The organism is Natrinema zhouii, from assembly GCF_013456555.2.
In the GTDB taxonomy this organism is placed as follows: domain Archaea; phylum Halobacteriota; class Halobacteria; order Halobacteriales; family Natrialbaceae; genus Natrinema; species Natrinema zhouii.
Genome location: NZ_CP059154.1, coordinates 964,691 through 1,074,483 on the forward strand (window position 1 = coordinate 964,691; position 109,793 = coordinate 1,074,483).

Genomic DNA, 109,793 nt, shown 5'->3' on the forward strand with positions numbered 1-109,793 from the left:
GGTTGGTCGCGGCGATGACGATGACCTGCCCTCGCGACTCGAGGCCGTCCATCATGGTCAGCAGCTGGGCGACGACGCGGCGTTCGACCTCGCCAGTGACGTCCTCGCGCTTGGGTGCGATGGAGTCGAGTTCGTCGATGAAGATGATCGACGGCGACTCCTCGGTGGCGTCCTCGAAGATTTCACGGAGCTGTTGTTCGGACTCGCCGTAGTACTTCGAGATGATCTCCGGGCCGGCGATAGAGAAGAAACTGGCGGAGGTCTCGTTGGCGACGGCTTTCGCGAGCAGGGTCTTCCCGGTCCCCGGTGGGCCGTGCAGGAGGACGCCCTGTGGCGGCTCGATGCCGAGTTTTTTGAAGATCTGCGGATGCTTCATCGGGAGTTCGACCATCTCCCGGACCCGCTGGATCTCGCCTTGCAGGCCGCCGATGTCCTCGTAGGTGATCCCGCCTCCGGTCTTCTCGAAGCCCGAAATCGGCTCCTCGCGGAGTTCGACGTCGGTGTCTTCGGTGATGAGGACCACGCCCTCCGGTTCGGTCTCGACGGCTATGAGTGGGATCGCCTGACCCGGCGATCGCATGAACGGATGATTCGTCGAGCTCATTACGGGGACGATGTCGCGGCCGACGACCGGCCGCTTGAGGATCTGGCGTTTCACCATGCCCGCGGCGTCGGAGCCGAACTGGACCGACGCCTCCTCGGGGGGCGCGAGGACGAGTTTCTCCGCTTTCGTCGCTTCGGCCTTGCGAATCGTCACGCGTTCGCCGATACCGACGTCGGCGTTCTGTCGGGTGAAGCCGTCGATACGGACGGTGTCCGTGTTCCAGTCCTGCCGGTCTGCGCGCCAGACCTTCGCGGCAGTGGTGTCTGCACCCTCGATTTCGATGATGTCGCCCGGACTCAGCTTCAGATGTAACAGCGTGTCCGGGTCGAGTCGGGCGATACCACGACCCGAGTCGTTCGGGTACGCTTTCGCAACCTCCAGTTGGACTTCGTTCATGGTTTAGGGATGGACGGCGATGTCTTTCACTCCGGTTCGTGAGCGGATAGGTTTTGTGTTAGCCCACATTTCTGTGCTAATCACTATCATAGAAGAGTGGGACTGGACGCTACAAAGATGTACCGGACCCGGTCGGTTTTGAGCGTATCGACAGCCCGTCGAACGGCCGGACAGGTGGCTTTTTGCGTCTTCCCCTCCGGGATGCAGGCATGCGAATCCTCGCCTTCGACGGCCGCATGGGTGCGAGCGGCGACATGATCCTCGCCGCGCTCATCGACGCCGGTGCCGACCCCGACGCCCTCGAGCCCGTGACCGACGCCCTCGAGGTGGAGTATCGAATCGACGAGGCGACGAAGCGCGGCATCGCCGCGACGACGGTCGACGTGTTTCTGACGGGCGACGAGGAGAGCGGCGGAGACGGACGCGACCGCTCAGACGACGATTCGAGCCACGAGGGCGACGATTCAGGGCACGGTGAGCACGATCACGAGGGAGATGACGATCACGAGCATGGGGGCAGTCACGATCACGACCACAACCACACCGACGGCGTTCACGCCGAAGGCCACGGCCCCCACCGCAGCTATCTCGAGGTTCGCGAGATCGTCACCGACATGGACCTCGAGCCGCCGGTCGAACGCGACGCGCTCGCGATCTTCGAACTGCTCGGCGAGGCGGAGGCGAGCGTCCACGGTGAGGATCTCGAGGAGATCCACTTCCACGAGGTCGGAGCCGACGACGCGATCGCGGACGTGGTCGGTACCGCGGCGCTGCTCCGCGATCTCGAGCCGGAGCGAGTCGTCACCACGCCGCTCGCGACCGGCGGCGGGACGGTTTCGATGAGTCACGGCGAGTATCCCGTGCCGACGCCGGCGGTGGTCGAGATCGCCGAACGGGCCGATTGGTCGCTGCGCGGTGGGCCGGTCGACGCCGAGTTGCTTACGCCCACCGGCGCGGCAATCCTCGGCCACGTCGCCGACAGCATCGACTCGCTACCGGCGCTCTCGCTCGAGGCCTCGGGCTACGGTGCGGGCGGCTACGACCTTGACCCGCATCCGAACGTCCTCCGGGTACTGGTCGGAGACGGAGCGGGGCGTGGCGAACTCGCGAAAGACGATATCGCGGTCCTCGAGACAAATCTCGACGACGCGACGCCCGAAGTGCTGGGCGGGCTACAGGAGACCCTCGCGGACGCGGGCGCTCGAGACGTCTCGATCCTCCCCGCGACGATGAAGAAGTCCCGCCCCGGCCACCTCGTGAAGGTCATCTGCAAGCCCGCGGATCGGGAGCGCGTCGCTCGAGCGCTGGCCGAAGAGACGGGAACGCTGGGTGTTCGTGACGCGGGCGTGACGCATCGGTGGATCGCCGAGCGAGAGTTCGAGACGGTGACGCTCGAGATCGACGGCGACGAGTACGAAGTCACTGTAAAGATTGCGAGCGATTCCGACGGTGAGGTGTACGACGTGAGTGCGGAGTACGACGATGCGAAAGCGGTGGCTCGAGAGACGGGGATACCGACTCGAGACGTACTGAGTAGAGCAGAACGGGCTACCAGTGAATCCAGCTCTCGAGAGTAACCCGCAACGTTGGTGGGATCTCAGCTGACTACAAGAACAGCTCTACTGGCAGCAGCGCAAAAATAAAACGAATATTTCAGCCGTGGAGATTACTTATGCAACAGTCTCGTTACCAGCGTCGTCGCCACCGACGCCGACACCGATGTCGATGTTGTCGAAGATCGTCTCGAGGATACCGGTTAGATCATCGCCAACGAGACCAGTTTCGGTCGTCGAGTTATCGGTCGTGTCATCGTCGCTCGCGTTGGCACTCGAGTCGACCTCAGCGTTGTTCGAGGAGATCGTGGTCGTATCCTCAACCGAATTCTCGTTCGATTGGGCGACCTCTTGGGATTGTGCCGCATTCGTCTCAGCGTGACTCTTGTCCGAGCTGCTGTAGGACGACGCAGCCTGCGTCTGCGAGTTGCTGTTACTCTGTTCGTTTTCGATGGTGGTCTCCGCTTCCGATTCCTGATCGACGCTAACGTTAGAGTCAGCGTCTGCCTGTGCCGCTGCTGTTCCAGCGAACCCCATAAATGTGAGGCCGCCAATTAGTGCTACCGTCAGTGCAAGTGTGATTGCGCGTTTCATTGATTCGGTCACCGTATTCGTCATCGGGCAGCACGCGTGTGGACCACAACGGAAGCAGCTATCACGTGTGACGGCGCTGTTGCTCGCCGTGCGTCACGCCGACACCTCCCGGTTCTCCCGCTGTGGCGCGTTGCCCAATCGCTACTGTTTACAGACTCCCATTTGAACCCGGCAAACGGTTTCGCAGCGAATCTGCACGTTGGGACCCGTGTTGCCTTCCCCTATCACAGTGTGATGGTTTTTATCTGAATTTGGGTAGAATTTGCCCTCGTTACAGCGACACTACAGCTTCAATTTCCGGTCGTTTCGAGGACGATATGCAGAACCGCCGTCCCCGAAATACCGTTCGGATCATCTGATCAGTTGCGGATACTGCGGAGTAATGAGTGTCTTCGATCGACGAAACGGTTCACAGTGGCGGAACGAGCCGGTCGCGGTGGCCACTCGAAAGCCCGCGCAGTCTCTCGATTACGCATCGAAACTGGGTAACGATCGTTCCGGGGCCGATTCGGCGCACCATTCATCGGTTGCAGTCGATTGTTACCGATTATAAGCAGTTACGTTCCCTACTATATCCCCATTCAAACCGGATTCAACCTATCGATAACAAAGTCGGTCATGGAGGAATGATGGTTTGCGTCGCAAAGACTCAGAAACGAAAGACACTCACGAAACATATCGAACGCTCAATGAAAAGCAACACGACGAGACGGTCACGAACTACGACACTCCTTATGGCCTGTATGGTCGCCCTGGCGATGGTGGGAGCCGGCGTACCGGCAGCCACCGCGGGCGGCGACGGCGAACTGGACAACGGCACAGTACACACGCTCGCGGACGACGACGAACTGTATCTGGTTTTCGGCGCTGACCTCGGCGATCAATCGCTCGAGGAGTACGTCGACCAGCACGCGAGCGGCTCGGCCGAGTCCACGGCCGAGGTCATTCAGTACCAGGACGTCGATCAGGTCAACATCAACGAGCAAGGCTCCGCGGTGTCGATCGCGATCGACGGTGGCGAAGCGACCGCCATCCAGGAAGCGAACCAGTACAACGACAACGAACAGCGCGGCTCGGCCACCGCCGAGGATCGTCTGCAGAGCGCGGAAACGCAGTTCGAGAACGTCGGTGACGTCAACATCGTCATCGGTAACGGTGGCGACCAGCAGTTCGACGGCTGGGGAGTCAAAGACAAGAAGGGTGACGACGAGACGATCACCCAGGATGCCCTCGCCGCCGTGACGCAGTCACAGGACGTCGCGCAGGTCAACTACAACAACCAGAGTACCGCGTTCGCGCTGGCGGTTAACGACAGCGACGCGACCGCGCTCCAGCAGTCCTACCAGCGCAACGAGAACCTGCAGGAAGGTGTCGCCAACGCGTCCAACGTCTACCTCGGAGACGGTGACTTCGGTCACAAGAAGGACAAGAGCGGCGATAGCGGTCCGAGCGCCGACCAAAGTTCCGACGCGTTGCTCACGCAGCAACAGGACGTCGAACAGGCGAACCTCAACGAACAGCGCGGTGCCGTCGCCATCGCAGTCGGCGAGGGCAGCACCGCGACCGCGATCCAGTTCACCGATCAGAGCAACCTCAACACCCAACTCGGTAGCGCAGACGCCTCGAACCTGCTGGCGTCTTCGGCCGGGATGAACGTCGCGACTGCGGGCGATGTCAGCGGCGACGTCCTCTCGACCGAAACCCAGACAGACAAGCCAGACAAGAAGGGCAGCGACGACGGTGCCGAGCAGACGGCGACCGCCGGCGTGGCCCAGGAGCAGGGCGTCGAACAGCAGAACATCAACCTGCAAAACAGCGCCATGGCCATCGCAGAGAACGAGAGCGAGGCCGTTGCCATCCAGATGGCGTACCAGCAGAACTACAACGCGCAGATCGGCTACGCCGACGCGCTCAACGTCTACGCGAGTCCGGGCTACGTCTCCGACGACGTCACCCGCACCTCGAGCACGACGGTCACCCTGGACGGCAACTCCGGCTCCGACAGTCCCGGCATGTCGTACGATTACGCCGGTAACGCCACGCAGACGAACGACGTCGATCAGGAGGCGAGCACGGCAATCGAACAGCACCAGTTCATCACGCAGCAGAACGTGAACGAACAGCACACCTCCGTCGCGGTCGCCGAAGACGGCGGGAGTGCCGGCAGCTCGCAGATAAGCATGCAGGAGAACGAAAACGTTCAGCTCACGTCCGTCGCGTCGACGAACACCTGGGTTGAAGCGTAACTGCAGTCTGTCACACGGTCGATCTTCGACCGACGTGACTGGCGGCTTCCGTTTCTTTTGGGTCGTTCCACGAGAGTGAGACGACTCGTCACGACGCACTCGAGATAAAACGAATAGGGCTACGACTCGCCGGAGTGGTCGGTTTCCCCGGACTCGCTCGAAGACGAATTCCCACCGTTTCGATGCTCGAGGAGCGCCTCGTCGACGGTCAACTCGCCCGCAGCGACCCGGCGCGCGAGCACCTCGTCGATCGCCCGATTGTGCTCACTCTGTTCGCGCGAGCGGTCTTTGATGACCTGAATCTCCCCCTCCGTCGGCTCGATCTCGCGCGCGTTGACGACCTCTCCCTCGAGCCGGGCGATATTGACCGCGGCCAGTACGTCTCCCATCCCTCGCGTCCCGGTGCCGAGGTAGGGAGTCGTCCCCGTCTCGTCGACGAGTTCGACCGTGACGGTATCGAGCTCGTTGACGAGTTTCGCGCTCTCGAGGCGGGAGCCGTCGCCGATACGGACGACCGGGGACGGCGCTTCGGCGGCCTCGCGTTGGATCACGTCGACAGCGTCGCCGAGGGGTACCTGGAACGCGGCGACGATGGTCTCACCGGCGAGGATGGCGATGCCAGGTCGCTGGCCCGGATCGACGCCGATGACCGTTCGCCCGCTGTCGCCACGAACCGCGGCCAGCGCCTGATCGACGGCACGCCTCGGGTCGTCGGGATCGGCGACGATCGTCGTCACGTCCGCGAAGTCGTCGGTGTGGTCGGCCCCGGTGACGACGACGGTGGCCTGCTCCGGCAGTTCCTCGTCCGGCTCGACGGTCGTAAACGTCGTTCCGCGGTCGCGGAGTTCGTTGACGACGCCGTGGTACACCTCGAAGTCTGTCGTGGCGACGACTATCACATCTGCGCTTCGGCCCCGGACTCAATAAACGTGTACGCCACCACGGAGAAGGCCCCAGCACGAATCCGATAGCGGCAAATCGTCGAGCGTAGCGACAGAGTCTCGAGCACTCCGATTGGACGCCTCGAGTCGATGAGCAGACAGACGCAGCCCGTTCCGGGGCCTTTTTGCGCATCCCCTGTCAACTGAAACCGTGACCGAAGAGGCGATTTCAACCGGCTGTGGCCCGGTCGACGAGTTGCTCGGTGGGGGGTTCGAACGCGGGGCCGTCACGCAGTTGTACGGTCCTCCAGCCGCCGGAAAGACGAATCTCGCGCTGTCGGCGGCCGTCGAGACTGCGGTCGACGGCGGCACCGTCGTCTACATCGACACCGAAGGCGTCTCCGTCGACCGCTTCCAGCAACTGCTCGAAGCCAAAGCCGACACCGAGTCGCCTCGAGACGGAGAGACGGATAGCGACGCCGACGACGTGGAGGCCGTCGCCTCGCGAATCGTCATCGAAGACGCACTGGACTTCGAGGAACAGGCCGAGGCCGTCCGCGACGCCGAGGAGTTCGCCGAGCGCGCGGACCTGATCGTCCTCGACAGCGCGACCGGCTTCTACCGGCTCGAGCGCACCGCCGACGGCGACGACGGGGAGGCGTTACGCAGCGTCACTCGACAGGTGACCCATCTGCTCTCGCTGGCCCGGAAACACGACCTCGCCGTCGTCCTGACGAATCAAGTTTTTGCGGACCCCGACTCGGATCGAACCCGGGGACTCGGCGGGAACACCCTCGAGCACTGGACCGGAACCGTCGTCCGCCTCGAGCGCTTTCGCGGCGGGAAGCGACGGGCAACCCTCGAGAAACACCGCTCGAAACCCGTCGGGGACTCGGTGCAGTTCCGAATTACCGACACCGGACTCGAGGGCGGTGACGACGACACCTGGTCCTGATCGCGTCCCGTTCCCGCTGAGACGCTGCGACTGCAACTCGTTCTGACACCGTCGGTTTTCGGGACGTATCGCTATCGAACCGCTGGGCCGTCACCGACGTGGCTGTCAAACGGGCCGCAAAGAGACCGAACGGAGAGGTCGAATCAGCGCAAAAACGAGTTACCGGAGCGAGATCGTGCGTACTCCGACTACAGTTCGTTCAGCTTCCGCAGCAGCTGCCCGCGGTACTCCTCGTCGCTGGTAACGCCCTTGACCTCGAGGACGTTGCGCTCGAGTTTGTCCAGTGCGACGCGGAACGAGTTCTCCGCGCCGTAGCCTTCGCCGGTGCCGGCGACCTGGCCCTTGTTCGTTCGGAGGCGGATCTGACACTGCACGAGCGGCGTGCCACGGAGCTTCTCGTTGTGTTCGTGGAAGCGGACGTGGGCGTGCATCACCTGCATGTCGGCGTACTTGTCCGACACCTGCTCGATGCTCTCGACGATCGATTCCCGGGTGATGGTGTCGAGCATCGAGATGTTGGTGATCTGGACGTCCATATGATCCTCCTCGGTGAACGTCAGCGCGCGCAGGACGTCCGTCTTGGTGATGACGCCGATGACGACACGGTCGTCGTCGTCCGGCGTGACCATCAGTCCCGCGTAATCGTCCTCGAGCATCGCTTCGACGGCCTCCTTGGCGGTCGCGTCGAGCGTCGTCGTCTCGACGGGGCTCGTCATGATGTCGTAGACGGGGACGTCGAGCAGGCGATCGGTGTCACCGACCCGGTCGCCGGTCGTCGTCGTGTGGTTCTCTCGGATGACGAAGTCGGCGATGTCGTGGGTGGTCACGACCCCGGAGAGGTAGCCGTTCTCGTTCATCACGGGAAGTCGCGAGATCCCGTGTTCGCGCAAGAGATTGATCGCTTTGCCGATTCCATCGTCCTCGGTGAGGGTGATCGGCTCGTCAGTGTAGATATCTTCGACGGTGAGCGCGTCGAGGTTCTCCAGTACCGCCTCGAGGATCGCGTCATTGGTGATGATGCCCCAGAGGTCGCCGTTCTCGAAGACGGGGGCGACCTTGGCGTTGCTCTCGACGAGAACGCGTGCGGTCTCCCGAATGTCCTCCTGACGGTCGACCTGGGGTGACGGCGTGCTCCGGCTGGGTTTGGTGAGCGCCGCGACCTTGGCGTCGTCCTCGACGTGCGATTGGAGCACCTCCCGCTCGCTGATGACCCCCTCGTATTCGCCGTCATTCGTGACGATGATTCCCTTGGGATTGCCGTTCTCGAACATAGAACGAACTTTCCCCATTCGCGTCCCGACATCGACTTCGATAAACTCCGTGGTGGCGATATCAGCGATATTCATCCTTCTGGATGAACGTAGTGCCGCCGGGGTATTTAACATACTGCCCGTTTTGGCCGGGTGGCCCCAGTCACCGGGATTTTTGTCCGGGCCGTTGAAGCGTCTCGCGATGCGTGACATCACCGTCTTCGGCCGATACACCTACCTCGTCACCGAAATCGTCTGGGGGCTCGTCGCCGCGCTCCTCTTGCGCCGGGCGAACGCGCTCCGGAAAGCAGCGGTTACCATCCTCGCACTGTATCCGATTGCGTACGTCTGGGATCGCTACACCCTCGCAGTCGGCGTCTTCGACATCAAACTCAGGATCGGCATCGATATCGCCGGCATTCCGCTCGAGGAACACCTGTTCATGGCGGTGGTACCCGGACTCGTCATCGGGATCCACGAGACGATTTTCGGCGACGAATCCGACGAGGTGATGGTACCCGCGGAGTGATCGTCACACTGATAGATGGCTTTCACTGACTGTAACTAACCGCGACTATCTTGTACAGCCGGACCCTCAGTTGACGTGATGGATAGCCGGCGGCTCGCGACGGCCGAAACGGACGTGGACGAGAGCGCCGACCGCGCACTACTTCGGGGACTGCTTAACTTCCTCGTCGCCGTCGCACTCGTCTGCTCGCTCGCACTCGGTGCCGCGCTCTTCGCACCCCAACTCCTCGACGGAATCGGCCTCGACGAACGCCCGTCGCCCAGTTCCGACGCGCCGCCGGCCGGCGAACGCAACCCCGACGTGACCGATCCCGACGATCCGGGGAACTCGAGTTACGAGACCGACGTCGAGATGGTCAGGTCCGCGACCGTCGAAGACTTCGTCCACGCGGAGGTCAACGAGCGTCGGGCCGAGCACGACCTCGAGCCGCTCTTGTGGGATGGCACCATCGCGTCGGTCGCGCGCGCCCATAGCGGGGATATGGCCGATCGCGACTACTTCGCCCACAGGAACCCCGACGGAGAGGGACCCTACGACCGGTTTCAGGACGTCGGGGGCTACTGTCGGGGATACGGCGAGAACATCGCCAAGACGTGGCTCGATCGACGCGTCGGGCAACCCGGCGGCGACGGGTCCGTTCGACATCGGACCGCCGAAGGGCTCGCGACGGGGCTGGTCAACCAGTGGATGAACTCCACGTCCCATCAGAAAGCCATCCTCGAGGAAGACAACACGCCCAGCTGGGATCGAGCCGGTGTCGGCGTCTACATCACTGACGACGGCGAGGTCTACGCGGGACAGAACTTCTGTCGCGAGTGGTGAGTGGCCGGGAACGCGCCCTCTCGCGCAGCGACTGAGGTCACCGACGGCTCCGTTCGAAGCGGTGTTCCACGAGCAGGTCCGTCTCGAACGAGAACTGGTTCGTCAGTAGATTTATCTCGTCGATGATAGGTGTAGCGAAAACCGCGATACTAGCCGGGGCACAGGAATTGCGAACGATTTACAGATCCATAGACTGCAATGACAAACGTTCCTATGGATTTTCCAGAGACGCTCATCACTATCTATCGGACAGCGAGCGACCGCGATCTGACCTTTCTCGCCGCCGGCTTCGCCTATTATGCGTTCGTTTCGTTGATCCCGCTGATCCTGCTCGCGCTCGTCGTCGGCTCGCTGGTCGGCGGCGAGCAAGCGGCCCAGCGGTTGATCACCGTCGCCGGCGACTTCCTCCCGGCGGCGGGCGGAGAACTGGTCACCGAAGCGCTCACGACCGAATCCGGGCGCGCGGAGGCGACTGTGGTCGCGTTCGTCGTCGCCGCCTGGGGTGCGCTCAAGGTCTTTCGCGGACTGAGCCTGGCGTTCGACAAGGTCTATGACGAGGTGGCCGAGGACTCGATCGTTGACCAGATCAGGGACGGCCTCACCGTGATCGTCGCCGGCGCGGGTGCGCTCGTCCTGATGATCGGGATCGGCGCGATGCTCCGGATCGTCGCCGGCTCCGTCCCCTTCGCCGGCCTGCTCGGCTGGGTCGTCCTGATGGGCGGGCTCGTCCTCGTCTTCCTGCCGATCTACTACGTTCTGCCACCGATTCCCGTCGAACTGACCGAGGTTCTTCCCGGTGTACTCTTCGCCGCCGTCGGCTGGACGATCCTCCAGATCGGCTTTCAGCTCTACGCGTCGAGCGCTAGCCAGTACGAGGCGTACGGTGCCGTCGGTGTGGTGTTGCTGTTCGTCACCTGGCTCTATTTCGCCGGCATCATCATCCTCGTCGGTGCCGTCCTCAACGTCGTTCGATCGCGTCCCGCGATCGCCGAGTAGTCGACCGCTCGAGTCCGTCGTTTCCTGAACCGGTCGCGCAGGGGAAAGATTATGGCGCCGGCAGCGACAGACCACGACTATGAGCGACGAGCGATCACCCACCTCCGCCGCGACCGACGATTCCGGTGGGGCCGACGAGGCCGAGTCCGACGGCGACTCGAGCGAGCCCCTCGAGTCGAGCGGCGGCCCCAAGCGCGTCGTCTCCGATCAGAGCGTCGACGACATCCTCGACTCGCTCGACGCGACGAAAGCCGGGTCGACGGACTCGAGCGACGCCGTCACGACGAACGGACCAAGCGATGCCGTCACGACGAACGAACCGAGCGACGACGCCATCGATACCGCGGTCGACGAGGACGGCGTTTCGGCAGCCGACGAAGATGGCAGTGACCCGGCTACCGAAACGACTGACGAGAGCGCTTTCCGGTCCGACGAGAGAACGAACGCGACCGACGCGACATCGGTCGACACGGCCGCATCGTCGCTCCCCGACGACGCGTCGCTCGAGGAGCTCGCCGCCCGCGTCGACGACGGCACCGTCACCGGTGCGGACGTTCGCGCGGCCGAGGCCGGCGACGGCCGCGAGTCGACTCCCGAAATCGACGAGATCGACCTCTCGATGGACGATCTCGAGACGGCACGGTCGGGAACTGGTGGCTCCGGTGGCGATACCGATGTCCCCGCCGACGCCGGCCCCCTCGCCGGGTCGGTCGACCCCGACGCGGACGGCGGGACGAGCGACGATTCAACTGCTGAGGGCGGCTTCCTCGGCCGACTCAAGCGATTCTTCTCGCGATAGCGGGCGGGTTTCGCCGGCCTGTCTCTCCGGCTCGTCGTCGCTCGAGGGCCACCAGACGCAGCCAGCGGTTCCGTACTACCCGACCAGCGTGATCAGCACGAACAGCGTCGCAACGGAGGCGAGCGTCGTGACGAAGACGTTCAGCGACGCGAACTCCCGGTCGCCGCCCAGTTCGTTCGCGAAGACGAACGTCGAGACGGCGGTCGGCGTCCCGAGCATCACGACGCTGGCGGTAAACGTCGCCGGGTCGACTGCGAGGGTGGAGAAGACGGCCCACGCCAGGGCTGGCATCAGACAGACTTTCAGCGCGACGACGGCGGCGGTCGCCCCGACATCGATCGAGGGCACGTCGACCTGCAGGGACGCGCCGACACAGAGCAACGCGACGGGTAAGGCGAGCGAACCGATCGCGTCGAGGCCAGTCGCGGCGGGCGAGGGAATCGAAATCCCGAGCGAGCCGACCGCGAGGCCAGCGATCAACGTCGCCAGAATGGGGTTCGTTGCGAGCCCGCGGAGTTCGCGTGCGATCGAGGCGTCGGCACCATTTAGCGTCGAGAGCACGAGGATCGTCAACGGCAACTGGGTCAGCGTCACGACGCCCAGCACGACGCTCGCGATCGCCGTCACCGATGCGTCGAACGTCGCGGCGACCAGTGGCAGTCCGAGATAGCCCAGATTCGAGTGATACGACTGGACGATCGCGACGCTCCGGCGGGCCCTCGAGTCGCGGTTTCGGTGAACGAGCGCAGCGAGCCCGGCGGTCGTAAACAGCACGACGAGGAGGCCGGCAAGCAGCGCCGGCGAGAGGAGTTCTCCGATCGACCGGTTGTACGTAGAGACGAAGATGAGCGCCGGCAGCGCGACGTAGTAGGCGACGGCGTTCAACAGCTCCGTCCGACGCTGATCGAGGATCCCGCTCGTCCGCAATCCGGCCCCGACCAGCAACACCACGAGCAACGCCAGCAGCCGGCCGACGACTTCCATATCTGCTCGAGTCGACTCGCGGGTTTGTACCGTTCGATCTTCAACGACGATGAGATGGAGTACCCTTGGCCCGGTCGACTCGAGATCGGAAGCGACGACCGTGTCGCCCGACACGATCAAACGTTCATAATGCTGGACGACGTTGCACGCCTCGAGGAGGCCGAGTTACAGTGACAGCGAGTTCCCTTTCGACCACCCCGACCGGAATCAGAGCGGGACTACGGAATCGACTACAGCGCCTTCGCTGGTGGGTCGCGCTGCGAGTCGGCGGCGCTCCGACCTGTGCGGTCTGTGGCGATGAGGCGGCGTGGATCGCCGAGACGGAGGACGAGCCGCGTTGCTTTCGCCACATTCCGAGCGAGGGGATGGACGTGATACGCGACGTCCAGCCTGCCGACTGTTTCACCGACTGGGAGGATAGTACGTAACCTCGAAACGGAACGGGAGGATCATCGGCGTAGTCGATAATGCGGTTCCGTTGTTCAGAACTGGGGGCGAAACTGGAACGCTGGATTTGGCAACTACAGATGCGAACTGAACATACTCGATTCTGCGTTTCGCTCGAAATCAGTCATCTGAGTTGGGAGCTGACCGTTGGTCGTCCGACGGTTCAGGCTGTAACTGGCGGACGAGATTCAAATGCATCAAGTGAAGATGCATTCCGATTCCGTATAGGATGGTACCAAGTCCGACGAACGTAAGCGGCATAAGTACCGACTCGATTGCCTGTGATGGTGTCTCAAGATTTGCGGGAAGGACGACACCAACGGCTAACAGAAACGCAGTTAGTATGATCAACAACCCTATACGAACCATGCGGGAGTATCTACCGACCTGTTGAATGCGTTCTTCAATCTCCCCTCGGGAGGGTGGTGTCTCACGGGCCATAGTGTATGGTTTCTAGCATCGCACAGGGTTATCTAAAGATGATGCCGACAATACGCTAGTAGCAATGTATGGTTTCTAGCATCGCACAGGGTTATCTAAAGATGATGCCGACAATACGCTAGTAGCAAAAACAGAAGGGTTGGTGGAGGGGCAGGATTGGTTGCGGGTTCTACGCCGACGCCATCTCCTGGCAGGACTCGGCACACTCGCGAAGCACGTCAGCACAGACCTGGCAGTGTTCTTCATCGTGTTGTTCGCACTCGTCTGCACACTCTTCGCATGCATCAGCACAGGCTTCTGCAAGTTGCGTACTGTAGTTCGAGTTCCGCGCCATGAACCGTGCGTGCATCGTCGTGAGATCGGCGACATCCCGACAGAGACGAAGACACTTGGCCATCCCTTCGCCTTCACCAGCGCATTCATCAGCGCACCATTCACACGCTTGAGCGGCTTCGAAACAATTGTCGATGCACTGTGCCATCTGGTCATTCTCGCCTACGTGTTCGATTTGAGTTAGCGCCATCACTCACTGTTCTAGTAACCTACGGGGTAAAGCGTGGGCTGGAATAGGCAACTGTTCACTGAACACTCTGTACTTACCGCGAGTTTCACGTAACATCCTGAATAAAAAATTGTGCTACTATCTACTGATAACAGAATGAACCCGCTACTCGAGAAGTTGCGCGTAACAGAAGTATGGGTTGGGGCAGAGTTGAACTGCCGATCTCCTCCATGTCAAGGAGGTGTCATAACCAGACTAGACTACCAACCCGCCTGGTTTCGCGTTCGTACAGCCTGACGCACGCCGTCACGCTGTCTGCAATCAGTCGTTGCCCGCGGTTACAATTGAAGGTTTCGAATCGACCGCCGTACGCGAGTCGCCCCCACGCACCGGGGCGATACGCTTAAGTTGATGTACTCATTTGATCATTGTAAGACAACTACGTACATTGGTGTCTACTATGCAGGAATACGTCGAACGAGTCACGGAGGGGGAAGATCTCACGCAATCGGACGCTCGAGCGGCTTCGACGGCCGTTTTCGAGGGTGCGACGGAGGCACAGATCGGTGCGCTGCTGACGGCGTTGCGCGCCAAAGGAGAGACGGAAGCCGAGATCGCCGGGTTCGCCGAGGGAATGCGCGACGCGGCCAGAACGATCGCCCCCGACCGCGAGCCGCTGGTCGACACCTGTGGAACGGGCGGCGACGACTACAACACGATCAACGTCTCGACGACGAGCGCGATCGTCGCCGCCGGCGCTGACGTCCCGATCGCCAAGCACGGCAACTACTCCGTTTCGTCGTCGTCGGGCAGCGCGGACGTGCTCGAGGAGATCGGTGTCGACGTTGAGGCCGAACCGCCGGCCGTCGAGGAGGCCATCGAGGACGACGGCATCGGCTTCATGCTCGCGCCGGTGTTCCACCCGGCGATGAAGGCCGTCATCGGACCGCGCAAGGAGCTCGGTATGCGGACGATTTTCAACGTGCTCGGGCCGCTGACGAACCCCGCCGGGGCCGACGCACAGATCGTCGGCGTCTACGATCCGGAGCTCGTTCCCGTCCTCGCGGACGCGCTGTCGCGGATGGACATCGATCGCGCGCTGGTCGTCCACGGCGCGGGCACCGACGAGATCGCGATCCACGGTGAAACGGTCGCCGCCGAAGTCGACGGCGACTCCGTCGAGGAGTACATGCTCGAGCCCGCGGATCTCGGTCTCACGGAACACGATATCGACGACATCGCCGGTGGCCTGCCCGAGGAAAACGCGGCCGACATGCGCGGGATCGTCGAGGGCGACGTGACCGGCGCGAAACGCGACGTCATCCTCGCGAACGCCGGCGCGGCGATCTACGTCGCCGGCGAGGCCGACTCGCTCGAGGCCGGTGCCGATATCGCCCGCGAGGCGATCGACTCCGGTTCGGCTGCACGAAAGCTCGAACGGCTCTGCGGCGCGACGGCGCGGCCGGAGGGACGATGACGCGCGTGAAGATCTGTGGGCTGGCCACGGAATCCGACCTCGAGGCGGCGGTCGACGCGGGTGCGGACGCGGTCGGCATCATCTGTGACGTCCCGGTCGACACGCCGCGGGAAGTCTCGCTCGAGCGGGCCGAATCGCTCGCGGCCGCCACGCCGCCGTTCGTGACGAGCGTGCTGGTGACGATGCCCGCAGATCCCGGCGAGGCGATCGAGTTGGTCGAGACGGTCGAACCCGACGCGATTCAGATCCACGGCGGCATCCGTTCCGGCGACGTCGCGTATCTGCGTGCGAAGCTGGATATCGACGTCCTGCTCGCGGTCGACGCCGACGACGTGGCGACCGCTGAAACCTACGACGATGTCGTCGACGGGCTCGTCGTCGACACGGCGGGCGAGGACGGCGGCGGCGGAACCGGTCGAACCCACGACTGGGACCAGACCCGACTGGCTACCGCGGCCCTCGAGTCGCCGTTGATCCTCGCGGGCGGGCTCACGCCCGAGAACGTCGGCGATGCGGTCCGACAGGTCGAGCCGTTCGCCGTCGACGTGGCCAGCGGCGTCGAAAAGCGCGGTGGGGTCAAGGACGTCGACGCCGTCCGATCGTTCGTCGACCGAGCGAAGAACGCCCACCGAGCGGCGCAGCCGTAACGTGATCCCTATGGACGATTCCACTGCCGCCACGGCCGAGCCGTCGACGCTCGACATTGACCGAGAGACGTTCCGCGAGCACGCGGGGACGAGCGCGGACCGCGCGGACCGACCGGTCGTCGTCCGTACCGCCGCGACGCTCGAGTGCGAGACGACGCCGCTGGCCGCCTACGCCGCGCTCACCGGTCGATCCGACGCGAGTGACCGCGGTCGCGTGCCGTACGCCTTCCTGCTCGAGAGCGCCGAGAAGACAGCCTCGAGCGACCCCGACGGGGCCTTCCGGCCGAGCGCCGCGGACGCCGAACGCCACGCGCGATACTCCTACGTCGGCTACGATCCCGAGGCCGTCGTAACGGTCGAGTCCGGCGAGGCGACCGTCGAGGCGCTCACCGACGACGCACCGCTCGACGCCGTTCGGACGGACAGCGAGGGGGACACCGTCGCCGCGCTCCGGGCCGCGATGCCGGACGTCCGCCTCGAGAACGCCCCCGATCACGATCGCCAGCACCTTGAGGGCGGGCTGGTCGGGTTCCTGGCCTATGAGGCCGTCTACGACCTCTGGCTCGAGGAAGTGGGCTGCGAGCGGCCCGACTCCCGGTTCCCCGACGCCCAGTTCCTCCTGACGACGAAGACGCTAGCGTTCGACGAGCGCGACGGAACGCTCTCCCTGGTCTTCACGCCCGTGCTCGAGGCCGACGACGACCCGGACGAGGTCTACGACGCGCTCCGTGACGAGGCCGCTGCAGTGGCGGCGACGCTGCGCGAGGCCGAGCGGCCCGAGACGGGCGGATTCGTCCGCGAGAATGAGAGTTCGGGAGCAAAAGCGGCGTACGAAGACAGCGTCCGCCGGGCCAAAGAGCACGTCCTCGACGGAGACATCTATCAGGGCGTTATCTCACGGACGCGAGAACTGTACGGCGATATCGACCCCCTCGGTTTCTACGAGGCGATGCGAGACGTGAACCCGTCGCCGTACATGTACCTGCTCGATCACGACGAACTCACCGTCGTCGGAGCCAGTCCCGAGACGCTGATCTCCGTCCGCGGGCGCGAGGTCATGTCCAACCCCATCGCCGGCACCTGCGACCGCGGCTCGAGTCCCGTCGAGGACCGCCGGCTCGCGGGCGAAATGCTAGCCGACGGGAAGGAACGCGCCGAGCACACGATGCTGGTCGATCTCGCGCGAAACGACGTTCGTCGAGTCTCGGAGCCGGGTTCGGTGCGCGTCGACGAGTTCATGAACGTCCTCAAATACAGCCACGTCCAGCACATCGAGTCGACCGTGACCGGGAAACTGGCCGCCGATGCGGATGCGTTCGACGCGACTCGAGCGTCCTTCCCCGCCGGCACCCTCTCGGGCGCGCCGAAGATCCGGGCCATGGAGATCATCGACGACCTCGAGTCCGAACCCCGCGGCCTCTACGGCGGCGGCGTCGGCTACTACTCGTGGACCGGCGATACTGACTTCGCGATCGTGATTCGGACGGCGACCGTCGAGGACGAGGGTGACCGCGATCGAATCACGGTCCAGGCCGGCGCGGGGCTGGTCGCCGACAGCGATCCCACCGCCGAGTACGAGGAGACCGAGCAGAAGATGGGCGGCGTCCTCGCGGCGCTCGAGGAGATCGAACTGCCGGCTGGCGACGGTGACTCGAGTCCGAACGACGAACCCGATGCGACGGCGGAGGTGAGTCGATGAGCGCGACCACGACCGATGAGATGAATGTCGATACGGACGGGGATGAGAACGAGAACGGGAACGCGGACCCGCTGACGGTCCTGTTCGTCGACAACTACGATTCGTTCACCTATAACCTCGTCGAGTACGTCAGCCAACTGGCCGGCACCGAAACCGAGGTCCTGAAGAATACAGCCTCGCTCGAGGCCGTGCGCGCCGTCGATCCCGACGCGATCGTCATCAGCCCGGGGCCGGGCCATCCGAAAAACGACCGCGACGTCGGTATCACGATGGACGTGCTCCGAGAGGTTTCTCCCGACGTGCCGACGCTCGGCGTCTGTCTCGGCCTCGAGGCCGCCGTCTACGAGTACGGCGGGGCTATCGGCCGCGCCCCCGAACCGATCCACGGGAAGGCCTGCGCGGTCGACCACGACGGCGAGGGCGTCTTCGCCGGCCTCGAGCAGGGCTTTCGCGCCGGTCGGTATCACTCGCTGATCGCGACCGATGTCCCCGACTGTTTCGACGTATCGGCGACCGCGGAACACGGCGACCACACGCTCGTCATGGGCGTGCGCCACCGCGAGTATCCCCTCGAGTGTGTTCAGTTTCATCCGGAGAGCGTGCTCACGGCCGTCGGACACGACGTCATCGAAAACTTTCTCGAGTCGGTCTGAGCGTCGAACCGATCACGAAGTAAAGAGCGCGGTTTCAGGAGCGAATACCGCAGTCGACGGTTCAGAAGGGCAGAAACGAGAGATCAGTGAAGCCGGCGGCATACAGTCCTGCGAGGACGACGGCGGCGACGATACCGATGCGAATGGCCAGTTTGATCGCGATCTTGATGGCGACGACGGCGACGGCGAAGGCAGCCAACCCCGCCAGTACGAGGAGGAGTGTCGATCCTGATGTCAGTGCTTCGATCATATATACTCCCGTGTACTGCAGGGACGTAATCTTTCTGGGTATCGTGACTGACTGGCAACAGTGACTGACTCGAGTGGTGACCGGCGACAGCTCGAGCAACGCTGTTTCGCTGCCGCTTTGGACCGCTGCGAAAGAGAAATTACGTGAATGCAACGGATTTGCGCCGCTTACAGTCAGTTCCAATCTAGTCTGAAAATTGTTAAGGCGGTCGGCGACGTAGGATGTACTGACCACAAAGGCGGCCGTTTCGACGGCCGACGGAGAACAGAGAAAGGATAGGTTACAGAGACATCTTTACAACCCAACTTTCAGTAATACAAGCAGCATAGAACAACAACACCACGTTTTAAGATGGATGCATGAATATCGAACCTTCGTTACGAATGATGAGAGCAACGACCCGGACCGACGTTAGAATCGGTATGCGGCAGCGGTGTAACGACGAGGTGACGCGCGCATGAGCGACGCGGAACTCTCCGCGGCGGATCTCACACTCCCGATCAAGCGTTCCGACGGGGACACCCTGGCGGAGCGATTGACCGACAACGCCTACGAGAACATTCTGCCGGCCCGCTATCTTCGGAAGGACGCTAACGGCGACCTGATCGAGACCCAGGAGGATCTCTTCGATCGCGTCGGCACGAACATCGCCCTCGCAGAGGCCGTCTACGAGGCCGAAAAGCGCGACCTCGAGATCACCGTCACGCCCGACCAGCTAAAGCCCGACCACCCGCGCCGCGACGAGCTCGCCGCGGAGGTCTTCGGTGAGGGCGTCATCGCGGACGACGATGTTGAGACGACGCTCACCGAGCGCAACGTCAACAAGTTCGCCTACGACACGATCGTTCCCGAACTCCCCGACGAGGTTCGAGCCCACGTCGAGGACGTCGCCGAGACCTTTACCGACGGAATGGAGTCGCTCTCCTTTATGCCGAACTCGCCGACGCTGATGAACGCGGGCAACGAGCTCCAGCAGCTCTCGGCCTGTTTCGTTATGTCGCCCGACGACGACCTCTCGGACATCCACGAGACCGCCAAGAAGGCGGCCGAAGTCTTCCAGTCCGGCGGCGGCGTCGGCTACGGCTTCTGGCAGCTGCGACCCTACGGCGACTCGGTCGGCTCGACCGGCGGCATCGCGTCGGGCCCGATCACCTTTATGCGGACCTACGACCAGCTCTGTGAGACCATCGCGCAGGGCGGGACCCGCCGCGGTGCCCAGATGGGTATCATGCGCGTCTCCCACCCCGACGTCATCGAGTTCATCCACGCCAAGAACAAGGATGTCTCGCTCGCTCATACGCTGCGGCTGAACGACCCGGACGACTACACCTATACCACCTTCTCGGAGGCGCTCGAGGAAGCACGCGACCTCATCGACGAGGACGGGCGCGTCCCCAAGCACCTGCGGAACGCGGTCGAGGGCCACCTCTCGAACTTCAATATCTCCGTCGGCGTCACCGACGACTTCATGGACGCGGTCCAGAACGACGAGGAGTACACCTTCACCAACCCGCGGACCGAGGAGCCCCACATCGCCACCGAGGAGACCAAGGAGATGTACAGCCGGTACGACCTCGGCGAGCACGTCGAGGTCGGCGAACCGCTCTCGATCCCCGCGGAACTCGTCTGGGAGCGCATCGTTCAGGGGGCCCACGAGAACGGCGAACCGGGCGTCATCTACCTCGAGCGCGTCAACAAGGAGCACTCCTTCGACGTCGAGAAGCAGGACGACCACCGGATGCTCGCGACGAACCCCTGTGGCGAACAGCCGCTCGAGGAGTACGAGGCCTGTAACCTCGGTCACATCAACCTCTCGACGCTGGCGGCGCTCGACGCCCCCGACTGGCGCGTCTGGTCCGACGAGCACGGCGACGAGTACGATTCGCAGGAAGCGGCCGTCGACGCCTTCCTCGAGGAGGCCATCGACTTCGAGGAGTTCGACGAGCGCATCGAGTACGGCACGCGCTTCCTCGAGAACGTCGTCACGATGTCGGACTTCCCGGTCGAGGAGATCGAGGAGAAAGTCCACGACATGCGCAAGATCGGTCTGGGCGTCATGGGTCTGGCCCAGTTGTACGTCCAGCTCGGCATCAAGTACGGCAGCGAGGAGGGCAACGAAGTCGCCAGCCAGCTGATGACCCACATCAACCACGGCGCGAAGGCGACGAGCCACGAACTCGCCGAAGAGCGCGGGTCCTTCAACGACTGGAACGAGTCGAAGTACGCGACCCCGACCGAGTACCGCGAGTGGTTCGAGCGCCAGACCGGCGAGGACGCCGACGACTGGGAAGACGGCTTCCCGATCCGCAACCACAACGTGACGACCATCGCCCCGACCGGGACGACCTCGATGGTCGGCAACACGACGGGCGGCTGCGAACCCATCTACAACGTCGCCTACTACAAGAACGTCACCGACGACGTGCAGGGCGACGAGATGCTCGTCGAGTTCGATGACTACTTCCTCCGCGTCCTGGAGGACAACGACATCGACGTCAGCGCGGTCAAGGAAGAGGCCCAGGAGCAGATGGCGACGAACCAGTTCGACGGCGTCGAGGGGCTCTCGACGGTGCCGGACGCGATCGGCGAACTGTTCGTCATCACGTCGGACGTTTCGGCGAAACAGCACGCTGCAGTGCAGTGTGCCTGCCAGAACGGCGTCGACTCGGCCATCTCGAAGACGGTCAACGCGCCGAACGACTCCACGCTCGAGGACGCCAAGGAGGTCTTCGAGTGGGTCTACGAGAACGGCGGCAAGGGCGTCACCTACTACCGCGACGGCACCCGCTCGAAGCAGGTGCTGACGACGCGCGCGGACAACGCCGATTTCGCCGACGAGACCGAGGCCGCACAGGCGCTGGTCGAGCAGATCGACGAAATCTTCGGCGGCCTCGAGGCCTTCCTCGAGAGCCAGGAAGTCCAGGACGTCCTCGAGGAAGACGTCGAGGGACTGCTCGGCGGCGACGGACACGACGGACAGCCCGTGCAGGTGGACTTCACCGAGAAGCGCGAGCGACCCGACGCCCTGCAGGGCGTCAGCCAGCGCATCGACACCGGCTACGGGAAGATCTACGTGACGATCAACGAGGACCCCGAGACCGGCCAGCCGTTCGAGCTGTTCGCGAACATCGGCCACTCGGGCGGCTTCACGAACTCCTTCACCGAGGCGCTCGCGAAGGTCATCTCGACCTCGCTGCGTTCGGGCGTCGATCCCGAAGAGATCGTCGACGAACTCTGTGGCACGCGCTCGCCGAAGGTGGCCTGGGACAAGGGCGAACAGATCCAGTCTATCCCCGACGCCATCGGCACCGCGATGCGGCGCTACCTCGAGAACGAGATCGACAAGCCGTATCCGAAACAGCAGACGCTCGAGGAGTCGGCCGACGCGGACCTCGGCGAGTACGACGGGCCCGAGACCGACGGCGGCGCGGCCGCCGCGGAGGGCGGGCCGTCTGCGAATGCCGACGCTAACGCGGACGCAGACGATACGACGCAGGACCTCATCGACGCCGGCGAGTCGCCGGAGTGTCCCGACTGTGGCTCGCTCGCGCTCGAGTTCAGCGAAGGGTGCAAAACCTGCAACAGCTGCGGTTGGTCGGAGTGCTGAGCACTGAGTAAGGCCGCTTCGGCGCTGTAGGTTCTACCGTATTTCTCTCGTCTTCGTGTTCTCCGCTCGCGTTTCCGTCGCCGAGCCGCGGGAACACCACACTTAGCAGTGCCCGGTGAGAACACTGACGTATGACTGCCGACGGCGGCGGGACGGGGTCGGATGGTGGTGCCGACGGGGACGGCTCCGCTGGGGGTGCCAACGTGGGCGACGCCAGTAGTTCCGGCGCGGCCGACTCGAGCGACCGGGCGACTGGTGCGCCGCGCTGTCCGCACTGCGAGGCCCCGATGTACAAACGCCACTGCAAGTACGTCTGCCCACAGCACGGGGTCATCATCGACTGCAGCGATCCCTTCCGTTGAGATCGCGGTAGTGGCGAGCCGAACTGACTCTTTCAGCGGCCGACTCGAGCCGTGAGTCGCCCGGAACCCCTACAAGACGGCGGTCTGTGGTCTCGGACAACGAGTACTATGTCTTCGCAACCGACGATCCTCGTCGTCGACGACGAACGGGAGCTCGCCGATCTCTACGCGATGTGGGTCGGCGAGAACTACGAGGTCGTGACGGCCTACGACGGGCACACTGCACTCGAGCGAATGAGCGATGCGATCGATATCGTCCTGCTCGACAGGCACATGCCCGATATCACCGGCGACCGGGTGCTCAAGGAGATTCGAGCGACGGGCTACGACTGCTGGGTGCTCATGGTGACCGCGGTCGATCCCGGGCTCGATATCGTCGAGCTGGACATCGACGACTACCTCACGAAGCCGGTCACGCGAACCCAGCTCACGCGGATCATCGAGAACCTCCGGGTCCAGTCGCGCTACGGTGACGGCGACCGGCGGAAACTCGAGTCAATCTCGAACAAGATGGAGACGTTGGAGGACGAAGCGTCCATCGAGGAGCTGACCGATACCGAGGCCTACCGGCGACTCGAGTCGGATCTGAAGGAGATGAGCGATTCGCTCGTCGAGGGTCTCGGCGACGAGTGAGCCGTCGGTCGATCCCTCGCGGTTGCAGAACGGATTTTCGCGACGCGCTTGCTCGTCACCAGTCGGAGTCCCTGTATTCGAAGCTGTTAGCTGTCCGCCGATCGGGTCGCGTTCTCCGCCTCGTCCGTTCCTGGTCGACTCTCCGTTCGGATGGCGCGGTATGCAGGGCCAGCGAGGAGGAACACGGCAGCGGCGGCACAGACGAGCGAGAACGCCACGCCGAGTTCGCCGAGCCCGCTCGAGGTGATCGTCGCCGCCGAGGCACCGACGACGACCGCGGCGGTCGTCCACGGGAGTTCACCGATCACCGTTCCGACCACGAACCGACGGAGCGAAACGCCACTGACTGCGGCGGCACAGGTCGCGATATCCGACGGAATCGGCGCGAGCCGCGAGGCGGTGACCCCCCGGAGCGGGCCCGCCGTTTCGTAGTAGCGCGCAACGGTGTCGCCGGCCCGCTCGAGGAGCCCCCCGTCTCCGTCCTCGCTCTCTGGAGGAATGTCTCGAGTACGACGGGTTGGCTCCGCGTCGTCCGCGGTGAGCCAGCGGGCGGCGACGAAGACGGGGAGCACGGTCACGACGACGCCGAGGAGTGCGATGGGGAGTCCGACGGCCGCGCCGAAGCCGTAGCCGACGACGACTGCGAGCGGCGTCGTCGGCCACGCGAGCAGCGGTCGCACGAGGTAGAGACCGACGACGAGGAGACCGAACAGGAGCGGGTCCGCAGTGAGCGAGTCGACAGCGCCGAGCATCGTCGACGGCGAGACGATGAGCCCCGTCGCGACCATCCCGCTGGCCACGATGGCACCCGCGAGCGCACGCGTCCGAGCCGACGACAACGACAACGACATCGATCGACAATTTCGCTCGAGTACTGAAGCCTTTGTGTCTCTGTCGGGTCGATGGACGACCTCGCAGTGAGGTCTCGCGGGAGCGTGACCATCAGATCTCGCGGGACGACCGGCTCGAGTATCCGTCGCTCGCTGGCCGTAATTCCGTGGGACTCGGCCGCAGTCACCGACCCAAAGGAAAGGGCTTTTATAATCACACTGGATACGATTGAGTGCAGACAGAGACCGCGAGCGTGGGTAGCCAAGCCAGGCCAACGGCGCAGCGTTGAGGGCGCTGTCCCGTAGGGGTCCGCCGGTTCGAATCCGGTCCCACGCATCGCACAGGTGGCTGAGCTCCACCACGATCGATGCAGGTGATCTCCTTCGAGGACATCACCCACGCATAATTCGTTTCGATGCTACACCGACGAGCGGTGGCTGCGGCTATCGCGACAGTTCTACTTGAGGCCGAGAGAACAGCGTTACCAGCCGACAGTGCGGAGAATATCGACTAATCGTGTCTGAACCGCCGGTCGACGAGCAGTGGTACGACCGTTTGAAGAGTTTCATTCACCAACATGTATATGATGTCCCTCTCTGAATTGCTGTTGAATGCCCGCGATATCCCTGTTCGGTCTCGTCGCGTTCGTCCTCCAGGTCGGTGTCGGATACCACGTGTACCGGTCCATTGCTGCCACCGGAAACGGTTCCGCAGCAATCGCTGGAGTGATCGCCGCGGTCGCAGGTATCCTCTTCCTGATTCGGTACGGGTTGCTGGCGGCGCTCGTATTCGATTTCGTCCTCCTGCTCGTGTCCGTCCTGATGCGGGGTCGATCCGAGCGGCGGCCCGCCGCGAGGTAGGCCAGTCCGTCGTGGCCTGTCAGTCCCCGCTCTGTCGTCCTCCGTCACGGGGTTGCCCAGCCGAGAGAGCAACCACTTTCCCGCTCCACTCGAACGGTCACACATGGAATACGTCCCTCGAGAGCGCGTGCGCCTCCTCACCGGCGTGTTGAGCGTCGTGTCGCTTGCGGTCGTCTTCGCCGCCGCGGGCGGTCGGATTCCGTCCTCGAGCGTGCCGGCGGCTCCGGAGTGGTTTCTCGAGGCGATTCCGCTCGTCAACGCCGTGCTCAGTGCGATCGCGATCGGGACGATCACGGTCGGCTGGCGGGCGATCCGACGCGGCGAGGTCGATCGCCATCGGGTCGCGATGGTGTCCTCGTTCGGCCTGTTCGTGAGTTTTCTCGCGCTCTACCTCTACCGACTGACCGTGACCGGCGGGCCGCAGGACTTTCCGGGACCGGCGGCTATCGAACAGTTCGTCTACCTGCCGATTCTGGCGATCCACATCCTGCTCGCGATCGTCTGTATCCCCTTGCTCTACTACGCGCTCCTGCTCGCGTTCGCCTACCCGGTCGCCGAGCTACCAAAAACGAGTCACGCCCGTATCGGTCGGATCGCGGCGACGCTGTGGCTGATCTCGTTTTCGCTCGGGATCGTCGTCTTCGTCCTGCTCCACGTCGTCTACTGAGGAGAGCCGTTCGAAGACGCGGGTCGACCGAGTCAGTCCAGAATATCGCCGATACGGCGGGGCTCGCCCTGCAGGTTCGGCTGTTTCGCCACGATCTGCAACACTTCGTGGTCGGTCACGTCGTGGTACGATTTCTCGGTGGCTTCCTCGATGAGTTCCTGCTCGAGGCGGAACTCGGTGCCTTCGTAGACGACGTCGACGCCCTCGTCGTCGAATGCGAGCGTAGTCATGGCTGGTCGTACGCAGCGGGAGTGTAAAAGCGAGGCGACTGTGTCCGACGACTGCGAGACGCGAGCGATCGGAACGGCAGACGGGCGTCAGACGAACGACTGACGACGCGCGAGGTTTATTAGGTGGTACTCCCTTTGGATGCGAATGTGGCCTTCAGCAGGGATCCGCTCGACGAACTCGTCGTTCCCGACGGAACGGAAGCCCAGGAGCGCGACCTCGTAACTGACGGGGACGTCCTCGTGGGCGGCCGTTCAACCATCGAGTTCGGCGTCCGCGGCCGAAACGTGCTGGCCGGCGAGAGCGCCGAGTTTCGCGGCGCGATCGAGGCCGAGGGCGACTGCCGACTCGACATGTGGTGTGACGTCGCGGAAAACGTCCTCGTCGGGCAGGACGCCTACATCGGCGAGCGCGTCCACATCGGCGGCAAACTGAAAGTCGCGGGCGACCTCGACATCGGCGACGACGTCGAAATCGAGGACGGGTTCGAGGCCAACGGCTGGATCGTTATCCGGAATCCGATGCCGACGATCGTGTTCCTGTTCGTCTACCTCAAACACCTCCTCTTGATCGGCGAGGAAGACGCAGCCCAGCGGCTCATCTCCGAACTGGTCGACGACGAAGACGGCGAGCCGGAGGCCGACCCGCTCGTGATCCCCCGGAACGCGACCGTCGGGGACGACGCCTGGCGAGTTTCGACGCCCGCGACAATCGGCGACGACTGCCGGCTTCACGGCAACGTCCGCGCCGAGACGATCGACGTCGGTGCGGACTGCAACATCTTCGGCAGCCTCCGGGCCCGCGGTGACGTCACCGTCGGCGACGGAACCCGCATCCACGGCGACGTGACCACTCGAGACGGCGACGTCACCATCAGACGGGACGCTCGCATCCTCGGCGACGTCTCCTGTGATGACCTCGAGCTCGGACCCGACGCCGAGGTCGACGGCACGATCCGTGCCGACGGCGAGATCACGATGGGGACGACCGAACGCGAACGCGAGTAACGCGGCACTTTTTCAGTCCGTTTGCGACTCGGTTCGCTGCTCGAGGGAGTGGATTCGTTCGTCTCGCTCGAGTCGGTATACCCGTCTGAGAAGCGTTCGAGGCAGGGACTGCGTTTTTCACGGCGGTATTTACCCCTATTCTTAATACTGATACTATGATAGAGTGCCACAGGCATGCTACTGAAAGCCACATACGGACGGAGGTATCCATGCGGTCGATCGTGTTGACGAAAGGCGTTCCGGACTTCTCGGAGGGGGCCGTCTCGTTCGACGAGGACGGCCACTTGGAGCGCGGGAAGACGCCGACGGTGATGAACCCGAACGACGAGTTCGCGCTCCAGGCCGCACTGCAGACCAAGGTACGCCACGGCGGCCACGTCACCGGGATGAGCATGGGACCGCCGGGCTATGCCGACGTCCTGAAAGGGGCGATGGAGACGGTCTACACTGACGACAGCTACCTGCTTTCCGATCGGGAACTCGCCGCCTCCGACACGTGGGCGACGGCGATCACGCTCAGCGCCGGCCTCGAGACGTATCAGGAGGAAGTCGCGGATATCGACATCGTGTTTGCGGGGTTCAAGACGGCGGACGGCGAGACCGGCCAGACCGGTCCCCAGACCTGCTGGGCGATGGACTGGCCGATCGTCACCCACGTGGTCGCACTCGACATCGATCCCGACGAGCGAACCCTGCGCGCGAAGCGACTCGTCGAGGGCGATATCGACGAGATCGAGACGGTCGAAGCGCCGCTGCCCTGTTTCGTCGTCACCGATCCCGAGTTCGAGCCGACCTATCGGAAGGCCTCGCACCGACTGACCCACAAGGAGCTCCGGGCGGAAACCGAAGAGCGGGCCGCGGAGCACGACGACCATCTGACGACGTGGGATCACACCGACCTGAACCTCGATCCCGACTACATCGGACTCGACGGCTCGCCGACCATCGTCTCGTCGGTCGATCCGATCCCCAAAGCACCCTCCGAGCGGGAGGCGACGATGATCGATCCCGACGACGGCATGGACGAGGTACTCGAGGAAATGCAACCGTACGCGGCAGGTGACTGATCATGACGAACGTAGACCCTGACGAGCACACGGTCGACGAACTGACGGCGGAACTCGAGACGATCGACGACGAAGCCGAACTACAGGCGATCCTCGAGGCCGAGCGGGCCGGTCAGGATCGAGCGACGGCTCGCGAGGCAGTCCACCGGCGGCTCGAGGAGATCGGTGCCGACAGCGGCGAGAGCGACGGTGTCGAGGAGGGAACAGAGACGGAAGGCGAGTACGAGGAGACGAAAGAAGACGTCGGTGACGAAGCGGAAGAGGCGGAAGAGGCGGAAGAAGCAGAGGAGGAAGCGGAGGAAGCAGAAGCCGAAACGGAAGAGGCGGACGATGAACCGGCAGAAGAAGACGACGGCCTCTCACATCCCACTCGCGACAAGAAACACGTCCGAGCGCTCGCGGACGGCGACTACGCGGACCTGTGGGTGTTCTGTGAGACGCAGGGCGGCGAGTTGCTCGAGGTCTCGAAGGAGATGCTCGGCAAGGGCCGCGAACTGATGGACCAGTTCGAAGTGGATTACGGCGACGAGGAACGCGTCGTCGCGTTCCTGATGGGCGACGACTGCGATGGCCTCGCCGAGGAGTGTATCGCCTACGGTGCCGATGTGGCCGTCTATCACGAGGACGAGCGCCTCGAGCGGTTCCTGCACAAACCCTACACCGAAATTTCGGCGCACATGGCCCGCGGGGAGGGAACCGTCGAGAGCACCGACTGGCGCGACTACGACAAGCCGCGCTACGTCCTGTTCCCGGCGACGAACAACGGGCGGGATCTCTCGGCGAAGGTTCAGGCCGAACTCGACTCCGGACTGGCCTCGGACTGTTCGGACCTGTTCATCGAAGAGAACGAGATATCGAACCCGGTCAAGACCGGCGAGCCCGGCGTCAAGAAGACCGTCGAGAAGGTCCTGCACATGAAGCGACCGGACTTCTCGGGCTTCGAGTACTCGACGATCCTCTGTCTCGACAATCCGGATCGGGACTTCCACCCGCAGGGGTGTTCGGTCATTCCCGGTAGTTTTGACCCTATGGAGCCGGATTCTGACCGGGACGGGCTCGTCGTCGAACACGACATGGACCTCGAGGACGAGTGGTTCCGCGTCGAAATCGCCGAGTACGACCAGCTCGAGGCCGGGATCGACCTCACCGGCCACGACGTGATCGTCTGTCTGGGCCGCGGAATCGCCGACGATCCGACCGAGGGGATGGAGATCGGGCTCGATCTGGTCGACGCGTTCGATGACGCCGAACTCGGCATCACGCGGGGAATCGTCACCTCTACCTACCAGTTCGAAGGTCACGTCGAGGCGTACTCGAAGGAGGAACGCCAGATCGGCGAGACCGGACAGGTCGTCGCGCCGGCTCTCTACATCGCCGCCGGCGTCTCCGGTGCAGTCCAGCACAAGGTCGGCATGGACGAGTCCGACACCATCGTCGCGATCAACACCGACACCGACGCCCGGATCCGTGACTTCTCGGATTACTTCATCGAGGGCGACCTCTTCGAAGTGTTGCCGCGGCTCACCGAGGCCGTCGAATCGGGTGAGACAGCCCTCGAGCCCGAAGCCGTCGCCGACGGGGGTGACGAGTGATGGCGGCCGCGACGGACGACTACGAACACTACGAGGCCGTCGTCGTCGGCTGTGGTCCCGGCGGAGCCGCAGCGGCGGCGCGGCTGGCCGACCACGGCGTCGAGACGCTCGTCTTAGAGCGCGGGACCGAAGCGGGCTCGAAGAACGTCTCCGGCGGGCTGCTCTACGCCGAGGACTCGGCCCCCTATACGCTCGACGACCTCTTCGATGGCTTTCGCGAGGAAGCCGCCGAGCGTCCGGTCACGGACTACTACATCCACAACGTGGCCGGGAACTCGGTCAAGACCTACGACCTGGCCGATCTCCACGAGCACGACACCGACTGGTGTGACGCCGTGCTCCGCCGCGAGATGGACTCCTGGCTCGAGAAGCGCGTCCACGAGAAGACGAGCGAGACCGGTGGCGGGGTCCTGACGAACGTTCGAGTGAACGGCCTGCTCAGGGATGACGGAGAGATCGTCGGCGTCACCTGCGACGAACTCGACCCGATCAGAGCCGATCTGGTCGTCGCGGCCGACGGCGTCAACTCCGAACTCGCCCGCGAGGCGGGACTGATGGACTGGGAGGAACCCGACGAGTGGTTCCAGGGCGTCAAGGCCGTCGTGGATATGGATCCCGACGCGATCGACGATCGGTTCGATATCGGGCCGGACGAGGGTGCGGCACACCTGTTCTCGGGCGACCTCTTCGAGGACGTCCGCGGCGGCGGCTTCCTCTACACGAACGAGGATTCGCTCTCGATCGGGACCGTCTTCCACCTCGATAGTCTCGTCGAACAGGAGGCCGAACCCCACGAGCTGCTCGACGCCCTGCTGACCCACCCGCTGCTGGCGGGCTGGTTCAAAAACGAGTACCGCGAGCGCGAGTACGCGGCGAAGCTCGTCCCCGACTCGAAGAAGGTCGCTCACCGTGAGCCGTATCGAGATCGGCTCGTGCTCGTCGGCGACGCCGCCGGCCAGATGCAGGCCCAGGGGCCGATCATCAAGGGGATGAACCACGCCGTCACCGCCGGCGCGCTCGCGGCCGACGCCTTCGACGTCACCCGGGGTAACGGCGATCCCGAGGCGGCCGGCCGACGGTACACGAAGATGCTCGAGGACTCCGGCACGATGGGCAAACTTCGCCCTCGGCAGTACGAACTGAGCCGGACCGTCGGCGAAAACGACACCGTTACCGCGGCGGTCGAGCGGGTGCTCGAGTCGCCGATCGGCTCGCTCGCGGTCGGCAACCCGATCGCGGACCGTCTGCTCCAGCGGGCGTACAACTCGCCGTTCCTCGTGTCGATGCTTCCCGATACGAAGACCGGCTACGTCTCCTTGCCGACGCTGATCGCCGAGGAACACGGCAAGACGATGCACTGGGAGAACGAGATCGAGCCGCCGACCCTCGAGGAGCGAATCGGCGATCTGACCTACGATACCGACGTGGGCAATCCCCACATCGAACTCCGGGACGAATCCTACGCCGCCAGCGGTGCGGCCGTCAGCGCCTGCCCGGTCAGCGCGGAGGATTTCGGCGGCGGCTGTTACCGCTCGGAGACGGTCAAAACGAACGGCAACGAGGAGACGCTGGTCAGCCTCGACACCCAGCCCTGCGTCGAGTGTGGCACCTGTGCGATCGTCGCCGACACCGAGTGGGAACACCCGCGGGGCGGCAAGGGAGTCGAGTACCGCGAGGGGTAACGTGAGCCGGTACGGTCCTCGAATCGCCGCGCTCGCCCGTCGCGCCGAACGCGAGCGAGCGGCGCTCGACGCCGACGGTTCGGACGGCGAGACGGCCGTCGATCCGAGTCCGGACGCCGCCGACGAGTACCTGCGCGAGGGAGCGGGGCAGGCCATCTGGCTCTACGTCGAAGCCCGAACCGGCGGTCGACTGGTTCCGTTTACCGAACCCGAACTCGCCGCGCTCGAAGACGCGATGAACCGCTGGCTCGAGTGTTACGCCGCCTGTCACGGTGTCTCCCTCGAGGCCAAATTCACGGTCCGGGAGGCGGCGGAGTTACTGCTCGAGACGCGGAACGTGATCGATACGGCGCAGCTGTTGACGTGCGTGCCCGAGCGTCGCAGTTGCTAACAGCCGTACCCGAGCGTCGCTGTGGCTGACGTGAAAGCTTACTTGAACCTATACCTCAGATGACGAAATTAGTTTCTATCATTCTATCGACGATACTGTTTCGAGCCGGAAATCGGCGAGACACCGCCTCAAACCGACCCGTACTTGACTCCCACGCAGTAGACGGGTATTCGACTATTCCCGTTGAGTGCAAAGTCACGGTGATGGCACGAGACGATCGGTTATCTCGACGACGCATGCTCAAGCTCACAGGTGTCGCAGGTTCGACGGCGTTCGTCGCCGGCTGTGGTGGTGGTGGCGGCAACGGCGGTAACGGCGGTAACGGTGGTAACGGCGGTAACGGCGGTGGCAGCGATGGCTACGAGATTGAACCCGGTACGGAGATCGATTTCAGCGGCCAGACCAGCGAATGGGAAGGCCTCGCACCGTCTGATATCGAAGGAGAATCGAATCCGACGCTCATTCTCCAGTCCGGCGAGACGTATACGATCGGCTGGTCGGAGGGTGACGATCAGGCGCACAACTTGGAGCTACGGGACAGCAACGGTGAGGTCATCGATGACTACACGACGGGCGATCCAGTCGCGAGTCCGGACGAGCCCCAGACGTTCGAGTTCGAGGCGAGCGACGATATCGCCGTCTACCGCTGTGAACCGCATCCACAGATGGAAGGCGATATTGAGATTCAAGATGGTGGCGGTGGCGGGAACGAAACCGGTGGCAACGAAACTGAAGATAACGAGACCGGTGGCAACGAAACCGGTGGCAATGAGACCGGTGGTAACGAGACTGACGATAACGAAACTGGCGGCAACCTGACCGGGTAGATACGGCCATCGCGCGCGAGTACGTCTATCGTGTCGAACCGTCCGATTAGTAGATCAGTTCGTCGTTGTTTTCGACCATGTACAGCGTCCGCGCGGCGATGTTGACCGTGTGATCACCGACGCGCTCGAGGTCACGAATCGTCAACAGAAGCCGCGAGACATCCTGTAGCAACCGCTCGACCTCGTCCGGCGACTCGAGTTCGCGCTCGATGAGGTCGCGGACGACGATCTCGCTGGCCCGTTCGGCGAACTGGTCGAGTTCGTCGTCACGGGTCGCCAGTTCTCGACAGGCCTCCGTGTCCTCGGTATCGTAGGCGAGCATCGCGTCCTCGAGCATGTCGAGGGTCAGGTCGCCCATCTCCTGGACGTCGACGTCGGGGAACAGGTCCTGTTCAGCGTCGAACGTGTACTCGCCGAGGTTGGTCGCGAGGTCGGCGATCCGCTCGAGGTCGGTGATGATCTTGAACGAGGCGGCGATAAAGCGCAGGTCGCTCGCGACCGGCTGCTGGAGCGCGAGCAGGTCGATGCAGTCCTGCTCGAGATCGAGATACATTCGGTTGACCTCGCCGTCGCCCTCGATCACTTCGCGGGCGAGGTCCTCGTCTTTCTGTTCCAGGGCGTCGAGACCCATACGGAGCCGTTCCATGACGACTTCGCTCATATAGAGGACGTCCTCGCGGACCTCCGTGAGCTTATCCTGGTAAGATTGTCTGGCCATACGTGTGTCACGACGTCCATCCCTGATAAAGACTGTGTGCGTCGATCGGTTCGGCGGCGGCGACGGCGAGAGCAGGACCGTCGTGACGCCCTCCTCGCGCTCGTCGAACCGATCGGCCATCTCGGGCCGAGCTATCGGAACCACTCGAGCGACGGGGTCGGGAACCGCCGGGGGAGCCACCGTCCGAAATCGTATTTCATGTCGAGCAGCCCGCCGAGAATCATGGTTATCGCGAGGACTGACGTGATCGCATTCAGAAGCAGCCAATCGAGCGATATCCCATAGAGCGTCTGATCGACGGGGGCGAACAGTCGCACACCGCCGGACAGGGTATCGAGGACGACGTGCGAGCCGAAGCCGACCGCGGCGGCCCGCCAGGGACCGAACGGGGAGAGAAGCGCGACGATAACGACCCCGCCGAGAAGCGAGTGCGTGAGCCCCCGATGACTCCAGAGGAGACTCGAGACGTATCCGAGTTCGATCAACGGGCGGAAGACGAACGTATCGATGTCGGGGACGGCGGCGGCGAGCGCGGCAACGAGGTATGGCTCGGGCCGGTCGGATCGAACGACGAGCACAACCAGTGCCAGACCGACCAGGATGTGAACACCAGTGGCGACCATCGTTCTCCGGACCACAACATATCTAATAATAAACATAATGGTCAGTAGACGTCACATATTCGACTCGCTGACGTTCTTTCGTTCGACTAGTCACCCTCTCTGAGAGGAAACGTGTCCGGTAACTGAAATAGTGAGATCGAACGGAAACACGGACCGAGCGGAACGCGCCGGCCGGCTATCCGAATTTGCCGGTGATGTAATCCTCGACGCGGTCGTGCTCGGGATTCTCGAAGATTTTGTCGGTATCGTCGAATTCGACGAGTTCACCGCCGGTCAGGAAGACCGCCGTCTTATCGGAAATGCGGGCCGCCTGCTGCATGTTATGGGTGACGATGATGACTGTGTACTCCTCGGAGAGATCCTCGATTAAGTCCTCGATCTTCGAGGTCGCGACCGGGTCTAGCGCCGAAGCCGGCTCGTCCATCAAGATCACGTCCGGGTCGGGCGCGATCGCTCGAGCGATGCACAGCCGCTGTTGCTGGCCGCCGGAGAGTTCCAGGCCGCTCGAGTCGAGTTGGCCGTCGACTTCCTCGAGTAACGCCGCCCGCTCGAGTGCGGTCCGGACCTTCTCGTCGACGTTGTCGTCTTTCCCCTGGACCTTCAGCCCGTAGGCGACGTTGTCGCGGATGCTCTTGGGGAAGGGGTTGGGCGACTGGAAGACCATCCCGATCTTCCGGCGCAGCGCGACCGGATCGACGTCGTCGTCGTAGACGTTCTTCCCGTCGAAGAGTAGCTCACCCTCGACGCGGGCGCTGTCGACGAGGTCGTTCATCCGGTTGATACACCGGAGGAACGTCGATTTCCCACAGCCCGACGGGCCGATTATCGCCGTGACCTGTTTTTCGGGGAGCTCGATGTCGACGCTGTCGAGCGCCCGTTCCTCGCCGTAGAAGACGCTCAGATCTCGCGCCTCGAGGAGCGTTCGATCCATCATCGTCTCCCCGTCGGCGTCGGCACGGTCTTCGAGGCCGTCGGTTCCCGGCGTCGGGGCGAGCTGGTCGTCGGTCGGTTCCGTTTCCGAGGAAGTCATTTGTTCGTTAGTCATTGTCAGGTGCGCTGTTGATAGCGGTTCCGGATGATGATCGCGATCGAATTGATCGTGAGCAGGACGACGAGCAGCGTGACGACGCCGGCGGCGACGACGCCGTACTGGAACTCCGTCTGCGGGTAGGACGCCCAGTTATAGATCTGCAGCGGCATCGCGCTGACCTTGCTAAACAGACTGTTGGGCATCCCGAAGACGGTCGTCGGCGCGGCGATCATGATCAGCGGTGCCGTCTCGCCAATGGCACGGCCGAGCGCGAGGATGGTCCCGGTCATGATGCCGGGCATCGCCCGCGGTAAGACGACGTTCCGTATCGTCTGCCATTTCGTCGCGCCCATCCCGTAGGAGGCCTGTCGTTGGGAGTCCGGAACCGCCCGGATCGCCTCCTGAGCCGAGATGATGATGATGGGGAGAATCAGCAGGCCGACAGTAAACGCCGCGGCCAGTATTGTCCCGTATCCGAATCCCAGGAGGCCCACGAACAGTCCCAGACCCAACAGGCCGTAGACGACCGAGGGGACGCCGGCGAGGTTGGCGATGTTGAGCTGAATGAATCGCGTGAGGTAGCCGTCACTGGCGTACTCCTCGAGGTAGACCGCCGCTCCGACGCCGACCGGGAACGTAATCAGCGCGATTACGAGCATGATCGCGATCGAGCCGACCAGCGCGGGGAGGAACCCGGCCTCGTACGGATCCGGATGCGGCGGACTCGTGAGGAACCCCCAGTTGAGCCAGCCGACGGCGTCGACGGTGACGTTCGCCAGCAGGGCCGCGAGCGAGACGATGCCGACGAGGGTCGCCGCCAGCGCGAGCAGGCGGAAGGCGACGTCTTTCGTTCGGCTGACCTGCCCGAAGCCGGAGTCGGCGGGCGCGTCTCGCGTGTCGGCCGCCATTAGCGATACACCTCTCGATAGCGCGAGGCGACGAGTTCACTGATGAGGTTCATGACGAACGTGATGACGAACAGCGTCAGTCCGACCGCGAAGAGGCTCTTGTACGCGGGGCCTTGCCCGACGAGGTCTCCCGTCCCGATCTGGACCATCGCGGCGGTCATCGTCTGGATCGAATTGAGGAACAGCCCTGCGGGATCGGTCACGTCGATCAGCCGCGGGGTCTGCCCCGCCGCGATGGCGACGATCATCGTCTCGCCGATCGCCCGCGAGAGCGCGAGGATGAACGACGAGAAGATTCCGGAGAGCGCGGCCGGCACGACCACCGAGGTAGAAACCGTGAATTTCGTCGCTCCGAGGCCGTAGCTGGCCTCACGAAGGGAATTCGGGACCGCGCTCATGGCGTCCTCGCTGATCGAGGAGACCATCGGGATGATCATGATTCCGACCATGATCGACGCCGAGAGCGTGTTGAACGTCGAGAGCGGCAAGAACGTATCGAGTGCCGGCGTGACGTAGACGAGTGCGAAGTAGCCGTAGACGACCGTCGGGACGCCTGCAAGCACCTCGAGTGCCGGCTTGAGGTAGGCTCGTCGGCGCTCGGAGGCGTACTCGCTGAGATAGATCGCAGTCAGCAGACCGATCGGGAGCGCGACCATCGCCGCACCGACGGTGACGGCCAGGGTTCCCGAGATCAGCGGCAGGACGCCGAACGAGACCGGATCGTTCGTCGGACTCCACCGCGTGCCCGTGAGGAACTCGACGGGCGAGACCGTCTGGAAGAAGTCGATCGCGTCGACGAGCAGCGTCAACACGATCGCGATGGTCGTCAGGATCGACAGGAGCGCACAGACCATGAAGAGGTACCGAAACACCGTCCCCCGCGCCGTTCGAATCCCGTCGTGAGAGAAGTCCGGCTGGCTCATTCGGACACCTCCGCGATCGCAGCCTCGAGTTTCTCGAGGTTCTCGTCACGCTGTTCTTCGGTGGTCGGGACGTAGCCGACATCGGAGACCAGCTCCGTCGCGGCCTGCTCCATGTAGAAGCGGGTGAAGTCCTGGACCGCGGGTTCGGCGAGTGACTCCTTCGCGACGTAGATGAACAGCGGTCGCGAGAGGGGCGTGTACTCGCCGGACATGGCCGTCTCGATCGACGGCTCGATACAGCCGTCTCCGTTATCGATCGAGATCGCCTTGATCGAGTCCGGGTTCTCGCTGTAGTAGGAGAAGCCGAAGTAGCCGAGCGCGGCCTCCGAGCCCTGCACGCCCTGTACGATCGTTCGGTCGCGCTCGGTCGCGTAGTAGTCGCTTCGGTGGTTCAGTTCTTCACCGAGGACCGCCTCGTTGAAGTAGTCGAACGTACCCGACGTCGTCGCAGCGCCGTAGAGTTCGAACTCCTGGTCGGGCCACTCCTCGTTGATATCGCTCCAGCGCTGGGCACCGTCGGCGCGCCAGATCTCGCGGAGTTGTTCGATGGTGAGACAGTCGATCCAGTCGGCCTCGGGGTTGGCGACGACCGTCAGCGCGTCCGTCGCGACCGGGAACTCGAGGGGAGTAATATCGTTGGTTCCACACTGTTCCGTTTCGGCGTCGGCGATCGCTCGACTTGCGTTGTTAATGTCGGTCCGCCCCACACAGAAGAAGTTCGCAAACCCACCACCGGTTCCGGTCTTACTGAGCGAGAGGTTGACCGTGGGGTTTTCTTCGGAGAAGGCGGACGCAATCGCCTCGGTCACGGGAAACACCGTACTGCTTCCCGCGATGTTCACGTTGTTGCCCTCTGCAGCGAAGACACCGGTGCAGCCAGCCAACCCACCGGAGAGAGCAACGCTTGCCGCGGCGAGAAAATCGCGCCGACCGAGTCCGGCCGGCAGAGACGCCGTGGTATCTCTCGACATCACCGGATCGAAGTCACAGAGTAGGTAAGTAGACTACTATGAGGCCTATATAGTGCTATGTACCCCGGAGGTCGTTCGGCGGCAATCGCCCCAGCACCGATAGTAGTGCAACGAGCGCATACATATGCCAATGGTTGTCGTTTACCACTTTCAGGGAGGATATAACTAGTGCGAAATCGATACGATCTCAGCAGATCGGTCAAACATATATAGACGCCCGGTACGGCGAAAGCAGGTACTCGAGAAAGACCAGTTTCGGATGGCAACAGTCCGTCAGCCGGGACGGCTGTTTGCATCCAGCTCAAGGGCCAGCGGCCAACGGTGCTTTCGGGGATGTCGGAACCTTCGGACGCAACTCGAGTTCAGACGAGCAACGTCTCGTTGTTCTCGAGCGCGTACAGCGTCCGAGCGGCCACGTTCACCGCGTGATCCCCGACGCGCTCGAGATCGCGGACGATCACGAACGTGCGCGAGACGTCCCCGAGTACCGCCGCCAGTGACCGGTCATCCGGTCGATCCGAGAACACCGTCTCACCGCGGACCCCATCGCCGTCGGTGCGGAGTTCGACGAGAACCCGAACGAGACGTTCGGCGACAGCGCCACAGCGGGCATCCAGTTCGTCGTCCCGCGTTGCGACCGCAAAGCACGCCTCGACGTCGTCCGTGACGAACGCTTCGATCGACTGCTCGAGTTGCTCGAGCGCGAGCGCGGCGATCCGTTCGAAGTCGACGTCCGGCAGCGCCGGGGCGGAGCCGGTCGACTCCAGCGTGTGCTCGGCCAGGTTGGTCGCGAGGTCGCCGACCCGCTCGAGGTCGGTGACGATCTTGAACGCGGCGACGACGAATCGAAGGTCGCCCGCGACCGGCTGCTGGAGTGCGAGCAGGTCGAGACAGTCGTCTTCGATCTCGAGGGAGCGACGGTTGACGGCCCGGTCACCCGCGATAACGTCGCTCGCGAGTTCTCGATCGCCGCTAAACAGCGCTCTGAGGCCGTTTGCGAGTTGCTCGCGGACGAGGTCACCCAGCGCGACGACCGCTTCGCGGAGGCGCTCGAGGCGCTTCCGGTAGTCTTCGCGGGCCATCAGCCGAACTTGCCGGTGATGTAGTCCTCAACGCGGTCGTGTTCGGGGTTCTCGAAGATCGTGTCGGTGTCGTCGAACTCGACGAGTTCGCCGCCGGTGAGGAAGACCGCCGTCTTGTCCGAGATTCGCGCGGCCTGTTGCATATTGTGCGTGACGATGACGACCGTATACTCCTCGGCGAGTTCCTCGATCAAGTCCTCGATCTTCGAGGTCGCGATTGGATCGAGCGCAGAGGCCGGTTCGTCCATCAGGAGCACGTCCGGATCGGGTGCGATCGCCCGGGCGATACAGAGGCGCTGTTGCTGACCGCCCGAGAGGTCCAGCCCGCTCGAGTCGAGTTGGTCTTCGACCTCCTCGAGCAGGGCCGCTCGCTCGAGGGCGGAGTGGACCGTCTCGTCGACGTCGACGTCCGTGTCCTGAACTTCCAGTCCGAAGGCGACGTTGTCACGGATGCTCTTGGGAAACGGGTTCGGTGTCTGGAAGACCATGCCGATCTTCCGACGCAGGGCGACGGGATCGACGTCGTCGTCGTAGACGTTCTTTCCGTCGAACAGCAGTTCACCCTCGACGCGCGCGGCGTCGATGAGGTCGTTCATCCGATTGATCGATCGAAGGAAGGTCGACTTTCCACAGCCTGACGGACCGATGAGCGCCGTCACCTGCTTCTCCGGAATCGCCATGGCAACATCCTGTAACGCCTGCACGTCATCGTAAAAGACGTTAACGTCGCGAGCCTCGATGATCGTATTGGCGGCCCCGGTCGGTGATCGGTCGTCAATATCGAACGACTCGTCGAGCAACGAGGTGCTCTCGTCGTCGGCCGAAGTGGTCTGTTCGGAGACGGTCGTTCCGCTGCCGTCCGTTCGCTGTTCGACACCGTCGTCGGATTCGGATGTATTTGTTCGGTTCATCTTACTCTTGGCGCTGATACTTGTTGCGGAGGAGGATCGCAGTGCCGTTCATCATCAGCAGGACGACGAGCAGGACGAGCACGCCGGCGGCGAGAACCCCGTGATAGAAGTCGGGCTTGGCCAATCGCGCCCACGCGAAGAGCTGTCGCGGCATCGCACTGAACAGCCCGAAAAACGACGTCGGTGGGATACGGACGACTGCCGCGACGCCCACCATCAACAGCGGTGCCGTCTCGCCGATCGCGCGACCGAGCGCGAGGATCATTCCGGTCAGAATGCCGGGCATGGCCCGCGGCAGGACAATCGTCCGGACCGTCTGCCATCTGGTCGCACCCATCCCGTAGGCGGCCTGCCGCTGGGAATCGGGAACCGATCGGATCGCTTCCTGCGCGGAAACGATGACGATCGGCAGGATGAGCAGTGCAATCGTCAGCCCACCAACGATCACGATTCCCGGTCGCAAGCTGCCTATCTTGACGAACAGCGCGAGGCCGAGCAGCCCGTAGACGACGGACGGGACCCCAGCGAGGTTCGCGATATTGATCTCGATGAGGTCGACGACCGATCCAAGCACCCCGTCGTTGGGTGCGTACTCCTCGAGGTAGATCGCAGCGCCGACGCCGAGTGGAAACGCCGCGATGCCGACCACGATGATCATCATGATCGAGCCGACGAGCGCGGGATAGATGCCGGCCTCTCGAGGGGTCCTGCTGTGAGCGTCCGTCAGGAAGCCCCAGTTCGTCCAGACGTTCGGGGCGCCGAATCCGGCGACTTCGACGATGATCGCACCGACGGCGATTCCGGCGACGATGACGACGGGGAACGCGAGTCCGGAGACACCCGTTCCGCGGCGGCGGACCCGGTCGACGTACAGGCCGACGGGGACTCCGACGACCGTTGTCAGAATCAACCACGACACCGCCGAGAAGCCGGCTAGCGGCTCAACGATGAGCCCGAGTGCCGCCACGACGACGGTCGCGCCGCCAGCGAGTAGTCCCGCTCGATCGGTCCCGCGAACGTCGCGAACGTGCCACGCGACCACCGCGGCGATCGGGACGACGAATGTGAGCAGGAGCGACACCGACGCCATCGGTAAGACCGGCAACGAGAGAATCAGTTCCCGGAGGCCCGGAACGAGGTCGGGAATCGACACGGACAGTCGGAACAGCTCCCGACCGAAGAACGGCGTTTTGATCGGGACGTCGACGCCAATCCCCGGAATCCCGACGAGTGCCAGCAGCGGAACGACCGCGACCACGAGGGATCGCTCGATCGCGCCTGCGTCGCGGATCTGATTGTGGACCGAGAGCACCCCGACGGCGACGGCGACGGAGACGACGAGCGCGAACCACTCGTATGGAGTCAGGATGTGGTTGAAGAAGATCGTGATGCCCCCGGCGAGCAGCGACGTGACGATGGGGAGGCCGAGTGCAGTGTACGCGACCTCACCTGCCGCCGGATCGTACCGGTAGTAATACGCTGCGAGAGCGAGCGCCGGCACCGGAATCGTCGCGACGACCGTCACCCACCAGCGGGGGTCAGCCGTCAGCGGCTGGATCGCGTCGTTAGCGACGTAAACGAGGAAGACGAACACAAGAAACAACGTGAGTAGCGTCGCACCGAGACAGACGGCTTTGAACAGACGCCCGCGAAGCTGGTTGATCTGCCCGTCCGCACCGAACCAGGCACCGACGGAATCGCCGGCGGTCGCCATCAGCGGGTCACCCCCGAAACGGTCGCGGTAGTCGGATCCGTGGCTCGATTCATTGGTATTCCTCCCGATACCGTGCGGCGATACGGTTACTGAGCAGATTCATTGCGAAGGTGATGGCAAATAGGGTCAATCCGATCGCAAACATCGAGTAGTAGCCGTCGGTTCCGCCGGACAGATCGGTCGTCACCGCCTGAACCATCGCGCTGGTCATGGTCTGTCCGGAGTTGAAGAGGTTTGCGAAGGGGTTCGTAGGGTCGAACATGCGAGCTCGACTTCCGCCGGCCACGACGACGATCATCGTCTCACCGATCGCCCGGGAGAGCGCCAGGATGTACGACGAGAAGATTCCCGAAATCGACGCGGGAATGACGATTTTCGTCGAGACCTCGAACTTCGTCGCGCCGAGGCCGTAGCCCGCCTCTCGGAGCGAGTCCGGGACCGCGCTCATGGCGTCCTCGCTGATCGAGGAGACCATCGGAATGATCATGATCCCGACCATAATCGACGCGGAAAGCAGGTTGAACAGGCTCAGATCGAGCCCCAACTGCTTGAGCCACGGCGTCAGGTAGACGAGTGCGAAGAAGCCGTAGACGACGGTCGGAATCCCCGCTAGAATCTCGAGTGCCGGCTTCAGTACCGATCGCGTTCGGTCGCTCGCATACTCGCTCAGGTAGACCGCGGCCGCGGTACCGATCGGAATCGCGACCATCGCCGAGACGATCGTCACGACGAGCGTGGCGGACACGAGCGGCAGGATGCCGAGAATCGGATTCTCGCTTCGCAGGACCCACTCGGTCCCGGTGAAAAACGCGTGTGGGTCGACCCGCCGAAAGAACTCCAAGGCGTCGACCGCCAGCGTCGCGACGATACTGCCCGTGATGAAGACTGTCAGCGCCGCACAGCAGAACAACAGTCCGTGGTACAACCGTTCCTTTGCAATCCGTCCGTGTGCCGATCGGGTGAGATCGGCGTCTACTGGTGATTTACTCATATTCCATTCGTTTTTGGCAAATAAAAACCGAAACGCCGTTCGACTATACGTCCGCCTTCTCGTCGAGCGTACTCAGATTCTCGTCGGCCTGCTCGTCGCTCGAGGGGACGTAGCCGACGTCGTCCGCGATCCAGTCCTGATTCGACTCCTCGAGGTAGAACTTCACGAACTCGTAGACCTCCTCACGCTGGATAGCCTCCTCGGAGGGGTAGATGAACAGCGGACGGGCCATCGGGTAGGAGCCGTCTTTGGCCGCCTGCAGACTCGGTTCGCCGCAGTCGTCGTCCTCGCTCTCTTTGACGTCGAGCGCCTTGACGCGGTCCTCGTTTTGCGCGTAGTAGGAGTAGCCGAAGTAGCCCATCGCGTACGGGCTATCCTCGAGTCCTTCGATGATCGTATTGTCGTCCTCGGTTCCCTCGTACTCGGTGGTGTGAGTCCCACCGATGACGTTCGAGGAGAACCAGTCGTACGTCCCGGAGGTCGTATCGGGACCGTAGAGCATGATCTCCTCGTCGGGCCAGTCGGAGTTGACGTCAGCCCACGTGGTGGCACCGCCGTCGCCCCAGATCTGTGCCATCTCGTCGAAGGACATGCAGTCGACCCAGTCGTTTTCCGTGCTGACTGCCATCGTGAGCGCGTCCTTCGCGATCGTCATCTCGATCGGCGTGACGTCGTTATCGGCACAGTGATCCTGCTCTTCTTGCTTTATCGGCCGCGACGCGCCGTTGATGTCGGCGTCACCGGGGCAGAAGTGATTCTCAAACCCGCCACCGCTGCCGGTCGGGTCGACCGTCACGTTGACCTCCGGGTGATCATCCATGAACTCCTCGGCCATCGCGTCCGAGATGGGGAACACGGTACTCGATCCCTTGACGATGACGTCGCCCGACAGCTCGTCACTACTGCCACTCATCTCGCTACAGCCGGCGATAGCGGCCGCGCCGACAGCGCCGCTCGTAGCGATGAACTTCCGTCGCGATACCCCATCGACAGAACGCCCGAACTGGTTGTCTGCCATCACGTGAGATATTCGAGAGGTTATAAAAATAGGATGCTATGAGCCATATATATGGCTCAGTGTCCACATATTTCTATATAGACTACTGAGATGGAGAGACCGTTGCGGTGACGAGACAGTTCACTCGAGCGGACGGTCCCCGAGTCGACTCCTCGACGGCTCACTGAGCATCCGATTCGCCGCGAACGCTCGACGAATCGCTACACTGACTTACGGCCGGCAGTAACGGTCGAAGTATGGTTTCGCTGCAGGGGGTCGCAATCGCGGTGGTTGGGTTCGCGATCGTCCTCGGCTGTGCCGGCATCGTCTATCGGGATGCCACTCGGCTCGAGGTCTCGAGACCCGCGCTCTGGGCAGGAATCGTGTTCGTCACCTGTGGCGGTGGGCTCGCTCTCTATCTCGGGCCGCCGGATGTGCCGATCCCCGGTCTGCTCGTGATCGTTGTCGGGGGGCCGGCGCTCTACCTGTTCGAACGCGACGACACCAGACACGGCGACGAGCCGCCCGACCCCCACTCGCTGCCGGACGGCCCCGGCGGCGACTCCTCGAGCGAGCGGCAGCGCGACGAGTAGGCGGTCGTCGGGACGAATCGCCCGGAACACCACACGTCTTTTGACTGCGCCCGCCCAACGGCCGACAACATGAGCGACTCCGCGAATCCCGGGGCCGACGGAGCGAGCGCCGACGCCACTACCGACGCCGACGGCGGCGACGGCGACGGCGGACCTGCACAGGTCTCGAGCCCGGACTACCACAGCGAGAATCACACGGCCGCCCAGACCTGCGGCTGGACGGCGAACGCACTGCGCGGCGAGGGGAAGTGTTACAAGAACATCTTCTACGGCATCGAGTCTCACCGCTGCATCCAGATGACGCCGGTCGTCCGGTGTAACGAGCGCTGCGTCTTCTGCTGGCGCGACCACAAGGGCCACTCCTACGAGATGGACGACGTCCAGTGGGACGACCCCGAGGCGGTCGTCGACGCCTCGATCAAACTCCAGAAGAAACTGCTCTCGGGCTTCGGCGGCAACGAGGAGGTTCCCCGCGAGGTGTTCGACCAGGCGATGGAACCGCGCCACGTCGCGATTTCGCTGGACGGCGAGCCGACGCTCTACCCCTACCTGCCCGAACTCATCGAGACCTTCCACGACCGCGACATCACCACCTTCCTCGTCTCGAACGGCACCCGCCCCGAGATGCTTCGGGACTGCGATCCCACGCAACTGTACGTCAGCGTCGACGCCCCCGAACGCCACACCTTCGATCAGGTCGTCGGCGCGATGGAGGACGACGCCTGGGAGAAGCTCCTCGAGACGATGGACGTCCTCGCGGACAAGGACGAGACTCGGACGGTGCTCCGGACGACGCTCGTCAAGGGCGAGAACATGCGGGATCCCGACTGGTACGCCGGCTTCTACCAGCAGGCCGACCCCGACTTCATCGAGCTAAAGGCGTACATGCACGTCGGCCACTCGAGGGGGCGACTCGACCGCTCGGCGATGCCCGAGCACGAGGAAGTCATCGAGTTTGCAGAGGAGGTCCGGGAGTACATGCCCGGATTCGACGAGGTCATGGGCGTTCCCGCCTCCCGCGTCGCGTTGCTCTCGCAGACCTCGGACACGTGGGTCCCGAAACTGCAGAAGGACAGCGAGTTCTGGGAGCGGGATCCGGTCACCGGCGACTGACGGACCCCGATCCCGCAGTCAGTTCATCACACTGTGCACCGACCACAAGCGCAGAACCGCAGGTTCCGCGAGCAGTCGAAAACGCCTGCACCGATGCTCGGAATCAATCGAACGGTTTTCTCCAACCGGTGGCTTTTTCCACTCGTCTCGGAATGTCCGAGTACGCGATAAACGATCCTGAACTGTACCACAGTTTCGTGATGCGTTCCACATCCGATATACTTTTACGGGGCTGCGGTATACTTTCTCGTATGTCAGTACTAGCCGAGTCCGCCGTCGGGCACGACGAACTCGCCGTGCTCAAACTCCTCGCACTCGAGGGCGGACTCGAGGGCGACGTCAAGATCTCCTGTTCCCACCTCGCGGAGCGCCTCGACGCGTCGAACCAGACCGCCTCGCGACGGCTCCAGCGCCTCGAGAGCGCCGACTTGCTCGAGCGCGATACCGTCAGCGACGGCCAGTGGGTCGCGATCACTGAAACGGGCGAGCGGACGCTCCACGCCGAGTACGAGGACTACCGCCGCATCTTCGAGACGGACTCACAGATCGCGCTCGAGGGAACCATCACCAGTGGGATGGGCGAGGGGCGCCACTACATCTCGCTGGCGGGATACAAACGCCAGTTCGAGGAGCGACTCGGCTACGAGCCGTTTCCCGGCACGCTGAACGTCGACCTCCGCGAGGACAGCGTCCGCCGACGCAGCGCCATGGCCTCGCTCGAGCCCGTCCCCATCGACGGCTGGGAGTCCGACGAGCGGACCTACGGTCCCGCCGTCTGCTACCCCGCGACGATCGAGACTGTCGACGGCGAGGTCTACGAGGATGCTTATACGATCGCCCCCGAGCGCACGCACCACGACGACGACCAGCTCGAGGTCATCGCCCCCGACAAGCTCCGCGAGGAACTCGGCCTTGAGGACGACGATCACGTCACCGTCTCCGTGGGGGATCGAGAATGACTGGTCACCACGCCGGTCCGCGATCGAACGCCGAGGGCGGGACGAACACTGGAGCGAACTCGAGCGTCGACCCGTCCACGGGTTCGTTCGAACACGCCCTTGAGTCGCTTCGGGCGGGCGAGCCGATCCTCGTCCACGACGCGGCCGACCGCGAGGGTGAGACGGACCTAATCTACCACGCCGATAACGTGACGCCCGAGGCCGTCGCACGACTGCGAAACGACGCCGGTGGGCTGGTCTGCGTCGCGCTCGGGCACGAGATCGCAGAGGCGTTCGATCTCCCCTTCTATTCGGACGTCGTTGATCATCCCGCAACGGCCGACCACGAACTCGGCTACGACGACCGCTCGTCGTTCTCGCTGACGGTCAACCACCGAGACACCTACACCGGGATCACCGACAACGACCGCTCGACGACGATCCGAGCACTCGGCGAGGCCGCCGCCGCTCCCGAGGAAACCGAGTTCGCCGAGGAGTTCCGGGTTCCCGGCCACGTCCACCTGCTCAGAGCCGCACCCGACCTGCTCGCCCAGCGCGAGGGCCACACCGAACTCGGGGTGGCGCTCGCGAACGCAGCCGATCTCTCGCCCGCCGTCGTCGTCTGCGAGATGCTCGACGACGAAACCAGCGAGGCCCTCTCGCCCGCCGACGCCCGCGCCTACGCGGATCGACACGGGTTCGCCTACCTCGAGGGTCGCGACGTCCTCGACCACTGCAGGTGATTCGCCGCTCTCGAAAGCGGTGGCTGATCTTAAAGAATTTGATATTCGATTTCAGCCTTCCCACATTTAGGCCTCAACTATCCTGTTAATCGGATAGGAACTGTTATCTCCTTATCTGACCAGTATGTAGTATGACATCGAAGCCGTCGACGTCACTCGACACTGATCACGCTGCAACCAGTACCGTGACGACCGAACGTAATCGGCGGCGTTTTCTCGCTGCACTCGGGGCTGGGAGTGCGGTCGCGATAGCTGGCTGTCTCGGCGGTGACGAAACCACCAGTGATCCGGACGCTGACACGAACGGAACCGCCGATGAACCGGTGATCGATTCCCGGTTCGGCTATACGCTCCTCGCAGACGATGAAGAGACAACGATCGACGCCGATCACACCGTTCAGTTGGTCATCGGTCCTCGAGACGGCTCACCAGTCCCCGAATTCTACTTCGAGCCAACTGGGCTGTTCGTCAACCCCGGCGATACGGTCGAGTTCGTGATGGCAACACCCCACCACAACGTGAACGCCTATCACCCCGCGTTCGGCTACGAACAGCGAGTCCCCGACGACGTCCCGGCGTTTTCCTCGCCGATCCTGGCCGAGGGCGACTCGTGGTTCTACACGTTCGAGGCGGAGGGGGGCTACGACTTTACCTGCGCACCGCACGAAACGTACGGTATGGCCGGTCGCATCGTCGTCGGCAGCGCAACCGGTCCCGGCGCAACCCCCATCGGCGAGGCTCCCGGCGACGAGGAAGCGCGCTCGCCCGACGGAACGGCCGGCACCGTTCTCGCCGATCCGGCGCTCGAGGGGGAGGCAATCGTCGAGGCCGAAGCAGTTGTGTGGGCGGACCTCGCGGTTGAGAGCAAGCAACTACTGCAGGGCGGCGGTCACGAAGCGTAATCGAATCGCCCAGCGCCCGGATTCGCCTGCTTCTCGGCGGGAACCGCGAACACTTAGTACGGTGGCTTGCAACACTCTCGATCATGGGATTCGACGAGATGGACGTCGACACGATCTGGATGGACGGCGAATTCGTCGACTGGGACGACGCGCAGATTCACGTGCTCACGCACGGGCTCCACTACGGGACGGGGGTCTTCGAAGGCGCACGCTGTTACGATACGGAAAACGGACCCGCACTCTTCCGCTGGGAGGAACACTTGGAGCGCCTGTTTCAGTCCACGAAACCGTACGAGATGGACATCGAGTACACGAAAGAAGAGCTCACCGAGGCGACGAAGGAGCTCATTCAGCGCCAGGAACTCCCGTCCTGTTACATTCGCCCGATCGCCTACTACGGCTACAACTCGCTGGGCGTCAGCCCCAAGGACTGCCCGACCCGGACCGCCGTCGCCGCGTGGCCGTGGGGTGCGTACCTCGGCGAGGAGGCCCTCGAGAACGGGATCGACGTGATGATTTCCTCGTGGCGGAAACACGCCTCGAGCCAGATTCCGACGAACGCCAAGACGACCGGTCTCTACGTCAACAGCATGCTCGCCGGCGAGGAGGCCCGCCGGAACGGCTACGCGGAAGCGATCGTCCTCAACAAGGAGGGGAACGTCGCGGAAGGCCCCGGCGAGAACATCTTCCTCGTCCGCGACGGCGAACTCTACACGCCCGGGCTCTCGGAGTCGATCCTCGACGGTATCACTCGAGACTCCGTCATCCGGATCGCCGAAGACCTCGGATATACGGTCCACGACAACGTCTCCATCTCGCGCGGCGAACTCAACACGGCCGACGAGCTGTTCTTTACCGGCTCTGCGGCTGAAGTGACGCCCATCCGGAAGGTCGACAACGTCGTCATCGGCGACGGCTCTCGCGGTCCCGTCACCGAGGAACTCCAGCAGAAATTCTTCGAAATCGTCGAAGAGGGCTCCGAGGAGTACGACGAGTGGTTCGAGTACGTCGACGTGTAAGGAGAGTTGATTCCCGATAGAGAACGCGTTTAATCGATTTCGAATAGCGACTTCGGGACGAAGTGAACCGGATTCTTCTACTGGTCTGTACACGATCCGTGCTGTGGCCGGGAGCGCACCTCGAGCACCGCGAGAGGTGCGCGACTCGGGGGAGGGCAGGCGGTTGACCAACATTCACCGCGAGCGACCGAAGGGAGCGAGCGGGCCGACGACCGACCCAACGGGGAGGGAGGAGTGCTTTTGCTCGAGCTTTTGCCGAGCGAACGACCGAAGGGAGTGAGCGCAGAGCAAAAGGTCGGTGTTAGTCGTCGTCGGCGCGGTCGGTTCCGGTGCGGTCGGGTTTCTTCGCCTTCGCGTCGTCAATGACGTCGATGGAGACGCCAGCATCCATGCCGCGGTGGTTGGCGTCGCCGAAGCCGGCGCTCAGGACGCGAGTGAGCGCATCCTCGACGTCCTCGTCGAGTTCGGTGATCTCGTCGGGTTCGACTTCGACGACGTACCCCGTCGTGATGTTCGGCGAGGTGGGCAAGAAGAGCACCTCGCGGCCGTCGTCGGTCACCTTGCCGGTCTTGAACGCCGTCATCCGCAGCCCCTCCCAGGTTTCGATCTTGACCGGTTTCTGGAGCGAATCCTGGTCGCCGAACGCCGTCTCGGCGGCCATCTTCGAGGCGTTGTAGACGACGCGGATCACGGGGACGCGATTGGCGATGTTGTCGACGAGCCGTTCGACCAGCCCGCCGACGGTCGTTCGCATGAGATAGCCCACCGAGAACGTGAGAATGATAAAGACGGTCAGCGCGACGATCACGCGGAGGAACTGGGCGAGTTGCTCGCGCGTCTGGACGGCCTGATCGCTCGAGCCGGGAATAAGCGGCGTGAGTGCGTCGGCTCGGAGAATGAGACCGGGCGTCAGTCCGGCGACGAGCCCGTAGAGCCAGTAGATCGCGTAGAGCGTGATAAGGATGGGGCCGAGGACGACGAGCCCGCTCGCGAAATCCCGCTTCCACGAAGCCATGTGCAGGATCTCACACTACTGGCTAATGAGCCCTTCCCTTTGTCGTATCCGTCTGCGTCGGCGCTCGCGTCGGCCGACGGCTCAAATTTCAAGCCGTCCGCCTGCAAAGCGACATCCATGAGCCTCGAGCAGGAGTCCGCGGGCGAGGAAGCCGATCCGCTGGATCCGTTCCGGCAGTTCTTCGCGCTCGAGCGCGACGTGCTCGTCCTCTCGGCGGCGATGTTCGCGTTCAGTCTCGGCTTTCAGATGACCAATCGGTACATGGCCGAGTACATGTCGGCGCTGGGCGCGTCGGCGGTCGTCATCGGCCTATTCGGCTCGTTCGGGAACGTCATCAGCGCTGTCTACCCCTATCCCGGCGGGGCGATCTCGGATCGAATCGGCTCCCGGTACGCCCTGACGGCCTTCGGTCTCTGCTCGACGGTAGGGTTTGGAATCTGGCTCGCTGCACCCGCGCTCGCGGGCGTTTCGATCGGCTCGACCTCGCTGGCCATCGGTGCGATCTTTCTCGGCCTCGTGCTCGCGCAGGCCTGGAAATCGTTCGGCCTCGGGGCGACGTTCGCGATCGTCAAGCAGTCCGTTTCGCCCTCGAAGCTGGCCGCCGGCTTCGCGAGCACCGAGACGTTCCGCCGCACCGCCTTCCTCGTCGGCCCGCTGTTCGCCGCCGCGCTCTTCTATCCGTTCGGCTCGAGCGACGGCGAGATCGTCACCGCGTTCCAGCTCATTTTGCTCGTCGCCGTCGTCTTCGGCGTCCTCGGAACGATCGTCCAGCACGTCCTCTACAGGCCCGACGAGGACGATATCGGCAAGGAGTTCGAGGGGGTCTCCCAGCTCCGCACCGATCTCCGGACGATGCCCGACGAACTCAGGCCCTTGCTGGTCGGCGACACCCTGGTCCGCTTCGCCAACGGGATGGTGTACGTCTTCTTCGTCATCGTTGTCACGCGCTTTCTCGGAGTCGGTCTCTCGTTGTCCGTCCCGGTAGCGGGAACCGTCGATCTCTCGCCACAGTCGTACTTCGGGATCCTGCTCGGAATCGAGATGGTGGTCGCCCTGCTGACGATGATTCCGGTCGCCAAGGCAGCCGAACGCGTCGGTCTCAAACCGGTCGTCGCGCTCGGGTTCGCGGTCTACGCGGTCTTTCCGGTTTTGCTGATCAACGCGCCCGAAGACGCGGCCGTCCTCGCGGCCCTCTTCGCGTTCTCCGGGCTGCGGTTCGCGGGGCTGCCGGCGCACAAGGCGCTGATCGTCGGCCCGGCGGAACGGGGTGCCAGCGGGCGGGTGACCGGCGCATACTACCTCCTGCGGAACCTGATCGTCATCCCGAGCGCGGCACTGGGTGGACTGCTGTGGGACGGGTTCTCGAACCCGCTGACCGGTGCCGAAGTGTTCGCCGGCGATCCGACCGTCGCGTTCAGTCTTGCGACCGTGATCGGGCTGCTCGGAACGGTTTACTTCCTGCTGTTCGGCGAGGAGTTCGAGGCGTATCAGTAGCTGCTCTGGATACAGGCACACTCGGTGAGCTCGACAGTACAGCGCGGTCTCCGTCTCACTTCGGCCTGACCAATCATCGTGCGGTGGCGCGCGCTGTGCCGCGGTGAGTCGCTGACGAACCGCGGCGCAACGTCGTGCGAGGGATGAGTGAGGGGAGAATGACCGAGCGAATCGGTTGGGGAGGGTGTGGCTATCCCCTGTTGCCATGACAGCAGGGCACTTCTTCGCACGTATCTCCAGCAGACTCCACTGCTCTACTCACACGCCTACGTATCGAACGCTCACTTCGGGTAGCGGCAGTTCGTTAGAGGAAGAACCGATAGTAGTACGGACTGACGAACCCCTCGATAACCGCCGCGATCGCCAACAGGATCCCGATCCCGACTAGTACCCAGAACGCCCGCTCGAGCGCGTCCGCGAGATCCGTCCGCGTGGCACGCCCTCGCCACGTCCGCCAGGCGGAGACGCCCACGGAAACCCCCAGCGCGCCAGCGATCAGAATCGCCGGAATCTCGAGGACGCCGTGGGGAACGACGAACGCGACGAGTTCCATCGGCTCGGCCTCGAGGCGAGCGGTGATGCCCAGGAAGATACCGTTGAACAGCAACGAGGCGATCGCCGGGATCACGAGCGCGACGCCGGCGAAGGCCGTCATGAGCGCGACCAGCCAGTTATTGCCGAACAGTTCGATCGCCATCGCCGGCGGGAGCCACCCCTCGAGGCGGGCCGCGATGGACGCCTCGAAGGTACCGACGAGGGGATCGGCAGCTATCCACCCCAGCCAGAATCCGAGGAGACCGAGGCCGACGACGAACGCGTGCGTCCCGGGCCGCGCTCGGACGAACGACACAAGCTCACGCCAGCCACGACGGAGTCCGGCCCGAGCCCCGTCGCGAAGCGATCGCGTCGGCGGCGCCGGCGGAGCCAATCGGTCCCGATAGCCACAGTAGACGGCGGTCTTCAGCAGATCGAGGGCCGGCATCGCGATCAGCGCGGAGACCAGCGAACCGATGGAGACGACGTTGACGATCGAGAACAGCCCGGTGAGCGTCGAGATGCCGACCACGATCCCGATCGCGATCACGTAGTAGAAGCCCGCTTCCACCGGCCGTGCGCGAACGAACCCTGCGGCGCTCCGCAGCGAGCCGAACACGCCCGCGTCGTCGACGACGATCGCGACCGGTGCGAAGGCGAACAGCGCGCGAACGACGAGTAGGACGACGAACGCGACGAGCACGCCGATCAGAGCCGCTGGAAGCGCGAGGGCCATCGATCCGGTTACAAGCGAGACGATACCGGCGACCAGCGCCGTTCCGATGGCGATGGCACCGAGTACTGCCATCCAGCACAGTCCCTCGAGGACGAACAGCCCGAGAAACCGAAGCCAGTAGCGGCGAACGCCGTCGATTCCGGCGACGAGGCCGCGTTCGTCACGGAGCCGGCCGTAACAGGCCGCGAGCTGGCCGGCGGCGACGACGGCGGACAGCACCACGAACAACAGTACGCTCACGATGATCGTCACGACGGCGAGGGCTACCAGCGATGGCGTCACCAGCTGGTCGACAACGGGCTCGAGACCGCTCGCCCAGGCGTCGAACGCCTCTTGATCGTCGCTGGGACTCGGCGGTGGGTCGAGTTCCACGAGGTGGGTTCGGATCGACTCGAGCCGCCCGGTCCGCGAGAGGACGAGATAGGCGATTCCGATCGCGAGAAACGGAACGACGCGTACGATCGCGGGCACCGCGACGCCGAGCAGGTACACGGGCAGGAGATCGCCCGGGCGACGACGGAGGACGGCGACGACGGCGGCGACGAAATCTGAGAGGGCCATGGTCGGTCGTTAGTACGTGTATCAGTTAAATGAACCCTCTTATCGACCGTGCGATGTGACTGGTCAGGATCAACCGTCGATCGATACCACAGGTGGATAGCGATCCTGGCAACTGACGCCTCGTTGTTTACGACGGTGGCCACCGTACGGCCGTGTATGGTCACCACAATCTCGCCCGAACGGCTCGCCGAGCTGCAGGACGAGGACGCCGATTTCGCGCTCGTCGATACCCGTCCCGAAGACAGCTACGAGTCCTGGCACATCGCGGGCGCGCTCCACTTCCCGTTCGGCCCCGAGGAGGAACTGGACGGCCAACTCGAGGACCTCGAGGCCGTCGTCGGCGACGCCAACCGCGTCATCACCGTCTGTGCGAAGGGGCTCTCCTCGGGCAACCTCGCGACGCGCCTCGAGTCGGCGACCGACGAGTACGAGGTGGCGGCCGTCGACGGCGGCATGAAGGGCTGGAGCGGGGTCTACGACCGAGTGGAGATGGACGTGGCCGACGGGATGACGATCGTCCAGATCCAGCGGCGCGCGAAGGGGTGTCTGGGCTACGTCGTCGGCTGTGCGGAGACGGGCGAGGCCGTCGTCGTCGATCCGACCGCGGACACCGACGAGTACGCGGCTGCGGCCGAGGAGGCCGGCCTGACCGTTACCGGCGTGATCGACACGCACGTGCACGCCGACCACATTTCCGGCGGTCGAGAGCTGGCGGACGACCTCGAGGTACCGTACTATCTCGGCGAGCGCGCGAGCGAGCGCGACGTCGAACGGGAGTACACGCCGCTCGAGCGCAACGAGGTCCGTTCCGTCGGCGAGCGCGAGATCAAGGCGGTGTCCGCACCGGGCCACACGAGTGAGATGATCAATCTGCTCGTGGACGACGCGGCGCTACTGACCGCCGACACGCTGCACGTCGACTCGACGGGGCGGACGGAACTCGAGTTTAGTGAGGACGAGGGGAAACGAGGCGCTCGAATGCTCTACGAGACGCTTCACCGGACGATTCTGGCCGAACCCGAGAGCCTTGTCGTCCTGCCGGGGCACGTGACGGTGACCGCCGACGGCGAGTTCGAACACGGCGCACCCGGCAAGCCGATTCGGACGACGATCCGCGCTGCGCGGACGGGGATCGACCTGCTCGGACTCGAGGAGGACGAGTTCGTCGAGCGCATGGCCGACGCCGGCGAGAAGCCGTCGAACTACGAGGAGATCATCGAGTATAATCGCGGCGCAGCCGAGATTCCGCCCGAGGAGCGGGTCGAACTCGAGCTGGGGCCGAACAACTGTTCCGCTTGAGTCAGCCGAGTCAGCGCGAGTAGGTCTCGAGACGATCGATTCGCCCGTCCTTGATTTCGAAGATATCCGCGAACTCGAAGAGGATCGTCCCTTCCTCGGTGACGCAGCCGCGTGCTGCGATCTGACCGTCCTCGGCGATCACCGACTCGAGTTCGTGACTGGTGTCCGGGTTCGGCCGCTTCTCGCGCATGAATTCGATGAACTCGTCGCGGTTCTCGAACGTCCGATCCGGCCGGTGCTGGACGAACGTCGGTGAGAGGATGTCCTCGAGTGCGTCGTAGTCGTGTTCGTCGAGGGCTGCGTAGTATCGCCTGGCGAGAGCGGCCGAATCCATATCCGACGTTTCGTCGCGACCGACAAAAGCGTGCGACTCTCCTGACTGGTCCGGGGACCAACTCGAACGCCGGGTTCGGGGAACCCTTACACAGTTGCACGGTGGTTGTTCACATATGGCGACGGTAGACGACTTCCAGGCGACAGTTTCGCTGGGCGATCTCGAGGCGGCGGGCCGCGAACTGGTGTCCGTCGACGGAACGGCGATCGCGCTCTTCCACCACGAAGGCGAGGTTCGAGCGGTCGATAACCGCTGTCCGCACATGGGGTTTCCCCTCTCCGAGGGGAGCGTCGCGGACGGCATCCTCACCTGTCACTGGCACCACGCGCGGTTCGAACTCTCCTGTGGCGACACGTTCGACCCCTGGGCCGACGACGTCCGAACGTATCCGACCGAAATCCGGGACGGTACCGTGTTCGTTAACCCGAATCCGCCCCGAGAGTTACCGCCCGACGAGCACTGGGCGGACCGTCTCGAGACCGGACTGGCAGAGAACCTCCGACTCGTCGTCGCGAAGTCGACGATCGGGCTACTGGACGCCGGCGTCGACTATCGAGAGCCGATGAGGACCGTTCTCGAGTTCGGAACTCGGTACCGGGAGTCGGGTTGGGGATCGGGACTGACCGTCCTGGGCTGCATGACGAACGTGATCGACGACCTCGACCCGACGGACCGAAAGCGGGCGCTGTACACCGGCGTTCGCCACGTCGCGGACGACTGCGCAGACCAGCCGCCGAACTTCGATCAGCCGTCGTTCTCGACCGACGAGGTGGCCTTCGACAGACTGAAATCCTGGTTCCGGGACTGCGTCGAGGTTCGCGACGCCGACGGTGCGGAGCGCTGCCTCCGCACGGCCGTCGCGACCGGCCGATCCGAACCCGAGGTGGCCGAGTTGCTCTTCGCCGCCGCGACCGACCACCCCTACCTCTCGAGCGGGCACGTCCTCGACTTCGCCAATACGGCCTTCGAGTGCCTCGAGCGCGTCGGCTGGGACGACGCGGACGAGACGTTGGCGAGCCTGATCGACCCCCTCGCGAGCGCCGATCGCAGCGACGAGCGGTCCTCGTGGCGACAGCCGATCGATCTCGTGGCATTGCTCGAGGATGTCTACGGCGGCGACGTGACGGCGACGAGCGGGCTCGAAGACCTCGCAAGCGAGGGAGCGGGTCAGTCCTGGTCACCGCCGGCGGCGTTCCAGGAGACGCTGCGGTCGGACGATCCCGAAGCGATCGTCGACGCGCTCGCGAACGCCGTCCGCGACGGGGCGACGACCGAAGCCCTCGCGGCCGAAGTCGCACACGCTGCCGCGACCCGCGTCGCCCGGTTCGGCACCGCGAACGAGTTCAGCGACTGGAACACCGTCCACCACACGTTCACGTACGCCAACGCGATCCACCAGAGCGCGCGGCGGACGGACGCGATCGAACTCTACCGCGGCGTCTTCGACGCCGCACTCAACGTCTACCTCGACCGGTTTCTCAACACGCCGCCGACGCCGATCCCCGAACCCGGCGCGAACGAGACCGGACGCGACGCGGAGGCGATCCTCGAGGACCTCCTCGAGACCTTCGACAGGGAGGGCGCAGTGAACGAAGCGGGTCGACTCGTCGCCGAGTACTTCGACTGCGGCGGCGACCCCGCACGCCTGAAGCGAACGCTCGGTCACGGACTCCTGCGCGAAGACGCCGGCTTCCACACCCTCCAGAACCTCGAGGCGGCGTTCCGCCAGTTCGATCTCGTCGCGAACGCGGTCGAATCGACCACCGGAACCGATCGCGACCTCGAGCACCGGCGACGAGTACCGCTGATCGCGACCGCCCGCTACATGGCCGCACACTTCCCGACTCGTCGGCAGGCCGAGCAGACGTTTACGATCGCCGCGCGGCTCAACCGCGGGGAGGCGATCCACGACGGATAGGTCCGCCGCCCTCGGCGCTCGCTCGCGTTCCGGGTTCCTTTTCTCCCGGCTTCACCTACCCCCTCCCGTGGAGTGTCACGTCTACTACGAGGGCGACGACGACCCCGACAAGTGTACCGCGCGTCGCCTCGAGAAGTTCGACAAGGCGACTCTCTATCGATCGATGGGGCAGGTGCCCTACGGAGTCGTCCTCAACCCCCACGCCGAGCAGGCGCTCTCGCCGGCAGACCTCGAGGAGGGGCTGGGAACGCTGGTCGCCCTCGATTGCTCGTGGGAGTCCGCCGAGGCGGCGTCGTTCGAAATGCGCGGGGTCCACCGGGCACTCCCCTTCCTCGTCGCCGCGAATCCGATCAACTACGGCCGGCCGTTCCGGCTGACCACCGTCGAAGCGCTCGCCGGCGCGTGCTGCATCTTCGACGAGTGGGAGCGCGCCGAGGACCTGCTCGAGCCGTTCCGCTGGGGCGAGACCTTCCTGACGCTCAACGAGGAGCCGCTGCGGCGCTACAGCGAGTGTACGGACTCGAGCGATGTCGTCGCGGTTCAGGAGGACTATCTGGCCGACGAGGAATGACGATACGGCGGCGGTGACCGGCTCTTACCGTCTCCCCTCGGACGGCACACCGTCGTCATCTGTCCGCCGACTGCCACCGCGGCGTGCGAGCCACGATTCGTAGCCGGCGTAGCCGAGCGAAATGGCGCCGAACAGCGCGAGGAGGACGACGGGATAGAACACGCGTCCGCCGCCCGTCTCCCCCGATCGGAGGACGAGCGCGGTCAAGCCGACTGCAGTCACGACGAACCCGATCCCGATCGCTGCCAACACGATTCGCATCGGACGAGTCGTTCCGGCCGTCTTCGGCTCCGCGGTCGGGGGCAATCTTTGTCCGCTCTCGAGCATGCGATCGAACGGCTCGACGTGGCGGTCCGGAACCGGGACGAACAGCGGAGGGCCCTGAACCCGACGAAGTACGACGACCCGCCAGGGCGAGAGCGGACCCAGCGAGAGCCGCCAGGCGCTACGGACGTTCTCGAACTCGACGACGACCGCGCCGCCGAACCGGTCGTCGTCCCCGAGCGTCAACCGCCGTTCCACGAGCTCGAGTTCGACGTCCGTTGCGAGCGGACTGACGACGACGAGCGACACCAGCAGGCCAGCGAACAGGACGGCCAGTAGTTCGACCGCGACGGCGACCGAGACCACGATGAGGGTCGCACCGACGACCGCCGCGATGGCCACGCCGCGTTTCGTGAGTCGGGCCGGTCCCGTGTACCGGTCGAACCACTTCGATCCATTCGATCCGTACCGCACGAGGAACAGGAGGTACAGCAGTGACATCGGTCCGCCGACGAGGGCGAGTATCAGCACTACTGCCAGCGCCGACGCATCGAACGCACCGAGCGTGACGAGCATGACACCGCTGATCACGAGCAAGAGGCCGAAGCCGCCGAAGAGACCGTAGGGAGCGTAGGTCGCGACCAGCGAGAGCCAACTCTCACGTGGACCGAACGTCCACCGCACCGATTTCGTCTCCATCGTCGGCCCCTACGGACGGTCCGCCCCTAAGTGTTTACACAGTAACCGGTTTTACGAGCTGCGATCTGGCCCGTCGGATCACAGCGATTAAATGCACCACGGGCGAAGGCCGGGTATGGCCAGCTTCGATGCCGCTGAGAAACGAACGCTCGAGAAGATGATCTGCATGCGCTGTAACGCTCGCAACTCCAAGCGAGCCAACCGGTGCCGGAAGTGCGGCTACAAGAAGCTTCGCCCCAAGGCGAAGGAAGCGCGCGCCGCATAATCGATCGCGACGGATCCCGTATCGATCCGTTTTCTTCCGCTTTCTGTCTTCCAGCTACGACGCCGTCCGGACAGGACGGTCGGAACGACCGCTACTCGTCGGGGTACTTCGGCTCCCGCTTTTCGGCTCGCTCGAGTGCCGTCGTCACCACGTCGCGCACGTTGCCGTGGAAGACGCCGCCGTGGCCCGCGTACATGTGCTCGACGCCGGCAGACTGACTGCCGTCGGGCATGCGCTCGAGCAGCTCCTGAATGCTTTCGATGAGTCGCTCCCTGGACTGGCCGGCCATGTCGGTGCGGCCGAAGCTGCCGTACTCGAACGCGCCGTCGTCGTGGACGACCACGTCGCCGGAGAACAGCGACGAGTCGGAGACGAACGAGACGTGGTCGTCGGCGTGGCCCGGTGTGTAGACGACGTCGAACTCCTCGTCGCCGATCCGGACCGTATCGCCGTCGTCGATCTCGTGTGTCCGCGTCGGATGATCGTCATAGGCGTACACCTCGGGATCGAAGGCCTCGACGACGGCCTCGAGCTGTGCGACGTGGTCACCGTGCTGGTGGGTCATGACGACGGCCTCGAGGTCGTCGGTGTGCTCGCGGATTTCGTCGACGACGCCGTCCATCGCACCGGCGTCGACCAGCGTCGGCCGATCGCCGGTGACTAGATAGGCGTTGCACGTGAACGTCTCTGCGTCCTCGGTGACGTGGTGAACCTCCATACGGGGACACTCGCGGGCCGACGGCAAAAACGGTACCATCGATATCACAGGAGATCGCCCTCGAGGTTCTGAACGGGCACTATCGATTTCCGATCTACAATCGTCCAGCAGTAGTTGGTAAGATGGTCTCATTATTCAGAATTTGGTGCGAAACTGAGCGGTCCAATTCGGTAGCTAAAGTCTCGAATGTAACGAACCATCGGACCAACCGTTGTTTGGTCTTACAGAAAGCACTTATACAAACAGTACGGACTATTGATATGAATCGGCGCGGTTTACTATCTGGTGTTACTCTAATTACGGCTACTCTCGCCGGCTGTCTCGGTAGTCCGGGAAACGATTCAGCCCGCCCCACAAAAGTCGAGAATTCACAGTTTGAAACGGGAGTCGAAACGAATAGTAGAGGGATTTTCGGACCGAAAATCACCGTTGATCAGGAAGCAGCAACCGTCACGGTTGAAGGGATATCTGAATATGGGTCATCTAGCTGCGGATATCTTCGCCTGCAACACGTTGACTACGATACTGAGCAAGCTGTTCTACAGGTTGCTATCGGGAGTGGAAGCGACGAACCGTCTGAGGAACAAGGATACTGTGGTGACGATGTCGGAGCGGACTCGTACCGTGTCGTTGTCCGGTTCGACGAAGGTGTTCCTAAACGAGTTGAAGCGAAACAAACGTTCGGACGCGAGAACACGGAAGAGTTCGACTGATTACGACGCTTATCCCGTTCTCCGTTATATTATTTCCATTCCCTGTACTTATCGTGGGTTTCACGGGTAGCTCTGAATAAAGAGATCGTGCTACTATCTACTGGTAGCGATACGGGTTATCTCTGAAATAGATCAATTACCGCATTCACAGCAGTTCCCTTCCCAGTGTCGGATATACTGTGTGATGCATCAGTTATATTTCATACACTGAGAGCGCCAGTACCGCTGAATTTTTCAATCGGAATCCCATAGGTTACACTGTATGGGATTCGGGAGCTACGACGAATCCGAACAGCAGGAAGTCGACGCTGATTTTGACGACGATGACGCAGTGACATCGGGAGAGAACAGCCACGACGGAACGATCGAGTTCGAAAACGGCGCGTCAAGCGACGAGTTGCTTGATCGGCTCAAAGAGATTAAAGACGAGACCGACGACGACGAACCCGACGCCTGATGAAGCCCGGGGTGCGGGCACTGGGCATCGCCGAATCGTACCGCGACGATCGGACCAACGGCCGACCCCGAAGTACGCTCGCCGGTGCCGTCGTTCGTGCCGATCACGTGTTCGACGGGCTCGCGTACGGCTCCTGTCGCGTCGGCGGCACCGACGCGACCGACGCCGTCATCGACCTGATCGACGAATTCGAGCGGCCCGATGTCCGGTACGTCCTGCTCGGTGCCGTCGCCCCCGCCTGGTACAACCTTCTCGATCTGTCGAAAATACACGCCGCAGTCGAGCGACCGGTACTTGCCGTGACGTTCGAAGCGAGTACCGGCCTCGAGGCCGGTCTCCGGGACGCGTTTTCGGGTGACGAACTCGAGGCGCGCCTCGAGACCTACCGGGCGCTGCCGGAGCGACGCGAACTATCGGTCAACGACGAGACCGTCTACGTCAGGTGCGTGGGTCTCGAGCCCGCTGACGCCGACGAAGTCGTTCGGGCGTTCACGCCCGCAGGCGGCCGTCCGGAGCCGATTCGTGTCGCGCGGGAGGCGGCTCGGGCGGCCGATTCGTACGCTTGGTCGCTCGAATGAACGCAATCCGACGGATACGTTCGGCCCGTGTGATGACTGGCATCTGCGTCCCGAAAGACGTAGGAGGCGACCCCGCGAGCCCCATATATGGGAGAGATGGAGGATCTCTGCGTGACGGAGTGTACGCGCTGTCCGGCACTCGTCGACTCTCGCAGTCGGATCGTCAACGGTGCCGGACCCGACGATGCCGACCTGCTGTTCGTCGGCGAAGGGCCTGGTGCCAAGGAAGACGAACAGGGCGAACCGTTCGTGGGCCGCAGCGGTACCGTCCTGGACGACGGGCTCCGAACCGTCGGTCTCGCACGCGAGGACATCCGTATCAGCAACTGCGTGCGCTGTCGGCCCCCGGAGAACCGCGACCCGACGAAGGACGAACTCGCGAACTGTCGCGGCTACCTCGAGCGGGAGATCGAACGGCTCGATCCCGAGGTGATCGTCACGCTCGGGAAGGTCCCGAGCGAACACCTGCTCGAGCGCTCGGTCGCGGTGACCAAGGAGGCAGGCGACCTCGAGGAGGTTCGAATCGACGGCACGCCACGACGATTACTGATCTGCGTGCACCCGGCGGCGACGCTGTACGACCGCAGCCAGGAGGAGACGTTCGAGAACGCCCTCGAGCGGGCGGCGGAACTCGCGGGCGTCGCCGACAGCGAGGGCGGGCAGTCGCGGCTCGATGGCTTTTGAACTGGCGAGCGTGACGCCGTCGGGAGCCATCAACCGCTGACCGAAATCGGCGAAACGGCGCACTTCGACGGCTCGCTGGCTGGAGAACGATAGTTCATCGAATATATTATAGTTAGTTGGCAAGTGGTGACTGTCTATGTCTCAGTTCTCCGCTTCCGAATCCGCCGTCCCCGCCGACCAGTCGTGGCGGTATGGCGTGTATCTGTTCCCGCTCGGACCGCTTTCGATGCTCTGTTCCTATGCCGGGCTCTGGCTCTTCACTCGAGCGACCGACGCGGAGTCGATCGGCGTCGGGGTCGCTGCCTTCATCGTGACCGTTCTCGCTGGATGGCTGTCGTACCTGTTCGCCGCTATCGTTGCGATAGCGATATCCATGGACGCGCGTGCGCTTCGCGATCACCCGACGTGGAATCCCAGCCCGTGGCTCGCGGTCGGGGCCGGACTCGTTCACTTCGCCGGGGCAGTACTGGCGGGTCCGTACCTGCTCTCGGTCCCGGCGATCGCGTACTACGTATACCGGCGGCGACAGCACGTCGGCGGTGACGGCGGGCGTGGGTCGGCCGAGTCGGCACGTGATCGGGCGACACTCGAGTAGCCAGCGATTGCGCGAACGGTAACGCACTTCAATGCGCTCCACCAAGTACCAGTATGAGCAGCGTCTCCACCACACAGGAGCAGTCCCTCGCCTCCGTCGTCATCGTCGACTACGGACTGGGCAACCTCCGCAGCGTCACTCGCGGCCTCGAGCGCGCGGGTGCCGACGTCGAGATCACTGACGACCCCGCTGCCTTCGCCGCGGCCGACGGCGTCGTCCTGCCGGGCGTCGGCGCGTTCCGCGAGGGCGTCGAGAACGCCGACCCGCTCCGCGAGGACCTCCTCGAGGTGGCCGACAGCGGCACCCCCCTCTTCGGTATCTGTCTCGGGATGCAGATGCTACTCACGACGAGCGAGGAGGGCGAAAACGAGGGCGAGTCGGCCGTCCAGGGGCTGGATCTGATCCCCGGAACGAACGTCCGATTCGCCGAGGGCCAGAAGGTTCCGCACATGGGCTGGAACGAACTCCACGTCCAGCGCGATCACCCGCTCGTTGAGGGCGTGGACGGCAACTACGCATACTTCGTCCACTCCTACTACGCGGCCCCGGACAACGAGGACGCAACGGTTGCGACGACGGACTACGAACTCGAGTTCCCCTCGATCGTGTCCAACGAGGCGGGGAACGTCTTCGGCACGCAGTTCCACCCCGAGAAGAGCGGCGAGACGGGACTACAGATCCTGCGGAACTTCGTCGAAATCTGCGCCGAAGAGTGATTGATCGAGCCAAGTGACGGAGAGACACACCCCGCGGTGCCGCTGTAAGTTCCCGGGATAATCGCCGAGCTGCGGTATTTCGCTCGAGCTGGATGAATATATCATTCAGCTGTCGTGTCGTCCAAACCGGGAGACGGTGCTATTAAATACGACTGGTGTGTCACCATCCACTGAGTGTTTTGAACGCAAGTACGTTCAGCCGGTTTTGAACGCAGAATCGCCACTCGAGTCGATTCAGGCCAGTACCGCCGCCCACCTAATCAATCTCCTGAGCCGGTCTTTCGCACGATCTACACGCTCGAACCATCGATTCTGGGACACCTCCACCGTCGCGTCGTTACAGCGGCACCACGGGGTGTGTGACTCCGAATACAGCGGCACCGAGGGGTGATGAACGGCTGAATCAGGCCATCTATAAACCGTTCCGACGATAAACAGCAGAAATCCGGTACGCAACTGCAGGTGAACCCGGTGAATCGGCTCTCGAGAGGACGGAACTGATTATGATACAGCGAGCTCGCACAGTCACGGACGAACAATACAGCGGAAATACGGAGTTGTATTCCGATCATACAGCGGCATTGGGGGGTCTAAATTCCCAGTTTTAAACCCTCTAAAGAGAATTTAGTCGATATACAGCGGCACCACGGTCCGAATGGGTTAAGTGGTCTCCGATGAATCGTTCGACCAACTGAATGTCCGACTCGATGGATTACTTCGGCAGCGAAAACGAGGTCTTCCGGAACAAGGAACTCCTGCAGGTCTCACACCTCCCGGACGGCGACCGGATTATCGGCCGTGAGGACGAACTGACGAACCTCGCGAACGCGATCAAACCGGCCACGCGCGGGAACACGCCGAACAACGTTCTCGTCTACGGAAAGACGGGCACTGGGAAATCCCTTTGCTCGAAGTTCATCACGAATCACGCCGTCGAGCGTGCGAAGGACAACGACGTATCGATCGGCGTCGCATACGTCGATTGTCTGCAGGAATCGACGGAGACACAGGCCGTGCAATCGACCGGCCATCAACTCAACGAGCAGGCGGAAACGGAGATCTCGATCCCCCACTCGGGGTTGAGTACGGCCGAGTATTACCGCCGCCTCTGGCGAATCGTCGATACTCGGTACGATGTCGCGCTGATCATCCTGGACGAAGTGGACAAGATCGAAGACGACGAAATCCTGATGCAACTCTCGCGGGCGGTCGAATCGGGAAAACTCACCGAGAGCACGATCGGCGTCATTGGAATCTCGAACAAAGTCCGGTACAAGGACTCGCTGGACGAGCGGATCAAATCGAGCCTCTGTGAACGGGAGTACGTCTTCTCCCCGTACGACGCGACCCAGATTCGAGAGATTCTTCGATCGCGCTCCGACGCGTTCCACGAGAGCGTGCTCGAAGACGGCGTCGTCCCTCGCGTCGCCGCGCTCGCAGCCCGCGAACACGGCGACGCACGGAAGGCGATCGATATCCTCCGATTCGCCGGCGAGATCGCCGAGGAGAACGACCACGACTCGGTCACGGAGGACTGCGTCGATCACGCCCACGAGCGCGAGGAAACCAGTCGCCTCGCCGAACTGATTTCCAAGAGTCCGAGTCACGCGAAACTCGTTCTCGAGGCGATGGCGCTGCTCACCCAGCAAAAGGAGGGGGACGATGCACCGATAACGACGAACGAAGCGTACGACCTGTACAAGCGATTGTGCGATCGCGATCAGTCCGAGCATCTGAAGCTCCGGCGCGTCCGAGACATCCTTTCGGAACTCGAGTTCCTCTCGATCATCGAGCAGGAGCGCAAGTGGGCCGGCAGAGGGAAAGGAAACTACATGGAGAATCGGCTGATCGACGATCCGAAAGTCATCATCGCCGCCTGTAACGAATCCGAGTGACGGAAATCGATCGACTAATCGGCGATTCGAACCCGAACTGGCGGCAGTAACAGTACAGCACGACGGCAACCAGCTACAGCAGTTCGCGGACCTCCGAGTACCACATATCGTGGTAGTCGACGTGGCCGACCCGGCGCGCAATCGCGACGGCCAGCGAGTGCCAGCAGCGCTCGGTCGGATCGTCCGCGTCGAGGTTGTACTCGCTGTCCTTGCAGGTACAGCCGCCGTCCTCGACGATGTACTCGTCGTCGTAGCCGACGACGATCGTGAAATCGCGGTAGGCCTTCACCCGGTTTTCGCCGACCGCCTCGATGGCGCGAACCCCGCGGTCGCCGTGGACCTGTGAGATGTCGCCGACGATCTCGGGCGTGAGTTCGCCGGCTTCCTCGAGGGCAGCCTGCCATCGATCGACGGGGTTGGCCTTCGACACGTCCGTGACTGTGTCCCGAACTGTAAAATCGGTTTGGTTGTGTCGCCGCGGTAGTGAGACGATCGACACGGCCTGCCCGCGATTCGTCCGCGTCGGTCGGTATCCAGTGGCACCATCTTAACCGTCGCGTCGCTCATCGAGACTGGAGACGTGAAAGAGGGCGCGAAAATCGGACGAACTGATCGCTAGCACAACCCAAAAATAGACGCGATGCCGAGCGATACTAATGGTCAACTGGCGTCGAGTCCCGTTTCCCGTCCGGGGGAGATGGGCGATCACAGCCCTCGGAGCGCTCTACGTCGCGCTCGCGTTCGGGTGGGCGTTGAGTCAACTGACCGCCGGAAAGCCGGTTTCGAACGTCACGCTCGTCTCGACGTTCATCGGCGTCCCCGGACTGGTACTGCTCTACGGGAGCTATCGATTACCGCGGACCGACGTTCGTCCCGAATTCTACCCCACGGTCACGAACTGGTGTCTCGGCGGACTCGGGCTGTTGCTCGGTATCCTCGCGCTCTACCAGCTCGAGCCCGCCGAGAGCGTGAGCGATCCGGTCCGAGCCGTCCTCGTTCTCACGGCGTTCGGGAGCGCCGCCGGTTTCGGCGTCGGCCTGCACGATGCATTGGCCAAGACACAGGCGTTCGAAGTCGAACGCCGCAACCGGGAACTACGGCAAACGAAGGAGCGACTCGATGAAACGGTCGCTCGACTCGAGGCGGCCAACAGCGAGTTCGAGGCGTCGAACGAGCGGCTCGAGCAGTTCGCCTACGCCGCGTCTCACGACCTGCAAGAGCCGCTGCGAATGATAACGAGTTACCTCACGCTCGTCGAAGACCGGTACGGCGACGATCTCGATCAGGACGGTGAGGAGTTCATCGACTACGCCGTCGACGGCGCGGAGCGCATGCGCGAGATGATCGACGGGCTCCTCGAGTACTCCCGCGTCGAGACGCAGGGCGATCCGTTCGAACCGGTCGAACTCGAGGACGTGTTCGCGGCCGTCCGGAAGGACCTTGAGGTACGGATCGCCGAAAGCGACGCCACCGTGGAAATCGGGCCGTTACCCCGCGTCGAGGGCGACAGCAATCAGCTGCGCCAGCTGTTCCAGAACCTGCTCTCGAACGCGCTCGAGTACAGCGGCGACGAACCGCCGCGGGTGGACATCACCTCTGAGCGAAACGGATCGAACTGGACGATTGCGATCGAGGACGAGGGGATCGGTATCGATCCAGCCGACGCCGATCGGATTTTCGAGGTGTTCCAGCGCCTTCACGGCCGCGAGGAGTACGAGGGAACGGGAATCGGGCTCGCGCTGTGCAAACGAATCGTCGAGCGCCACGGCGGCGAGATCCGGGTTGACTCTGAACCCAGCGAGGGCGCAACGTTCTCGTTTACCCTGCCGGCCGCGAAGCCTCGAGACGGCCCCGGCCAGTGACGCCCCCGTCGATGCGCCGAGCGAGACCACACCGTTTTTCGCCCGCTACCGCCGAGACGTGGTATGCGCGTCACCGAGGGCGGGGTCGAACTCGAGGTCCCCGGCGAACAGACCGAGGGTATCGAGGAGGCGGTCTTTTACAATCCGCGACAGGAACTGAACCGGGATCTGACGATCGCGACGCTGCGAGCCTATCGCGAGCGCGAGGAGCGCGCCACGTCGTATCTGGACGCGATGACCGCGAGCGGCGTCCGCGGCGTCAGGGCCGCCGCCGACGGCTGGGACGTCACCTGCTGTGACGTCGACGAAGAGGCGGTCGCCCTCGCGCGGGACAACCTCGAGCGAAACGGCTGCGACGAACACGCTCGGGTCGAACACCGCAACGTTTCCGCCCTCATGCACGAGGAGCCGTTCGACGTGATCGACCTCGACCCCTACGGGACGCCGATGCCGTTCGCCGACGCGGCCTTCGCGAACTGTCGCGATCTGGTCTGTGTCACCGCGACGGACACCGCGCCGCTGTGCGGGGCCCACTTCAACAGCGGCGTCCGCTCCTATTCCGCGATCCCCCGGAACACGGACTACCACGCGGAGATGGGCGTTCGGATCCTCGTCTCCGCGCTCGCCCGCAGCGCCGCGCGCGTCGATGTCGGTATCGAGCCACTCCTGACCCACGCGACCAGCCACTACGTCCGAACCTACCTCGAACTCGAGCGCAAGCCCACCGCGGCCGACGCCGCGATCGACGAGTTAGGACATCTCTACCACTGTGAAGACTGTCTTTACCGGGTGTCCGATCCCGGATTAATCGCCGATCCACTCGAGACGTGTCCCCACTGCGGCGGGAATCGCATGCTCACCGCCGGACCCGTCTGGCTCGGTTCCATACGGAATCCCGAGTTCGTCGGCGCGGTCCGCGACGAAATTCCGTACACGTTCGACACCGCGCCCGAGGCTCGAGCGCTGTGTGACGCGCTCACGGCCGAACTCGACGAGCCGACCCACTACGACCAGCACAAGCTCTGTCGGAACTGGGGGCTGCCCGCGAACGCGATGGACGAGTTCCTCACGGACCTGCGCGAGGCGGGGTACGCGGCCTCGAGGGCCCACTACGGCGGGACGACGTTCAAGACGGACGCTGACGTAGGCGAGATCCGCGCGGCGACCGAGGGGAACCTCGTCTGACCGGTTTCGACTACACGCATTACTCCACGTCGGCGTAGAGGCGGACGAGCCCGCATTCCGGACAGCAGACGCCCTGCAGTTTCGTCGTGTTCTGCAGACCGATCTTCCCCAGCAGTCCGTCGCGTTTCCCGGTCGCGATGGACGGCTTCATGCCCTCGCCATCGCGGACGCTCACCGCTTCCATCGTCACGCCGCAGTCTGGACAGCGTCGTTGCTCCATGCGATCGAGTTTACCTACTGACAGAAAAACGAGGCGGGTTCGACTCGCTCGACGGCACGGTCACGAGGTGATGCCATTGACGGGCCCGGTTGCCAGGCGCGAGCAGGGCCCCGACAACGGAGCTCGATCCGCATAGCAGTGACTAATCGGCTCGTACAGCCACTAACGGGACCGTACGACCATCTCCCGAGAGAACCGAGCGCCGTCGTCGCTCCTGACTCGAGGACCGGACGCCGTCGCACCATCGTAACGGACCGTTGCAACGCCGTGCCGGGCGATTACATATTGCGGACCACGTCGAAGGGCCGCGCGTGATCGACCACAGGCGGGGACTCGAGGTGACGGGCGAAGCCGTTCGGCTCGCCAGGGACGAACAGTTGACGCTGCTCGCAGCGGGCGTCGCGTTCTACGGCTTCCTCTCGCTCGTCCCGCTCATGCTGCTCGCGCTGGGGATCGCGGCGTCGATCGGGGGCGAGGCGCTCGCAGCGCGGCTCACCGCGGCGGCGAGCGACGTGCTCACGCCGGCCGCACAGGAGCTGCTCGCCGAGACGATCGTCGACGACACCGGCCGTCAGGGAGCGACCATCGTCGGCATCCTCGGGTTGCTCTGGGGCTCGAGCCGGGTCCTCCGCGGTCTCGATCGAGCCTTCTCGCAGGTGTACGGGACTGTGGGAGAGAAGTCGCTGCTCGACACCGTCTGGGACGCGACGATCGTCTCCATCGGCATCTCGCTGGGCCTCGTCGTCGTCGGCGCGCTCGAGCTAGCGATCCTGTTCGTCGCCGAATTCGGCGTCTCCGTCCTCGGACAGCTGTTCGTCGTCCTCGGGCTGGTCGCGACGTTCCTGCCGCTGTACGTCATCTTTCCGGACGCGAACGTCGGCCTTCGCGAGGCCGCACCGGGAACGGTCGTCGCCGCGGTCGGCTGGTTCGCACTGAGTCGCACGTTCTCGCTGTATACCGGTCTGGCGACCGGATACGCGGTCTACGGCGCACTCGGTGCCGTGTTTCTCGTCCTCGTCTGGCTGTACATCGGCGCGATTATCCTCATCTTCGGTGCGGTTCTCAATGCCGTCCTCGCCGACCGTGAAGTGGATCGGCAGCTACAAAGTCCCGGACATCGACAGATTTCGACAGAAGCGATGACCGACGACGCCACGGGTGCCGACGAGGGGACCACGGAGGATCGCGCCAGTGACCGCGCCAGCGCGAGGGCGAGTCGAACGAGCGCTCGGACGCGCGACCGCGCGGACGACCCCGAGGTACTGCGCGAAGAGATCGAGCGGCTGCGCGACCGCGTCGACTCCTTCGAGGACGACGTCGAGGATCGAACCGTCAGGAAGGAGTCCCTCGAGGGCGAGCTCAAACGCTACGTTCGACGGCGAGTGCGACGCGGCCACGCCCACGACTGGGGGCCGTACCTCGTCTTGCTGTACGGGACCGCGATGTCGATCGCGGCGTTTTACTTCCTCGCGGGCGGCTGGTCGATCCTCGCGATGTTCGTCGTCTGGACCTCGACGCTCGGGCTGTACGTCCTGATGGTGCTGTTCGGGTTCGGAATCTCCCTGCTCGGACTCCCCGGCCGGCTGCGCAATGCGATCGGCGACCGACGTTCCTGAACTGCCGCGGCGACCGCCGCTCCTGCGCCGTCGGACACGTCCGGCCACCCGTCAGTCGACCCGCCCGAAGCCGCCGTGAGTCTGTAATTCTCTCGAACGTTCGCGTCACTACTGATACAGGCGTATACGCCCTCGAGCAACCGTACGTCCGGTGTTCGAGCGAACACCCGGCGACGAACGCCTGACCTACTGCTGCGTCGAGACGGTCTGACTGATGAACTGTCGGACCCGATCCGTATACGTGGCCGGTCGGTGGAGGTTACAGATGTGGCCGGCGTCCGCGAGGACTTCCACGCGGCCGTCACGTGCGGCCCCGGCGTGGGCCCGCTCGCCGCGGCGCATCAGCTTGTCGTTCTCGCCGTTGAGGACGAGCGTCGAGCCGGGATACGTGGAGAGTTTCGACCGGAAGTCCTCGCCCGCGATGTCCGGTGCCGCGTCGCCGAACTGCTTCGGGTAGAAGCCGGACTCGATGATCTCCCGCTCGATATCCGGCGGGAGGTCCCGATTTTGCACCCAGCGCGTCGCGAGTTTCTCGACGGCGCGCTTCCCGAGGTCGGGTTTCGTCAGGAGCCGCGACAGCCCCCCGGTCAGCCGCGTACCGAGTTCCATCGTATTCACCGGGTTCACGCTGCTCCCCGACAACACCAGCGCGTCGACGTCGTTGGGATGTCGATACGCGTACTCCGTGGCGGCATAGCCCCCGAGCGAGAGCCCGACGAGGACGGCCGACCCGTCGACGTGCGTCTCGAAGGTGTCCTCGAGGACGTCGATCGCCGGCTCCATCCGGAACGGTTTGCCGGCTCGCGTCCCGTGACCGGGGAGATCCGGCGAGACGACGTGGAACGACTCGGAGAGTTCCCGCTGCTGGGGAAGCCACATCTTTCGGGTGAACATCGCGCCGTGTACGAACACGATCGACTGTGCGTCCGACGGGCCGTCGACATCGACGCCCTCGAGGCCGCTGCCTTCGTCTGTCCAGGCCATAGCCCACGTATCAGCAGGAGGGGCTTAGTAGGCAACCCGGCGAACCACGGCAGCGGGTCTGCTGGCGCAGTCACACGAGCGCCGCCGACGCAACTAAACTACGTTACTCGTCCTCGCGGTTGTCGTCGGAACCGGCGTCCGCGAGCCGCTCCGTTTCGGGGTCGTCCTCGAGCCCCTGTGCGCCGTCCTCGGTCGTCGGCCCGCTATCGGTCGCGTCCGACTCGCGGACCGCGTCCGGATCCACCGCGGCGTCGGTACGGCTGGCGTCCTCGTCGGGATCGACGGCCGCATCCGTCCGCTGCGCGTCGTCGCCGATATCGACCGCGGCGTCCGTCCGCCGGTCGTCGTCATCGGGTTGCGCGGAGAGCCCGGAATCGCGGCCCGCTAGCTCGGTCGGATCGACTTCCGCACCGCGGGACTGAGCTTCGATCTGATCCATCTCATCGGCCGCACTCAGACCGTCATCGTCGGCCATGTCGTCGGCGATCTCCGTTTCGTCGATCCCGCTCATTCCGCCGGCCGGCTCCGGCGTTTGGCCCGACGACTCGTTGGGTTCGACGTCCACGTCGGCCGTCGAGTCGTCCCGAATCGGAAGGTTCCCCTCGAGCCGAACGGCGTCAGCGGTAATCTCGCGAACCGATTCCCGGTCGAGCACGATCGTCTCCTCGGCCCCCTTCTCCCAGCCGAGCGACGACTTGATCGACTCGACGACCGTCGGATCCGGCCTGACGTGGGCGACGTCCCCTTCGACAGCAGTGACGACCCCGACCGCTTCGCCGGCGTCGTTCTCGACGGGCTTGTCGACGTCGTCGTCCGAAAACGTGGCACACATACCGTCAGCTATCGCGACTCGAGCCAAGCCGGTGGTGCCTGCAACAGCCAGTCGGCGCCAGAGAACCGGTCTCCGCTCGTACTCAGCCGTCAGCAGATGGTATTGCAATACGGATCGCCGGCGGAACGGAATCGCAACCGAGCCGTCAGTCGATCGGGAACCGCAACAGCGCGCCGACGCCGTCGAACGCATCGCGGAATCGATTGCCGTCCGGGAAGTCGTCCGGAACGACGACGGGTTCCCCGCCCTGTTCGGCCGTTCGATCGCCGAACTCCTGGAGCTCGGGGCCCTCGAGCCCCGTCGAGAGCAGTAGCGTTTCGACCGCGTCGTACGCGAGGGCGTCGTCGACCTCGTCGTGCCCGTAGGCGACGGGTTCCTCGTCGTCGCGGACTCGTTCGAAGAAGTCCGACAGCGTCTCGCGAACGTCTCCGCGGTCGCGCTCCTCGATCGCGTCCTCACCCTTCGCCGCGAGCTGGCGAAGGCCCTGTTCGGAGGCGTACTCGACGGCGAACTCCCCGACGAGGCGATCCTCGAGTCGGTGATCGAGATCCGCTTCCTCGCGGAAGTCCTCGACGGTGCCGGTGGTGCCCCCGAGCAGGATCCCATCGGCCGGATCGTCGCCGAGAAACTCCATTTCGGCGCGCTCGGCGACCTCGTCGAAGAACTCGCGCTTCTGTCGTTCGCGGTCGCGCTCGAACCGCTCGGCGGACTGGCCGCCCGCGCTCGATTTTCCTGGGACGGCGCTGTCGAACGTCTCGATCGGCTCGACGCCCTCGTCGTCCAGCCGGCCCAGCGCGGCCCCGCCGCGCTCGACGACGAGCAGCCCGTAAGTCGAGTCGGGCTCCGTCACGTCCTCGAGGGGCTCGAGATCGAACTCGTTGCCGTGTTCGTATCTGAACTCGTCGATCGGAACGGGCAGATCGTCGAACGTCGCGGCGACGAGGTCGCCGTCGACGACGCCGGCGTAGATCGCCAGCCCGCTCTCCGGAATCCCGTCGTAGTCGTTCAGGCGGCTCCGTGCCTCTTCGAGGGCATTGACCAGCGGTCTGGGAGCCGACTGCTCGTCGAGCTGGGTCGCCTCGGCGTAATCGGTCTCGACGGGCTGTCGTGCCTCGCCGATCGACTCTTCGGGCGGGACGGTCAGCGTGACGAGGACGTCGCGGTCCGCCGACGCGCTCGAGAGACGGTCGAGTCGCTCGTGGAGTTCGTAGTTTGCGAGAGACATACGTGAGACGAGTACTCGCGGCTACGAGCGAACCGGGATTGAATCCCCTGCCGGCGTGTTCAGCCGTCGCCGTTCGACTGACTCCCGCGACCGGGTTCAGTCCCCGCGCTCGAGTTGGTCGCCGCCGAACTCGTCGTCGCTCTGGATTCGGGAGGCCTGCGGGCCGTCCTGATCCTGGTACTTCGAGCCGCGATCGCTGCCGTAGGGCCGCTCCGCGGGCGTCTTGAGCTCGGTGAAGGTGAGCTGGGAGATGCGCATGCCGGGCGTGAGCGCCACCGGTGCCGAGCCGAGGTTCGACAGCTCGAGCGTGATCTGGCCCCGGTAGCCGGGGTCGCACAGACCCGCAGTAGCGTGGACGACGACGGCCAGCCGGCCCAGCGAGGAGCGGCCCTCGACGTGGGCGATCAGGTCCGCCGGGATCTCGACGCGCTCGTGGGTCGTGCCGAGCACGAAGTCGCCGGGATGGAGGATGAAGTCGTCGCCGTCCTCGACGAGCGTTTCGGTGACGTAGTCGTCGACCTCGTCCTCGGAGTTCGGATGGATACAGGGAATGTTCGTCCGCTGGAACTCGAGGAACTCACGTCCCAGTCGGAGGTCGACGCTCGCGGGCTGGATCTGCAGTTCCGGGTCGTCGAGGGGGTCGACGACGAGGTCGCCGGCCTCGAGGCGCTCGAGGATGTCCGCATCGGAGAGGATCATACCGTGTCAGAGCGAGTACGGGGCCCTAAATTTCCCGGTCCGACTTCGGCTCCGAGCGATCAGTGCGGCCGTCACCCGTTCGTTCTGTGCCCCCATCCGAATTCACCGCGTCCACGCAGCCAATCAATTTAATAGCTTCTCTCTACGTAGGAACTCACATGAGGGGACAGAAGGGGGAGTTCAATGGGGACACGGCGGTTCTCCACCAGCGAGGAGTCAGAACGCCGCTTCCGGACGCGGAAGCCGAGCAGGTCTTCCACGAGAACATGATGCTCGTCGCGGACGCCCAGGAGCGAAAGGCGGACCTGCTCGCCGATCCGGATGTCCCGTTGTTGAACGCCCACGAAGCGAAAATCGATCGAGTCGCTGAGAGCTTCGAGCGGCGACTCCGTCGGATCGCCGGTGACGACTACCGCGAGGCCGCGATGGCGTACAACCGCGGTGAGCGCGATGACCGGATCGGGGCGCTCGCCGCATACTACTTCGAGGGGCTGTGGCGAATCCAGCAGCGGACCACCGTGACGGACATGCTGTTCGCCCCCATCATACTTCGCTACCCCGATAGCTTCACGGTGAACATCCGATTCGCCAGCGGGTACACTACGACGAAATCGATTCGATACGAGTCGCCGGAGCACTCGAGGGAAGAGCTAGATGATAAGTACGCCGAGACGTACTACGAGGAGTGTTTGTACTCTCAGCGGCAGGCGGCGGAGTACATCAGGGAAACGGCACGGATCATTCGCGAGGAGTTCCCCCACCCAGACGAGACCTCGTTCGAGGAGCGCAAGTACGGTGGAATCTTCTATGCCGGTGGTCGGCGCGGCTCGGTCTTTTCCACGATGCTCGAGCGCGTCGAGCCGGACCCGGATCGGTTTTCGGAGCCCGTCACCGAGTCGACGCTCGTCGACGCGGGGCCGGAAGCGAGACGAACGGAACGAGAGCTCCTCTTCGACAGCGAAATCGTCCACTGAGCCGGGACTCCGCTGTCGAGCAAAGCGGCCGCCCGCTACTCGTTTCGAAGCGCAGTGGCGATAGGCTCGAGTTCCGCTTTTCGGAAGGGACCCCCAGAACGGTCCGGATCGTCTCCGTCCGCGAGACCGACCCGGTGGCGAATACCCGCCCGCATCCGGGATTTAGGTGGGAGACGGTTCGCCTCGATATCGTCGTCCACGGCATCACAGATCGCAGCGAGGGCTTCTTTGGTAAAGGCGGTCGATTCGACACGTTCGTATCGACCCACGGCTCGTCGGATCTCGTTCCGGAGGTCGTCGACGGTTGGTGACATACGGACGGAGACGAGCCGACCCGTGCTGTACATTTCGGTCGACCAGGAACCGTCCTCCTTTGTGGGTGCTCTCCCGCGACGACGGCGAGCACTGCTCTGCCGTTGATCAGGCCGACAGATAGTCAGGGCTAACATCGTCCCCGTCCTCGTCTCCGCCATGAAACAGGCCATCGTCGCTCGGACCGACATCGGCATGGGACAGGGCAAACTCGCCGCGCAGGTCGCGCACGCGTCGCTGTCGGCCTACGAGAAGGCAGATAGCCAGTTACAGACGCAGTGGAAACAGGGCGGCCAGAAGAAAGTCGTCCTGAAGGGGACGAGCGAACGCCAACTGCACGAACTCTCAGAAATCGCCAAAAGCGAGGGGATTCCGACCGCTATCATCCGGGACGCCGGCCACACCCAACTCGAGCCGGGGACCGTCACCGCACTGGCCGTCGGCCCGGCGGCGGACGGCCGCGTCGACAGCGTGACCGGCGAACTCTCGCTGTTCTAATCGATCGAGACGCAGCGTGGAGACGGCTCGAGAACGAGGCCGGACCGTTAGTCCGAACGGTAGCCGCGCGGTTCCTCCCTGACCGCCGACTCGTCGTCGCGGAGCGGCGCGTCGGTGAGGCCGTCCGGAAGCAGCGAGCGCAGCGAGCGGACGTCGATGGACTTGCTGCCGAGCACCGCGAAGCCGGCGAAGATCGTCAGGAAGCCGGCGATCGCGAGGGCGTCGATGGTCTCACCGAGCAGCGCCCAGCCGCCGAGCGTCGAGACGACGGGGACGACGTAGAAGATCAGATTCGCGCGGATCGCGCCGACCGTGTCGATCAGGCCGAAGTATGTGATGTACGCGATGACGCCGGCGAAGATGCTGACGTAGGCCAGCGCCAGGACCGCTTCGGTGGTCCACGTGATCGCGGCCGCCGACTCGCCGCCCGACCAGGCCAACAGGTGACACAGCGCGGCGGCGAAGGGCAGTCCCCAGGCGACGCGAACTGTACTCGAGAGGTCGCTGTCGGCCCGGCGAATGAGGACGGCTCCGAGCGCGGCGGCGATCGCGCCCGCGAAGAGGATTCCCTTGCCGACGGCGCCGCCCAGCAGATTCGTCGGGTCGGGACTCACGACGAGTCCGACGCCGAGCAGGCCGAGCCCCATCCCGGCCGCACCGCGGGGAGAGAGGCGCTCGTCGGAGAGCAAGAACGCGGCGAACACCGGCGTCATGATGGGGTTGAGACTGTACATGATCGAGGCGACGGCGCTGGTGACGTACTCCTGACCGACGAACAACAGGGCGTTCGTCAGGCCGATCGCGAGCACGCCGGTCGCGAGGATACCGCCGACGTCGCCGCGGGTTCGCGGGATCAGTTCCGATCGCGACGACGTCAGGCCGACGTACGCCAGCATGACGACGGCAGCGACGTCGAACCGGAGGGCGACGAACAGGAGCGGCGGGAAGTAGGCGAGTCCGGCCTTCGCGGCGACGAACGTCCCGCCGAAGAACAGACTCGAGAGGGCGAAGAAAACGGCAGTGCGACGAGAGACCATCTACGCCGTCACCTCCGTTCGAACCACGTGCGTCGAACCGATACCGGCCGACGTGCAAATAGCGAAGATCATCGTGTTACACCGTAGGAACTGCGGGTATATAGTTTCGTTCAGAAACAATTTCATAGCAAGAAATACCAACGGGTCGGGAAAAAGCGGCGGACTGCGACACCGCGGTAGACCGTGAAAAACTTTCACGCTGCGAAACCGGTTTACCGCGGCGGGTCGGAGTGGCCGTATGGAATCGGCGCTCGAGGAAATCGAGTTCCTCGCGCTCTCGGCGAACCGCGTCGAGGTGCTCGGGCTACTGGCGGAGGGACGACACACGCGTAACGAGCTAGCGGCTGCGACCGGTGCATCGCAGGCGACGCTGGGACGAATCCTCGGGGATTTCGAGGATCGATCGTGGATCAGACACGACGGCAGCGAGTACGTCGCGACCGCCACGGGTCGGCTCGTCGCAGCGGGGTTCACCGACTTACAGGAGATCCTCGAGACGGAGCAGAAACTCCGCGATATCGTGGACTACCTGCCGACGCACGCGATGGACTTCGATCTCCGGCGGCTCTCGGACGCCACGATCACGGTCCCCAGCGCGACGCGGCCGAACGCGCCGCTCAGTCGGTTACTCGATTTCATCCGTGACGGTGACGACGTCCGGACGTTTTCTCACACGTTCAACGGACAGACGCTGCGCGTCGTTCGAGAGCGCGTGACCGCCGGCGATCAGCGGTTCAGAGGTGTCTTCGGCCGCAGCGCGATCGACGCACTGGCCGACGAGTCGGAGCTTCGAGACCAACTCGAGGCGCTACTCGAAGCCGAGGACGCCGAAATCAGAGTCCGCGAGGAGGGCGTCCCGATCGCGATAATGATCGTCGACGATGTCGTCTATCTGCTCTTGCGCGACGAGAACGGCATCCTCCGGGCCTCCGTCGACACCGAGGACGACGCCGTCCGCTCGTGGGCCGAGGACTCGCTGGATCACTACTGGCGGACGGCGACGCCGCTCGAGGGCGAGACGCTGTCCGACTGAGAGTCGGTCGGAGGGCGGGTGTTCGGTCAGAACGCTACGCCGGAACTGGCCCGGTCCGTGTCGGATCGGCCGTCACTGACTCGAGCACCGGCGCGGGTCGTGCGAGCGCGAGCGGTTCCGATCCGCCCTCGAGCGGTTCCGATCCCGTCCCGATCGACGCGGGTTCCGGCTGTGTTTCCTCCTCCCCGGTTTGTTCGATGACGTACTCCTGGCCCACCGTCGACGCCTGGAGGCTGTCGACGGGCGCGTGGTCCTCGGTCAATATCGGGACATCGTCGGTCCTGGGTTCGTCCAACGAGGTCTCGATTTCGGCGCTCAGGTCGATCCCCACGTCGCGGCGCTCGTTTCGCTCGGCGAGCTCGGCTTCGGTGAAGTCCGTGTCGGCCTTCGTGGCGACCACCTCGATATTCTGGACGGAGTTCCTGCTCGAGGTGCGGTAGCTGTAGGTCGAGGCGAAGGCCTCGTCGATCGTCTTGTACTGCGCCCGGTAGAACTCGGAGCCGGCCCCGCTGGGCGCGGCGATGACGTTCGCGAGGAAGACGCCGTCATCGGTGAGTCGCTCCTCGGCCAGTTCCATGAACCCCAGTTGCGTCAGGTGGATCGGGACCTGATCCTTCTGATAGGCGTCGAGGACGATCAGGTCGTAGGTTTTGTCAGTATCCCGGAGGAACTGGCGTCCGTCTTCCGTGTGCGCGGTCATGTTCTCGCCCTCCTCGAGGCGGAAGTAGTCCTTCGCGGCGTTGGTCACCGCGGGATCGAGTTCGGCCACGTCGACGTTGACGTCGTATTTCCGTTCGAAATCCTTCGGCCCCGTATAGCCGCCCCCGCCGATGAACAACACGTTCTCGACCTCGTCGGGATCGTCGACCATCAACATCGGCAGGTGAAAATATCGCGTGTACTCGAAGACGTGCCGGTCGGGATCGTCGAGATCCATCGCGCTGTGACGGGCGTCGTCCAGGTACAGCGTCCGGACGTCGTCGCTGTCGTCGATGACCTCGAGTTGCTGATAGGCCGTCTGGGTCTGGTAGACGACGTCGCCGCGGTGGTCGAACGTCACCGGCCCGAGGCCCGCCGCGACGACGAGCAAGAGCGCGATGGCGACGCTCGCCGCCGCCGGCTTCGGGGAGAGGGCAGGAAGCGTGAGCGCGAACGCGGTCCCGACGAGGATGAGCCCGAACAGGAGCCCGATCATGTCGATCGTGAGCGTCGGGATGAGGAGATACGTCGTCGCACCCGCGCCGACGATGCTGCCGATGGTGCCGAGGGCGTAGACGTGTCCCGACGCCTCGCCGATCCCCTTCTTCTCGGAGAGTTCGGCCGCGTACGGACTGATAAAGCCCAGCAGGTAGGTCGGCGGCCCGAAGAGGATGAGCACGGCCGGTAGCGAGGCGTACCGGGCCGGCAGCGGCATCGCAGATGCCGAGAGCAACAGCTGGCCGCTCCCGTAGACCACGATCGCGACGTAGGCCGCCGTGCCGAGCATAATCCAGGTCATTCGACGGTTCGATGCCGTTTCCGCTCGCTTTCCGCCCTGCCAGTACCCCAGACTCAGCGCTGCGAGGAAGACGGTGATGATGCTTCCCCAGGTGTAGATGCTACTGCCGAACTGGGGGGCGATGATCCGGCCCGCGAGAATTTCCAGCCCCATACTGGTGACGCCGGAGACGAATACTGCGACGTCGGGTTTCGTCGGTCGGTAGCCGGACAGCTGCCGCATACTCATTATCGGACAGTAGCGATCCCGTAATGAGAACTTGTCGCCTCACCCCGACAGTCGCCGGTACTCGAGCGGCGAGATCGCTACGGCGCTTCTACGCCGTCGGTACCCGTTTTCCCCTTGCCAGTAGCCCAGACTCAGCGCGGCGAGGAACGCGGTAATGATGCTCCCCAGGCAGACAGTTGCTACAGATTCCTATCAACCATCGTGAACTCGCGAAGGAACCTGTCACATCGCCACTGTTGTCCGTTTTGGTGTTCGTTGTGAGTCAGTCACCGCTTCCTGGGACGGTGGTGCAGAGAACAACAGCCGTTCAGAACGCGGCCGTTTCGAGCACGAACAGCGCCGTGATGATCACACCGAGGATCAACCCGGGAAGCTGGAGTATCCCCACCACAGACGCGAGGAGAAGGCTGAGGCTGACGCCGATAGCGGCGTACTGCTGGTCGTTGACGCTCGTCCCGGTAGCGTCTTCCTCCTCCTTTGCCTCTTCCATCGCGTCGTCCGTCTCTGAAGGGACGGAATCGAGGTACTGCCGGAACTGCTCGAGGCGCTCGCCCGGCCGCACGATGCCGCGAGGTTTGTCGTAGTCGATGATGCCCGCTTCGTCGAGTTTCGGCAGGTGCGACTGGTAGAGCGGAATGTAGACGCGCTGGCGCTCGTCCGACAGCAACTGCTCGACGGTCGTCTCGTGTTCTTTCGCGGCAACGTGTTCGGCGACGTCACGCATCTTGACGCAGTCGTCCGCTTGCAGCACGTACCGGATCGTCTCTCGACGGCGAAAGGTCTGCAGAATGTGAAACGCGTCATCGAGAGAGAGATCCGCCGTTTCTTCGGTTGGCGATTCACTATCGCCCGCGTCCGAAGCGTTGGCAGATTGGTTTGTAGCGGCTGTCATACTCATTCGGATATCACACTTTCCTACTCACAGGTAGGGATCATTATACTTCCTCCAAGATAACAGGGTATGTTTTGGAATTACCATTTCCAGCGCGGAAATATCGTTCGTGGTCAGTAGATACTGCTGAAATCACAACTATGAGGACATATACCACGGCTTCAGTTCACACCGTTGTCGAGCCATCGACGATTCGATGGGGGCGCTCCCCGGTACTCGCATCAGTTCGTCCGACAGTTCGCGGATCCCGGGTCGCACACCGAGCGCAACCACTGCTCGAGTCCAGAGCGGTCGCTCAGTTCGTCGTGATGACCTCGATCACGTCTCTCGCTGCGACCTCGTAGTCCTTGCCGAGCTGGCGGTTGCTCCGACAGTCGATCGCGTGCAGGAAGCCGTCGCCGATGTCGGAGTGGAGGCTGTAAGCGAAGTCCTCCGCGGTCGAGTTCGGGGGGATCAGATAACAGTCGGGCAGCACCTCGCCGCGTTCGTTGCCCAGCCCGTTCGCCCCGCCGGGGAACACCGGCGTGACGCCGAGGACGTCGAAGAGCGCGGTCTCGAGGGCCGCCTGGACGCCCGTCGCACCGAACTCGTCGAGGAAGTCGCGGATCTGCTCTAATCCCGCTTCCTGATCGCTCGAGACGTCTCTGACGATCTCGAAGTCCGCGTCGCCGGGTCGGTAGTCGACGACGCCGGCCTGCTCGGCCGACTTCAGCGCCTTCTCGGCGTGGGCGCTGCAGGGAACGATCGTCAGGTGGTCGTAGTCGGGATCACTGGTGATTTCCTCGTAGTTTTCCTGCGCCTCGGGGGTGTCCATCTTGTTCGCCGCGATGACCATCGGCTTGGTCTCCTTGCGGATCTCGCGGGCGAGCGCGAGTTGGTCGTCCGCGTCCCACTCCGCGGGATCGAAGCCGACGCCGACGCGCCGAATGAGTCGCTTGATCTCGTCCTCGCTGGTCTTGAACGCGCTCATCTGCTCGGCGAGTTCCTCCTCGATGGCGTCGTCCTCGGTGGTGTAGCCCGTCTCGTACCGGTTGATCCCCTTCTCGAGGACGCCCAGATACCACTGGTCGAGTTCCTCCTCGAGGAACGCGATATCGTCTCGGGGGTCGTGGCCCTCCGTCGCTTCGCCCTCGGCGTCCGTCTTGCCGGAGAAGTCGACAACGTGGACGAGCACGTCGGTCTCGTTGAGGTCGGAGAGGAACTGGTTGCCCAGCCCGTTGCCCTCGTGTGCGCCGGGGATCAGTCCGGCCACGTCGACGAGTTTCGTCGGGACGAACCGCGTGCCGTCGGCGCAGTAGCCGACGTTTGGGGTACACTCCTCGTCGAACTCCGGCGCGGCACAGTCGACGCGGACGTAGGCCTCGCCCACGCTGGGATCGATGGTCGTGAACGGGTAGGCCCCCTCGGGAACGTCGTTCATCGTCGCGGCGTTGAAAAAGGAGGACTTGCCGACGGACGGTTTGCCGACCAGTCCGATTCGGTAACTCGTACTCATTATCCGGAGTGGGCGAGCAGCGCCTAAACGGGTTTCTGTCCGACGGCGGAGTGGTATGGGCATCCCTGGCACGACAGCATCCGAATCGATTCTCTCGCGGGATATCGTCGCGAACGAATCGGTACGGACCGCCGGACCACACTCGAGTGCCGATCGACGGCCACTCGAGTTAGACGTGCGTCGGCGGCTCGGAAGCCGTCTCGATGTCGAGTTCGTCGGCGACGTCCGCCAGGAGATTGCCCTTGACCTCCGAACTCCGCCAGCCGATTTCGGCGACCAGCGGCGGCTCGAACTCCGAGCGGATCGTCTCGAGGCGTTCCGTTTCCGTCTCGACGCGCTCGCGGAGGTAGCGAGCGCCGCGACCGTTCTCGTCGGGGTCCGGCGACGGCGTGAGTTTGTTTGCGACGAGGCCGCGGACCGCGAGGTCCTTCTCTCGGAGATCGTCGATCGCTCGATCGGTCTCGTTCAGCGACAGTTCGTCCGGGTTCAAGACGAGGAAAAAGGCGGCGTCGTCGTGCAGCGCCGAACCGGCGAACTCGAAGAACTCCTTGCGTTGTTGGAGCCGCGCGAGGACGGGGTCGCCCTCCATCACGCGGCGCGGTTCGTTGTTGCCGACCGCGGCCTTCTCGAAGAGGTCGATGCTCGTCCGTCGCTTGTGCATCAGCCGGTCGATCCAGCCCTCCAGCAGGTCGGGAAGTCCGAGGAGTCGGAGCGTGCTCCCCGTCGGCGAAGTATCGAAGATGACGCGGTCGTACGGCTCCGAGTTCCGCATCACGTCGACGAATCGGTCGAACAGCGCCGATTCGTAGGCCCCCGGCGTCCCGTGGGACATCTCTAATTGGCGGTTGATCTCGTTGACCATCGACGCCGACACCTGCTCCGAGAGGTCCTGCCGGATCTCGTCGAGGTGGCGCGTCACTTCGTCTTCGGGATCGATCTCCATCGCGTCGAGGCCGTCGATCCCCGCGACCGGCTGCGGGGAGTCGTCGAACGGTTGATCGAACACGTCAGTGACGGAGTGGGCCGGATCGGTCGAGACGACGAGGGTTCGCTGGCCGTCGTGCGCACAGCGGAGCGCGTACGCACAGGAGACGGTCGTTTTGCCGACGCCGCCCTTCCCGCCGAAGAAGACGAACGGCTCCATCAGAAGTGGTACTGCTGTCCCTTGCGTTCGAGGTACGTTCCGCGGTCCCACAGCCGCCGCTCCCACGATTCGAACTCGTCCTCGAGGTACGGGAGTAGTTCCGCGGTGTAGTACGAGACCGGCGACGGGATGCCGAACGCGTCCGGGAAACACGCCAGGATGAACGCGTCCTCGGCGTCCTCGGCTTCCTTCTCGATCTTCTCGTAGGCCGGGTGCGAGATCATCCCGTGGTAGAGCCCCCGCAGCCACTCGTCGAGCGTCTCGCGAAACGCTTCGATCCGATCGGCCAGATCCATGTCCGTACGTCTGTACCGCACGCTAAAAACCCTCGTGGCTCGGTTTCAAGGCGCTGCGATCCCAGTGACCGGATATGAACACGGACACGGGCGAGGAAATCCCAGTGACGATCCTCTCCGGCAGTCTGGGTGCCGGCAAGACGACGCTGCTCAATCACCTGCTGTCGAACGCCGGCGACCGGACGCTGGCGGTCCTCGTCAACGACATGGGCGAGGTCAACGTCGACGCCGAACTCGTCGCCGAGGGGTCGGAACTCGAGCTCGACGACGGCGTCGCGGAGCTGTCGAACGGCTGTATCTGCTGTGAGCTCCAGGACGACCTCGAGACCGCCGTGGTCAGGCTGGCTCGCGACCGATCCTTCGACCACCTCGTCGTCGAGTCGTCGGGCATCTCCGAACCCGCGCCCGTCGCACGGCTGTTCACGACCGAGTCCCGCGTCGCCGCGCTCTACGACGTCGACACGCTCGTGACGGTCCTCGACACGCCCGCCTTCCTCGAGGCCTTCGCGGGCGAGGAGCGGCCGGAGCGCCGGGGGGACGAGGACGATCGGCCGCTTTCGGACCTGCTCGTCGAGCAGCTCGAGGTCTCGAACCTCGTCTTGCTGAACAAGGCCGATCTCTGTAGCGAGGCGGAACTCTCGGAGGCCGAGGAACTCGTTCGCGCGCTCCAGCCCGATGCCGAGACGATCCGCACGGAGTTCGCCGCGGTCGATCCCGACCGCCTGCTCGGCGCCGACCTGTTCAATCCCGGACACGTGAACGACCTTCCGGGCTGGAAGCGAGCGCTGGCGTCGGCCGACGGCGATCACGAATCGGATGGGAGTAGCGATCATGGCCACGACGATCACGGACGCGATGGGAGCGGGGACGGCGACCACCGCGGCCACCACCACCCCGACGAGGTGTACGGCGTCTCGTCGTTCGTCTACCGGTCCCGCCGGCCGTTCCATCCCGAACGGTTGGCCGACTTCTTCCGAGACCTCCCGCGATCGATCGTCCGCTCGAAGGGGACCGCCTGGCTCGCAAACAACGAAATGCGGGTGTCGATCGCCCAGGCCGGTCCGTCCGTCAGGGCCACCGCGCAGGGCCCCTGGATCGCGAGCCTCCCCGAGGTCGAGCGCGACATGTATCGGTCGAATCGACCGAACCTCGAGTGGCACGACGAGCACGGCGACCGCCGGACCGAACTCGTGTTCATCGGCACCGACTACGACGAGTCGACGCTCCGGGCGGCGCTCGAGGACGCGCTCGTCACCGACGGGGAGTGGGAGACGGATCTCGACGGGCCCTTCCCCACCGAACAGGGCGACGAGGCCGTCATCCGAGAGCCCTGATTAGCACGCACAGTCGCGGCCGGTCGACCGCTCGAAGCGCATCTCCGCGCCGCAGTCCGGGCAGACGGGCCCCTCCTTGAGGTCGACGTCCCTGATCCGGACGGCGCAGTCGTCACACCAGTAGGCCCCCTCGGAGCCGTCGGCGGGGCGGTTCTTCGGTGCGGGTGATGCGAGCGCCGCTTTCACCGATTCGATGAGTTCCGTAGTCGATCGTTCGTCCGGAACGCCGATAATGCTGTGCGATAAATTAGCACGCTTTTGCGATCGCGGTTCGCGCCGGACGTACCGTCCGGTCGCGTCCGCTAACCGACGACTAACGGGACCGCGAGCGCGACGATCAGCGCCGTGAGGATGGGAATGAGGTAAAACAGTCGTTCGGCGCGGACGGCTGATGGGACGGCTCCGATCGTCTCCGGCCGAGCGGTCCACACCTGGCGGTAAAAGGCGACGACGGCGGCGACGCCGAACAGCGCGCCGGAGAGCGCGATCGCGGTCTCGAGCGACAGTCCCAGCGCCTGCCCGTACAGCGGGCCGAACGACAGCAGGATCATGAAGGTGAGTCCGGCGACCACGACGAACGGCACCGGGTCCACGTGCGATCCGTGACGGTTACGAAGTCGCATACGAGGCGTTCTCCCTCGAGCGGCAAAGAGCTATACCGCGCACTGTCAGCCGTGATCGACCTCGTCGACATCGATGGTGAACTCGTGAACGCCGTTACGGTGAACAGTTAAGTGGCGGTATCATCGTCTCCCTGTATGAGCGATGGGGACTCCGAGCGGGACGGGTTCGAGGCGGGCGTGTCGTCCTCGCAGGGCGATCCGCGCGTCCTACTCGCGATGAACGCCGTCCTGTCGACGCTGTTCGCGTGGACGATCGTCTGGGGGCTGTCGTTTCTGGGATTCCTCGACTTTGGAATCATCAACGTCGCTACGGCCGCGATACTGGTGTTCGCGATGACGTATCTCGTGACGATGTCGTAAGCGACGACCGCTCGTCTCGCTACCGGCCGTAGATGAGCCGGCGACCGAGGTCGTCGAGCCGGTCGGTGACGCGCCCCGCCCAGGCGCCCGGCGAGACGCGCCGGAGCGTCTCGTCGTCGACCTCGATAGCGGATTCGCCGAACACATCCCGCGTCGACTCGTCGTCGTCCTCGTCGCCGGACGAGGCGACATCGACGACCGTTGACATGGAACAGCGGCCGCAGGCTTCGGTCTTCTTTCCTCCCATGTGTATCCCTTGCACGATAGTGCGTCTCCGAGGGCTAAAGTCTACTGCCGACTCGGGGAACAGTGATGACGAGACGGGAATATCGGACCGGTTTCACCGACGATTATTTGATACCACGATGGTAACCAGTGGTATGAGTAATAGGGGCACGAAGCCGGGTCAATTCGAACGGGAGTCGGGTCGTGAACGATCGCAGGCGTACCTCGTCGACGCACGATGAGCGAAAAAGCGACGCCGGAGGAACTGCCGGCGGAGATCCGCGAGGCGGTACCCGACTGGGACGACGAGTACCTCGACCGAGTGTCCGACCGGCTGATGTACAACTACGACCTCGAGAAGGATCGTCGCGTCGGCGGCGAGCGCTGGGATCTCTACGGGGAGATGCGCGTTCTCAGCCAGAAACAGTTCTTCCATCCGGCGCTGAGCTACGCCGATCACGAGGCCGAGGAGTACCTCTTCGCCCGGCGCGAATCGCGGCCGACCGTCGCGGAACTCGAACAGCTCGTCGATCTCGGTCACGAGCTCGCCGACGAGCGGGTCGTCCCCGACGAGGAGCACTTCGGGACGGACTTTACCTTCGTCCTCGTCGCGGACGAACTACCCGACGATGTCCGCGAGTTCGTCGCCGGCTTCCGTGACCGAACGTTACTGAAGTTCGGCTACCACGGCCACTATGAAGTGAATCTCCTCGTCGTCGTTCCCGAAGCCGAAACGTACGTCGCCAGCGAGGCCGCGGACGTCGTGGAGGCGTTTACCCTCTGGGAGGACGTGAGCGCGCCCGAGGAGGGGATCCTCTCGCGGTTCGCGAAACGGTTCTGGCGATAGCGTCGTTCCGGCGGTCGCAGACTGTTCTGGTGAGACGTCGTATCCAGCGGCTGAAAGAAAACGAACGTCAGTCGGTCGCTGTTAGTCGTCGCCCGGTTCGGCCGCGGGCGTCTCGGGGCCACGACGGACGGTCCGAATGTTCTTGTACCCGAGTCGAACGAGTGCGAGAGCCAGGCCAATGAGGGTGAGGCCGATAGCCATCTGCACGCCCGAGGAGATCATCGCCTCGGTGGTTTCTGCCCCGCCCTCGATCAGGTTCAGGTAGAGGTTCTCGTAGAACACCAGGATCGAGAGTCCGAGGACGGTGATCGTGACCATGATCGCCATCGGAACGCCGGTGGAGATGAGCTGTTTGTTGTCGTCCCAGTTGGCGAGCCAGACGGTCGCGGTGAGCAGCGCCAGCGCCGCGAGCAGCTGGTTCGCGCCGCCGAACAGCTGCCAGAGGACGACCCACTGGCCGGAGACGACGAGCAGGTATGCGGGAACGATCTGGACGATCGGGTTCGTGTACCGACCGCGTGCGATCGAGCGCGGATCGAGGTTCAGCCCGGTATCGCTCCGCCCCGCGGGCGTGCCGACGATCTCTTCCATCATGTACCGACCGAGACGGACGGCCGTGTCGGTCGACGTGAGCAGGAAGCTACAGAGGACCAGCGCCATGAACACGGCACCGACGGTCTGGGGAATACCGAAGCTCGTGAAGATGATACCACCGCCCGAAGCGAAGTTCGGAAGGGCAGCACCGATACCGCCAGCCACGTCGGGGGCACCCCACACCGCGAGCGTGGAGAGAGCGACCGCGGCGAGCAGGCCTTCGCCCAGCATCCCACCGTAGCCGATCAGCCGGGCGTCGGTCTCGTTGTCGAGCTGTTTGGCGGTCGTTCCCGAGGACACCAGTGAGTGGAATCCACTGATCGTCCCGCAGGCGATCGTGATGAATAGCAGCGGGAACAGCGGAGCGTATCCCGCCGCTTCGACGCCCCAGAACCCTTCGAAAGCGCCGATGGAGCTGTCGACGACAAGTGGCTCGGACGACGTTCCGAGGAACGTCCCGACGATGATCGCGAGGACCGCTCCACCGACGCCGGTATACAGCAGGAACGATGACAGATAGTCTCGTGGTTGCAACAGCACCCACACTGGCAGTGCGCTCGCGATCGCGGCGTAGACCATCACGATCGGAATCCATCCCGCGGTGTTACCGCCACCGACTCCCTCGAGCGAGGCGGCACCGGGAACCCAACTCCCGTCACCGCCGAGCAACACGATCGTCCCGGCCGGGTAGTCACCGGCGAACAGCGCCAGCGGGTACTGGAGCCCCACCCAGACGGCCGCAAAGACCCCCGCGACGAACAGAATCGTTCCGGGGATGAACGGGCCGTTGAACTGGTACAGGTAGACGCCGAACACCAGCGCCAACCCGATGTAAATCAGGGATGCCGTTACCACCTGTGGATAGGCGTTGAAGACGATCCCCACGACCAACGCGAACACTGCCACGACGAGCATGATCGTCAGGAACGCGAACCACAACAGCATGTTTTTGCCGCCCTCTCCGACGTACTCACCGATCATGTAGCCGATCGACTTCCCTTCGTGGCGGAGACTACCCGACAGCGAAACGAAGTCGTGAACGGCACCCATTAGCGGATTCCCGATGGCGATCCACAGCAAGGCGGGCACCCATCCCCAGATGGCACCAGCCGTGATCGGTCCGACGATCGGGGCCCCACCCGCGATACTCGAGAAGTGATGGCCCAACAGGACCGGTTTATTCGATGGGACGTACTCCTGTCCGTCCTCGTATTTGTGAGCCGGTGTTTCCGCCTCCTCGTCGAGTTCGACGAACTGGGTGAGGTACCGCGAGTACCCCACGTAACCGACGGTAAACGTCACCAGTACTGCCGCGATGATCCAGATTATCTGAGTCATGTTACGTCTACGCAAATCCAGTGGGTTCGATAACCTTAATTGTTATTTATATTCCTTGGTGGATATATTCGTATTTTTAATTAGAGCCGAGGACAGGGATTTTTGGAAGTAACACCGCGTCTGAAAGGAGAAATAGAAGAGAAGGACAATTTAACGCATATCTTATCATTGATGTCGTCGGTGAACAATCGATACTATCTCACAGGTCGTCTTCTCGGGAAATCGTACAGTTGATAATCCAATCAGGGAACGAGTGCCGGTTTCGGACGAGACTGCACGAAACGGACCGATCTACTCCCAAATGCGGTCGAGAACGGTACAACCGGTCGATACACTACTCCAGAACCGCTGCTAGCGCATCCATCGTCCGATCGACGCGGTTGACGCGCGCATTGTGTCCCGTATGGCCGATTCGGAGGATATCGTCCTCGAGGTCGCCGAGTCCGGTCGCGAGGACAATATCGTGCTCGTCGGCCAGCGTTTCTCGGAGTGCTGCTGCGCGTCCGTCGACCTCGAGCGCGGTCACGGTCGGTGACGACCGCGCTTCGTCGGGATAGAGCGACAGCCCGAGTTCGGTAGCGCGCTCGCGACAGCGCGCCGCAGCTACTTCGTGGCGCTCGAAGACGCTCTCGAGTCCCTCCTCGAGCAATAGGTCGATCGCTGCGTCGAGTCCGTACAGGTTCGAGACGAGGTGCGTGTACGGAAACCACTCCTCGTCGGCCGCGTCGCGCCACGGCTCGAGGTCGGTGTATAAACTGTCTGTCTCGAAGGACTCGATCTTTCGCCAGGCGCGGTCGCTGACCGAGCAGACGGTCAGTCCCGGCGGTGCGCTGAAACACTTCTGCGAGGCTCCCAGACAGACATCGATTCGGTCGGTCGGGACCGACACGCCGCCGAGCGAGGAGACCGCGTCGACGACGCTGATGACGTCGTGTTCGTCGAGCGCCTCGAGGACCGGCTCGATATCGTTGAGCACGCCCGTCGGCGTCTCGCAGTGGACCATCGTCGCGGCGTCGAACGAGCCCTCCTCAAGGCGGGACTCGATCGACTCGAGATCGAGCGGCTCGTCCCACGGCGCGTCGCAGACCACCGCCTCGCCGTCGGCCATCTCGACGAAATCGGCGAACCCCTCACCGTAGAGGCCGTTCGCGATACAGAGCACGCGGTCGTCCGGTTCGACCAGCGAGGCGACGGCGGCCTCGAGGCCGAGGATGCCCTCACCGCCGAGGATCGCGATGTCGTCGTCGCCGTAGATCGCCTCGAGTTTCGCGGTTAGATCCCGATAGAACTCGAAGAATTCCGGCTCGACGTCGGGGTTCGGCGTCGGCTCGCTCATCCGCTCGCGAACGGCCGCCGGCACCTCGGTCGGCCCGGGCGTCATGCGCAGTCGATCGTCGGTCATACGGAGGCTACCGGGACGTTCGGGCATAAAACGCTCGAGACGAGTGGCATTCTCGAGTGCGCTTTTGGGATCTCGTTTCAAATCCTATTCAGTCCCACTATCGATCCGCGTTGGAAGATCGGTGAATGGTGCGGTGAGTTCTGATGGAACTGTGTCTGAAGAAGTGTCCTGCTATCGTGGCAACAGGGAATCGCCACGTCCTCCTCAGCCGATTCGCTCGCTCGCGGGCTCGCTCACTCATCCCTTGCGCAACGTCGGGCCGCGACTCACATATCGGTTCGCCGCGGCCCAGCGCGCACCACCGCATGCCGGTTGGCCAGCTCTACGTGATGCGTCGCTCGTCCATATCCACTCTCACATCCCCGATCGGACCACCGAACAGTTCCTCAAATCACATACGAAGTCTCGAGCACCGACGGGAAAACGGGTTTCAGTCAGGTCACCGTCCGTTGGACCGAGTGATACGATGGCAGACAGTACTCCACGGTGCGCCGCGGGCGATCGGACGATCTCACACCCCGCGTTCGCCGCGCTGTACGATCGGTTCATGCCGGATCGGTTTCTGATCGGCCCCCACCGCGAGTACCTCGCGGCCGACCTCTCCGGACGCGTTCTCGATATCGGCGCGGGAAATGGTGTGATGATTCCGTACATAGCTGCTGCCGGTGACGACGACCTCGAGTACCACGCGATCGAACCGGATCCGAACATGCGACGCCGGGCCGCCCGCGAGGCGAGGGGAACCGACCTGGAGGTCCACCTCCGCGGTGACCGCGCCGAGTCACTGCCGTACGCCGACGACAGCTTCGACGCCGTCCTCTCGAGTCTGGTCTTCTGTACCATCGCGGATCCCGAACGGGCGCTCGAGGAGGTCGCCCGCGTCCTCCGGCCGGACGGGGAACTGCGCTTCCTCGAGCACGTCCGCAACGACGGCTGGCGCGCGCGGGCACAGGACCGTCTGAACCCGGTATGGAAACGCGCCGCGGGCGGGTGCCAGTTGAACCGGGAGACGGTCGACCGGTTCGTCGGACACAACGCGTTCGGCGTCCTCGAGGTCGAGCGGGTCGGTGTCGGGGTGTTCCCGGTGACGCCGATCGTCCGCGGACGGCTTCGGCGGCGACGAGGTCCGTGAGACCCGTGATCCGATCGGGTCGATGAAACCGACTCGCGGTTCGGAAGCGCCTAGCGGATCGTGTTCGGAATCCGCTCGATGACATCGGTCGCGACGACGCCGGGTCCGTACTCGGCCGTCGCGAGTTCGCCGGTTTTGCCGAGGATCCACGCGCCGAGTTCGGCCGCCTCGCGGCGGTCCATGCCCTGCCCGAGCAGCGAGGCCACGATACCCGACAGCGTATCTCCGGTTCCGGCGACAGTCATGGCCGACGTTCCCGTCTCGTTTTCGATCCGCTCGCCCTCGGCGACGATCTCGTCGACGCCGCCGGTTAAAGCGATGACCGCCCCCGTCTCTTCGGAGAACGTCTCGAGCGAGCCGTAGGCCTCGTAGATCGGGTCGTCCTCGGAGCCGCTGGGCGTCAGGATTGCGTTCGAGAGGTCCGCCTCGAGGGCGGGTTCGATCGCCAGCGCGTCGACGACGATCGGGACCTCGATCTGATCGACCGCCTCGCGTATCGCATCGGGATCCGCGTCGACGAGCCCGGGGCCGATCACGAAGGCGTCGGTCCAGTCGGCCACCTCGAGGGTCCGTTCGACGGCGCCGTCGTAGAACTCCTCGCGGTCGTAGGAGTCGACGAGCAGGTTCGCCGAGTGGCCCGCGACGATCTCGTAGATCGGCTGGGCGACGAACGCCCGGACGTGATCGGAGCCGGTTCGCAGCGCCGCGCGACCGACGAGCGCGGGCTGGTTCGGATACGCGACGCTCCCGCCGACGATCCCGACCCGGCCGTTGTCGTGTCCCGACTCGTCGCTGACGTTCGAGAGCGTTTGCTGGAGGCGTCCCATATGCCCTCTCCCGAACGACACCGTGTATGCATTTGGCAGGCGAGTTCCGGTTCGATCGACACCATCCCAGCATCACTATCCCGGCGTGTGCGGCGCAAACGCGTAGTGCGTTGATACCGTACGATCCGACAGGACCATGTTCAACGACAGAACCGACGCCGGCGAACGCCTCGCAGCGGAACTCGAGCAACGCGACCTCGCGGTCGACATCGTTCTCGGGATTCCCCGCGGTGCCCTGCCCGTCGCGCGGCCGGTCGCAGACGCGCTCGAGGCCGATCTCGACGTCGTCGTCGCGCGCAAGATGGGCGCGCCGCACAACCCCGAAGTGGCGCTCGGCGCGGTCGCCAGCGATGGCAGCGTCTGGGAGAACGACGATCTGATCGATCGGCTCGACGCTTCCGAGGAGTATCTCGAGGAGATCCGGGCCGAAGAAGCCGAAAACGCGCGAGAAAAGGCCGATCGCTATCGCGACACGGACGGGCTACCCGACCTGCAGGGGAAACGAGTCTTGATCGTCGACGACGGCGTCGCGACCGGGGCGACCGCGACGGCCTGCCTCCGACAGGTGCAAGAGACGGGCGCGAAGTGGGTCGGCCTCGCCGTTCCCGTCGGCTCCCCGCGGGCCGTCGACGACCTCGAGCGGGAGGCAGACGAAGTCATCGCTCTCCAGACGCCCGCGGACTTCCGCGCCGTCGGCCAGTACTACCGGACCTTCGGCCAGGTGAGCGACGAGGAGGCGATCGAGTACCTCGCTCGAGAGTCGTGAACGGGCTCCGAGTCGATCCGGACGAAAGACGTACTGCAGCAAACGGTCAACCGGTATGCGGTGGCGCGCGCTGGGCCGCGGTGAGTATCAACGAACCGCGGCACGATGCCGTGCGAGGGATGAGCGAACGCTAGTGAGCGAATCGGCTGGGGAGGGCGTGGCGATTCCCTGTTGCCACGATAGCAGGACACCTCTTCTCGCTCTCATTCTGTTGGAGTGACCGTGATAAGCGAAATGGCCTCATCACGGTCGACACACTCACATCTTTACGGCCAGAGGCCGCGCATCTCGTGGGCGTCGGAAACCCGGTCGAGCGCGACGGCGTACGCCGCATCGCGCCAGGAGACGTCTCGCCGTTCGACCTCGTCTTTCAGCGCGGTCCAGGCCGTCACCATCTCGGCCTCGAGTTCGTCGTTGACCCGCCCGAGCGACCACTGGCGGCGGTTGATGTCCTGGAGCCACTCGAAGTAGCTCACCGTGACGCCGCCGGCGTTCGCGAGGATGTCCGGAATCACGCGAATCCCGCGGTCCTCGAGGATGGTGTCGGCGTCGAACGTCGCCGGGCCGTTTGCCCCTTCGACGACGATGTCGGCCGCGATGGCGTCGGCGTTGTCGGCGGTGATGACGTTGCCGACGGCCGCGGGAATCAGCACGTCGACATCCAACTCAAGGAGCTCGGCATTCGAGATGCGGGAGACGCCACCGTCGTCGTCCAGGATATCGGTCGCGAACCGCGTCACCGCTTCCGGCTCCTCGTCGTGGGAGGGGATCAAGTCGACGTCGATCCCGTCGGGATCGTAGACCGCGCCGTTGACGTCCGAGACGGCGACGACCGTCGCGCCCCACGCCTCGAGCAGGCGCGCGGCGTTCGCGCCGACGCTCCCGAAGCCCTGCACGGCGACGGTCGTCTCGTCGAGCGGGTAGTCGTAGTACTCGCAGGTCTCCCGGGTGACGATGGCGACGCTCCGGCCCGGCGCTTCCTCGCGGCCGAAACTCCCGCCGATGACCGGCGGTTTGCCGGTGACGACGCCGGGGATGGTCTCGCCCTCCTGCATGCTGTAGGCGTCCATCAGCCAGGCCATCGTCTGCGGGTCGGTGCCCATGTCCGGTGCCGGGATGTCCGTGTTCGGCCCGATCACGTCGCGGATCTCCTGCGTGAACCGGCGCGTGAGCCGTTCCTTCTCGTCGTCGCTCAGTGACTTCGGGTCGACGACGATGCCCCCTTTCGCGCCGCCGAAGGGGAGGTTCATCACCGCACACTTCCAGGTCATCCACATCGACAGCCCCACGCACTCGTCGCGAGTCACGTCGGGGTGGTAGCGAAGTCCGCCCTTGTAGGGGCCGCGGACGCTGTCGTGCTGGGCCCTGTAGGCGGTGAAGACCTCGAGCGACCCGTCGTCGCGCTCGAGGGGGATCGTCACCTCGTGGACCGCCGTGGGGTGGGAGAGGCGCTCGATGACGGCGTCGTCGATATCCAGCTGTGCGGCGACGCGATCGAGCTGTCGGCGCGCGGTCTCGAGTGCGGATTCGGAGCCGGTCGATTCAGCCGTCGCTTCCTGAGTCGGCGGCGAAGAACGGTCCTGAGAGGACATCTTATTCGATCGGTGTCCGCCGGTTGCGCATCTCGGCACCGCACTTCGGGCAGGCGTCCGACGCGGTCGCACGAACGACGGTCCCGCAGTCGAAGCATTCGTAGGTCGATTCCGCCTCCGGGTCGAATTCGGCGTCTTTCTGGTTCATGGGAAATGACTGTGAGCCGCGGCGCTCGTTGCACCTAAGAATACAAGGTATATTAGGATGAGTATATCCGTCAGATAACTAGCGTCAGCAAACGAGAGGGGTTCACTATTCAACCCCCTCCGATCGGGTTGCAGGGAGTCCGATTTCGTCGAATACGACGTCGAAGAGCTTCCGCTGGACGGTCCGAATGTGACGATAGAACGCTGCCGGCGAGATCTCGAGGGTGTCAGCGACGTCTTCGCCCGAGTTTTCGCGGGGCGATTCGAAGTAGCCGCCGTAGTACGCGAGCTGGACGACCTCGAGCTGGCGATCGGTGAGTCGGTCGCGCAGTTCCGAACGGAGATCGCGCGGCGTCGTTCGCTCGACGGTCCGCTTCGATCGGAGGTCGACGTCCGAGAACGCCGACGAGACGATCGCGGCGCTCTCCCTCGCGTCGGCGGCTCTGGGGACGTCGATCACGAGCCGACTACTCGAGGGCGTCGCCTCGACGCCGCGCAACACCGCCCCGTGATCCGCGAGTCGGAGCGCGAGCACGGGCCGAGAGAGATGCAAAAGGATCGCACCACCGACGCCGTCGGCAGGATCGGGGCGATCGGGATCGGTACTCGTCTCAGTATCGCCGCCTTCGCCGTATCCGTCGGTGCTGATGACCTGTGTGCGCTCGACGCCGACCAGCTCCGCGGCCGCAGTCGCGACGGCCGTCGGCGACGCACCGTCGACGGTCACAAACACGGACGCACCATCCTCCTGTTGGCGAATACCGCCGTCGAAAGAGAGCGCGCAGTCGGCCCGTCGGGCGAGCTGCGCGAAGACGAACGTCTCGTCGGCCACCTCGAACTCGAGTCGGGTGCTCTCGTCCGAGACCAGCGCGCGCTTGCGTTCGACCGCGGCGATCGCGGACGCGATCGTCTCGCCGAGTTCCGCGAGCACGGCGCGGATCATGTCGTCGAACGCCTCGGGCCGATCGGCGTAGACCGTCAGGACGCCGTACGTGAACTCGTCGTACGACAGCGGGACGCTCGCGGCCGACTGGTACTCGCGACCGAGCGCCTCCGACCGCCACGGGTCGTCGCGGAGTCCGTCGGCGACGTTCGAGACGACGGTCACGTCGCGATCGGCCGCCGTCCTGACCGCGGGTTCGCTCGCGTCCGCGAGCGAGAGCGACACGCTGTCGAGGTACTCCCGGCCGGTGCGTGCGCCGCCGTGAGCGCGCGGCTCGAGGCGGTCGCCGCTGGCGTCGACCTGGCCGATCCAGGCGAAGGAAAACCGGTCGGCGGCCGTGAGCCGATCGCAGACGGCGCGTTCGATCTCGGCGCGGGTCTCGGCCCGGACGAGCGCCTGATCGAGATCCCTGATGGTCTCGTTGATCCGATTGAGGCGGGTGAGTTGCTGGTTCTGACGCTTGAGTTCGCGATCCCGCTCGCGCAGCGTCCGCTCCCGTTCGACCCGGTCGAGCGCCGCTTCCGCGGTCGCCGCCAGCAGGTCGGTCAGCTCCCTTGCGACGTCGTCGAACGCGTCCGATTCCGTCGACCCCGCGACGAAGACGCCGTGATCACCGAGCGGGACGTACGCCGCGCTGCGCAGGTCGGTCTCCGGATTCGAGAGCGACGCGGCGGCGTGAACGTCCGCGAAGAACCGACTCTCGCCGTCGATGAAGGTGTGACCCGGAATGCTGTCGTCCGTCGCGCGGTGGTCGCGGATCGGCCCGTGTAACCGCTCCATGCCCGACGAGGACGCAGCCGGTCGTAACACGTTCTCGTCCGTATCGAACAGGTACGCGGCGCTCGCCTCGAGGTCGAGGACGTCCGTCGCGTCGTCGACGACGATGTCGGCGATCTCGCGATCGGTTTCGGCGTACAGGAGCTCGCGAGCGGTCCGGTGGAGCGCCGTCAGCGCCTCCTCGCGGCGCTTTCGCGTCGTCACGTCCCGACAGCTGTAGAGGATCGTCCCGCCCTGAATCGAGACCTCGCGGACGTTGACTAGCAGCGTGTGTTCGCGGCCCGCGCGGTCGGTCGCCGTGCACTCGATGTTGGTCAACACGCCGTCGTCCCGGAGTTCGTCGCGGTCGAAGAGGTCCGGCTCGAGCAGTTCGTCGATCGTCCCCATCTCGTGGATCTCGTCGTCCGAATAGCCGAAGATGAAGTGGACGTTCGGGCAGACGTAAGTAAACTCACCGTCGTCGTCGGTGATGAGGACGGTGTCGGTCATGTTGTTGAGCGTCACCCGGTGGAGTTCCTCGGACGCCCGCAACTCCTGCTCGAGTCGGGCCCGCTCGGTGACGTCGCTCGCCCGTGCGAGCAGCGAGACGACGTCACCGGACGCGTCGCGGACCGGTCGGACGGTCACCTCGAACGTGTGAGCGTCGGTCGGGTCGGCGGACTCGCTCGCGGCGGCGCTCCCGTCTCGCTCGGCCGCACCGCTACCGTCGGTGCGGATCTGTGTCAGTTCCCGATGGGCGATCTCGCCGCGCCTCGCCTGATCGATCGCCTCTCGGAGCGCCGTGCTCCCGTCCGCGGTCGAGCGCCACCAGGGAAGCGCCGCGAAGGGGCGGCCGCGGACGTCGCTCGCGGTCGCGTCGATCGCCTCGAGCGCGGGTTCGTTGGCCCGTCTGACGGTCCCGTCCGGCTCGAGGACCCACGAGTACGTCCCCGGATCCTCGAAGATCGCGTCGAACTGGCGCGCTCGCTCTCGCCGCTGTCGTCTCTCGTCGCCCGCCGAGAGCGCTCGTTCGATCGCCGCTCGGCAGTCGCCGCTCGGGTCGGTGACGTGATCGCGCGGAACGTACGCCGTGACCCCCGCCGCGATCGCCTCGCTGGCCAGCGACTCGTCGCCATCGACCGGCGCGAGTACGACCGGGAGATCGGGGTCGCGCTCCCGAACCGCCTCGAGGAGGTCCAGCCCGGTCGTCTCCGCGTCCGAACGGGACTGTGCGATCAGGAGACAGTCGACGTGGTCCGTCTCGAGCCGCTCGAGCGCCGCGTCCGCTGTCGACACCGTGAGCACCTCGAGGGCGTCGTCTTCGGCCACGTCGTCTTTGAGTACGGCGTCCGAAAGGGCGTTCGAACGGTCACCGGCACTCGGGTCGGGCGGCTCCACGACGAGGAGGCGGGCGTCGTCGAGCGTCCGTGTGGAAGCCATTCGTTCCTCCTACGGCCCCCTGGGGATAGAAGGCATCGGTCCGTTCACGCTCGAGAAACCGACACTCGTTCATCGCTCGAGTCCGTACGACGAGTATGCGCGTTGCCGTTACCGTCGACGATCGGGAGCCGGCGGGTCTCGTCGAGGCGGTCCGGGCCCATCCCGACGTGACGACGGTCGGCGTCGAGCGGCTGGCGACCGGCGATATCGCCATCGATTCGGTCGGCGTCGAACGCAAGACCCTTCGAGACTACGTCTCGAGTGCCATGGGTCGAAGCGGCTCGGATCTCGCCGATCAGGTCGAGCGAATGGCCGCGGCCTACGACCACTCCTACGTCCTGCTCGAGGACGATTTCACCGGTCTCGAGTCGCTGCGGACGGGCGTCTCCCCGGAATCGATTCGAGGGTCGATGGCCTCGATCACCGCCCGCCACGGCGTCCCGGTCGTCCCCTGTACGGACCGCCAGCAACTGGTCGATTTCGCGATTCGACTCGGCCGAAAGCACGCGGAGGACCCGACGAGCACCCGGCTGCCGGCCGGTTCGGTTCCCAGTCGGCGCGAACCGACGACGAAGCGGATTTACGGCTGTATCGAGGGGATCGGCCCCGAACTCGCCGCGACGTTATACGATCGGTATCCGACCGTCGAAGCGCTGCTCGAGGCGGATCCGGACGACCTCGCGCTGCTCGAGGGAATCGGCCCGACGCGAGCGGAGACGATTTACGCGGCGTTTCGCGACGACGGGACCGGCCGCTAGGCGAGATTTATCGATGTACGACTCGAAAAACGTGTGCGATTCGTCGCGCCGCGATTCGCGAGAAATTCGACCGAAGCGGCTTACCGACGTCCCTCAAGGGAGACGGCTTCGGACTCGGAGACGGCGAGCCAGGCGTCGTCTCGAGCGATATCGGCGATGACAAGGTGCGATCGACCGTCGATCTCGTCGACGGCCGCCATCACTTCGCTCGACCCGTCCACCTGCCGTTCGACCGGCGTCGCTTCGGGAGCCATATTCGGATATTTCACCACAACCACCATGAATGTTTCGGAGTTGTTTCGATTAGTGGTTGAACATCGAATATAATGCGGCTATTTGCGTTATATTCCATTCTAATCGCGATATCTGGTCAAACAACGGAAGTTGGAGGAGGGAGAGCCGTTATTCGTCGGGGGCGACCGACTGGACGTGGCCGACGACGCCACTTTTCAATTCCACGTGCGGACCTTCGGGTTCGTCACCGTAGATCGTCCCGACTTCACCGATGATCGGTTCCGTGTCCTCGGACTGTGGGTCCGCATCGTCCTGTACGATTTCGACGGTCATCCCCTGTCGCAGTTCCTCGGCGGTCGGCCGTTCGTTGGACATGGTCAGAGATGAGTCGGGTATCTGAAAAAGGATACTGCCTGCATTCGATAGTGACCGACCGATATCCTGCGGAGGGGACCGAAAGCGATTCAGCAGTCGATCCGCGTCCGCCGATCACTCCTCGTCGAACTCGAGGGCGGCGGAGTTGATGCAGTAGCGCTTGCCCGTCGGTTCGGGACCGTCGTCGAAGATGTGACCGAGGTGGCCGCCGCAGTTGGCACACAGGACCTCGGTGCGGCGCATGCCGTGGCTGGTGTCGGTTCGGGTCTCGATCCGGTCGTCGTCGGCGTCGTAGAAGCTGGGCCAGCCACAACTGGACTCGAACTTCGTCTCGGAGTCGAACAGTTCGGCTCCACAGCCGGCACAGGCGTACGTGCCATCGTCCTTGTGATCGACGTACTCGCCGCTGAACGGCGACTCGGTTCCCGCCTCACGGAGGATGCGGTACTCCTCCTCGCTCAGTTCCTCGCGCCACTCGTCGTCGGTTTTCGGCAGGTGGTCTGCCTCGTTACTCATGGTGAGTCCTAGGGGAGAGATACTCAAGAGTCTGTCTGCAAACTCGGCCTCGGAGCGCGACAGCGTACCGCCACTCGGGACCGCCGGCTCGAGGAGCCGTCGTCACCGGCTGGTGATGACGTCCGTACTCTCGCAGTCGGGACACTGGGTCATCCGGCCCAGTTTGGGGACCTCGATTCGCTGCCAGTCGTCATCTCCGCCGGGTGCTTCGAAACCGCAGTTACGACACCGTGACCGGTCGTGGGTGGCTCGGGTACTGGCCATACCTCGAGCTATGCCAGTTACACCCATAGATGTTGGTTCAGTCGACAGTGACTGTCGTCCGTGCTGGAACCGCTCTGGAAGGGAGTAGTGAGACGAAGTTCGCTGCTCGCGCGGCAACAGGGAATCGCCAGTGGAATGACTCCGTCGTTCAGTGGCGACTCCGTAGCGCGCTGACGGGTCGCCCGACCGGCCGTCGGTCGACGGCCGATCGCGCAGACGACCGCGAATGACAGGGGTGAGCGTGGACGGCGCTACTGGGTGAGGTCGGTCGCCGACGACGGCGTCAGTCGGCGAACCGACCCGTCCGTTCGCGTGGATCGAATCGGAGATCGCCTCGTCGGTTCGGCCACCGTCTCCGAGCGCCCGTACTCGAGCAGCCGTCGTTGCCGACGTACCCGCCCGGTTCCAGCGCTCTGATCATCGTTTGCGGGAGCTGTCTCCCAGCGTGCCCGATCTCCGTGGAAGTCGTCCACGAACGACTACAAAAGTATTGTCGAAGATGTCAATTCGGGAATTGGATAGGTCAGTACGCTGTAAGACACGAACGGCGCGAATCACATAGTGGAACGGGCGTACGGAACTGTTCTGATTAACCGACAAGACGGGCTGGTGACATAGTGAGGGGGTGTTACTTTATATGCAACTGTTGTAGGATCAACATCAGATCGACACCAAGCGGGTCAACGGATCAGAGAATGAAACAGGAACACATCGATGCGAGTAAGGCGATACAGAAACGAACCGGGAAGACGTTCTATCTCGCGACGCGGTTTCTCCCGGAACGCGTGCGACACGCGACGCACGTCCTCTACGCGTTCTTCCGGATCGCCGACGAAGTCGTCGACGACGCCGGCGGCGTTCCTCCGGAAACGCAACGCGCACGACTCGAGGCGCTTCGCGCACAGGCCCTCGGGGAGCGACCACCCGACGATTCGGTGCTCGAGGCGTTCCAAGAGCTTCGGGCGGAGTACGGCATCGCCGACGAAGAAATCAACGCGTTCATCGACGCGATGGCGACCGACATCGAGACGGACCGATACGAGACGTACGCCGATCTCGAGTCCTACATGCGGGGCTCGGCGGCATCAGTCGGCGTGATGATGACCGCGATCATGGAGCCCGACGACGAGGAGACCGCGCTCCCTCACGCGATCAAACTCGGCGAGGCGTTTCAGTTGACGAACTTCCTGCGTGACGTCCGCGAGGACGTCCTCGAGCGGGATCGGATCTACATTCCACGGGAGACGCTTCGGGAACACGGCGTCGATCCCGCCCGGATCGAGCGCCTCGAGTTCTCCGACTCGTTCGCGGCGGCAATGGCCGCGGAACTCCAGCGGACGGAGGAGCTCTACCGCGAGGGCGTCGCCGGCATCCGGTATCTTCCCGAGGACTGTCAGATCCCGGTGTTGCTGGCAGCGGTCCTCTACGCGGAGCATCACACCGTCATCCGAGCGCAGGGATACGACGTGCTTTCACAGAAACCGTCGCTATCGACGAGCCGAAAGCTCTGGTGTCTCGCGAAGACGCGGTGGCACTGGCACTGGAACCGGAATCCCGAGGCGGTATTCCAGCGCGTGTCGGCGGTGCCGTCGGGTGAACCGGACCACCGCGGCACCGAACACGGGGATACCATCCCGACGCAGTGAGTGCTCGCGGGACTATCACGGCCGACGCTACTCGGCTGCGTCGCCGTTGGCCAGCACGGCCGTCTCGGCCACGATGAACTTCGCTAGCTTCTCCTTCGAGTGTTCTGCGAGGAGGTGATCCTCGAGTTGCTCCCCCACGTCGGTCGGCTCGCGACAGACCGGACATTCGACCGGTTCTCTCGTCGCCATAACAATGGTACACCCCTCGAGCGCAAAAGGTACCGGCCGGAATTTCCCGCTGACGGCGTCGATCCCCGCATCGCTTACGACCGATACTCGTCAGGTTACCGTCGGTCTCGATTCCCCGGGAGCGCCGTCCGAACCATCTCGAGGTCGTAGCGATCGGTCCGAAGGAGGACGAGACAGAACAGTCCGGCGACGCCGACGGCCAGCCACTGGCCGTAGAGCGCGTTGATCGCCCCCCACAGCACCAGGAAACTCACCAGGTCGTCCAGCGCGAACTCGCAGTCTCGGACGCGCTCAAGCACGGCCGCCCGGTCGAAGGCGAGATCGACGAGCACGACGGCGACGGCTCCCGAGAGGAGCCAGCCCCGGTAGTTCGAGGCCGGGACGCCGTAGTAGTCTCCCGGCGGGACGTACGTCCAGAACCCGATCGCGACGGCCGCGGGATCGAGCACCAGATCGATCGCGAGGACGACGGCGATCGCCGCGAGCACGCGCGGAACGACCCGAACGGCTCGCTCGCCGAGCGCCAGTATCGCGAGCAAGAACGCGTTCAGCACCAGCGGGACGAAAAACAGCGGCAGCGCGAGCGGAACCTCGCCGTCCACCATTGGTCCGAGCCGAATCCCGTACTCGAAGGCCCCGTAGGGCCAGCCCGTCCGTACGCCGACGATTTCGATCGCGTACGTGTACACCGTCAGGACCGCGAGCGGGACGATCGCTCGTCGGTCGATTTCGGGGAGCAGGGCCACGATCAGCGGCGAGCGCATTACCAACGTTCCGAACAGGATAAGCAGCGGGTTGTACGAGAGAACCGGCGGGAGGAGCCCTTCCGCGCTCGCGACCAGCGTCACCGCGCCGACAACCGGGAAGACGACCGCGATCGTGAACCGGTTCTCCCGGACGAGAGCCTCGAGTCGCCGCTGGACGGTTGCCCGCGCCGTCTCGTCGGTGTTGTCACCGGTCGAATGCGTCCTCGAGTCGGCATCGGTACCCGTCCCCGGATCTGCCCTCGAGTTCGACGGTGAGCGGTTCGACTCCCCGTTATCCATACAGCAGCCTCCAGAGCCCGCCCATCGTCAGGAGCGTGCCGACGACGGTGTTGATCGCCGGGAACCACCAGTAGGCGCGGTCGACGGCAACGCTCGCGACCGCGATCGAGCCGACGAGTGCGGGATAGACGAGCATGAGCGCGCCGAGGCGCACGTCGAGCGCACCGAACGCGGCCGCGCTCGCGAGCCAGCACGCGCCGCAGTAGGCGTACGATCGGCGCTCGCCCAGTACCGTCGCGGTCGTTCGGATCCCTGTCTCGCGGTCCGGTTCGATGTCGGGGATCGCCGAGAACGTGTGCATTCCCATCGCCCACAGCCAGCCGCCGCCGATCGCGAGCAGGGGCGGCTGCGTCCCGGCGACGGCGGCGTAGGCGGCCGCACCCGGCGTGACGTAGAGTCCGTTCGAGATCGAATCGAGCGGCGGCGTCGTTTTCAGTCTGGCCGGCGGGGCGCTGTAGGCCGTCCCGAGGACGAGAAAGGCGACCAGCCACGGCAGCGCAGCCGTCCCGACCAGCGGTGCGAACAACAGCGGCAGCGCCGCACAGAGCCCGACGGCGAGCGGAACGTATCCCTGGCCCCGATAGCGGGCCTCCCGATCCTCTTTCTTCGGATTCGCTGCATCGATCTCCCGGTCGTACACGTCGTTAATTCCGTAGAGAAAGACGTTCGCCGGCAGGAGGAAGTAGGCGAACAACGCGACCGCCGCGGGGGCGAACAGGTCGCCGACGGCGTCCGCGGCGTAGGCCACCCCGACGAGAACCGGCCCCGCGAGATACAGCCAAAACCGGGGCCGCGAGAGCGTCAGCAGGTACGATAGCTGGTCGCCCACGCTTCCCCCGCCCGCGGCCGTCGGCTCCGAACTCATCGATGGCGTCGCGGGGAACCCTCGCGTTCGTTCGAATCTCTCATCCGTGATCCTCAAGCACTTTCTCGGCGGTCAGTTCGCCGCTGATGAGACACATCGGCATGCCGATTCCAGGCGTCGTATCGCCGCCCACGAAGTAGAGGCCGTCGACCTCCTTCGAGCGGTGTGGCGGGCGGAACAGCGACGTCTGGCGGAGCGTGTGGGCCAGTCCCAGCGCCGTCCCCCCGTAGCTGTTGTACCGGCTGGCGAAGTCGTCGATGCTGAACCGTTCCTCGAGGACGATCCGGTCGCGGAGGTCGGTCCCCGTGTTCGAGGCGATGTCCGCGAGGATCAGATCGCGATACCGGTCGCGAACCCCGGGCGTGTCCTCGAGACCGGGGGCGACCGGGACGAGGACGAACAGGGCGCTGTGGCCCTCGGGCGCGACGTCGTCGTCGGTCTCTGAGGGGACACAGCAGTAGTAGGCGGGGTCGTCGGGCCACTGCGGCTCCTCGAAGATCTGATCGAAGTGGTCCTCCCAGTCGGTCGGCAGCACGAGCGTGTGATGGGCGAGTTCGTCGACGTCGCCCTCGACGCCGAGATAGAGCAGGAACGCGGAGGGGGCGTACGTCCGTTCATCCCAGTAGTCCGCGTCGTAGCCGCGGCGCTCGGGCGTGAGCAGTTCCTGTTCAGTGTGGGCGTAGTCGGCGTTGCTCACGACCAGATCGGACCGCACGGGCCCCCTCTCGGTTTCGACTTCGAATCCGCCCGTGCGCCCCTTGATCTCCGTGGCGGGGCGGCCGGTGTCGTACTCGACGCCGAGTTCGGCCCCCAGTTCCGCGACACCGTCGATGACCGCGCCGATCCCGCCGTCGGGGTACCAGACGCCGAGGTTGAAATCGACGTGGCTCATCAGGTTGTACAGCGCCGGCGTGTTCGTCGGCGAGCCGCCCAGAAACACCAGCGTGTACTGCATGATCTGCTGGAGTTTCGGGTGATCGAAGTAGCTCTCGACGTGGCCCTGCATCGACCCCAAAAGCGACAGGCCCCGTGCCTGCCGAGCCACGTCGGGATCGATGTAGTCGCGCAGCCGCGTCCGATCTTCGTAGACGAAGTGCTCCATCCCGACCTCGTAGTTCTCCCGCGACTTCTCGAGGTAGCGCTCCAGGGCCTCGCCAGCGCCCGCCTCGTACTCCTCGAAGACGGCTTTCGTTCGCTCGAGGTCCGGCGTGACGTCCACCCGATCACCGTGTGCTCGCGGGCCCTGCCCGCTCGCATCGTCCGCGGAACTTCGTTCCGCGCTATCTTTGAAGAAAATCCGGTAGTGTGGGTCGAGATGCGAGAGTTCGTAGTAGTCGCTCGGCGTCCGATCGAACTCGGCGAAAAAGCGCTCGAAGACGTCCGGCATCAGATACCACGAGGGACCCATGTCGAACCGGAAACCGTCCCGCTCGAGGCGGCTCGCCCGGCCACCGAGCTGTTCGTTCTTCTCGACGACGCGCACGTCGGCACCCGCGTCGGCGAGGTAACAGGCCGTCGAGAGCCCGCCGATGCCGCCCCCGATCACGACGACCGACTCACCGGCCAGCGATTCCATACCCGGACGTGAGTATGGGGCCGGTGTTAAACGTATGTCATACCTATGTAGGGAATCGAACCGTTCGCTCGAGAGCGGGTGGGACAGCGCAACCGCTACGGAGGAGTTGTCGGTACGGAGAAATCTAGTTGGAAGCGGAACCGATACCGGGGTTCAATCGATGTGGCCTTCACGACGCAGTTGATCTGCGTCCTGACCAGTGTAGCGCCACTCGATCGTGGCCTTTTCGTCTTGCCAGTCCCAGGGCTCGGCGACGACGATGTCGTCCGGCTCGATCCAGGTGCGGTATTTCATGCGACCGGGAATGCGGCCGAGTCGTTCCTCGCCGTCCTCACAGCGGAGGCGAACGTGATTGCCACCGAGGTGTTCGGTTACGACGGCGAATACTTCATCGCTGTTGGGCATACGGAGGTTCCGTCGCCCGGAGTCTTCTGACACAGTCTGATTACGTGCGGCAGACTTTTAAACACTTGGAGAGGCGTGGTAGCGCACCCCGTGAAAATAGGAGGCAATATACCCGTACGTAGTCCGGGAGAGACTGCCGACTCCACCCCTCGAACGGTTCCGGTCGGCTCCCTGACTATAGCTCGCGATCCGAATCCGGATTCTCGAGGTCCCACAGCACTTCCGGCAAGAAGGCCTCGAGATTGTCGATAACGCTCCGGTCGCTGACGTTTAGCCCCTCGCAGTGCTCGTGGGCCGAGTCCCGGATGTCGACGTGCAGCTCGTCGTCCTCGAGCCAGACGCCCAGCGGGAAGACCGAACACCGGGTGGGTTTCCAGTCCTCCTCGAGGTGCAGCGAGCAGAGGCCGTCCTCCCGGAGGAACGCACAGGCATGGCCGTCCTCGTCGACGTGGTCGTCGCGGTCTTTCTCCTCGCGCGTGACGAACTTCTCGCCGCGAAACTCCGTCGTGGTCTCGGCGAGGTTCGCCCGCTGGGCCAGCTCTACGAGGTCTCGGTCGTAGAGGAGCACGCCGTGGTTGCAACACCACGTACAGTCGTCGACGCACTCGAAGGTGAGGTCGGGGTCGAACTCGACGACGACCTCGCGGTCGGGATAGACTTCGACACGTCGCGTAGCGTCAGCACTCACGGGTCAGGAGAGGAAGCGCGTCCGGAAGTGCCTTTCTTCCTGCGTCCGCTCGCAGTCTGCTCGACCGTCCCAAGCGATTAGTAGTCGGTAGACGATACCATCACTATGAATGAAATAACAGATTGTTTGAAAGTGATAACGCCGGTGAGTGGGGGGAATATCGGCGATCAGTACGAGCTCACGTACAATCACGTTAATTGGGATTCAGCCGAATCGGTTGGTGACGAAACGATCGTGGTATCTGGTCGGCACGTCTTCGAGGAAGTGGACGCTTCGGGCATCGAGGCAGTGAAAGCGTCTGTCGATGCGTCGACCGAGTTCAACGACGTGTACGTGACGGACGATGAAGTGTACGTGCTGAAACACGCCCTGAGCGACGAGCGGAGGACCGGCGGTCTTAGAACTCGAAAGATGGCACGCGCTGTCGGAACGGCGATAAGCGAACTCTCCGTGCAGGGAAAGATCGTCGGTCTCCGTCCCGTCGAGGAGATAACTCCCACGGCGGTACAACTGGACGAAGCGCACTATTTCAGCGATGCTATCGAGGCCTCGTTCGTCGACGGCGATCCGCGAGACGAATCGACTGACGCCGTCGTTTACGTGCTTCCAACGAGTGACGATATTTCACGGGAACGCGTGATATCCGATTTACGAACGGTTTCGGGGGTTCGATACGCGGTCCCGGATGACGTTCGCATCGTCGATAACGAATCTGCGATTCCGGAGCCGGATTTCTCGTAGTTCGGCGGCTTCCCGTCAGTGTGAAACGCCGGTTGATTCCGCCCGCTCGCTCGAGTTCACGATCGTGTTCCGAAGCGTACCGACGCCCTCGTAGGTGATCTCGACGGTGTCGCCGGGTTCGACGAGGCCGGGATTCGCGGGGCTGCCGAAGGAGATTACGTCACCGGGGCGGAAGGTGAATCGTTGCGAGAGAAAGGCGATGATCTCGTACGGGTCGAACAGCATCAGTTCGGTGTTGACCTCCTGCCGGCGCTCGCCGGACACGTCGGTGTACATGTCGATTCCGGTCGGATCGACGGCGGTTTCGATCCACGGACCGAGCGGGCCGGAGGCGTCGAACGCCTTCCGGGCCGTCCGCCCGTCCTGATCGAGCGCGTCCATGTCGTTCAGGATTGTGTAGCCGCGGACGACCTCGGGCACCTCCTCTTCCGAGAGGTTCCGACAGGGGTCGTCGATGACGGCCGCGAGCTCGCCGGCGTAGGTCACTTCGTCGCTGAACTGAGGGTACGGGACGGGGTCCTCGTGACCGACGAGCGACGCGGGCGGCTTGATGAAGAAGTCCGGTTCGTCGGGTCGCTCGTACTCCATCTGATCGAGGGTCGCCGCGAAGTTCCGTCCGACGCAGTACAGCGCCGAGGGGTCACAGGGCGGCAGGAACTCTCCGTCCGCCCCGACCTCGTAGGCACCGTCGTCCGTGTGCACGACGCCGTCCTCGTATCGTCCGGCGACCGGTCCGTCGTCCGTCGCGATCCGTGCGAGTTTCATTATCGGCGGTCTCGATTCCGACGGATTAGTGATATCGGTTTGCTCGCGAACCGGTTCGGACTCGAGCGCGATCCTCGAGGCCGACGACGGATTCCGACATCGTTCGGGTTCACCCGTCGCTCGCACCACGCATATGACGGTCCAACACATACCCCGTCGCCCGGCCAACGAGTGCCCATGTGCGCCAACCTGACGGTCGACGACGAAGGGAAGCGAGTCGTCAACACGAACGGGAAGGAGATCGGCGTCGTGCAGGATATCGATGCGGACGTCGCATACGTCGAACCGGGTCCGGAGATGAGCGAGTCGATCAAATCCCGGCTCCGTCGCGACCGGGAGATTGCCGACGGGATGGAGAACTACCGGCTCGACGAGGACTACATCGACGAGATAACGGAGCACGAAATTCGCTTGCAGCGGTTCTGACCGACGAAGTCTACGGAGACAGCGAAGCGCCCAGTCGCTCATTGAAGCAACCCAGCCGCTTATCGGAGCAACCCAGCCGCTTATCGGAGCAACCCAGCCGCTCATCGGAGCACTCCCTCGAGGTTTCGAGCGCGGATATTCGCCCACGCCTCGGTCTCGAGGTCGAATCGGTCGAACATCGTCACCTGCGGAATCTCCTGGCTCGGGTAGATGTAGTCCGATCCCCAGACCAGTTGCTCGTGGTGCGTCTCGAGGAACCCCTGGGCGAATTCCGGGTCGCGAGTCAGCGCGTTCCAGCCCGAACCGGCCGAGAGGTCGCCGTAGAGGTTGTCGTACACCGCGAGGAGTTCGGGGACCCGTCCGCCGGGCTCGACCGGCCCCTCGGGGTAGCGGCTCCGATCGGCCGCCGTTACGTCCGCCGAAATGTGGGCCCACCAGAAGTGCGCGTGGGCGATGAAATCGACCGCGGGATAGGACCCTAGCACGTTCTCGAGACCCGGCAGCCCGACATCGTCCAGCAACGCCTTGTCGTCCAGATGGCACAGAATCGGTAGCTCGTACTCGGCGCAGAGTTCGTAGATCGTCTCGAGTCGTCGGTCGTCGATCGGCAGCCCGGGTTTGAGTTCGCCGAACCCGCGAGCACCGCGGTCGACGTACCCCTCGAGCAGGTTCTCGACCGCCTCCGCTCCGTAGACCAGCGTTCGAGGATCGACCGAACAGAACGGAATCAGGCGATCGGGAAACGATTCGACCTGCTCGAGGATCCACCAGCTCGGGGCCTGCACGGGGTAGCTCTCGGGCGAATCCAGCGCCTGGACGACGGCGCGGTCGACGCCCTGTTCGTCCATCCAGGACACCAGTCCGTCGGCGGACAGTGGCTCCCTCCCGAGGGTCTCGCGGGGAATCAGGTGCGTGTGGGCATCGAACAGCGGCAGATCTCCGACGGCGTCCCCCTGCCCGTCGGCCTGTAAATTCCGAATCGTCTCTTCGCCGTCTCGAGGCCCGCCGATGTCCGCGTTCGTCCCCGTCGCGATCGATCCGAACCCACTGCCGAGGCCGGCGGTTCCCGCGACCGCGAGTATCCGGCGTCGCGATGTGGCGTCGCACGATCGGTCAGGGTTGCAGTCGCTCGCTCGAGGATCGATCATGTGGCTCAGTCCGACGAATCAACGGAAAATGCTACAGGGGACAGGTTCCGATTCCGACCGATCGAGAACGGGAAACAGATCGAACTGGTCGTTGTTCCGTGCCGCGAGAATAGTGCCAGGGTCGCCGGACTATCGTATTCCAACTGCGCTGTTTCGGCTGCTGTCCCGACCGCAATGTTTCGGCTGCTGCCCCGACTGCGGTGTGAACGCTGGACAGACCGCAAGCGCGTCGTCGTCCGAGGGGTCGTCGCTCACTCCTCGAGTCGCAGGTACGTTCGGCTGCCGCGGTGCTCGAGCGAGACGTCGTCGGTCTCGACGTTCGTGCGGACGTATTCGTCGATCCCCGCGGCGTGCAGATCGGTGATGTCGATCCGTTGGTGCTGTTGGGTCGCTCGGTTCGTGTGGTCGACAGTCGAGCGACGGTCGCGTCGGTTACTCCCTTCGTCGTGATCGATCCGTTCGTTTGCCCCCTCAATGATCAGTGACATACGTTTCAGTTGGAGTGATAGTATGTCAAACCGATCCGTCCGGAGTGAAAGTGAAAGTACGGGACGGAGTCCCGTTCGGTGAAACGGGACTGTGATGGGGGTCACAGCAGCAGTCACCGCTCACTCGTCGGTCGACCGATCGCTATCCGAGCGTCTTGAGTTCGACGCGGTGTGAGCCGTCGTCGGTCTCGAGCGTGACCGTCTGGACGATCGCCTCGCGGGCCCGCTCCCGCCACGCTTCGACGGCCTCGGCGTGGCGTTCACGAATCCGATCAGCCTCCTCCGAGTCAGTGGCCTCGTCCAAGTCGTCGTCCGCGTCCGAGTCGTCGTCCGCCTCCGCGCGTGCCGACTCGAGGTCCGGATACTCGGCGACGACGTCCTCGGCGATGACGTCGGCGGGCGAGAGGTGGACCGCGCCGGTCAGTTCGGTGTCGTCGACGCGGTAGACGTGGATGCGGGCCCGCATTCGGCCGTGAAACGGCGGCGTTACTCGAAGGACGGCCTCGCCCGGATTCTCCCGGCTGTAGGCGTAGGCGTCGACGGCGTCGTCCGGCGAGAGCGCGATCGAGCGGATTGCTGACGGATCGTCGGCGTCGACTGACGGAT

119 protein-coding genes and 2 tRNA genes (2 of these 121 running past the window's edge) are annotated in these 109,793 nt (G+C 64.0%); 58 read left to right on the forward strand and 63 right to left on the reverse strand.

The features are described from left to right. Positions 1-1,000, reverse strand: partial view of a CDC48 family AAA ATPase gene (locus tag HYG81_RS23385; RefSeq protein WP_180842078.1) — the 5' portion only. Its footprint begins 1,229 nt before the window's first position; 1,000 of the gene's 2,229 nt are visible here — the first part of the coding sequence; it begins with the start codon at positions 998-1,000; its stop codon lies off the left edge, out of view. Between the two features lie 209 nt (positions 1,001-1,209). Here HYG81_RS23385 and larC point away from each other — a divergent pair, with 209 nt between their 5' ends. Then, a complete protein-coding gene (gene larC, locus HYG81_RS23390; protein ID WP_180842079.1) occupies positions 1,210-2,577 on the forward strand; it encodes a nickel pincer cofactor biosynthesis protein LarC in 1,368 nt (455 codons plus the stop codon). Between the two features lie 93 nt (positions 2,578-2,670). Here larC and HYG81_RS23395 read toward each other — a convergent pair whose 3' ends face one another. Further along, on the reverse strand, positions 2,671-3,147 hold the full coding sequence (locus HYG81_RS23395) for a hypothetical protein (RefSeq protein ID WP_226376029.1): 477 nt from the start codon (positions 3,145-3,147) through the stop codon (positions 2,671-2,673). A gap of 743 nt (positions 3,148-3,890) precedes the next feature. Between HYG81_RS23395 and HYG81_RS23400 the strand changes: the two genes are divergently transcribed. Next, positions 3,891-5,393, forward strand: a complete 1,503-nt coding sequence (locus HYG81_RS23400; protein ID WP_180842080.1) for a hypothetical protein — start codon at positions 3,891-3,893, stop codon at positions 5,391-5,393. A gap of 119 nt (positions 5,394-5,512) precedes the next feature. Here HYG81_RS23400 and HYG81_RS23405 read toward each other — a convergent pair whose 3' ends face one another. After that, positions 5,513-6,292: a hypothetical protein gene (locus HYG81_RS23405; RefSeq protein ID WP_180842081.1), complete on the reverse strand. Its 780-nt coding sequence runs from the start codon at positions 6,290-6,292 to the stop codon at positions 5,513-5,515. A gap of 193 nt (positions 6,293-6,485) precedes the next feature. Here HYG81_RS23405 and radB point away from each other — a divergent pair, with 193 nt between their 5' ends. Beyond that, a complete protein-coding gene (radB, locus tag HYG81_RS23410) occupies positions 6,486-7,229 on the forward strand; it encodes a DNA repair and recombination protein RadB (RefSeq protein WP_233289911.1) in 744 nt (247 codons plus the stop codon). A gap of 188 nt (positions 7,230-7,417) precedes the next feature. On the opposite strand, the gene HYG81_RS23415 is transcribed toward radB, so the two are convergent. Then, complete coding sequence (locus tag HYG81_RS23415; RefSeq protein WP_180842082.1) at positions 7,418-8,575, reverse strand: CBS domain-containing protein; 1,158 nt, start codon at positions 8,573-8,575, stop codon at positions 7,418-7,420. 106 nt (positions 8,576-8,681) lie between these two features. On the opposite strand from HYG81_RS23415, the gene HYG81_RS23420 reads away from it, so the two are divergent. The 4 genes from HYG81_RS23420 (at position 8,682) to HYG81_RS23435 (ending at position 11,625) form a co-directional block, all read left to right on the forward strand. Beyond that, positions 8,682-9,008, forward strand: coding sequence for a lycopene cyclase domain-containing protein (locus HYG81_RS23420; protein ID WP_180842083.1), 327 nt, complete (start codon positions 8,682-8,684; stop codon positions 9,006-9,008). 78 nt (positions 9,009-9,086) lie between these two features. Continuing rightward, entirely contained in the window at positions 9,087-9,830 is a 744-nt protein-coding gene (locus HYG81_RS23425; RefSeq protein WP_180842084.1) for a CAP domain-containing protein, read from the forward strand. A gap of 213 nt (positions 9,831-10,043) precedes the next feature. Further along, the gene (locus HYG81_RS23430; RefSeq protein ID WP_180842085.1) at positions 10,044-10,826 is read left to right on the forward strand and encodes a YihY/virulence factor BrkB family protein; all 783 of its coding nucleotides are present in this window, start codon (positions 10,044-10,046) and stop codon (positions 10,824-10,826) included. Between the two features lie 79 nt (positions 10,827-10,905). Continuing rightward, positions 10,906-11,625: a hypothetical protein gene (locus HYG81_RS23435; RefSeq protein WP_180842086.1), complete on the forward strand. Its 720-nt coding sequence runs from the start codon at positions 10,906-10,908 to the stop codon at positions 11,623-11,625. 75 nt (positions 11,626-11,700) lie between these two features. On the opposite strand, the gene HYG81_RS23440 is transcribed toward HYG81_RS23435, so the two are convergent. Then, a complete protein-coding gene (locus tag HYG81_RS23440; RefSeq protein WP_180842967.1) occupies positions 11,701-12,609 on the reverse strand; it encodes an AEC family transporter in 909 nt (302 codons plus the stop codon). A 24-nt stretch (positions 12,610-12,633) separates the two neighbouring features. Between HYG81_RS23440 and HYG81_RS23445 the strand changes: the two genes are divergently transcribed. After that, the gene (locus HYG81_RS23445) at positions 12,634-12,783 is read left to right on the forward strand and encodes a hypothetical protein (protein WP_226777522.1); all 150 of its coding nucleotides are present in this window, start codon (positions 12,634-12,636) and stop codon (positions 12,781-12,783) included. Beyond that, positions 12,780-13,037 (forward strand): hypothetical protein, encoded by a 258-nt coding sequence (locus tag HYG81_RS23450; protein ID WP_226376030.1) that lies wholly within the window; start codon positions 12,780-12,782, stop codon positions 13,035-13,037. The genes HYG81_RS23445 and HYG81_RS23450 overlap by 4 nt, the downstream gene beginning before the upstream one ends. Positions 13,038-13,176: 139 nt before the next feature. Here the strand turns inward: HYG81_RS23450 and HYG81_RS45690 are convergent, their stop codons facing one another. From HYG81_RS45690 to HYG81_RS23460, 3 genes are all read right to left on the reverse strand, one after another. Then, positions 13,177-13,497, reverse strand: a complete 321-nt coding sequence (locus tag HYG81_RS45690; protein ID WP_345779639.1) for a hypothetical protein — start codon at positions 13,495-13,497, stop codon at positions 13,177-13,179. Between the two features lie 169 nt (positions 13,498-13,666). Then, the gene (locus HYG81_RS23455; protein WP_226376031.1) at positions 13,667-14,020 is read right to left on the reverse strand and encodes a four-helix bundle copper-binding protein; all 354 of its coding nucleotides are present in this window, start codon (positions 14,018-14,020) and stop codon (positions 13,667-13,669) included. A gap of 174 nt (positions 14,021-14,194) precedes the next feature. Then, a tRNA-Val gene (locus tag HYG81_RS23460) sits at positions 14,195-14,269 on the reverse strand. 190 nt (positions 14,270-14,459) lie between these two features. On the opposite strand from HYG81_RS23460, the gene trpD reads away from it, so the two are divergent. Genes trpD through trpG form a run of 4 tightly spaced genes read left to right on the forward strand, consistent with a single transcriptional unit; the run spans position 14,460 to position 18,475 of the window. After that, positions 14,460-15,476 carry an anthranilate phosphoribosyltransferase gene (gene trpD, locus HYG81_RS23465; RefSeq protein WP_180842088.1) on the forward strand — a complete coding sequence of 339 codons (1,017 nt, stop codon included), beginning with the start codon at positions 14,460-14,462 and terminating at the stop codon, positions 15,474-15,476. Further along, positions 15,473-16,123, forward strand: coding sequence for a phosphoribosylanthranilate isomerase (locus HYG81_RS23470; RefSeq protein WP_180842089.1), 651 nt, complete (start codon positions 15,473-15,475; stop codon positions 16,121-16,123). Before trpD ends, HYG81_RS23470 begins: the two co-directional genes overlap by 4 nt. A gap of 10 nt (positions 16,124-16,133) precedes the next feature. Continuing rightward, on the forward strand, positions 16,134-17,822 hold the full coding sequence (trpE, locus tag HYG81_RS23475) for an anthranilate synthase component I (RefSeq protein WP_180842090.1): 1,689 nt from the start codon (positions 16,134-16,136) through the stop codon (positions 17,820-17,822). Further along, the gene (trpG, locus tag HYG81_RS23480; RefSeq protein WP_180842091.1) at positions 17,819-18,475 is read left to right on the forward strand and encodes an anthranilate synthase component II; all 657 of its coding nucleotides are present in this window, start codon (positions 17,819-17,821) and stop codon (positions 18,473-18,475) included. The genes trpE and trpG overlap by 4 nt, the downstream gene beginning before the upstream one ends. Before the next feature lie 61 nt (positions 18,476-18,536). On the opposite strand, the gene HYG81_RS23485 is transcribed toward trpG, so the two are convergent. Then, positions 18,537-18,725, reverse strand: coding sequence for a DUF8029 family protein (locus tag HYG81_RS23485; RefSeq protein WP_180842092.1), 189 nt, complete (start codon positions 18,723-18,725; stop codon positions 18,537-18,539). Positions 18,726-19,182: 457 nt separating this feature from the next. Here HYG81_RS23485 and HYG81_RS23490 point away from each other — a divergent pair, with 457 nt between their 5' ends. From HYG81_RS23490 to HYG81_RS23500, 3 genes are all read left to right on the forward strand, one after another. Beyond that, the gene (locus HYG81_RS23490; protein ID WP_180842093.1) at positions 19,183-22,332 is read left to right on the forward strand and encodes an adenosylcobalamin-dependent ribonucleoside-diphosphate reductase; all 3,150 of its coding nucleotides are present in this window, start codon (positions 19,183-19,185) and stop codon (positions 22,330-22,332) included. Positions 22,333-22,463: 131 nt separating this feature from the next. Continuing rightward, positions 22,464-22,694, forward strand: coding sequence for an HVO_2523 family zinc finger protein (locus tag HYG81_RS23495; protein WP_180842094.1), 231 nt, complete (start codon positions 22,464-22,466; stop codon positions 22,692-22,694). Positions 22,695-22,802: 108 nt separating this feature from the next. Further along, positions 22,803-23,327 carry a response regulator transcription factor gene (locus HYG81_RS23500; RefSeq protein WP_180842095.1) on the forward strand — a complete coding sequence of 175 codons (525 nt, stop codon included), beginning with the start codon at positions 22,803-22,805 and terminating at the stop codon, positions 23,325-23,327. An 86-nt stretch (positions 23,328-23,413) separates the two neighbouring features. Here the strand turns inward: HYG81_RS23500 and HYG81_RS23505 are convergent, their stop codons facing one another. Next, positions 23,414-24,172, reverse strand: coding sequence for a TVP38/TMEM64 family protein (locus HYG81_RS23505; protein WP_226376067.1), 759 nt, complete (start codon positions 24,170-24,172; stop codon positions 23,414-23,416). 237 nt (positions 24,173-24,409) lie between these two features. Here HYG81_RS23505 and HYG81_RS23510 point away from each other — a divergent pair. From HYG81_RS23510 to HYG81_RS23520, 3 genes are all read left to right on the forward strand, one after another. Then, a tRNA-Leu gene (locus tag HYG81_RS23510) sits at positions 24,410-24,494 on the forward strand. A gap of 275 nt (positions 24,495-24,769) precedes the next feature. Beyond that, complete coding sequence (locus tag HYG81_RS23515) at positions 24,770-25,018, forward strand: hypothetical protein (protein ID WP_180842096.1); 249 nt, start codon at positions 24,770-24,772, stop codon at positions 25,016-25,018. Positions 25,019-25,121: 103 nt separating this feature from the next. Beyond that, positions 25,122-25,685 (forward strand): DUF420 domain-containing protein, encoded by a 564-nt coding sequence (locus HYG81_RS23520; protein WP_180842097.1) that lies wholly within the window; start codon positions 25,122-25,124, stop codon positions 25,683-25,685. 32 nt (positions 25,686-25,717) lie between these two features. On the opposite strand, the gene HYG81_RS23525 is transcribed toward HYG81_RS23520, so the two are convergent. Then, positions 25,718-25,915: a DUF5800 family protein gene (locus HYG81_RS23525; protein ID WP_180842098.1), complete on the reverse strand. Its 198-nt coding sequence runs from the start codon at positions 25,913-25,915 to the stop codon at positions 25,718-25,720. A 147-nt stretch (positions 25,916-26,062) separates the two neighbouring features. Here HYG81_RS23525 and HYG81_RS23530 point away from each other — a divergent pair, with 147 nt between their 5' ends. The 6 genes from HYG81_RS23530 to HYG81_RS23555 all read left to right on the forward strand — a co-directional run bounded on the left by HYG81_RS23530 (position 26,063) and on the right by HYG81_RS23555 (position 32,479). Further along, positions 26,063-26,920 (forward strand): polymer-forming cytoskeletal protein, encoded by an 858-nt coding sequence (locus tag HYG81_RS23530; protein ID WP_180842099.1) that lies wholly within the window; start codon positions 26,063-26,065, stop codon positions 26,918-26,920. Between the two features lie 209 nt (positions 26,921-27,129). Next, positions 27,130-27,987, forward strand: a complete 858-nt coding sequence (locus tag HYG81_RS23535) for an electron transfer flavoprotein subunit beta/FixA family protein (protein WP_180842100.1) — start codon at positions 27,130-27,132, stop codon at positions 27,985-27,987. Between the two features lie 2 nt (positions 27,988-27,989). After that, entirely contained in the window at positions 27,990-29,579 is a 1,590-nt protein-coding gene (locus HYG81_RS23540; protein ID WP_180842101.1) for an electron transfer flavoprotein subunit alpha/FixB family protein, read from the forward strand. Continuing rightward, positions 29,579-31,261: an FAD-dependent monooxygenase gene (locus HYG81_RS23545; RefSeq protein ID WP_180842102.1), complete on the forward strand. Its 1,683-nt coding sequence runs from the start codon at positions 29,579-29,581 to the stop codon at positions 31,259-31,261. The genes HYG81_RS23540 and HYG81_RS23545 overlap by 1 nt, the downstream gene beginning before the upstream one ends. A 1-nt stretch (position 31,262) precedes the next feature. Beyond that, positions 31,263-31,652 (forward strand): DUF8055 family protein, encoded by a 390-nt coding sequence (locus HYG81_RS23550; protein WP_180842103.1) that lies wholly within the window; start codon positions 31,263-31,265, stop codon positions 31,650-31,652. Between the two features lie 236 nt (positions 31,653-31,888). Then, on the forward strand, positions 31,889-32,479 hold the full coding sequence (locus tag HYG81_RS23555) for a cupredoxin domain-containing protein (RefSeq protein WP_180842104.1): 591 nt from the start codon (positions 31,889-31,891) through the stop codon (positions 32,477-32,479). 46 nt (positions 32,480-32,525) lie between these two features. Here the strand turns inward: HYG81_RS23555 and phoU (HYG81_RS23560) are convergent, their stop codons facing one another. From phoU (HYG81_RS23560) to HYG81_RS23610, 11 genes are all read right to left on the reverse strand, one after another. Next, positions 32,526-33,197, reverse strand: coding sequence for a phosphate signaling complex protein PhoU (phoU, locus tag HYG81_RS23560; RefSeq protein ID WP_180842105.1), 672 nt, complete (start codon positions 33,195-33,197; stop codon positions 32,526-32,528). A 131-nt stretch (positions 33,198-33,328) separates the two neighbouring features. Beyond that, a complete protein-coding gene (locus HYG81_RS23565; protein ID WP_180842106.1) occupies positions 33,329-33,820 on the reverse strand; it encodes a metal-dependent hydrolase in 492 nt (163 codons plus the stop codon). 175 nt (positions 33,821-33,995) lie between these two features. Then, positions 33,996-34,865 carry a phosphate ABC transporter ATP-binding protein PstB gene (pstB, locus tag HYG81_RS23570; RefSeq protein WP_180842107.1) on the reverse strand — a complete coding sequence of 290 codons (870 nt, stop codon included), beginning with the start codon at positions 34,863-34,865 and terminating at the stop codon, positions 33,996-33,998. 2 nt (positions 34,866-34,867) lie between these two features. Beyond that, a complete protein-coding gene (gene pstA / locus HYG81_RS23575) occupies positions 34,868-35,758 on the reverse strand; it encodes a phosphate ABC transporter permease PstA (protein ID WP_180842108.1) in 891 nt (296 codons plus the stop codon). Next, entirely contained in the window at positions 35,758-36,681 is a 924-nt protein-coding gene (gene pstC, locus HYG81_RS23580) for a phosphate ABC transporter permease subunit PstC (protein WP_180842109.1), read from the reverse strand. The genes pstA (HYG81_RS23575) and pstC (HYG81_RS23580) overlap by 1 nt, the downstream gene beginning before the upstream one ends. Continuing rightward, positions 36,678-37,652, reverse strand: a complete 975-nt coding sequence (locus HYG81_RS23585) for a PstS family phosphate ABC transporter substrate-binding protein (RefSeq protein ID WP_180842110.1) — start codon at positions 37,650-37,652, stop codon at positions 36,678-36,680. Before HYG81_RS23585 ends, pstC (HYG81_RS23580) begins: the two co-directional genes overlap by 4 nt. A 362-nt stretch (positions 37,653-38,014) precedes the next feature. After that, a complete protein-coding gene (gene phoU, locus HYG81_RS23590) occupies positions 38,015-38,734 on the reverse strand; it encodes a phosphate signaling complex protein PhoU (protein WP_180842111.1) in 720 nt (239 codons plus the stop codon). Further along, a complete protein-coding gene (gene pstB / locus HYG81_RS23595) occupies positions 38,734-39,645 on the reverse strand; it encodes a phosphate ABC transporter ATP-binding protein PstB (protein ID WP_180842112.1) in 912 nt (303 codons plus the stop codon). Before pstB (HYG81_RS23595) ends, phoU (HYG81_RS23590) begins: the two co-directional genes overlap by 1 nt. Position 39,646: 1 nt before the next feature. Beyond that, positions 39,647-41,359, reverse strand: coding sequence for a phosphate ABC transporter permease PstA (pstA, locus tag HYG81_RS23600; RefSeq protein WP_180842113.1), 1,713 nt, complete (start codon positions 41,357-41,359; stop codon positions 39,647-39,649). Between the two features lie 49 nt (positions 41,360-41,408). Beyond that, complete coding sequence (gene pstC / locus HYG81_RS23605; protein WP_180842114.1) at positions 41,409-42,350, reverse strand: phosphate ABC transporter permease subunit PstC; 942 nt, start codon at positions 42,348-42,350, stop codon at positions 41,409-41,411. Between the two features lie 43 nt (positions 42,351-42,393). Beyond that, on the reverse strand, positions 42,394-43,368 hold the full coding sequence (locus HYG81_RS23610; protein ID WP_180842115.1) for a PstS family phosphate ABC transporter substrate-binding protein: 975 nt from the start codon (positions 43,366-43,368) through the stop codon (positions 42,394-42,396). Between the two features lie 236 nt (positions 43,369-43,604). Here HYG81_RS23610 and HYG81_RS23615 point away from each other — a divergent pair, with 236 nt between their 5' ends. The 6 genes from HYG81_RS23615 (at position 43,605) to HYG81_RS23640 (ending at position 48,655) form a co-directional block, all read left to right on the forward strand. Further along, a complete protein-coding gene (locus HYG81_RS23615; protein WP_180842116.1) occupies positions 43,605-43,940 on the forward strand; it encodes a hypothetical protein in 336 nt (111 codons plus the stop codon). Positions 43,941-44,009: 69 nt separating this feature from the next. Further along, positions 44,010-45,053 (forward strand): 4-demethylwyosine synthase TYW1, encoded by a 1,044-nt coding sequence (gene twy1 / locus HYG81_RS23620; protein ID WP_180842117.1) that lies wholly within the window; start codon positions 44,010-44,012, stop codon positions 45,051-45,053. Between the two features lie 251 nt (positions 45,054-45,304). Continuing rightward, positions 45,305-46,012, forward strand: a complete 708-nt coding sequence (locus tag HYG81_RS23625) for a DUF120 domain-containing protein (RefSeq protein ID WP_180842118.1) — start codon at positions 45,305-45,307, stop codon at positions 46,010-46,012. Further along, positions 46,009-46,734, forward strand: coding sequence for a 3,4-dihydroxy-2-butanone-4-phosphate synthase (gene ribB, locus HYG81_RS23630; RefSeq protein WP_180842119.1), 726 nt, complete (start codon positions 46,009-46,011; stop codon positions 46,732-46,734). The genes HYG81_RS23625 and ribB overlap by 4 nt, the downstream gene beginning before the upstream one ends. 131 nt (positions 46,735-46,865) lie before the next feature. Then, positions 46,866-47,636 (forward strand): cupredoxin domain-containing protein, encoded by a 771-nt coding sequence (locus tag HYG81_RS23635; RefSeq protein WP_180842120.1) that lies wholly within the window; start codon positions 46,866-46,868, stop codon positions 47,634-47,636. A gap of 83 nt (positions 47,637-47,719) precedes the next feature. Next, entirely contained in the window at positions 47,720-48,655 is a 936-nt protein-coding gene (locus tag HYG81_RS23640) for a branched-chain amino acid transaminase (protein WP_180842121.1), read from the forward strand. A gap of 301 nt (positions 48,656-48,956) precedes the next feature. Here HYG81_RS23640 and HYG81_RS23645 read toward each other — a convergent pair whose 3' ends face one another. After that, positions 48,957-49,670: a DUF502 domain-containing protein gene (locus HYG81_RS23645; RefSeq protein ID WP_180842122.1), complete on the reverse strand. Its 714-nt coding sequence runs from the start codon at positions 49,668-49,670 to the stop codon at positions 48,957-48,959. 117 nt (positions 49,671-49,787) lie between these two features. On the opposite strand from HYG81_RS23645, the gene HYG81_RS23650 reads away from it, so the two are divergent. Further along, positions 49,788-51,164, forward strand: coding sequence for an MFS transporter (locus HYG81_RS23650; protein WP_180842123.1), 1,377 nt, complete (start codon positions 49,788-49,790; stop codon positions 51,162-51,164). Between the two features lie 304 nt (positions 51,165-51,468). On the opposite strand, the gene HYG81_RS23655 is transcribed toward HYG81_RS23650, so the two are convergent. Further along, positions 51,469-52,995, reverse strand: a complete 1,527-nt coding sequence (locus HYG81_RS23655) for a stage II sporulation protein M (RefSeq protein WP_180842124.1) — start codon at positions 52,993-52,995, stop codon at positions 51,469-51,471. Between the two features lie 156 nt (positions 52,996-53,151). Between HYG81_RS23655 and HYG81_RS23660 the strand changes: the two genes are divergently transcribed. Further along, complete coding sequence (locus HYG81_RS23660; protein WP_180842125.1) at positions 53,152-54,294, forward strand: MBL fold metallo-hydrolase; 1,143 nt, start codon at positions 53,152-53,154, stop codon at positions 54,292-54,294. A 10-nt stretch (positions 54,295-54,304) separates the two neighbouring features. On the opposite strand, the gene HYG81_RS23665 is transcribed toward HYG81_RS23660, so the two are convergent. Then, entirely contained in the window at positions 54,305-54,628 is a 324-nt protein-coding gene (locus HYG81_RS23665) for a nuclear transport factor 2 family protein (protein WP_180842126.1), read from the reverse strand. 115 nt (positions 54,629-54,743) lie between these two features. Here HYG81_RS23665 and HYG81_RS23670 point away from each other — a divergent pair, with 115 nt between their 5' ends. Then, the gene (locus HYG81_RS23670) at positions 54,744-56,546 is read left to right on the forward strand and encodes a Rieske (2Fe-2S) protein (RefSeq protein WP_180842127.1); all 1,803 of its coding nucleotides are present in this window, start codon (positions 54,744-54,746) and stop codon (positions 56,544-56,546) included. Between the two features lie 67 nt (positions 56,547-56,613). After that, positions 56,614-57,117: a DUF367 family protein gene (locus HYG81_RS23675; protein WP_180842128.1), complete on the forward strand. Its 504-nt coding sequence runs from the start codon at positions 56,614-56,616 to the stop codon at positions 57,115-57,117. A gap of 24 nt (positions 57,118-57,141) precedes the next feature. Here HYG81_RS23675 and HYG81_RS23680 read toward each other — a convergent pair whose 3' ends face one another. Next, positions 57,142-58,080, reverse strand: a complete 939-nt coding sequence (locus tag HYG81_RS23680) for a hypothetical protein (RefSeq protein ID WP_180842129.1) — start codon at positions 58,078-58,080, stop codon at positions 57,142-57,144. A 115-nt stretch (positions 58,081-58,195) separates the two neighbouring features. Here HYG81_RS23680 and HYG81_RS23685 point away from each other — a divergent pair, with 115 nt between their 5' ends. Beyond that, complete coding sequence (locus HYG81_RS23685; RefSeq protein ID WP_098727401.1) at positions 58,196-58,345, forward strand: 50S ribosomal protein L40e; 150 nt, start codon at positions 58,196-58,198, stop codon at positions 58,343-58,345. A 91-nt stretch (positions 58,346-58,436) separates the two neighbouring features. On the opposite strand, the gene HYG81_RS23690 is transcribed toward HYG81_RS23685, so the two are convergent. Then, a complete protein-coding gene (locus HYG81_RS23690; RefSeq protein ID WP_180842130.1) occupies positions 58,437-59,063 on the reverse strand; it encodes an MBL fold metallo-hydrolase in 627 nt (208 codons plus the stop codon). A gap of 260 nt (positions 59,064-59,323) precedes the next feature. Between HYG81_RS23690 and HYG81_RS23695 the strand changes: the two genes are divergently transcribed. From HYG81_RS23695 to HYG81_RS23725, 7 genes are all read left to right on the forward strand, one after another. Next, on the forward strand, positions 59,324-59,776 hold the full coding sequence (locus tag HYG81_RS23695; RefSeq protein ID WP_226777523.1) for a hypothetical protein: 453 nt from the start codon (positions 59,324-59,326) through the stop codon (positions 59,774-59,776). Between the two features lie 262 nt (positions 59,777-60,038). Continuing rightward, the gene (locus tag HYG81_RS23700) at positions 60,039-60,233 is read left to right on the forward strand and encodes a DUF5786 family protein (RefSeq protein WP_180842131.1); all 195 of its coding nucleotides are present in this window, start codon (positions 60,039-60,041) and stop codon (positions 60,231-60,233) included. Beyond that, complete coding sequence (locus HYG81_RS23705) at positions 60,233-60,811, forward strand: endonuclease dU (RefSeq protein ID WP_180842132.1); 579 nt, start codon at positions 60,233-60,235, stop codon at positions 60,809-60,811. The genes HYG81_RS23700 and HYG81_RS23705 overlap by 1 nt, the downstream gene beginning before the upstream one ends. Positions 60,812-60,898: 87 nt before the next feature. Then, positions 60,899-61,495, forward strand: coding sequence for a uracil-DNA glycosylase (locus HYG81_RS23710; protein WP_180842133.1), 597 nt, complete (start codon positions 60,899-60,901; stop codon positions 61,493-61,495). A gap of 136 nt (positions 61,496-61,631) precedes the next feature. Next, a complete protein-coding gene (locus tag HYG81_RS23715; RefSeq protein WP_180842134.1) occupies positions 61,632-62,090 on the forward strand; it encodes a hypothetical protein in 459 nt (152 codons plus the stop codon). A gap of 53 nt (positions 62,091-62,143) precedes the next feature. Beyond that, complete coding sequence (hisH, locus tag HYG81_RS23720) at positions 62,144-62,806, forward strand: imidazole glycerol phosphate synthase subunit HisH (protein WP_180842135.1); 663 nt, start codon at positions 62,144-62,146, stop codon at positions 62,804-62,806. 695 nt (positions 62,807-63,501) lie between these two features. Further along, entirely contained in the window at positions 63,502-64,701 is a 1,200-nt protein-coding gene (locus tag HYG81_RS23725) for a Cdc6/Cdc18 family protein (protein ID WP_180842136.1), read from the forward strand. 73 nt (positions 64,702-64,774) lie between these two features. Here the strand turns inward: HYG81_RS23725 and HYG81_RS23730 are convergent, their stop codons facing one another. Then, a complete protein-coding gene (locus HYG81_RS23730; RefSeq protein WP_180842137.1) occupies positions 64,775-65,131 on the reverse strand; it encodes a hypothetical protein in 357 nt (118 codons plus the stop codon). Between the two features lie 226 nt (positions 65,132-65,357). On the opposite strand from HYG81_RS23730, the gene HYG81_RS23735 reads away from it, so the two are divergent. Next, positions 65,358-66,563, forward strand: a complete 1,206-nt coding sequence (locus tag HYG81_RS23735; RefSeq protein WP_180842138.1) for an ATP-binding protein — start codon at positions 65,358-65,360, stop codon at positions 66,561-66,563. A 63-nt stretch (positions 66,564-66,626) separates the two neighbouring features. Continuing rightward, positions 66,627-67,748, forward strand: coding sequence for a tRNA (guanine(26)-N(2))-dimethyltransferase (locus HYG81_RS23740; protein WP_180842139.1), 1,122 nt, complete (start codon positions 66,627-66,629; stop codon positions 67,746-67,748). Positions 67,749-67,767: 19 nt separating this feature from the next. On the opposite strand, the gene HYG81_RS23745 is transcribed toward HYG81_RS23740, so the two are convergent. Then, positions 67,768-67,968, reverse strand: a complete 201-nt coding sequence (locus tag HYG81_RS23745; RefSeq protein ID WP_180842140.1) for a hypothetical protein — start codon at positions 67,966-67,968, stop codon at positions 67,768-67,770. Positions 67,969-68,279: 311 nt separating this feature from the next. Here HYG81_RS23745 and HYG81_RS23750 point away from each other — a divergent pair, with 311 nt between their 5' ends. Further along, the gene (locus tag HYG81_RS23750; RefSeq protein WP_180842141.1) at positions 68,280-69,584 is read left to right on the forward strand and encodes a YihY/virulence factor BrkB family protein; all 1,305 of its coding nucleotides are present in this window, start codon (positions 68,280-68,282) and stop codon (positions 69,582-69,584) included. 186 nt (positions 69,585-69,770) lie between these two features. Here HYG81_RS23750 and HYG81_RS23755 read toward each other — a convergent pair whose 3' ends face one another. The 4 genes from HYG81_RS23755 to dcd all read right to left on the reverse strand — a co-directional run bounded on the left by HYG81_RS23755 (position 69,771) and on the right by dcd (position 73,324). Beyond that, the gene (locus HYG81_RS23755) at positions 69,771-70,568 is read right to left on the reverse strand and encodes an alpha/beta fold hydrolase (protein ID WP_180842142.1); all 798 of its coding nucleotides are present in this window, start codon (positions 70,566-70,568) and stop codon (positions 69,771-69,773) included. A 103-nt stretch (positions 70,569-70,671) separates the two neighbouring features. Further along, positions 70,672-71,400 (reverse strand): hypothetical protein, encoded by a 729-nt coding sequence (locus tag HYG81_RS23760; protein ID WP_180842143.1) that lies wholly within the window; start codon positions 71,398-71,400, stop codon positions 70,672-70,674. A gap of 145 nt (positions 71,401-71,545) precedes the next feature. Continuing rightward, entirely contained in the window at positions 71,546-72,625 is a 1,080-nt protein-coding gene (locus tag HYG81_RS23765; protein WP_180842144.1) for a Vms1/Ankzf1 family peptidyl-tRNA hydrolase, read from the reverse strand. A 96-nt stretch (positions 72,626-72,721) separates the two neighbouring features. Then, entirely contained in the window at positions 72,722-73,324 is a 603-nt protein-coding gene (gene dcd, locus HYG81_RS23770; RefSeq protein ID WP_180842145.1) for a dCTP deaminase, read from the reverse strand. A gap of 158 nt (positions 73,325-73,482) precedes the next feature. On the opposite strand from dcd, the gene HYG81_RS23775 reads away from it, so the two are divergent. Then, on the forward strand, positions 73,483-74,298 hold the full coding sequence (locus HYG81_RS23775; protein WP_180842146.1) for a hypothetical protein: 816 nt from the start codon (positions 73,483-73,485) through the stop codon (positions 74,296-74,298). A 35-nt stretch (positions 74,299-74,333) separates the two neighbouring features. On the opposite strand, the gene HYG81_RS23780 is transcribed toward HYG81_RS23775, so the two are convergent. After that, positions 74,334-74,612, reverse strand: coding sequence for a hypothetical protein (locus HYG81_RS23780; protein WP_180842147.1), 279 nt, complete (start codon positions 74,610-74,612; stop codon positions 74,334-74,336). 157 nt (positions 74,613-74,769) lie between these two features. On the opposite strand from HYG81_RS23780, the gene pth2 reads away from it, so the two are divergent. Further along, positions 74,770-75,108, forward strand: a complete 339-nt coding sequence (gene pth2 / locus HYG81_RS23785; protein WP_180842148.1) for a peptidyl-tRNA hydrolase Pth2 — start codon at positions 74,770-74,772, stop codon at positions 75,106-75,108. 47 nt (positions 75,109-75,155) lie between these two features. Here the strand turns inward: pth2 and HYG81_RS23790 are convergent, their stop codons facing one another. Continuing rightward, positions 75,156-76,145, reverse strand: coding sequence for a DMT family transporter (locus HYG81_RS23790; RefSeq protein WP_180842149.1), 990 nt, complete (start codon positions 76,143-76,145; stop codon positions 75,156-75,158). Between the two features lie 238 nt (positions 76,146-76,383). On the opposite strand from HYG81_RS23790, the gene HYG81_RS23795 reads away from it, so the two are divergent. After that, positions 76,384-77,178 (forward strand): helix-turn-helix transcriptional regulator, encoded by a 795-nt coding sequence (locus tag HYG81_RS23795; protein WP_180842150.1) that lies wholly within the window; start codon positions 76,384-76,386, stop codon positions 77,176-77,178. A gap of 34 nt (positions 77,179-77,212) precedes the next feature. Here HYG81_RS23795 and HYG81_RS23800 read toward each other — a convergent pair whose 3' ends face one another. The 5 genes from HYG81_RS23800 to HYG81_RS23820 all read right to left on the reverse strand — a co-directional run bounded on the left by HYG81_RS23800 (position 77,213) and on the right by HYG81_RS23820 (position 82,731). Next, positions 77,213-78,904, reverse strand: a complete 1,692-nt coding sequence (locus HYG81_RS23800) for a spermidine synthase (protein WP_180842151.1) — start codon at positions 78,902-78,904, stop codon at positions 77,213-77,215. A gap of 307 nt (positions 78,905-79,211) precedes the next feature. Then, complete coding sequence (locus HYG81_RS23805) at positions 79,212-79,802, reverse strand: DUF7344 domain-containing protein (protein ID WP_180842152.1); 591 nt, start codon at positions 79,800-79,802, stop codon at positions 79,212-79,214. Positions 79,803-80,091: 289 nt separating this feature from the next. After that, positions 80,092-81,291: a redox-regulated ATPase YchF gene (locus HYG81_RS23810; protein WP_180842153.1), complete on the reverse strand. Its 1,200-nt coding sequence runs from the start codon at positions 81,289-81,291 to the stop codon at positions 80,092-80,094. A gap of 169 nt (positions 81,292-81,460) precedes the next feature. Then, positions 81,461-82,435: an ArsA family ATPase gene (locus tag HYG81_RS23815; protein ID WP_180842154.1), complete on the reverse strand. Its 975-nt coding sequence runs from the start codon at positions 82,433-82,435 to the stop codon at positions 81,461-81,463. Further along, entirely contained in the window at positions 82,435-82,731 is a 297-nt protein-coding gene (locus HYG81_RS23820) for a DUF7990 family protein (protein ID WP_090611616.1), read from the reverse strand. The genes HYG81_RS23815 and HYG81_RS23820 overlap by 1 nt, the downstream gene beginning before the upstream one ends. 74 nt (positions 82,732-82,805) lie before the next feature. Between HYG81_RS23820 and HYG81_RS23825 the strand changes: the two genes are divergently transcribed. Further along, the gene (locus HYG81_RS23825; protein WP_180842155.1) at positions 82,806-84,065 is read left to right on the forward strand and encodes a CobW family GTP-binding protein; all 1,260 of its coding nucleotides are present in this window, start codon (positions 82,806-82,808) and stop codon (positions 84,063-84,065) included. On the opposite strand, the gene HYG81_RS23830 is transcribed toward HYG81_RS23825, so the two are convergent. Next, entirely contained in the window at positions 84,066-84,260 is a 195-nt protein-coding gene (locus HYG81_RS23830; protein WP_345779640.1) for a hypothetical protein, read from the reverse strand. A gap of 107 nt (positions 84,261-84,367) precedes the next feature. After that, positions 84,368-84,688: a hypothetical protein gene (locus tag HYG81_RS23835; RefSeq protein WP_180842156.1), complete on the reverse strand. Its 321-nt coding sequence runs from the start codon at positions 84,686-84,688 to the stop codon at positions 84,368-84,370. Positions 84,689-84,823: 135 nt separating this feature from the next. Here HYG81_RS23835 and HYG81_RS23840 point away from each other — a divergent pair, with 135 nt between their 5' ends. After that, entirely contained in the window at positions 84,824-85,048 is a 225-nt protein-coding gene (locus HYG81_RS23840) for a DUF8107 family protein (RefSeq protein WP_180842157.1), read from the forward strand. A 19-nt stretch (positions 85,049-85,067) separates the two neighbouring features. Here HYG81_RS23840 and HYG81_RS23845 read toward each other — a convergent pair whose 3' ends face one another. Further along, on the reverse strand, positions 85,068-85,256 hold the full coding sequence (locus tag HYG81_RS23845; protein ID WP_226376034.1) for a DUF8007 family protein: 189 nt from the start codon (positions 85,254-85,256) through the stop codon (positions 85,068-85,070). A 255-nt stretch (positions 85,257-85,511) separates the two neighbouring features. Here HYG81_RS23845 and HYG81_RS23850 point away from each other — a divergent pair, with 255 nt between their 5' ends. Beyond that, positions 85,512-86,120, forward strand: a complete 609-nt coding sequence (locus HYG81_RS23850) for a DUF8052 family protein (RefSeq protein WP_180842158.1) — start codon at positions 85,512-85,514, stop codon at positions 86,118-86,120. An 81-nt stretch (positions 86,121-86,201) separates the two neighbouring features. Here HYG81_RS23850 and HYG81_RS23855 read toward each other — a convergent pair whose 3' ends face one another. Further along, positions 86,202-88,052, reverse strand: coding sequence for a carbon starvation CstA family protein (locus HYG81_RS23855; RefSeq protein ID WP_180842159.1), 1,851 nt, complete (start codon positions 88,050-88,052; stop codon positions 86,202-86,204). 334 nt (positions 88,053-88,386) lie between these two features. Further along, positions 88,387-89,454 (reverse strand): pyridoxal-phosphate-dependent aminotransferase family protein, encoded by a 1,068-nt coding sequence (locus HYG81_RS23860; protein ID WP_180842160.1) that lies wholly within the window; start codon positions 89,452-89,454, stop codon positions 88,387-88,389. Positions 89,455-89,920: 466 nt separating this feature from the next. Between HYG81_RS23860 and HYG81_RS23865 the strand changes: the two genes are divergently transcribed. Further along, positions 89,921-90,586 carry a class I SAM-dependent methyltransferase gene (locus HYG81_RS23865; protein WP_180842161.1) on the forward strand — a complete coding sequence of 222 codons (666 nt, stop codon included), beginning with the start codon at positions 89,921-89,923 and terminating at the stop codon, positions 90,584-90,586. Between the two features lie 50 nt (positions 90,587-90,636). Here the strand turns inward: HYG81_RS23865 and HYG81_RS23870 are convergent, their stop codons facing one another. After that, positions 90,637-91,413, reverse strand: a complete 777-nt coding sequence (locus HYG81_RS23870) for an NAD(P)H-hydrate dehydratase (protein WP_180842162.1) — start codon at positions 91,411-91,413, stop codon at positions 90,637-90,639. Between the two features lie 136 nt (positions 91,414-91,549). Here HYG81_RS23870 and HYG81_RS23875 point away from each other — a divergent pair, with 136 nt between their 5' ends. After that, entirely contained in the window at positions 91,550-92,179 is a 630-nt protein-coding gene (locus HYG81_RS23875; protein ID WP_180842163.1) for a phosphoribosyltransferase, read from the forward strand. A 266-nt stretch (positions 92,180-92,445) separates the two neighbouring features. On the opposite strand, the gene gdhB is transcribed toward HYG81_RS23875, so the two are convergent. The 3 genes from gdhB to HYG81_RS23890 form a co-directional block, all read right to left on the reverse strand. Further along, the gene (gene gdhB, locus HYG81_RS23880) at positions 92,446-93,771 is read right to left on the reverse strand and encodes a glutamate dehydrogenase GdhB (RefSeq protein ID WP_180842164.1); all 1,326 of its coding nucleotides are present in this window, start codon (positions 93,769-93,771) and stop codon (positions 92,446-92,448) included. A 1-nt stretch (position 93,772) separates the two neighbouring features. Then, positions 93,773-93,919, reverse strand: a complete 147-nt coding sequence (locus HYG81_RS23885; protein ID WP_180842165.1) for a rubrerythrin-like domain-containing protein — start codon at positions 93,917-93,919, stop codon at positions 93,773-93,775. A 105-nt stretch (positions 93,920-94,024) separates the two neighbouring features. After that, positions 94,025-97,057, reverse strand: coding sequence for a bacterio-opsin activator domain-containing protein (locus HYG81_RS23890; protein WP_180842166.1), 3,033 nt, complete (start codon positions 97,055-97,057; stop codon positions 94,025-94,027). A gap of 95 nt (positions 97,058-97,152) precedes the next feature. Here HYG81_RS23890 and HYG81_RS23895 point away from each other — a divergent pair, with 95 nt between their 5' ends. Continuing rightward, entirely contained in the window at positions 97,153-97,815 is a 663-nt protein-coding gene (locus HYG81_RS23895) for an ERCC4 domain-containing protein (protein ID WP_180842167.1), read from the forward strand. A gap of 80 nt (positions 97,816-97,895) precedes the next feature. Here the strand turns inward: HYG81_RS23895 and HYG81_RS23900 are convergent, their stop codons facing one another. The 4 genes from HYG81_RS23900 to HYG81_RS23915 form a co-directional block, all read right to left on the reverse strand. After that, positions 97,896-98,069 carry a DUF7556 family protein gene (locus tag HYG81_RS23900; RefSeq protein ID WP_180842168.1) on the reverse strand — a complete coding sequence of 58 codons (174 nt, stop codon included), beginning with the start codon at positions 98,067-98,069 and terminating at the stop codon, positions 97,896-97,898. 148 nt (positions 98,070-98,217) lie between these two features. Next, entirely contained in the window at positions 98,218-98,424 is a 207-nt protein-coding gene (locus tag HYG81_RS23905) for a DUF2196 domain-containing protein (RefSeq protein ID WP_180842169.1), read from the reverse strand. Positions 98,425-98,538: 114 nt separating this feature from the next. Continuing rightward, the gene (gene msrB / locus HYG81_RS23910; protein ID WP_180842170.1) at positions 98,539-98,940 is read right to left on the reverse strand and encodes a peptide-methionine (R)-S-oxide reductase MsrB; all 402 of its coding nucleotides are present in this window, start codon (positions 98,938-98,940) and stop codon (positions 98,539-98,541) included. A gap of 102 nt (positions 98,941-99,042) precedes the next feature. Further along, positions 99,043-99,204: a hypothetical protein gene (locus HYG81_RS23915; RefSeq protein ID WP_180842171.1), complete on the reverse strand. Its 162-nt coding sequence runs from the start codon at positions 99,202-99,204 to the stop codon at positions 99,043-99,045. Positions 99,205-99,899: 695 nt separating this feature from the next. On the opposite strand from HYG81_RS23915, the gene HYG81_RS23920 reads away from it, so the two are divergent. Continuing rightward, entirely contained in the window at positions 99,900-100,850 is a 951-nt protein-coding gene (locus HYG81_RS23920) for a phytoene/squalene synthase family protein (protein WP_180842172.1), read from the forward strand. A 27-nt stretch (positions 100,851-100,877) separates the two neighbouring features. Here the strand turns inward: HYG81_RS23920 and HYG81_RS23925 are convergent, their stop codons facing one another. From HYG81_RS23925 to HYG81_RS23950, 6 genes are all read right to left on the reverse strand, one after another. Then, entirely contained in the window at positions 100,878-101,039 is a 162-nt protein-coding gene (locus HYG81_RS23925; protein ID WP_180842173.1) for a hypothetical protein, read from the reverse strand. 95 nt (positions 101,040-101,134) lie between these two features. Beyond that, positions 101,135-102,085 carry a bisanhydrobacterioruberin hydratase gene (gene cruF / locus HYG81_RS23930; RefSeq protein WP_180842174.1) on the reverse strand — a complete coding sequence of 317 codons (951 nt, stop codon included), beginning with the start codon at positions 102,083-102,085 and terminating at the stop codon, positions 101,135-101,137. Continuing rightward, positions 102,078-102,950, reverse strand: coding sequence for a prenyltransferase (locus tag HYG81_RS23935; RefSeq protein ID WP_180842175.1), 873 nt, complete (start codon positions 102,948-102,950; stop codon positions 102,078-102,080). Before HYG81_RS23935 ends, cruF begins: the two co-directional genes overlap by 8 nt. Positions 102,951-102,990: 40 nt before the next feature. Beyond that, positions 102,991-104,526 (reverse strand): phytoene desaturase family protein, encoded by a 1,536-nt coding sequence (locus HYG81_RS23940; protein WP_180842176.1) that lies wholly within the window; start codon positions 104,524-104,526, stop codon positions 102,991-102,993. A gap of 153 nt (positions 104,527-104,679) precedes the next feature. After that, the gene (locus HYG81_RS23945; RefSeq protein ID WP_233289912.1) at positions 104,680-104,931 is read right to left on the reverse strand and encodes a translation initiation factor eIF-1A; all 252 of its coding nucleotides are present in this window, start codon (positions 104,929-104,931) and stop codon (positions 104,680-104,682) included. Between the two features lie 175 nt (positions 104,932-105,106). Continuing rightward, complete coding sequence (locus HYG81_RS23950) at positions 105,107-105,619, reverse strand: YkgJ family cysteine cluster protein (protein WP_180842177.1); 513 nt, start codon at positions 105,617-105,619, stop codon at positions 105,107-105,109. A 234-nt stretch (positions 105,620-105,853) separates the two neighbouring features. Between HYG81_RS23950 and HYG81_RS23955 the strand changes: the two genes are divergently transcribed. Then, complete coding sequence (locus HYG81_RS23955) at positions 105,854-106,360, forward strand: hypothetical protein (RefSeq protein WP_180842178.1); 507 nt, start codon at positions 105,854-105,856, stop codon at positions 106,358-106,360. 15 nt (positions 106,361-106,375) lie between these two features. Here HYG81_RS23955 and HYG81_RS23960 read toward each other — a convergent pair whose 3' ends face one another. Continuing rightward, positions 106,376-107,125 (reverse strand): fumarylacetoacetate hydrolase family protein, encoded by a 750-nt coding sequence (locus tag HYG81_RS23960; RefSeq protein WP_180842179.1) that lies wholly within the window; start codon positions 107,123-107,125, stop codon positions 106,376-106,378. A 177-nt stretch (positions 107,126-107,302) separates the two neighbouring features. On the opposite strand from HYG81_RS23960, the gene HYG81_RS23965 reads away from it, so the two are divergent. After that, positions 107,303-107,551: a PRC-barrel domain-containing protein gene (locus tag HYG81_RS23965; protein ID WP_180842180.1), complete on the forward strand. Its 249-nt coding sequence runs from the start codon at positions 107,303-107,305 to the stop codon at positions 107,549-107,551. Positions 107,552-107,652: 101 nt separating this feature from the next. Here HYG81_RS23965 and HYG81_RS23970 read toward each other — a convergent pair whose 3' ends face one another. The 3 genes from HYG81_RS23970 to HYG81_RS23980 form a co-directional block, all read right to left on the reverse strand. After that, complete coding sequence (locus tag HYG81_RS23970; RefSeq protein ID WP_180842181.1) at positions 107,653-108,699, reverse strand: amidohydrolase family protein; 1,047 nt, start codon at positions 108,697-108,699, stop codon at positions 107,653-107,655. Between the two features lie 251 nt (positions 108,700-108,950). Next, positions 108,951-109,187, reverse strand: a complete 237-nt coding sequence (locus HYG81_RS23975) for a hypothetical protein (RefSeq protein ID WP_180842182.1) — start codon at positions 109,185-109,187, stop codon at positions 108,951-108,953. A gap of 142 nt (positions 109,188-109,329) precedes the next feature. Beyond that, positions 109,330-109,793 carry the 3' portion of a DUF8009 family protein gene (locus tag HYG81_RS23980; protein ID WP_180842183.1) on the reverse strand. 16 nt of this gene lie beyond the right edge of the window, so only the last 464 of its 480 coding nucleotides appear in the window; its start codon lies beyond the right edge, outside the window; the stop codon is at positions 109,330-109,332.

Bases quoted from the DNA above. Each gene is read 5' to 3' on its own strand.
- larC (WP_180842079.1), top strand. From the start codon at position 1,210: ATGCGAATCCTCGCCTTCGACGGCCGCATGGGTGCGAGCGGCGACATG.
- HYG81_RS23395 (WP_226376029.1), bottom strand. From the start codon at position 3,147: ATGAAACGCGCAATCACACTTGCACTGACGGTAGCACTAATTGGCGGC.
- HYG81_RS23400 (WP_180842080.1), top strand. From the start codon at position 3,891: ATGGTCGCCCTGGCGATGGTGGGAGCCGGCGTACCGGCAGCCACCGCG.
- HYG81_RS23415 (WP_180842082.1), bottom strand. From the start codon at position 8,575: ATGAATATCGCTGATATCGCCACCACGGAGTTTATCGAAGTCGATGTC.
- HYG81_RS23420 (WP_180842083.1), top strand. From the start codon at position 8,682: ATGCGTGACATCACCGTCTTCGGCCGATACACCTACCTCGTCACCGAA.
- HYG81_RS23425 (WP_180842084.1), top strand. From the start codon at position 9,087: ATGGATAGCCGGCGGCTCGCGACGGCCGAAACGGACGTGGACGAGAGC.
- HYG81_RS23430 (WP_180842085.1), top strand. From the start codon at position 10,044: ATGGATTTTCCAGAGACGCTCATCACTATCTATCGGACAGCGAGCGAC.
- HYG81_RS23435 (WP_180842086.1), top strand. From the start codon at position 10,906: ATGAGCGACGAGCGATCACCCACCTCCGCCGCGACCGACGATTCCGGT.
- HYG81_RS23440 (WP_180842967.1), bottom strand. From the start codon at position 12,609: ATGGAAGTCGTCGGCCGGCTGCTGGCGTTGCTCGTGGTGTTGCTGGTC.
- HYG81_RS45690 (WP_345779639.1), bottom strand. From the start codon at position 13,497: ATGGCCCGTGAGACACCACCCTCCCGAGGGGAGATTGAAGAACGCATT.
- HYG81_RS23455 (WP_226376031.1), bottom strand. From the start codon at position 14,020: ATGGCGCTAACTCAAATCGAACACGTAGGCGAGAATGACCAGATGGCA.
- trpD (WP_180842088.1), top strand. From the start codon at position 14,460: ATGCAGGAATACGTCGAACGAGTCACGGAGGGGGAAGATCTCACGCAA.
- HYG81_RS23470 (WP_180842089.1), top strand. From the start codon at position 15,473: ATGACGCGCGTGAAGATCTGTGGGCTGGCCACGGAATCCGACCTCGAG.
- trpE (WP_180842090.1), top strand. From the start codon at position 16,134: ATGGACGATTCCACTGCCGCCACGGCCGAGCCGTCGACGCTCGACATT.
- trpG (WP_180842091.1), top strand. From the start codon at position 17,819: ATGAGCGCGACCACGACCGATGAGATGAATGTCGATACGGACGGGGAT.
- HYG81_RS23485 (WP_180842092.1), bottom strand. From the start codon at position 18,725: ATGATCGAAGCACTGACATCAGGATCGACACTCCTCCTCGTACTGGCG.
- HYG81_RS23490 (WP_180842093.1), top strand. From the start codon at position 19,183: ATGAGCGACGCGGAACTCTCCGCGGCGGATCTCACACTCCCGATCAAG.
- HYG81_RS23495 (WP_180842094.1), top strand. From the start codon at position 22,464: ATGACTGCCGACGGCGGCGGGACGGGGTCGGATGGTGGTGCCGACGGG.
- HYG81_RS23500 (WP_180842095.1), top strand. From the start codon at position 22,803: ATGTCTTCGCAACCGACGATCCTCGTCGTCGACGACGAACGGGAGCTC.
- HYG81_RS23515 (WP_180842096.1), top strand. From the start codon at position 24,770: ATGCCCGCGATATCCCTGTTCGGTCTCGTCGCGTTCGTCCTCCAGGTC.
- HYG81_RS23520 (WP_180842097.1), top strand. From the start codon at position 25,122: ATGGAATACGTCCCTCGAGAGCGCGTGCGCCTCCTCACCGGCGTGTTG.
- HYG81_RS23525 (WP_180842098.1), bottom strand. From the start codon at position 25,915: ATGACTACGCTCGCATTCGACGACGAGGGCGTCGACGTCGTCTACGAA.
- HYG81_RS23535 (WP_180842100.1), top strand. From the start codon at position 27,130: ATGCGGTCGATCGTGTTGACGAAAGGCGTTCCGGACTTCTCGGAGGGG.
- HYG81_RS23540 (WP_180842101.1), top strand. From the start codon at position 27,990: ATGACGAACGTAGACCCTGACGAGCACACGGTCGACGAACTGACGGCG.
- HYG81_RS23545 (WP_180842102.1), top strand. From the start codon at position 29,579: ATGGCGGCCGCGACGGACGACTACGAACACTACGAGGCCGTCGTCGTC.
- HYG81_RS23555 (WP_180842104.1), top strand. From the start codon at position 31,889: ATGCTCAAGCTCACAGGTGTCGCAGGTTCGACGGCGTTCGTCGCCGGC.
- phoU (WP_180842105.1), bottom strand. From the start codon at position 33,197: ATGGCCAGACAATCTTACCAGGATAAGCTCACGGAGGTCCGCGAGGAC.
- HYG81_RS23565 (WP_180842106.1), bottom strand. From the start codon at position 33,820: ATGGTCGCCACTGGTGTTCACATCCTGGTCGGTCTGGCACTGGTTGTG.
- pstB (WP_180842107.1), bottom strand. From the start codon at position 34,865: ATGACTAACGAACAAATGACTTCCTCGGAAACGGAACCGACCGACGAC.
- pstA (WP_180842108.1), bottom strand. From the start codon at position 35,758: ATGGCGGCCGACACGCGAGACGCGCCCGCCGACTCCGGCTTCGGGCAG.
- pstC (WP_180842109.1), bottom strand. From the start codon at position 36,681: ATGAGCCAGCCGGACTTCTCTCACGACGGGATTCGAACGGCGCGGGGG.
- HYG81_RS23585 (WP_180842110.1), bottom strand. From the start codon at position 37,652: ATGTCGAGAGATACCACGGCGTCTCTGCCGGCCGGACTCGGTCGGCGC.
- phoU (WP_180842111.1), bottom strand. From the start codon at position 38,734: ATGGCCCGCGAAGACTACCGGAAGCGCCTCGAGCGCCTCCGCGAAGCG.
- pstB (WP_180842112.1), bottom strand. From the start codon at position 39,645: ATGAACCGAACAAATACATCCGAATCCGACGACGGTGTCGAACAGCGA.
- pstA (WP_180842113.1), bottom strand. From the start codon at position 41,359: ATGGCGACCGCCGGCGATTCCGTCGGTGCCTGGTTCGGTGCGGACGGG.
- pstC (WP_180842114.1), bottom strand. From the start codon at position 42,350: ATGAGTAAATCACCAGTAGACGCCGATCTCACCCGATCGGCACACGGA.
- HYG81_RS23610 (WP_180842115.1), bottom strand. From the start codon at position 43,368: ATGGCAGACAACCAGTTCGGGCGTTCTGTCGATGGGGTATCGCGACGG.
- HYG81_RS23615 (WP_180842116.1), top strand. From the start codon at position 43,605: ATGGTTTCGCTGCAGGGGGTCGCAATCGCGGTGGTTGGGTTCGCGATC.
- twy1 (WP_180842117.1), top strand. From the start codon at position 44,010: ATGAGCGACTCCGCGAATCCCGGGGCCGACGGAGCGAGCGCCGACGCC.
- HYG81_RS23625 (WP_180842118.1), top strand. From the start codon at position 45,305: ATGTCAGTACTAGCCGAGTCCGCCGTCGGGCACGACGAACTCGCCGTG.
- ribB (WP_180842119.1), top strand. From the start codon at position 46,009: ATGACTGGTCACCACGCCGGTCCGCGATCGAACGCCGAGGGCGGGACG.
- HYG81_RS23635 (WP_180842120.1), top strand. From the start codon at position 46,866: ATGACATCGAAGCCGTCGACGTCACTCGACACTGATCACGCTGCAACC.
- HYG81_RS23640 (WP_180842121.1), top strand. From the start codon at position 47,720: ATGGGATTCGACGAGATGGACGTCGACACGATCTGGATGGACGGCGAA.
- HYG81_RS23645 (WP_180842122.1), bottom strand. From the start codon at position 49,670: ATGGCTTCGTGGAAGCGGGATTTCGCGAGCGGGCTCGTCGTCCTCGGC.
- HYG81_RS23650 (WP_180842123.1), top strand. From the start codon at position 49,788: ATGAGCCTCGAGCAGGAGTCCGCGGGCGAGGAAGCCGATCCGCTGGAT.
- HYG81_RS23655 (WP_180842124.1), bottom strand. From the start codon at position 52,995: ATGGCCCTCTCAGATTTCGTCGCCGCCGTCGTCGCCGTCCTCCGTCGT.
- HYG81_RS23660 (WP_180842125.1), top strand. From the start codon at position 53,152: ATGGTCACCACAATCTCGCCCGAACGGCTCGCCGAGCTGCAGGACGAG.
- HYG81_RS23665 (WP_180842126.1), bottom strand. From the start codon at position 54,628: ATGGATTCGGCCGCTCTCGCCAGGCGATACTACGCAGCCCTCGACGAA.
- HYG81_RS23670 (WP_180842127.1), top strand. From the start codon at position 54,744: ATGGCGACGGTAGACGACTTCCAGGCGACAGTTTCGCTGGGCGATCTC.
- HYG81_RS23680 (WP_180842129.1), bottom strand. From the start codon at position 58,080: ATGGAGACGAAATCGGTGCGGTGGACGTTCGGTCCACGTGAGAGTTGG.
- HYG81_RS23685 (WP_098727401.1), top strand. From the start codon at position 58,196: ATGGCCAGCTTCGATGCCGCTGAGAAACGAACGCTCGAGAAGATGATC.
- HYG81_RS23690 (WP_180842130.1), bottom strand. From the start codon at position 59,063: ATGGAGGTTCACCACGTCACCGAGGACGCAGAGACGTTCACGTGCAAC.
- HYG81_RS23695 (WP_226777523.1), top strand. From the start codon at position 59,324: ATGAATCGGCGCGGTTTACTATCTGGTGTTACTCTAATTACGGCTACT.
- HYG81_RS23700 (WP_180842131.1), top strand. From the start codon at position 60,039: ATGGGATTCGGGAGCTACGACGAATCCGAACAGCAGGAAGTCGACGCT.
- HYG81_RS23705 (WP_180842132.1), top strand. From the start codon at position 60,233: ATGAAGCCCGGGGTGCGGGCACTGGGCATCGCCGAATCGTACCGCGAC.
- HYG81_RS23710 (WP_180842133.1), top strand. From the start codon at position 60,899: ATGGGAGAGATGGAGGATCTCTGCGTGACGGAGTGTACGCGCTGTCCG.
- HYG81_RS23715 (WP_180842134.1), top strand. From the start codon at position 61,632: ATGTCTCAGTTCTCCGCTTCCGAATCCGCCGTCCCCGCCGACCAGTCG.
- hisH (WP_180842135.1), top strand. From the start codon at position 62,144: ATGAGCAGCGTCTCCACCACACAGGAGCAGTCCCTCGCCTCCGTCGTC.
- HYG81_RS23725 (WP_180842136.1), top strand. From the start codon at position 63,502: ATGTCCGACTCGATGGATTACTTCGGCAGCGAAAACGAGGTCTTCCGG.
- HYG81_RS23735 (WP_180842138.1), top strand. From the start codon at position 65,358: ATGGTCAACTGGCGTCGAGTCCCGTTTCCCGTCCGGGGGAGATGGGCG.
- HYG81_RS23740 (WP_180842139.1), top strand. From the start codon at position 66,627: ATGCGCGTCACCGAGGGCGGGGTCGAACTCGAGGTCCCCGGCGAACAG.
- HYG81_RS23745 (WP_180842140.1), bottom strand. From the start codon at position 67,968: ATGGAGCAACGACGCTGTCCAGACTGCGGCGTGACGATGGAAGCGGTG.
- HYG81_RS23755 (WP_180842142.1), bottom strand. From the start codon at position 70,568: ATGGCCTGGACAGACGAAGGCAGCGGCCTCGAGGGCGTCGATGTCGAC.
- HYG81_RS23760 (WP_180842143.1), bottom strand. From the start codon at position 71,400: ATGTGTGCCACGTTTTCGGACGACGACGTCGACAAGCCCGTCGAGAAC.
- HYG81_RS23765 (WP_180842144.1), bottom strand. From the start codon at position 72,625: ATGTCTCTCGCAAACTACGAACTCCACGAGCGACTCGACCGTCTCTCG.
- dcd (WP_180842145.1), bottom strand. From the start codon at position 73,324: ATGATCCTCTCCGATGCGGACATCCTCGAGCGCCTCGAGGCCGGCGAC.
- HYG81_RS23775 (WP_180842146.1), top strand. From the start codon at position 73,483: ATGAGGGGACAGAAGGGGGAGTTCAATGGGGACACGGCGGTTCTCCAC.
- HYG81_RS23780 (WP_180842147.1), bottom strand. From the start codon at position 74,612: ATGTCACCAACCGTCGACGACCTCCGGAACGAGATCCGACGAGCCGTG.
- pth2 (WP_180842148.1), top strand. From the start codon at position 74,770: ATGAAACAGGCCATCGTCGCTCGGACCGACATCGGCATGGGACAGGGC.
- HYG81_RS23790 (WP_180842149.1), bottom strand. From the start codon at position 76,145: ATGGTCTCTCGTCGCACTGCCGTTTTCTTCGCCCTCTCGAGTCTGTTC.
- HYG81_RS23795 (WP_180842150.1), top strand. From the start codon at position 76,384: ATGGAATCGGCGCTCGAGGAAATCGAGTTCCTCGCGCTCTCGGCGAAC.
- HYG81_RS23800 (WP_180842151.1), bottom strand. From the start codon at position 78,904: ATGAGTATGCGGCAGCTGTCCGGCTACCGACCGACGAAACCCGACGTC.
- HYG81_RS23805 (WP_180842152.1), bottom strand. From the start codon at position 79,802: ATGAGTATGACAGCCGCTACAAACCAATCTGCCAACGCTTCGGACGCG.
- HYG81_RS23810 (WP_180842153.1), bottom strand. From the start codon at position 81,291: ATGAGTACGAGTTACCGAATCGGACTGGTCGGCAAACCGTCCGTCGGC.
- HYG81_RS23815 (WP_180842154.1), bottom strand. From the start codon at position 82,435: ATGGAGCCGTTCGTCTTCTTCGGCGGGAAGGGCGGCGTCGGCAAAACG.
- HYG81_RS23820 (WP_090611616.1), bottom strand. From the start codon at position 82,731: ATGGATCTGGCCGATCGGATCGAAGCGTTTCGCGAGACGCTCGACGAG.
- HYG81_RS23825 (WP_180842155.1), top strand. From the start codon at position 82,806: ATGAACACGGACACGGGCGAGGAAATCCCAGTGACGATCCTCTCCGGC.
- HYG81_RS23835 (WP_180842156.1), bottom strand. From the start codon at position 84,688: ATGCGACTTCGTAACCGTCACGGATCGCACGTGGACCCGGTGCCGTTC.
- HYG81_RS23840 (WP_180842157.1), top strand. From the start codon at position 84,824: ATGAGCGATGGGGACTCCGAGCGGGACGGGTTCGAGGCGGGCGTGTCG.
- HYG81_RS23845 (WP_226376034.1), bottom strand. From the start codon at position 85,256: ATGTCAACGGTCGTCGATGTCGCCTCGTCCGGCGACGAGGACGACGAC.
- HYG81_RS23850 (WP_180842158.1), top strand. From the start codon at position 85,512: ATGAGCGAAAAAGCGACGCCGGAGGAACTGCCGGCGGAGATCCGCGAG.
- HYG81_RS23855 (WP_180842159.1), bottom strand. From the start codon at position 88,052: ATGACTCAGATAATCTGGATCATCGCGGCAGTACTGGTGACGTTTACC.
- HYG81_RS23860 (WP_180842160.1), bottom strand. From the start codon at position 89,454: ATGACCGACGATCGACTGCGCATGACGCCCGGGCCGACCGAGGTGCCG.
- HYG81_RS23865 (WP_180842161.1), top strand. From the start codon at position 89,921: ATGGCAGACAGTACTCCACGGTGCGCCGCGGGCGATCGGACGATCTCA.
- HYG81_RS23870 (WP_180842162.1), bottom strand. From the start codon at position 91,413: ATGGGACGCCTCCAGCAAACGCTCTCGAACGTCAGCGACGAGTCGGGA.
- HYG81_RS23875 (WP_180842163.1), top strand. From the start codon at position 91,550: ATGTTCAACGACAGAACCGACGCCGGCGAACGCCTCGCAGCGGAACTC.
- gdhB (WP_180842164.1), bottom strand. From the start codon at position 93,771: ATGTCCTCTCAGGACCGTTCTTCGCCGCCGACTCAGGAAGCGACGGCT.
- HYG81_RS23885 (WP_180842165.1), bottom strand. From the start codon at position 93,919: ATGAACCAGAAAGACGCCGAATTCGACCCGGAGGCGGAATCGACCTAC.
- HYG81_RS23890 (WP_180842166.1), bottom strand. From the start codon at position 97,057: ATGGCTTCCACACGGACGCTCGACGACGCCCGCCTCCTCGTCGTGGAG.
- HYG81_RS23895 (WP_180842167.1), top strand. From the start codon at position 97,153: ATGCGCGTTGCCGTTACCGTCGACGATCGGGAGCCGGCGGGTCTCGTC.
- HYG81_RS23900 (WP_180842168.1), bottom strand. From the start codon at position 98,069: ATGGCTCCCGAAGCGACGCCGGTCGAACGGCAGGTGGACGGGTCGAGC.
- HYG81_RS23905 (WP_180842169.1), bottom strand. From the start codon at position 98,424: ATGTCCAACGAACGGCCGACCGCCGAGGAACTGCGACAGGGGATGACC.
- msrB (WP_180842170.1), bottom strand. From the start codon at position 98,940: ATGAGTAACGAGGCAGACCACCTGCCGAAAACCGACGACGAGTGGCGC.
- HYG81_RS23915 (WP_180842171.1), bottom strand. From the start codon at position 99,204: ATGGCCAGTACCCGAGCCACCCACGACCGGTCACGGTGTCGTAACTGC.
- HYG81_RS23920 (WP_180842172.1), top strand. From the start codon at position 99,900: ATGAAACAGGAACACATCGATGCGAGTAAGGCGATACAGAAACGAACC.
- HYG81_RS23925 (WP_180842173.1), bottom strand. From the start codon at position 101,039: ATGGCGACGAGAGAACCGGTCGAATGTCCGGTCTGTCGCGAGCCGACC.
- cruF (WP_180842174.1), bottom strand. From the start codon at position 102,085: ATGGATAACGGGGAGTCGAACCGCTCACCGTCGAACTCGAGGGCAGAT.
- HYG81_RS23935 (WP_180842175.1), bottom strand. From the start codon at position 102,950: ATGAGTTCGGAGCCGACGGCCGCGGGCGGGGGAAGCGTGGGCGACCAG.
- HYG81_RS23940 (WP_180842176.1), bottom strand. From the start codon at position 104,526: ATGGAATCGCTGGCCGGTGAGTCGGTCGTCGTGATCGGGGGCGGCATC.
- HYG81_RS23945 (WP_233289912.1), bottom strand. From the start codon at position 104,931: ATGCCCAACAGCGATGAAGTATTCGCCGTCGTAACCGAACACCTCGGT.
- HYG81_RS23960 (WP_180842179.1), bottom strand. From the start codon at position 107,125: ATGAAACTCGCACGGATCGCGACGGACGACGGACCGGTCGCCGGACGA.
- HYG81_RS23965 (WP_180842180.1), top strand. From the start codon at position 107,303: ATGTGCGCCAACCTGACGGTCGACGACGAAGGGAAGCGAGTCGTCAAC.
- HYG81_RS23970 (WP_180842181.1), bottom strand. From the start codon at position 108,699: ATGATCGATCCTCGAGCGAGCGACTGCAACCCTGACCGATCGTGCGAC.
- HYG81_RS23975 (WP_180842182.1), bottom strand. From the start codon at position 109,187: ATGTCACTGATCATTGAGGGGGCAAACGAACGGATCGATCACGACGAA.